Source organism: Pannonibacter phragmitetus, assembly GCF_050510895.1.
Classification (GTDB): domain Bacteria; phylum Pseudomonadota; class Alphaproteobacteria; order Rhizobiales; family Stappiaceae; genus Pannonibacter; species Pannonibacter phragmitetus_B.
The window spans coordinates 1,248,026-1,360,245 of record NZ_JBNINT010000001.1 but is presented as its reverse complement, the minus strand read 5'-3'; the positions used below and the strand labels follow the sequence as shown (position 1 = coordinate 1,360,245).

Annotated in this window: 106 protein-coding genes, 1 tRNA gene and 12 pseudogenes (2 of these 119 running past the window's edge); 52 read left to right on the top strand and 67 right to left on the bottom strand. The window is 61.6% G+C overall.

Translation table 11 applies throughout. The features are described from left to right. From ACQB61_RS06380 to ACQB61_RS06370, 3 genes and pseudogenes are all read left to right on the top strand, one after another. Positions 1 to 268: pseudogene (locus tag ACQB61_RS06380) on the top strand (cysteine peptidase family C39 domain-containing protein) (its annotated part extends 152 nt beyond the left edge of the window); the annotation flags it as partial. Positions 269 to 554: 286 nt separating this feature from the next. Continuing rightward, a complete protein-coding gene (locus tag ACQB61_RS06375; protein ID WP_430511947.1) occupies positions 555 to 1,877 on the top strand; it encodes an ATP-binding cassette domain-containing protein in 1,323 nt (440 codons plus the stop codon). Next, entirely contained in the window at positions 1,867 to 3,738 is a 1,872-nt protein-coding gene (locus ACQB61_RS06370) for an ATP-binding cassette domain-containing protein (protein WP_430511946.1), read from the top strand. Before ACQB61_RS06375 ends, ACQB61_RS06370 begins: the two co-directional genes overlap by 11 nt. On the opposite strand, the gene ACQB61_RS06365 is transcribed toward ACQB61_RS06370, so the two are convergent. From ACQB61_RS06365 to ACQB61_RS06330, 8 genes are all read right to left on the bottom strand, one after another. Then, positions 3,712 to 4,014, bottom strand: a complete 303-nt coding sequence (locus tag ACQB61_RS06365) for a hypothetical protein (protein WP_430511945.1) — start codon at positions 4,012 to 4,014, stop codon at positions 3,712 to 3,714. The genes ACQB61_RS06370 and ACQB61_RS06365 overlap by 27 nt on opposite strands. 87 nt (positions 4,015 to 4,101) lie before the next feature. Further along, a complete protein-coding gene (locus ACQB61_RS06360; protein ID WP_430511944.1) occupies positions 4,102 to 4,479 on the bottom strand; it encodes a hypothetical protein in 378 nt (125 codons plus the stop codon). A gap of 1 nt (position 4,480) precedes the next feature. Then, complete coding sequence (locus ACQB61_RS06355) at positions 4,481 to 5,437, bottom strand: hypothetical protein (RefSeq protein WP_430511943.1); 957 nt, start codon at positions 5,435 to 5,437, stop codon at positions 4,481 to 4,483. A 173-nt stretch (positions 5,438 to 5,610) separates the two neighbouring features. Next, entirely contained in the window at positions 5,611 to 6,609 is a 999-nt protein-coding gene (locus ACQB61_RS06350) for a TerC family protein (protein ID WP_430511942.1), read from the bottom strand. Between the two features lie 230 nt (positions 6,610 to 6,839). Further along, positions 6,840 to 8,198: an adenylate/guanylate cyclase domain-containing protein gene (locus tag ACQB61_RS06345; protein WP_430511941.1), complete on the bottom strand. Its 1,359-nt coding sequence runs from the start codon at positions 8,196 to 8,198 to the stop codon at positions 6,840 to 6,842. Continuing rightward, complete coding sequence (locus ACQB61_RS06340) at positions 8,156 to 8,776, bottom strand: CHASE2 domain-containing protein (RefSeq protein WP_430511940.1); 621 nt, start codon at positions 8,774 to 8,776, stop codon at positions 8,156 to 8,158. Before ACQB61_RS06340 ends, ACQB61_RS06345 begins: the two co-directional genes overlap by 43 nt. Positions 8,777 to 8,800: 24 nt before the next feature. Next, a complete protein-coding gene (locus tag ACQB61_RS06335; RefSeq protein ID WP_430511939.1) occupies positions 8,801 to 9,532 on the bottom strand; it encodes a hypothetical protein in 732 nt (243 codons plus the stop codon). Positions 9,533 to 9,740: 208 nt separating this feature from the next. Further along, the gene (locus ACQB61_RS06330) at positions 9,741 to 10,163 is read right to left on the bottom strand and encodes an SH3 domain-containing protein (protein ID WP_430514311.1); all 423 of its coding nucleotides are present in this window, start codon (positions 10,161 to 10,163) and stop codon (positions 9,741 to 9,743) included. Positions 10,164 to 10,455: 292 nt separating this feature from the next. Here ACQB61_RS06330 and rarD point away from each other — a divergent pair, with 292 nt between their 5' ends. After that, entirely contained in the window at positions 10,456 to 11,367 is a 912-nt protein-coding gene (gene rarD, locus ACQB61_RS06325; protein ID WP_430511938.1) for an EamA family transporter RarD, read from the top strand. A gap of 27 nt (positions 11,368 to 11,394) precedes the next feature. Then, complete coding sequence (locus ACQB61_RS06320) at positions 11,395 to 11,724, top strand: DHCW motif cupin fold protein (protein ID WP_430511937.1); 330 nt, start codon at positions 11,395 to 11,397, stop codon at positions 11,722 to 11,724. Here ACQB61_RS06320 and ACQB61_RS06315 read toward each other — a convergent pair. From ACQB61_RS06315 to ACQB61_RS06280, 8 genes and pseudogenes are all read right to left on the bottom strand, one after another. Next, positions 11,725 to 13,546, bottom strand: a pseudogene (locus ACQB61_RS06315) (ABC transporter ATP-binding protein). Then, complete coding sequence (locus ACQB61_RS06310) at positions 13,543 to 14,301, bottom strand: DUF1028 domain-containing protein (RefSeq protein WP_430511936.1); 759 nt, start codon at positions 14,299 to 14,301, stop codon at positions 13,543 to 13,545. The pseudogene ACQB61_RS06315 and the gene ACQB61_RS06310 overlap by 4 nt, the downstream one beginning before the upstream one ends. A 3-nt stretch (positions 14,302 to 14,304) precedes the next feature. After that, complete coding sequence (locus ACQB61_RS06305) at positions 14,305 to 16,089, bottom strand: gamma-glutamyltransferase family protein (RefSeq protein WP_430511935.1); 1,785 nt, start codon at positions 16,087 to 16,089, stop codon at positions 14,305 to 14,307. A gap of 22 nt (positions 16,090 to 16,111) precedes the next feature. Further along, complete coding sequence (locus ACQB61_RS06300; RefSeq protein ID WP_430511934.1) at positions 16,112 to 16,981, bottom strand: ABC transporter permease; 870 nt, start codon at positions 16,979 to 16,981, stop codon at positions 16,112 to 16,114. Continuing rightward, entirely contained in the window at positions 16,978 to 17,925 is a 948-nt protein-coding gene (locus tag ACQB61_RS06295; protein WP_430511933.1) for an ABC transporter permease, read from the bottom strand. Before ACQB61_RS06295 ends, ACQB61_RS06300 begins: the two co-directional genes overlap by 4 nt. Positions 17,926 to 18,100: 175 nt before the next feature. Beyond that, positions 18,101 to 19,612: an ABC transporter substrate-binding protein gene (locus ACQB61_RS06290; RefSeq protein ID WP_430511932.1), complete on the bottom strand. Its 1,512-nt coding sequence runs from the start codon at positions 19,610 to 19,612 to the stop codon at positions 18,101 to 18,103. A gap of 116 nt (positions 19,613 to 19,728) precedes the next feature. Then, positions 19,729 to 20,472, bottom strand: coding sequence for a FadR/GntR family transcriptional regulator (locus ACQB61_RS06285; RefSeq protein ID WP_430511931.1), 744 nt, complete (start codon positions 20,470 to 20,472; stop codon positions 19,729 to 19,731). A gap of 243 nt (positions 20,473 to 20,715) precedes the next feature. Continuing rightward, entirely contained in the window at positions 20,716 to 21,414 is a 699-nt protein-coding gene (locus tag ACQB61_RS06280; protein ID WP_430511930.1) for an aspartate/glutamate racemase family protein, read from the bottom strand. Positions 21,415 to 21,532: 118 nt separating this feature from the next. On the opposite strand from ACQB61_RS06280, the gene ACQB61_RS06275 reads away from it, so the two are divergent. From ACQB61_RS06275 to ACQB61_RS06250, 6 genes are all read left to right on the top strand, one after another. After that, on the top strand, positions 21,533 to 22,144 hold the full coding sequence (locus ACQB61_RS06275) for a pyridoxamine 5'-phosphate oxidase family protein (protein ID WP_430511929.1): 612 nt from the start codon (positions 21,533 to 21,535) through the stop codon (positions 22,142 to 22,144). Between the two features lie 88 nt (positions 22,145 to 22,232). Beyond that, positions 22,233 to 24,278, top strand: coding sequence for a M3 family metallopeptidase (locus ACQB61_RS06270; RefSeq protein ID WP_430511928.1), 2,046 nt, complete (start codon positions 22,233 to 22,235; stop codon positions 24,276 to 24,278). 205 nt (positions 24,279 to 24,483) lie between these two features. Next, positions 24,484 to 24,720 (top strand): hypothetical protein, encoded by a 237-nt coding sequence (locus ACQB61_RS06265; RefSeq protein ID WP_430511927.1) that lies wholly within the window; start codon positions 24,484 to 24,486, stop codon positions 24,718 to 24,720. 22 nt (positions 24,721 to 24,742) lie between these two features. Next, complete coding sequence (locus ACQB61_RS06260; protein ID WP_430511926.1) at positions 24,743 to 25,219, top strand: trypco2 family protein; 477 nt, start codon at positions 24,743 to 24,745, stop codon at positions 25,217 to 25,219. Between the two features lie 171 nt (positions 25,220 to 25,390). Further along, on the top strand, positions 25,391 to 25,642 hold the full coding sequence (locus ACQB61_RS06255) for a type II toxin-antitoxin system ParD family antitoxin (RefSeq protein ID WP_430514310.1): 252 nt from the start codon (positions 25,391 to 25,393) through the stop codon (positions 25,640 to 25,642). Between the two features lie 524 nt (positions 25,643 to 26,166). Then, the gene (locus ACQB61_RS06250; RefSeq protein ID WP_430511925.1) at positions 26,167 to 26,583 is read left to right on the top strand and encodes a DUF423 domain-containing protein; all 417 of its coding nucleotides are present in this window, start codon (positions 26,167 to 26,169) and stop codon (positions 26,581 to 26,583) included. A gap of 41 nt (positions 26,584 to 26,624) precedes the next feature. On the opposite strand, the gene ACQB61_RS06245 is transcribed toward ACQB61_RS06250, so the two are convergent. The 3 genes from ACQB61_RS06245 to ACQB61_RS06235 form a co-directional block, all read right to left on the bottom strand. Then, entirely contained in the window at positions 26,625 to 27,380 is a 756-nt protein-coding gene (locus ACQB61_RS06245) for an SDR family oxidoreductase (RefSeq protein WP_430511924.1), read from the bottom strand. 216 nt (positions 27,381 to 27,596) lie between these two features. Then, entirely contained in the window at positions 27,597 to 28,421 is an 825-nt protein-coding gene (gene fghA, locus ACQB61_RS06240) for an S-formylglutathione hydrolase (protein ID WP_430511923.1), read from the bottom strand. A gap of 10 nt (positions 28,422 to 28,431) precedes the next feature. Further along, a complete protein-coding gene (locus ACQB61_RS06235; RefSeq protein ID WP_334252569.1) occupies positions 28,432 to 29,559 on the bottom strand; it encodes an S-(hydroxymethyl)glutathione dehydrogenase/class III alcohol dehydrogenase in 1,128 nt (375 codons plus the stop codon). A 383-nt stretch (positions 29,560 to 29,942) separates the two neighbouring features. On the opposite strand from ACQB61_RS06235, the gene ACQB61_RS06230 reads away from it, so the two are divergent. Genes ACQB61_RS06230 through ACQB61_RS06215 form a run of 4 tightly spaced genes read left to right on the top strand, consistent with a single transcriptional unit; the run spans position 29,943 to position 35,091 of the window. Next, positions 29,943 to 31,196 carry a sarcosine oxidase subunit beta family protein gene (locus ACQB61_RS06230; protein ID WP_430511922.1) on the top strand — a complete coding sequence of 418 codons (1,254 nt, stop codon included), beginning with the start codon at positions 29,943 to 29,945 and terminating at the stop codon, positions 31,194 to 31,196. 10 nt (positions 31,197 to 31,206) lie between these two features. Next, positions 31,207 to 31,512 carry a sarcosine oxidase subunit delta gene (locus ACQB61_RS06225; RefSeq protein WP_430511921.1) on the top strand — a complete coding sequence of 102 codons (306 nt, stop codon included), beginning with the start codon at positions 31,207 to 31,209 and terminating at the stop codon, positions 31,510 to 31,512. After that, entirely contained in the window at positions 31,509 to 34,529 is a 3,021-nt protein-coding gene (locus ACQB61_RS06220) for a sarcosine oxidase subunit alpha family protein (protein ID WP_430511920.1), read from the top strand. Before ACQB61_RS06225 ends, ACQB61_RS06220 begins: the two co-directional genes overlap by 4 nt. Then, positions 34,522 to 35,091 carry a sarcosine oxidase subunit gamma gene (locus ACQB61_RS06215; protein WP_430511919.1) on the top strand — a complete coding sequence of 190 codons (570 nt, stop codon included), beginning with the start codon at positions 34,522 to 34,524 and terminating at the stop codon, positions 35,089 to 35,091. Before ACQB61_RS06220 ends, ACQB61_RS06215 begins: the two co-directional genes overlap by 8 nt. An 86-nt stretch (positions 35,092 to 35,177) precedes the next feature. On the opposite strand, the gene ACQB61_RS06210 is transcribed toward ACQB61_RS06215, so the two are convergent. The 10 genes and pseudogenes from ACQB61_RS06210 to ACQB61_RS06165 form a co-directional block, all read right to left on the bottom strand. Then, positions 35,178 to 36,668 carry an inorganic phosphate transporter gene (locus tag ACQB61_RS06210; protein ID WP_430511918.1) on the bottom strand — a complete coding sequence of 497 codons (1,491 nt, stop codon included), beginning with the start codon at positions 36,666 to 36,668 and terminating at the stop codon, positions 35,178 to 35,180. 101 nt (positions 36,669 to 36,769) lie between these two features. Beyond that, positions 36,770 to 37,288 carry an NUDIX hydrolase gene (locus ACQB61_RS06205; RefSeq protein WP_430511917.1) on the bottom strand — a complete coding sequence of 173 codons (519 nt, stop codon included), beginning with the start codon at positions 37,286 to 37,288 and terminating at the stop codon, positions 36,770 to 36,772. A 264-nt stretch (positions 37,289 to 37,552) separates the two neighbouring features. After that, a complete protein-coding gene (locus ACQB61_RS06200; protein WP_430511916.1) occupies positions 37,553 to 38,050 on the bottom strand; it encodes a hypothetical protein in 498 nt (165 codons plus the stop codon). A gap of 29 nt (positions 38,051 to 38,079) precedes the next feature. After that, positions 38,080 to 38,457, bottom strand: a complete 378-nt coding sequence (locus tag ACQB61_RS06195; protein WP_430511915.1) for a hypothetical protein — start codon at positions 38,455 to 38,457, stop codon at positions 38,080 to 38,082. A 95-nt stretch (positions 38,458 to 38,552) separates the two neighbouring features. Then, positions 38,553 to 38,756 (bottom strand): hypothetical protein, encoded by a 204-nt coding sequence (locus tag ACQB61_RS06190; RefSeq protein WP_430511914.1) that lies wholly within the window; start codon positions 38,754 to 38,756, stop codon positions 38,553 to 38,555. A gap of 141 nt (positions 38,757 to 38,897) precedes the next feature. Next, positions 38,898 to 40,677 (bottom strand): annotated as a pseudogene (recJ, locus tag ACQB61_RS06185) (single-stranded-DNA-specific exonuclease RecJ). A 66-nt stretch (positions 40,678 to 40,743) separates the two neighbouring features. Further along, positions 40,744 to 41,739 carry a class II fructose-bisphosphatase gene (glpX, locus tag ACQB61_RS06180; protein ID WP_019964810.1) on the bottom strand — a complete coding sequence of 332 codons (996 nt, stop codon included), beginning with the start codon at positions 41,737 to 41,739 and terminating at the stop codon, positions 40,744 to 40,746. Positions 41,740 to 41,785: 46 nt separating this feature from the next. Next, positions 41,786 to 43,117 (bottom strand): homoserine dehydrogenase, encoded by a 1,332-nt coding sequence (locus ACQB61_RS06175; RefSeq protein ID WP_430511913.1) that lies wholly within the window; start codon positions 43,115 to 43,117, stop codon positions 41,786 to 41,788. Positions 43,118 to 43,210: 93 nt separating this feature from the next. Next, entirely contained in the window at positions 43,211 to 44,428 is a 1,218-nt protein-coding gene (locus tag ACQB61_RS06170; protein ID WP_430511912.1) for an LL-diaminopimelate aminotransferase, read from the bottom strand. A gap of 307 nt (positions 44,429 to 44,735) precedes the next feature. Beyond that, positions 44,736 to 45,074, bottom strand: coding sequence for a hypothetical protein (locus ACQB61_RS06165; RefSeq protein WP_430511911.1), 339 nt, complete (start codon positions 45,072 to 45,074; stop codon positions 44,736 to 44,738). A 281-nt stretch (positions 45,075 to 45,355) separates the two neighbouring features. On the opposite strand from ACQB61_RS06165, the pseudogene ACQB61_RS06160 reads away from it, so the two are divergent. Both ACQB61_RS06160 and ACQB61_RS06155 read left to right on the top strand, forming a co-directional pair. After that, positions 45,356 to 47,178 (top strand): annotated as a pseudogene (locus tag ACQB61_RS06160) (PHA/PHB synthase family protein). A gap of 137 nt (positions 47,179 to 47,315) precedes the next feature. Then, positions 47,316 to 47,873 carry a DUF6653 family protein gene (locus ACQB61_RS06155; RefSeq protein WP_430511910.1) on the top strand — a complete coding sequence of 186 codons (558 nt, stop codon included), beginning with the start codon at positions 47,316 to 47,318 and terminating at the stop codon, positions 47,871 to 47,873. A 373-nt stretch (positions 47,874 to 48,246) separates the two neighbouring features. Here ACQB61_RS06155 and speB read toward each other — a convergent pair whose 3' ends face one another. Both speB and ACQB61_RS06145 read right to left on the bottom strand, forming a co-directional pair. Further along, a complete protein-coding gene (gene speB, locus ACQB61_RS06150; protein ID WP_430511909.1) occupies positions 48,247 to 49,206 on the bottom strand; it encodes an agmatinase in 960 nt (319 codons plus the stop codon). Positions 49,207 to 49,260: 54 nt separating this feature from the next. After that, positions 49,261 to 50,322: a type I restriction enzyme HsdR N-terminal domain-containing protein gene (locus ACQB61_RS06145; RefSeq protein WP_430511908.1), complete on the bottom strand. Its 1,062-nt coding sequence runs from the start codon at positions 50,320 to 50,322 to the stop codon at positions 49,261 to 49,263. 202 nt (positions 50,323 to 50,524) lie between these two features. Between ACQB61_RS06145 and guaD the strand changes: the two are divergent. Beyond that, a pseudogene (guaD, locus tag ACQB61_RS06140) lies at positions 50,525 to 51,838 on the top strand (guanine deaminase); the annotation flags it as partial. Positions 51,839 to 51,894: 56 nt separating this feature from the next. On the opposite strand, the gene ACQB61_RS06135 reads toward guaD, so the two are convergent. From ACQB61_RS06135 to ACQB61_RS06110, 6 genes are all read right to left on the bottom strand, one after another. After that, a complete protein-coding gene (locus tag ACQB61_RS06135; RefSeq protein WP_430511907.1) occupies positions 51,895 to 52,563 on the bottom strand; it encodes a DUF2290 domain-containing protein in 669 nt (222 codons plus the stop codon). 2 nt (positions 52,564 to 52,565) lie between these two features. After that, the gene (locus ACQB61_RS06130) at positions 52,566 to 53,759 is read right to left on the bottom strand and encodes a DEAD/DEAH box helicase (RefSeq protein WP_430511906.1); all 1,194 of its coding nucleotides are present in this window, start codon (positions 53,757 to 53,759) and stop codon (positions 52,566 to 52,568) included. Between the two features lie 59 nt (positions 53,760 to 53,818). After that, positions 53,819 to 54,790, bottom strand: coding sequence for a hypothetical protein (locus tag ACQB61_RS06125; protein ID WP_430511905.1), 972 nt, complete (start codon positions 54,788 to 54,790; stop codon positions 53,819 to 53,821). Between the two features lie 174 nt (positions 54,791 to 54,964). Beyond that, positions 54,965 to 55,438, bottom strand: coding sequence for a 30S ribosomal protein S9 (gene rpsI / locus ACQB61_RS06120; protein WP_019966502.1), 474 nt, complete (start codon positions 55,436 to 55,438; stop codon positions 54,965 to 54,967). A 2-nt stretch (positions 55,439 to 55,440) separates the two neighbouring features. Beyond that, positions 55,441 to 55,905 carry a 50S ribosomal protein L13 gene (gene rplM, locus ACQB61_RS06115; RefSeq protein ID WP_019966501.1) on the bottom strand — a complete coding sequence of 155 codons (465 nt, stop codon included), beginning with the start codon at positions 55,903 to 55,905 and terminating at the stop codon, positions 55,441 to 55,443. A gap of 214 nt (positions 55,906 to 56,119) precedes the next feature. Further along, on the bottom strand, positions 56,120 to 56,545 hold the full coding sequence (locus ACQB61_RS06110) for a PaaI family thioesterase (RefSeq protein ID WP_430511904.1): 426 nt from the start codon (positions 56,543 to 56,545) through the stop codon (positions 56,120 to 56,122). 119 nt (positions 56,546 to 56,664) lie between these two features. Between ACQB61_RS06110 and ACQB61_RS06105 the strand changes: the two genes are divergently transcribed. The 3 genes from ACQB61_RS06105 to ACQB61_RS06095 all read left to right on the top strand — a co-directional run bounded on the left by ACQB61_RS06105 (position 56,665) and on the right by ACQB61_RS06095 (position 58,346). After that, the gene (locus ACQB61_RS06105; protein ID WP_430514309.1) at positions 56,665 to 56,997 is read left to right on the top strand and encodes a DUF3088 domain-containing protein; all 333 of its coding nucleotides are present in this window, start codon (positions 56,665 to 56,667) and stop codon (positions 56,995 to 56,997) included. Positions 56,998 to 57,090: 93 nt separating this feature from the next. Next, a complete protein-coding gene (locus ACQB61_RS06100; protein WP_430511903.1) occupies positions 57,091 to 57,915 on the top strand; it encodes an enoyl-CoA hydratase in 825 nt (274 codons plus the stop codon). 2 nt (positions 57,916 to 57,917) lie between these two features. Then, positions 57,918 to 58,346 carry a CoA-binding protein gene (locus tag ACQB61_RS06095; protein ID WP_430511902.1) on the top strand — a complete coding sequence of 143 codons (429 nt, stop codon included), beginning with the start codon at positions 57,918 to 57,920 and terminating at the stop codon, positions 58,344 to 58,346. A gap of 59 nt (positions 58,347 to 58,405) precedes the next feature. Here ACQB61_RS06095 and ACQB61_RS06090 read toward each other — a convergent pair whose 3' ends face one another. Both ACQB61_RS06090 and ACQB61_RS06085 read right to left on the bottom strand, forming a co-directional pair. Next, positions 58,406 to 58,837, bottom strand: coding sequence for a CBS domain-containing protein (locus ACQB61_RS06090; protein ID WP_430511901.1), 432 nt, complete (start codon positions 58,835 to 58,837; stop codon positions 58,406 to 58,408). Positions 58,838 to 58,966: 129 nt separating this feature from the next. After that, positions 58,967 to 59,746 carry a rhomboid family intramembrane serine protease gene (locus tag ACQB61_RS06085; RefSeq protein WP_430511900.1) on the bottom strand — a complete coding sequence of 260 codons (780 nt, stop codon included), beginning with the start codon at positions 59,744 to 59,746 and terminating at the stop codon, positions 58,967 to 58,969. Between the two features lie 453 nt (positions 59,747 to 60,199). On the opposite strand from ACQB61_RS06085, the pseudogene ACQB61_RS06080 reads away from it, so the two are divergent. The 4 genes and pseudogenes from ACQB61_RS06080 to ACQB61_RS06065 form a co-directional block, all read left to right on the top strand. Then, positions 60,200 to 60,256, top strand: a pseudogene (locus ACQB61_RS06080) (hypothetical protein); the annotation flags it as partial. Between the two features lie 49 nt (positions 60,257 to 60,305). Next, complete coding sequence (locus tag ACQB61_RS06075) at positions 60,306 to 60,827, top strand: PAS domain-containing protein (protein WP_430511899.1); 522 nt, start codon at positions 60,306 to 60,308, stop codon at positions 60,825 to 60,827. Between the two features lie 113 nt (positions 60,828 to 60,940). Continuing rightward, a complete protein-coding gene (locus ACQB61_RS06070; RefSeq protein WP_430511898.1) occupies positions 60,941 to 61,597 on the top strand; it encodes a PilZ domain-containing protein in 657 nt (218 codons plus the stop codon). 524 nt (positions 61,598 to 62,121) lie between these two features. Further along, the gene (locus ACQB61_RS06065; protein WP_430511897.1) at positions 62,122 to 62,736 is read left to right on the top strand and encodes a transglutaminase-like cysteine peptidase; all 615 of its coding nucleotides are present in this window, start codon (positions 62,122 to 62,124) and stop codon (positions 62,734 to 62,736) included. A 179-nt stretch (positions 62,737 to 62,915) separates the two neighbouring features. On the opposite strand, the gene ACQB61_RS06060 is transcribed toward ACQB61_RS06065, so the two are convergent. Together ACQB61_RS06060 and ACQB61_RS06055 are read right to left on the bottom strand one after the other, a co-directional pair. Further along, the gene (locus tag ACQB61_RS06060) at positions 62,916 to 63,443 is read right to left on the bottom strand and encodes a gamma carbonic anhydrase family protein (protein WP_430511896.1); all 528 of its coding nucleotides are present in this window, start codon (positions 63,441 to 63,443) and stop codon (positions 62,916 to 62,918) included. 28 nt (positions 63,444 to 63,471) lie between these two features. Next, positions 63,472 to 63,801: a DUF6949 family protein gene (locus ACQB61_RS06055; RefSeq protein ID WP_430511895.1), complete on the bottom strand. Its 330-nt coding sequence runs from the start codon at positions 63,799 to 63,801 to the stop codon at positions 63,472 to 63,474. A gap of 222 nt (positions 63,802 to 64,023) precedes the next feature. Here ACQB61_RS06055 and ACQB61_RS06050 point away from each other — a divergent pair, with 222 nt between their 5' ends. Further along, positions 64,024 to 64,737 (top strand): hypothetical protein, encoded by a 714-nt coding sequence (locus tag ACQB61_RS06050; RefSeq protein WP_430511894.1) that lies wholly within the window; start codon positions 64,024 to 64,026, stop codon positions 64,735 to 64,737. A 137-nt stretch (positions 64,738 to 64,874) separates the two neighbouring features. On the opposite strand, the gene ACQB61_RS06045 is transcribed toward ACQB61_RS06050, so the two are convergent. Together ACQB61_RS06045 and cysE are read right to left on the bottom strand one after the other, a co-directional pair. Continuing rightward, a complete protein-coding gene (locus tag ACQB61_RS06045) occupies positions 64,875 to 65,099 on the bottom strand; it encodes a DUF3126 family protein (RefSeq protein ID WP_430511893.1) in 225 nt (74 codons plus the stop codon). Positions 65,100 to 65,216: 117 nt separating this feature from the next. Further along, the gene (gene cysE, locus ACQB61_RS06040; RefSeq protein WP_430511892.1) at positions 65,217 to 66,050 is read right to left on the bottom strand and encodes a serine O-acetyltransferase; all 834 of its coding nucleotides are present in this window, start codon (positions 66,048 to 66,050) and stop codon (positions 65,217 to 65,219) included. Positions 66,051 to 66,213: 163 nt separating this feature from the next. On the opposite strand from cysE, the gene ACQB61_RS06035 reads away from it, so the two are divergent. Further along, positions 66,214 to 67,017, top strand: coding sequence for an enoyl-CoA hydratase (locus ACQB61_RS06035; protein ID WP_430511891.1), 804 nt, complete (start codon positions 66,214 to 66,216; stop codon positions 67,015 to 67,017). 106 nt (positions 67,018 to 67,123) lie between these two features. Here ACQB61_RS06035 and ACQB61_RS06030 read toward each other — a convergent pair whose 3' ends face one another. Together ACQB61_RS06030 and ACQB61_RS06025 are read right to left on the bottom strand one after the other, a co-directional pair. Continuing rightward, positions 67,124 to 68,011, bottom strand: a complete 888-nt coding sequence (locus tag ACQB61_RS06030; RefSeq protein WP_430511890.1) for an alpha/beta fold hydrolase — start codon at positions 68,009 to 68,011, stop codon at positions 67,124 to 67,126. Continuing rightward, positions 68,008 to 68,760 carry an alpha/beta fold hydrolase gene (locus ACQB61_RS06025; protein WP_430511889.1) on the bottom strand — a complete coding sequence of 251 codons (753 nt, stop codon included), beginning with the start codon at positions 68,758 to 68,760 and terminating at the stop codon, positions 68,008 to 68,010. Before ACQB61_RS06025 ends, ACQB61_RS06030 begins: the two co-directional genes overlap by 4 nt. 228 nt (positions 68,761 to 68,988) lie before the next feature. On the opposite strand from ACQB61_RS06025, the gene ACQB61_RS06020 reads away from it, so the two are divergent. The 6 genes and pseudogenes from ACQB61_RS06020 to ACQB61_RS05995 all read left to right on the top strand — a co-directional run bounded on the left by ACQB61_RS06020 (position 68,989) and on the right by ACQB61_RS05995 (position 73,293). Next, positions 68,989 to 69,234 (top strand): zinc-finger domain-containing protein, encoded by a 246-nt coding sequence (locus ACQB61_RS06020; RefSeq protein WP_019966482.1) that lies wholly within the window; start codon positions 68,989 to 68,991, stop codon positions 69,232 to 69,234. An 81-nt stretch (positions 69,235 to 69,315) separates the two neighbouring features. Next, on the top strand, positions 69,316 to 70,506 hold the full coding sequence (locus ACQB61_RS06015; protein ID WP_430511888.1) for an FAD-dependent monooxygenase: 1,191 nt from the start codon (positions 69,316 to 69,318) through the stop codon (positions 70,504 to 70,506). An 82-nt stretch (positions 70,507 to 70,588) separates the two neighbouring features. Next, positions 70,589 to 71,337: pseudogene (locus ACQB61_RS06010) on the top strand (competence/damage-inducible protein A). A 16-nt stretch (positions 71,338 to 71,353) separates the two neighbouring features. Further along, positions 71,354 to 71,863 (top strand): xanthine phosphoribosyltransferase, encoded by a 510-nt coding sequence (gpt, locus tag ACQB61_RS06005; RefSeq protein WP_019966479.1) that lies wholly within the window; start codon positions 71,354 to 71,356, stop codon positions 71,861 to 71,863. Positions 71,864 to 72,032: 169 nt separating this feature from the next. Next, positions 72,033 to 72,455 (top strand): hypothetical protein, encoded by a 423-nt coding sequence (locus ACQB61_RS06000; RefSeq protein WP_430511887.1) that lies wholly within the window; start codon positions 72,033 to 72,035, stop codon positions 72,453 to 72,455. A 91-nt stretch (positions 72,456 to 72,546) separates the two neighbouring features. Next, on the top strand, positions 72,547 to 73,293 hold the full coding sequence (locus tag ACQB61_RS05995; protein ID WP_430511886.1) for a L,D-transpeptidase: 747 nt from the start codon (positions 72,547 to 72,549) through the stop codon (positions 73,291 to 73,293). Between the two features lie 24 nt (positions 73,294 to 73,317). Here ACQB61_RS05995 and sfsA read toward each other — a convergent pair whose 3' ends face one another. After that, positions 73,318 to 74,019 carry a DNA/RNA nuclease SfsA gene (sfsA, locus tag ACQB61_RS05990; protein ID WP_430511885.1) on the bottom strand — a complete coding sequence of 234 codons (702 nt, stop codon included), beginning with the start codon at positions 74,017 to 74,019 and terminating at the stop codon, positions 73,318 to 73,320. An 11-nt stretch (positions 74,020 to 74,030) separates the two neighbouring features. Continuing rightward, positions 74,031 to 75,479 (bottom strand): TrkH family potassium uptake protein, encoded by a 1,449-nt coding sequence (locus ACQB61_RS05985; RefSeq protein WP_430511884.1) that lies wholly within the window; start codon positions 75,477 to 75,479, stop codon positions 74,031 to 74,033. 416 nt (positions 75,480 to 75,895) lie between these two features. Here ACQB61_RS05985 and ACQB61_RS05980 point away from each other — a divergent pair. The 3 genes and pseudogenes from ACQB61_RS05980 (at position 75,896) to ACQB61_RS05970 (ending at position 78,503) form a co-directional block, all read left to right on the top strand. Next, a pseudogene (locus ACQB61_RS05980) lies at positions 75,896 to 77,001 on the top strand (methionine ABC transporter ATP-binding protein). Further along, positions 76,991 to 77,667 (top strand): annotated as a pseudogene (locus tag ACQB61_RS05975) (methionine ABC transporter permease). Before ACQB61_RS05980 ends, ACQB61_RS05975 begins: the two co-directional pseudogenes overlap by 11 nt. A gap of 38 nt (positions 77,668 to 77,705) precedes the next feature. Further along, a complete protein-coding gene (locus ACQB61_RS05970; RefSeq protein WP_430511883.1) occupies positions 77,706 to 78,503 on the top strand; it encodes a MetQ/NlpA family ABC transporter substrate-binding protein in 798 nt (265 codons plus the stop codon). Between the two features lie 105 nt (positions 78,504 to 78,608). Here the strand turns inward: ACQB61_RS05970 and ACQB61_RS05965 are convergent, their stop codons facing one another. After that, complete coding sequence (locus ACQB61_RS05965) at positions 78,609 to 79,718, bottom strand: NAD(P)/FAD-dependent oxidoreductase (RefSeq protein ID WP_430511882.1); 1,110 nt, start codon at positions 79,716 to 79,718, stop codon at positions 78,609 to 78,611. Between the two features lie 124 nt (positions 79,719 to 79,842). Then, a tRNA-Leu gene (locus ACQB61_RS05960) sits at positions 79,843 to 79,930 on the bottom strand. A 506-nt stretch (positions 79,931 to 80,436) separates the two neighbouring features. Between ACQB61_RS05960 and map the strand changes: the two genes are divergently transcribed. Together map and radC are read left to right on the top strand one after the other, a co-directional pair. After that, the gene (gene map / locus ACQB61_RS05955; protein ID WP_430511881.1) at positions 80,437 to 81,270 is read left to right on the top strand and encodes a type I methionyl aminopeptidase; all 834 of its coding nucleotides are present in this window, start codon (positions 80,437 to 80,439) and stop codon (positions 81,268 to 81,270) included. Between the two features lie 59 nt (positions 81,271 to 81,329). Continuing rightward, positions 81,330 to 82,067: a RadC family protein gene (radC, locus tag ACQB61_RS05950; RefSeq protein ID WP_430511880.1), complete on the top strand. Its 738-nt coding sequence runs from the start codon at positions 81,330 to 81,332 to the stop codon at positions 82,065 to 82,067. A 64-nt stretch (positions 82,068 to 82,131) separates the two neighbouring features. Here the strand turns inward: radC and ACQB61_RS05945 are convergent, their stop codons facing one another. Continuing rightward, complete coding sequence (locus ACQB61_RS05945) at positions 82,132 to 82,764, bottom strand: hypothetical protein (RefSeq protein ID WP_430511879.1); 633 nt, start codon at positions 82,762 to 82,764, stop codon at positions 82,132 to 82,134. Beyond that, the gene (locus ACQB61_RS05940) at positions 82,722 to 83,003 is read right to left on the bottom strand and encodes a hypothetical protein (RefSeq protein ID WP_430511878.1); all 282 of its coding nucleotides are present in this window, start codon (positions 83,001 to 83,003) and stop codon (positions 82,722 to 82,724) included. The genes ACQB61_RS05945 and ACQB61_RS05940 overlap by 43 nt, the downstream gene beginning before the upstream one ends. 456 nt (positions 83,004 to 83,459) lie before the next feature. On the opposite strand from ACQB61_RS05940, the gene ACQB61_RS05935 reads away from it, so the two are divergent. Then, the gene (locus ACQB61_RS05935; protein ID WP_430511877.1) at positions 83,460 to 85,661 is read left to right on the top strand and encodes a putative bifunctional diguanylate cyclase/phosphodiesterase; all 2,202 of its coding nucleotides are present in this window, start codon (positions 83,460 to 83,462) and stop codon (positions 85,659 to 85,661) included. A 17-nt stretch (positions 85,662 to 85,678) separates the two neighbouring features. On the opposite strand, the gene ACQB61_RS05930 is transcribed toward ACQB61_RS05935, so the two are convergent. From ACQB61_RS05930 to ACQB61_RS05915, 4 genes and pseudogenes are all read right to left on the bottom strand, one after another. Next, positions 85,679 to 86,080, bottom strand: a complete 402-nt coding sequence (locus tag ACQB61_RS05930) for a MerR family DNA-binding protein (protein ID WP_430511876.1) — start codon at positions 86,078 to 86,080, stop codon at positions 85,679 to 85,681. Positions 86,081 to 86,102: 22 nt separating this feature from the next. After that, positions 86,103 to 86,945: an ArgK/MeaB family GTPase gene (locus tag ACQB61_RS05925; protein ID WP_430511875.1), complete on the bottom strand. Its 843-nt coding sequence runs from the start codon at positions 86,943 to 86,945 to the stop codon at positions 86,103 to 86,105. A 101-nt stretch (positions 86,946 to 87,046) separates the two neighbouring features. Further along, a complete protein-coding gene (gene ppdK, locus ACQB61_RS05920; RefSeq protein ID WP_430514308.1) occupies positions 87,047 to 89,005 on the bottom strand; it encodes a pyruvate, phosphate dikinase in 1,959 nt (652 codons plus the stop codon). Then, positions 88,960 to 89,613 (bottom strand): annotated as a pseudogene (locus tag ACQB61_RS05915) (PEP/pyruvate-binding domain-containing protein); the annotation flags it as partial. The gene ppdK and the pseudogene ACQB61_RS05915, both read right to left, overlap by 46 nt. A gap of 450 nt (positions 89,614 to 90,063) precedes the next feature. On the opposite strand from ACQB61_RS05915, the gene ACQB61_RS05910 reads away from it, so the two are divergent. Continuing rightward, on the top strand, positions 90,064 to 91,854 hold the full coding sequence (locus tag ACQB61_RS05910; protein ID WP_430511874.1) for a tetratricopeptide repeat protein: 1,791 nt from the start codon (positions 90,064 to 90,066) through the stop codon (positions 91,852 to 91,854). A 24-nt stretch (positions 91,855 to 91,878) separates the two neighbouring features. Continuing rightward, positions 91,879 to 92,772, top strand: a complete 894-nt coding sequence (locus tag ACQB61_RS05905) for a 4-(cytidine 5'-diphospho)-2-C-methyl-D-erythritol kinase (RefSeq protein WP_430514307.1) — start codon at positions 91,879 to 91,881, stop codon at positions 92,770 to 92,772. Positions 92,773 to 92,775: 3 nt separating this feature from the next. On the opposite strand, the gene ACQB61_RS05900 is transcribed toward ACQB61_RS05905, so the two are convergent. Then, positions 92,776 to 93,711: a polyprenyl synthetase family protein gene (locus tag ACQB61_RS05900; protein WP_430511873.1), complete on the bottom strand. Its 936-nt coding sequence runs from the start codon at positions 93,709 to 93,711 to the stop codon at positions 92,776 to 92,778. Between the two features lie 244 nt (positions 93,712 to 93,955). On the opposite strand from ACQB61_RS05900, the gene ACQB61_RS05895 reads away from it, so the two are divergent. The 4 genes from ACQB61_RS05895 to ACQB61_RS05880 all read left to right on the top strand — a co-directional run bounded on the left by ACQB61_RS05895 (position 93,956) and on the right by ACQB61_RS05880 (position 96,319). After that, the gene (locus tag ACQB61_RS05895; RefSeq protein ID WP_430511872.1) at positions 93,956 to 94,189 is read left to right on the top strand and encodes a DUF2007 domain-containing protein; all 234 of its coding nucleotides are present in this window, start codon (positions 93,956 to 93,958) and stop codon (positions 94,187 to 94,189) included. Position 94,190: 1 nt separating this feature from the next. Next, positions 94,191 to 95,024 carry a tRNA1(Val) (adenine(37)-N6)-methyltransferase gene (locus ACQB61_RS05890; protein ID WP_430511871.1) on the top strand — a complete coding sequence of 278 codons (834 nt, stop codon included), beginning with the start codon at positions 94,191 to 94,193 and terminating at the stop codon, positions 95,022 to 95,024. A 147-nt stretch (positions 95,025 to 95,171) separates the two neighbouring features. Further along, the gene (locus ACQB61_RS05885) at positions 95,172 to 95,507 is read left to right on the top strand and encodes an NHLP leader peptide family RiPP precursor (protein WP_430511870.1); all 336 of its coding nucleotides are present in this window, start codon (positions 95,172 to 95,174) and stop codon (positions 95,505 to 95,507) included. Between the two features lie 473 nt (positions 95,508 to 95,980). Continuing rightward, positions 95,981 to 96,319 (top strand): NHLP leader peptide family natural product precursor, encoded by a 339-nt coding sequence (locus tag ACQB61_RS05880; RefSeq protein ID WP_430511869.1) that lies wholly within the window; start codon positions 95,981 to 95,983, stop codon positions 96,317 to 96,319. A gap of 80 nt (positions 96,320 to 96,399) precedes the next feature. Here ACQB61_RS05880 and ACQB61_RS05875 read toward each other — a convergent pair whose 3' ends face one another. Then, complete coding sequence (locus ACQB61_RS05875) at positions 96,400 to 96,663, bottom strand: usg protein (RefSeq protein ID WP_430511868.1); 264 nt, start codon at positions 96,661 to 96,663, stop codon at positions 96,400 to 96,402. Positions 96,664 to 96,774: 111 nt separating this feature from the next. Beyond that, a complete protein-coding gene (locus ACQB61_RS05870; protein WP_430511867.1) occupies positions 96,775 to 97,149 on the bottom strand; it encodes a c-type cytochrome in 375 nt (124 codons plus the stop codon). Between the two features lie 265 nt (positions 97,150 to 97,414). Here ACQB61_RS05870 and ACQB61_RS05865 point away from each other — a divergent pair, with 265 nt between their 5' ends. From ACQB61_RS05865 to ACQB61_RS05850, 4 genes are all read left to right on the top strand, one after another. Next, positions 97,415 to 98,362, top strand: coding sequence for an AAA family ATPase (locus ACQB61_RS05865; protein ID WP_430511866.1), 948 nt, complete (start codon positions 97,415 to 97,417; stop codon positions 98,360 to 98,362). Positions 98,363 to 98,372: 10 nt separating this feature from the next. Then, positions 98,373 to 99,626, top strand: coding sequence for a vWA domain-containing protein (locus tag ACQB61_RS05860; RefSeq protein ID WP_430511865.1), 1,254 nt, complete (start codon positions 98,373 to 98,375; stop codon positions 99,624 to 99,626). Beyond that, positions 99,626 to 100,432, top strand: coding sequence for an AraC family transcriptional regulator (locus tag ACQB61_RS05855; RefSeq protein WP_430511864.1), 807 nt, complete (start codon positions 99,626 to 99,628; stop codon positions 100,430 to 100,432). Before ACQB61_RS05860 ends, ACQB61_RS05855 begins: the two co-directional genes overlap by 1 nt. 92 nt (positions 100,433 to 100,524) lie before the next feature. Further along, complete coding sequence (locus ACQB61_RS05850; protein ID WP_430511863.1) at positions 100,525 to 100,926, top strand: DUF2000 domain-containing protein; 402 nt, start codon at positions 100,525 to 100,527, stop codon at positions 100,924 to 100,926. Positions 100,927 to 100,933: 7 nt separating this feature from the next. On the opposite strand, the gene ACQB61_RS05845 is transcribed toward ACQB61_RS05850, so the two are convergent. Both ACQB61_RS05845 and ACQB61_RS05840 read right to left on the bottom strand, forming a co-directional pair. Beyond that, complete coding sequence (locus tag ACQB61_RS05845; protein WP_430511862.1) at positions 100,934 to 101,467, bottom strand: L,D-transpeptidase; 534 nt, start codon at positions 101,465 to 101,467, stop codon at positions 100,934 to 100,936. Positions 101,468 to 101,525: 58 nt separating this feature from the next. Then, positions 101,526 to 102,689, bottom strand: a complete 1,164-nt coding sequence (locus ACQB61_RS05840; RefSeq protein ID WP_430511861.1) for a branched-chain amino acid ABC transporter substrate-binding protein — start codon at positions 102,687 to 102,689, stop codon at positions 101,526 to 101,528. Between the two features lie 210 nt (positions 102,690 to 102,899). On the opposite strand from ACQB61_RS05840, the pseudogene ACQB61_RS05835 reads away from it, so the two are divergent. The 3 genes and pseudogenes from ACQB61_RS05835 to ACQB61_RS05825 form a co-directional block, all read left to right on the top strand. After that, positions 102,900 to 103,073: pseudogene (locus tag ACQB61_RS05835) on the top strand (glutathione S-transferase N-terminal domain-containing protein); the annotation flags it as partial. 122 nt (positions 103,074 to 103,195) lie between these two features. Then, positions 103,196 to 103,531, top strand: a complete 336-nt coding sequence (locus ACQB61_RS05830; RefSeq protein WP_430511860.1) for a glutathione binding-like protein — start codon at positions 103,196 to 103,198, stop codon at positions 103,529 to 103,531. 16 nt (positions 103,532 to 103,547) lie between these two features. Continuing rightward, positions 103,548 to 104,548 (top strand): annotated as a pseudogene (locus tag ACQB61_RS05825) (P1 family peptidase). Positions 104,549 to 104,569: 21 nt separating this feature from the next. Here the strand turns inward: ACQB61_RS05825 and ACQB61_RS05820 are convergent. The 7 genes from ACQB61_RS05820 to ACQB61_RS05790 all read right to left on the bottom strand — a co-directional run. After that, positions 104,570 to 106,006 (bottom strand): putative bifunctional diguanylate cyclase/phosphodiesterase, encoded by a 1,437-nt coding sequence (locus ACQB61_RS05820; RefSeq protein ID WP_430511859.1) that lies wholly within the window; start codon positions 106,004 to 106,006, stop codon positions 104,570 to 104,572. 8 nt (positions 106,007 to 106,014) lie between these two features. Continuing rightward, positions 106,015 to 106,662, bottom strand: coding sequence for a cache domain-containing protein (locus ACQB61_RS05815; RefSeq protein ID WP_430511858.1), 648 nt, complete (start codon positions 106,660 to 106,662; stop codon positions 106,015 to 106,017). A gap of 178 nt (positions 106,663 to 106,840) precedes the next feature. After that, entirely contained in the window at positions 106,841 to 108,493 is a 1,653-nt protein-coding gene (locus ACQB61_RS05810; RefSeq protein WP_430511857.1) for a Na/Pi cotransporter family protein, read from the bottom strand. Positions 108,494 to 108,665: 172 nt separating this feature from the next. Then, entirely contained in the window at positions 108,666 to 109,466 is an 801-nt protein-coding gene (locus ACQB61_RS05805) for a Pnap_2097 family protein (protein WP_430511856.1), read from the bottom strand. Between the two features lie 103 nt (positions 109,467 to 109,569). Next, a complete protein-coding gene (locus tag ACQB61_RS05800) occupies positions 109,570 to 110,907 on the bottom strand; it encodes an MSMEG_0569 family flavin-dependent oxidoreductase (protein WP_430511855.1) in 1,338 nt (445 codons plus the stop codon). A gap of 11 nt (positions 110,908 to 110,918) precedes the next feature. Beyond that, positions 110,919 to 111,203: an MSMEG_0570 family nitrogen starvation response protein gene (locus ACQB61_RS05795; RefSeq protein WP_430511854.1), complete on the bottom strand. Its 285-nt coding sequence runs from the start codon at positions 111,201 to 111,203 to the stop codon at positions 110,919 to 110,921. Then, on the bottom strand, positions 111,196 to 112,220 hold the 3' portion of the coding sequence (locus ACQB61_RS05790; RefSeq protein ID WP_430511853.1) for an MSMEG_0565 family glycosyltransferase. Its footprint extends 145 nt past the window's final position; 1,025 of the gene's 1,170 nt are visible here — the last part of the coding sequence; the start codon falls outside the window, past its right edge; it ends in the stop codon at positions 111,196 to 111,198. Before ACQB61_RS05790 ends, ACQB61_RS05795 begins: the two co-directional genes overlap by 8 nt.

Here is a 112,220-nt window from a genome sequence, read left to right as displayed (position 1 = left end):
CAGGCAGGCAGGCTCCACGCGCCTTGGGCTTTCCGCCCGGCAGATCATTGCGCTGGCACGGCAGAACGGCTTTCATGCCGCAGCCTACCGCCGCACGCTGGACGAGCTGCAACGTCAGGCTCTGCCAGTCATCGCCCACAGCCGCTTCATCCATTTCGTGGTGGTGGAGTCAGTGACGGACAGTCACGTGATGGTCAATGATCCAGGTTGCGGACCAGTTCTGACCAGCCGTCATGACTTCGCGCAGGACTACACCGGGATCATCATCACCGTGCAGCCGCTCAGGCGGAGCGGGCCCGATCCTGCCTTGGGGTGGCAGACAGCTCTTTCCGGTCTTCTGCGGCCAATGACCGCCAGACTGGCCATTGCGATGGCGGCGGGCATGATGCTGCAGGGGCTGGTGCTGATTGCTGCAATCACGCTGGATCAAAAGGGCCAGACTCTCAGCCAGCCCCCTCCTCTTCCTCTTGCTGCTTCTGGCCCTAGCGGGCGCAGGGGCAGCTTTTCTGAGGCACCTTGCCAGACAGTCAGCCGCGAATGCGCTGGCAAGGACGGTGGAGCAACAGGCGAGTGCCTTTCTGACAACGCAGGACCTCGACTGGTTTTCGCGCCGTGTGCCGGATCAGGCGGCCGATCTGATGCTCCTGGCGCCCGGCGCAAGGGCCGCCGGTCTCAGCTTTGCCCGCACAGCAGATATGCCCGGCCTTTTGTTGCTGGCGGCTGGAGCCTCGTGCTTTGGCATGGCAGGGCTTGCCGTTGCTTTCACCGGCCTTGCCGCTGCTCTTTTGACATGGCTTGCCACAAGCCGCCGGGGCAGCCAGCTTTCACGCATGGAAGCAACGCTGGACCGGATTGCCTCTTCTGCCCCGGCTATTCCCGGCAGCAGCATGCTGGCCCTGATTGAGACATGGCTCTGCGGCGGGCGCAGTGAAGAACTGGCGCTGCGGCTGGCCGGGTCCCATGCGGTCAGCATGGGCGTGGCGCAACGGGCTGGCCTCAAGATGGCCGGGCTTCAGGCCTTGCAGGGGCTTCTGCACTTCTCCGGCATGGCGGCGGTTGCCCTGCACGGACTTGGTGGCGCGAAGGCGGACGGTGCACAGGCTGGCGGCATATTGGGTCTGGCCCTGCTCTGCGCCGCGCTCCACCGGCAAGCGGGGCAGATTGCTTGCCTTGCTCCTGCGCTTTCGGCCCTTCGCACCATTGCGGCAAGGCTGGAGGACATCCGCAATGGCGCAAAGCCATGCGAACCCGGTTCAGGGCCTCCTCCTGCAGAGTGCCGGCTTGCATTGCAGCATCAGAACCAGACCATCACGCTCAGCCCCGGCGAAACGCTGGCCGTCACCGGCCCTTCCGGCTGCGGTAAATCACGTCTTCTGCGCGCGATTGCCGGGCTTGAGCCTTTGTCCGGCGTACACATTCTGCTGAACGGCAAGCCCGCCAGCGAGGCTTTGGCGCAGTGGCCGGGACTGGTGCTGTATGAGGCACGCCCGCTGCCACCCTTCAAAGGCACGGTGGCGGAGAACCTGCGGCTGGGACAGGATGAATTGTCAGATGACGTCCTGATCAGCGCGCTGGAAAAGGTGGAGCTTTGGCAAACCCTTGCCCCGCGCGGCGGGCTTACCCTGCCTCTGACACCTGCCCGGCCCAGCCTAAGCGGCGGGCAATTGCGGCGGCTGATGCTGGCCCGCAGCCTGCTGCGGCAGCCCCGGTTTCTGGTGGTGGATGAGGCTTTCGACGCGCTGGAGAGCGAGCTGGAAATACGCCTGCGGCAGCGGCTGACCGCGGCAGGCATCGGCCTCGTCCTGTGCGGCGCAAGAGCCATGACGGCAGGCCAAGTCACCCATGAAATCAGGCTGGGGAGCGATCATGAAGGATGATGCAGGGCTTCGGCTTGCCCGCCTCGCCCGGATGGCGTCCCCGCATAAGGAGGAAGCCCTGCGCGCTGCTGCAATGGCCGAAGGGCTTCTCCTGCGCCGCATCCGCCTGCCTGCGCCCGGCAGCGGCGCACCGGACTGGCGGAACGAAGACCTGGGGCTTCTGATCGTTTTTCTCAAAGGCGAAGAAAATGCTGCCGTGCTCGATACGCGCGGCGGGCACACCGCCTTGCTTCATGCCGATGGCAGAAGAAGTGCAGCACCCGAAGCAACGGATGTACTGCCGGAGGCACTGGCCCTCGTTGCCCCCAAAGCCCGCACCATGCCCGGATGGCAGGAGGCAATCCCGGCGATCCTGACAGGTCTTGCAATCAATGCCCCGGCAGCAGCCCTGATCACACAGCCCTCACCGGGAAAGGCAACTGCCGGTCTTGCGGTGCTTGCAGGCAGCGGAGCTTTGGCCCTACTGATCCGGCAGACGGCAGCGCTTCGGCGCATCGGCCTTGCGGGCCTTGCAAGCTCATCGGCAATCTGGCTGCGGCTGGCACATGCAGCCCCAGCGCAGCTCAACCGGCCTTCGCCTGCCGGGATGGCAGAGCGGCTGGGGGCACTGGTGACGCAAGCCATTGAGGACAGCCTGCGAAAAAGCGGAAGGATCAGCGCCCTTGGGCTTGCAGTGCCCGCGCTGGGGCTTCTGGCTGCGGCAAGTCCGGCAGCCCTTTCTGCCGCAGGTCTGCTTCTCCTGCCCGCCCTTGCACTCAGAGCTTCACTGACGCGGCGGATTTTCCGGCAGCAGGAGGAATGCCAGCGCCGGAGCAACGCCCTGCAAGAGATCGCAGCCGAAACCGCCGCCGCCCTGCCCCGGCTGCGGTTGCTGGGACGGGGAGACTGGCTGATGCGCCGTGTGGCGGACGCGCAAGGCGCATGGCAGACAGTCAGCCGGTGGCAGTCGCGGCTAGAAGACCTGCGTTCAGCGCTGGACCGGCTTCTGATCTGCGCAGTGCCGCTCGCATCCTGTATTGCGGCAGAACAGTCCGCCCTCACGGACAATTCACAACCGCTTGTCCTTGCGGGCATCGCGCTGGCGGCAGCCTGCTTGACGCAAGCAGGCCTGATGGCCGGCCGTGTAGCACCTGAAAGACGCATTGAACAGCCAGAGTGGCTCACAAACGGCGAAGGCGGGCACAGTGGCAGCCTCACGCCCGGCAGCATCCGACAGATTGCTTGCGAAGGCTTGAGCTTTCACTATCCGGACGCACCCGGACCTGTGCTTCAAAACGCGAACCTCACTTTGCGGCGCGGTGAAGTTCTGGGGCTCACCGGCCCTTCGGGCTGCGGCAAGTCAACGTTGATCCAGCTGCTGCTGGGTTTCCAGAAGCCGGAAAGCGGGAGCATTCGGGTGGATGGCGAGTTGCTGGAAAGGCTCGATCCGGCGAGCTACAGGCGCCGCATTGGCTGCGTCTTTCAGGATGAAAGCATCAGCCTCGACACGATCCGCGCCGTCGTTCTGGGCATGGCACCGCTCCGGGACGAGGCCATCGCCCGCGCCCTGCGCATCACCGGACTGGACGAGGAAGTGGCAACGCTGCCGATGGGCGTGCAGACGCTTGTGGCAGAAGGAATGGTTTCGCAGAACCTTGTGCAACGTCTGCTGATTGCACGGGCCGTGGCGCGCGAACCTGATTTCCTGATCCTGGACGAGACAGTCACTGGCCTCGATCAGGACCAGATTTCACGGCTTCTGGCATCCTTGCGCAAAGACGGGACCGGGATGCTGATCGTCACCCACAATCCCGCCATTCTGGCTCAGACCGACGCCGTCGTGCAGCTCGGGATTTCAGACATGCCTGCGGTCACCGTCTGATTTGAGGCCTGGATTCAGGAAATGCTGACTTGATCCGCCAGCGACAAGATCCAGCTCGCTGTCGTCCAGGGCATCACCATGCGGAACCTCGACCGTCCAGCCGTCTACCCCTTCGGCGAGAGCCAGCGGCAGGGGCAACTGAACGCCATAGTGTGCCATCACTGCAGCATTCAGATCAGCGCGAGCTTCCGCCAGAAACGCGCTATCGGAGTTGAGACGCCGGATTACATCCTCGACAGCATCGGCGCCAAAGAGTGCCTTAAGGTCAATTGTCATGTCTCATCGCCCAATCAAAGTTGCCGGCAGCACGCAAAACCCGCTGTAGCAGAACAGATAGGTGCGGCATTTGGGGTGCTTTAATGACTAAAAGCGAATTGTAATGCTGTTTTCCGGAGTGTGTTTGGGAGTCGAAGATTTGTAACTCGGAATCAGCATACCGCCCGCGACCAGATCCAGTTCGCTATCAGCCAGAGCATCATCGGCGAGGATGCAGGCAGTCCAGCCGCCGGCGCTTTCGACAACGCCCATCGGCACAGGCAGATCAATACCGTAATGCGCCTTTACAGCGGCATTCAGATCCACCTTGGCCTCAGCAAGAAAGGCGGCGTCCTCATTGAGCCGCAGGCGCACCTTCTCAACCGTATCAACGCCAAAAAGCGCGTTCAGATCAATATTTTCCATTTCATCTTCTCCGTTTGAAGGCGACACGGCCCCACTCGCGGGCCGCTTGCCAAGCTTCATGTTAAAGAACCTGCTCCGTGCGCCAATGCTCGTCCACCTGCAGCGCAATCGGCCCGAACCGGCGCCGGACCATGGCCGCCATGCGCGGAATACTCGTGTGAAACGCGGCAATCGATTCCGGCCCGTGGGTGTTGACCTGTGCTTCAAAAGCCGCACGGTACGCACCGACCATCAGCCCCGTGTGCCAAAGCGGTTGCGTCAGATAGGCTGAGCGGTAGTACACACCCTTCCGGCCCCGGTAGGCCTCCAGCGTGATCACCGGTAGCGCCTCGGCCACAACCCACCCAATCAGCTGCCCGTCCCGGCGCACCGCAATTGAGCAGGCTGGATCAAAGGACTGCGGATCAGCCTCCGGCGCCATGCCTGGCACGAAGCCGGGCTCCCGTGAGAGTGCCTCGACCGCCTCCAGATCCGCCGCGTCCAGAGGGCGCCATGGCTCGAAACTGGCGCTATCCGGATTTCGCAGACGCCGCATCATGCTGGGCCACTGATTGACCGCCTCCAGCATCGCCCCTGCTTCGCCCGTGGTGGCCAGCGTCAGAAGTTCCGGTTCAGAAAATCCGGCGGCGGCCAGACAGCGGGCCAATGCACCGCGATGCGCGATCCGGGAGGAAAAGTCTGCTTGTACCGATGCTGCGCCACGTCCTGCCGCGCCTGCAGCAAAGGCCTGCGCCAACTGGCGCCCGTAGCCCCGCCCGCGCAAGGGAGCGGCGACCATCAAGGACAGCAGCCACGCCTTCTGGCCCTGCACCATGCCAAGGGCAAGCCCGGCAGGCAGCCCGGCGACCCGGAGCCCCACTGCAAGCCAGAGGCCCTGGACGGGCGAAAGATGCCGTGCAAGCCGCGGGAACCCATAGGCAGCAAAAACGCCTGCATCCCCTTCCAGCAATTCGATAGCAATCTGGGAAGCGGCAGAAATCTCCGTCGTGGCTGCGTCCAGATTTACGGTTGCATTCAAGCCGGTGCCTCCCTGCGAGAACCCTTCATTCACCTTCACCATCATCTAGAACCGGACAGACAAATGGAGCAACGGCACATTTGGGGTGGATCGGAAATAGCCTCGTCTGTCCGCGCAAGAGCTTGCCATAAAGAGAAATCCCCCGGCAGAATGGTCTGCCGGGGGATTTTGCTCTATCGGGAAGGGAGAACATGCACCTCAGCGGCTCTCTGCACTGCTCGTCTTCCAGAGGGAAAAACAGTCCCGGCGCCCAGGATCGCAAAGGTGATGCCAAGCGACCATTCTGGCGGAAACTTCTCCCAGCCCATCATCTCCGCAATGAAGATCTTGGAACCGATGAAGACCAGCAGCAGCGACAGCGCATATTTGAGATAGGCGAACCGGTGCAGGATCGCCGCTAAAGCGAAATAGAGCGCGCGCAGGCCCAGGATGGCGAAGATGTTGGAGGTGTAGACCACGTAAGGATCGGTGGTGATGGTGAAGACGGCCGGGACCGAATCCACCGCAAACACCACATCGGCGATCTCGATGACGATCAGCGCCAGCAGAAGCGGTGTGACAAAGCGCTTCAGACGTCCCGTTGCCGGGTCCTTCTGCTTCACGATGAAGCTGTGGCCGTGGATCTCATCCGTCACCGGCAGCCGCCGCTTCAGGAAGCGGATCAGCGCGTTCTCCTCGATCTTGTGCTCCTCATCACCGGCAAACAGCATCTTGATGCCAGTGAAGATCAGGAAGGCAGCAAAGAGATAGAGTACCCAGTGATATTGCTCGACGATCGTGGCCCCAAGGCCGATCATGATGCCGCGCAGCAGGATCACCCCAAGAATGCCCCAGAAGAGCACCCGGTGCTGATACTGGCGCGGAATGGCGAAGAAGCTGAAGATGAGCGCGATGACAAAGATGTTGTCCATCGCCAGCGTCTTTTCCACCACGAAGGCGGTCAGATACTGCGCGGTCGCCTCCCCGCCCATCTGCCAGAAAATGAAGCCGGAGAAAGAAAGACCCAGAATGATGTACATGGCCGAAAGCTTCAAGCTCTCGGCAATCCCGATCTCATGGTCGTCCTTGTGCAGGACGCCAAGGTCAAACACCAGCAGGGCAATGACCAGAGACAGGAAGACAAACCACATCCACAGCGGCTTATCGAGAAACAGCAGAAACAGGATATCCAAGATGTGCCTCACTCGCGTGACGGCGCCGTGTCATGACAGGTGATTGTCCGCGAGGCGGCAGTCCGGGCATGGCATCAAGCGCACTTGATGCGGTCCGACATCACGAGGCGCCTGCTCTTGGAGTTCAGTGCGCATCGCCAGAGGGGCCCGGCCCGCTGCGCGATAGATAACAGGGAATTGACGAAATGCAAGCTGCCTCAGCCAGATTGGAGGCCCCCTTCTTGGCCGCCTCAGATGGCTGCACTGCGAATGCCGGCATCAGGCAGTTCCGGATCTTCATCGCTCAGAAGCAGGCGCGGGCCGCTCTCCTCCATGAAGAGCGCCGCATTATCAAGGGTCAGCACTTCCGTCTCGACAGAAAGGCCGCGCAAGGTTCCCTTCCACAGCGGCAGCAGGACTGGGGATTGCAGGCCTTCCGCAACAGAACTGCTGAAGGCAAGGCGCACGGCGGCTTCCTTGGCGATGGTCTCGATGCGGCTGGCAGTGTTGACGGTTGTGCCCATCACTGTGAAGGAGCGGCGTGTCTCACCGCCGATATCGCCCACAAGCGCAGGGCCAGCATTGATCGCAATGCGCAGATCGAGCCCAGGCTGACCAGTGCGGCGGCGCAGTTCGGGCAGCATGGCAATCACGGCGAGGGCACAGCCGACAGCTTGCTGCTCGGGCGCCTCAACATCGTTCGGCGCGTTCCAGATCGCCATCACCGCGTCGCCGATATACTTGTCGATGTAGCCCTCAAAACGTGTGATTTCACCACCGATCGCCTCGAAACAGGTGTTCACCACCTTCACCACCTCACGGTCCGGAAGCTGCTCCGACATACGGGTGAAGCCAACGATGTCGATGAAGGCAACAACGACGCGGCGGGTCTCGCCGCCGAGATCCGAAAGGCGCTCCTGCTCCGCCATCGTCTTGATCACCTGCGGTGAAAGATAATGGCCAAAGAGGCGCACCAGCTCGCGCTCACGCCGCTTCAGCACCGCCACCTGCGCCACACCGGCCACCATCAGCGCAATAAACCCGGCGAAGGGCGCCGCGCCTGCGGGCAGAACGGTGCCGCCCATCAGAGCCGCAAAGGCGATGGCGAGTCCGCCGCCGATGAGCCCGGTTGCCACAAAAGGCAGGCTGGGCAAAGGCAGATTCAACCCTGCAAGCGCACCGGCAAGTGCAAAGGCAATGATAAGCCCCGCAACCGCTGCGAAGGGTGCATCCTTAGCAAAGCGGCCAGTCAGCGGGGCTCCGATCAGGTCGGCCAGGATGAAGACACCGGACGTTGCAGTTCGCACCGGCGGCCGCCCCATGGCACCCTCAATCGCGCCAGGAACGCTTTCCCGCGGCAGATAACGGTCGAGGTAGAGATGCTCGTCCTCATTCGGCAAGGTGCTGCCAAAGAGAATGGCCCGGCCGTCTGCAAACTCATGCAGCTTCGCCCTGCCCTCCTCGGTATCCATCATGTCGAGCACATCAACCAGCGACAGATAAGGAACGGTCGAGGCAAGCCGGGCACCGGGAAGCGGCATGTAAGGCTCGGCAATATTTGAGCCCATCAAGGAGAGCATGGCATCCACGAAAGCAGGCGAGTTTTCCATTGGAACGGAAGGCCTGTGGCGGCGAACGACTCCGTCGTTGCTCGTAAAAATCTCGGTGGAGCGCACCCCTCATTGCCCGCAGTCGCGGAAATGGACCGGTGCGGAACTCCGGTCGACGTGCGCGCGACAACGACACGGCCCCGGTTCTGATACAGGAACTGCAGGAATTGACGGTCATAGCCGCGCAACCGCGCCTCACCAGTCTGCGGGTCGGCAAAGGAGTCGGCGCTGAAGGCAAAAACGAAATCGAGGCCGATGGCCTTTGCCCCCGCCTCGAACAACCCGCTGCCCGCTTCGGCAAAGGCCTGGGACATGAAAACACGGGGGATAGCCTCAAGACGCCTGGAGGTCAGCGACGCCTGATCCAGGCCAACGACCGCCACCGGGAACCGGTCCTGCGGCAGGGGTTCGACGGCCGCGCGCATTTGCAGCAGCCTGTCCGTCATCCAGCCTTCCCAGATCGCATGGATCGAGGCAAATCCGGACGCAATACCAAGCGCGGCCGCGATGAGCACCATCGCGGCCTTCAGCCTGATACGTTCTGTTGCGGCGGTCTGCGCCCGCCCGGACCCGGTCATTTAACGAGGTTCATCCGGCTCAGTTCACTTCACCACGACAACAGCAGTATCGCGGCCAACGCCCGAGGGGTCGAGCGTAAACTGACGCACTTCTGCATCCCCTGCGCCTTCCTTCGGCTTGAACATCAGCTCAACCGGCACGGAGTTGCGGACCGTACCGCCAGCCATGGCAGCAGCCGCATCTTCCGCCGTTGTCAGCGGCATTTCAGACAGGGCAGTGTCATCGAGCTTGTATTCCTTCGGCTCACCACCATCGACGGAGATCATCACGCTGTCGTAACGCTCCTTGAGGTCATCGCCAAAGCGCAGCATCAGCGATGCAGCCACCTTGTTTTCCGGACGCACGCTGCGCAGGGTCGTCGCAAGGCCCTTGCTGTTCTCTGGGCCTGCGTTGGTGGTCTGCTGCTGAAGGCAGTTGCCCGGACGCAGTTCCGTCTCCTGACCTTCCACCACTTCAAGCCCCGTGCTGACAGCCGTGACAGTACCGCCCGTTACCCGCACCTCGCGGCAGGCGGTATAGTCGAGCAGATCAACATAGCCTTCACTGCCCAGCGCGACGGCATCTCCGGGGAAAAGTTCGGTGAAGGCCGAAGCCTCGACACCTTCCGAGCGGTCCAGCACCATGGCGACGGGATCTGCCGCGAAAGCAGAAACACTGCCGAGAAGAGACAGCCCCAGACCCAGCACCAGCCCTCGCGCCGCGCTGTGCGGCGCAAGCGAGCGGCTGTTTGAGGGGGCCTTTGTCTTGGTAGCCATTCAAATGCTCCTTTTTCATCCTGCTCTCAGAGCCTGCAAAAGGCACCAGCAGCAGGGATGACAGAATCTCTGTTTGCAGATACAAGGTTTAAAGAAGAATGCGTCCGGAACTGTGGCAGAAATCACAGGATCTGTGGTTTCTTTAAGATGTTTTGGAGCACCCGTTGCCACATCTGTTGCCAGCGGAGCCCTGCGGGCCCGCCTGGTTTCACAGCCTTGCCTCGCAGCAAAAGACCCGCGGCGCATATGAGCCGCGAGCCATGCACAGTTCACTTAAATTTGGAGCCGCCCAAAGATCCTTACCAGGACCGCTCCCAATGGTAACTCCGCCTGCGCTCATAATCCCTGTAGCGGTCGCGGTGATGGTAAGGGGGCGGTAGACCGGCGGAGGGCCCGGCCGGTAATAGGGTGGCGGTGCCGGGCGATAGTAGGGAGGCGGCACCACGACCACCGGCGGCGGGGGTGCGGGCTGATAGTAACCGCCAGCCGGCGCCAGATAGCGGGCGCTCACAAACCCCCGGTAACCTGCGAAAAACACCTGGCACCAGCTGCTGCAGGCGCCTGCCTCAACCACTGCACCGCGCGGAATGACCAGAAGCGGCGCATAGCCGGTACCTGGTCCTGAGCGCATGTTCAGGTCTGCCGTTGCCTGAGCCGTCCAGGCGTTGGCAGCGCCAGCACCAAGCAGCCCAACAGCAAGGGCGAGAGAAAAAGCAATCTTACGCATCCCTGTAACCTCTCGAACCCCGAATGGCCCACATCAGATCCTACTACACAAGGCTTGAGCAGAACATGCCAATCCCGGCGGCAAGATGGCAGCCACCGGCGGTATGAACAACACTGATGCCTGCAGCATAGGAATGAATTGGAACCGGAGATGGTTCCGTCCTATGGAAGAGACCCAACAAGACAAGGTCAGGCCCATGGCGATGGATACGCCCCCAGTTCCCCAGCAGACCGGCGACACCCCCAAAGGCTTCGCATACGCCCTCACCGCTTATGGCCTGTGGGGCCTGCTGCCGATCTATCTAAAAGCGCTCGGGCATATCTCGCCGTTTGAAGTGCTGGCCCATCGGGCGGCATGGTCCGTACCTTGTGCTGCCCTGATCCTGCTGGCGACGCGCCGGATCGGAGATCTGAAGGCAGCCATACGGTCTCCCCGCACCATGGGCATGGCAGCACTGACCGCCAGCCTCATTACCATCAACTGGTGCACCTATGTCTATGCGGTCGGCTCGGGACAGGCGATCGAGGGCGCCCTCGGCTATTTCATCAACCCGCTTTTCAGCATCTTACTGGGTGCCATCGTCCTCAAGGAAAAGCTGTCGCGCACGCAGATCGCGGCCATCGCACTCGTCGCCGTGGCTGTCGGTATCCTGACCTGGGATGCGGGGCGGCTGCCTTGGATTTCGCTGACGCTGACCGTCAGCTGGGGCTTCTACGCCTTCCTGCGCAAGACTCTGCCGGTGGGGCCCAATCAGGGCTTCTTCCTGGAGGTGGCACTGCTGAGCATTCCCGCCGTACCCTTCATCCTCTGGCTGGAGTTCTCCAGCACCGGCCACTTCACCCATGGCACCCAGCTGGACACCTGGCTCCTCGCCTCGGCCGGGTTGGCCACGGCCATTCCGCTGATGATCTACGCAAACGCCGCCAAGCTGCTGCGGCTTTCAACCATCGCTGTGATGCAATACATCACACCGACGATCATCTTCCTGATCGCCGTTTTCGTATTCCGCGAGCCGATGAACCCGGTGAAACTCTCAGCCTTCGTACTGATCTGGTCGGCGCTGGCACTCTACAGCTTTTCGATGCTGCGTGCTTACCGGGCGCGCTGACACGCCCATAGCAACAAGGACTGCACCATGCAGATGAGCGATATCCCCTTCGGCACCACGGACTGGGACACTGTGGAGCGGACCGAGCACAAGGGCGAAACCGGCGCCGCCTTCTGGCGCACGCGCCACTTCGGTGGCATCCGGGTGCGCATGGTGGAATACACGCCCGGTTACCTCGCTGACCACTGGTGCACGAAGGGTCATATTCTCCTGTGCCTAGAGGGCGAGCTGTTAACGGAGCTGGACGACGGCCGCACCTTCCTGCTGAAGCCGGGCATGAGCTATCAGGTGGCCGACAATGCCGAGCCGCACCGCTCCTCCACCAGCACCGGCGCAAAGCTCTTCATCGTCGACTGATTAAGCCACCTGCACCAGATGGCCTTTCGAAACCTCCCGGTACTCCCGCACCGGCGGCTGATAGCCATTGGCGCGCACCGGGCTCCGCAGCTCATCTGTGGCAATGCCGCGGCGCATACCCCGGCGGGCCGGATCGGGCACCGGCACGGCAGCCATCAGCTTCTTCGTGTAGGGATGCTGCGGGTTTTCAAAGACGGCGGCACGCGGACCGATCTCGACGATCTCGCCGAGATACATCACCGCCACCCGGTGGCTGACCCGTTCCACAACAGCCATGTCATGGCTGATGAAGAGGAAGGCCAGATCCAGGCTTTCCTGCAGGTCCATGAGCAGGTTGCAGACCTGCGCCTTGATCGACACATCGAGAGCAGACACGCTTTCGTCTGCAACGATCACTTTCGGGTCTAGCGACAACGCCCGTGCAATGGCGATGCGTTGGCGCTGGCCGCCCGAGAACTCATGCGGATAACGGTTCTTCATGGATGCCGAGAGCCCTACCCGCTCCAGCAGATAGTCCGTCTTTTCAGCAGCCTCACGGACGCCGCCAAGCTTGTGCTTCAAGAAGGGCTCCGCAACAGCCTGGCCAACCGTCATACGAGGGTTGAGGCTGGAGAACGGATCCTGAAAGATCATCTGCACGCTCTTGCGCATCCGCTGGAGTTCCACGGCCCCCAGTTTCCGGACGTCGAAGCCATCGAGATGGATATCTCCGGACGAAGGTTCGATCAAGCGCATGACCGAACGGCCTGTGGTGGACTTGCCGCAACCCGATTCACCAACGAGTGCGAGCGTTTCCCCTGCAGCAGATCAAAGGAAATATTCTCCACCGCATGTACGGCACCGGTCTGCCGGTTGAAGAGACCGGAGCGCACCGGAAAGCGGGTGACGAGATTTCTGACCTGAAGAACGGGCTGGCTGTGCCCGGGAAGAGCTGCTGGAGCGGGCGGAGCAGTTATGACGCCGGTCGCCGTGTCCACGACAGGAAAACGCAAAGGCGCCGCCTCACCCGCCATGGAACCAAGCCTTGGCACGGCAGACAGAAGCGCACGGGTATAGGGATGCTGGCCCCGATGAAAAATATCCCCGGTCAGACCGGTCTCCACCGCATCGCCCCGGAACATCACCACAGTGCGGTCGGCAATCTCGGCAACGACGCCCATATCATGGGTGATGAAAAGAACAGCCATGCCCTCTTCGTCCTGCAGTTCCTTGATCAAATCGAGGATCTGCCCCTGGATCGTCACGTCGAGCGCGGTCGTCGGCTCATCGGCAATCAGCAGCTTCGGGCGGGAAGCAAGCGCCATGGCAATCATCACCCGCTGGCGCATGCCACCGGAAAACTGGTGCGGGTATTCGTCAAATCGGGCGGCGGCATTGGGAATACGCACGCGCTCCAGCATGCGGATTGTCTCGGCACGGGCGGCGGACTTCGTCATGCCCTTGTGCCGCGTCAGCACCTCGGAAATCTGGCGCCCGATGGTGAAGATCGGATTGAGCGAGGTCATCGGCTCCTGGAAGATCATCGAGACCTCATTGCCACGAACGTGCCGCATCGCCTTTTCGGACAGGTCAAGAAGGTTGCGGCCATTCAGCACCACCTCCCCTCGATCCGGCTGGACTTCGGCGCCAGCAGGCGCATGACTGACAGCGAGGTCACGCTCTTGCCCGATCCGCTCTCCCCTACGATGGCCAGCGTCTCCCCGGCGCAGACATCAAAGGACACATTGCGCACCACCGGCCTCCAGCCACCATCTGCCTTGAAGGCGGTGGTCAGGTTGCGGACGGAGAGAACGGGCTGGCTGGTCAGGTCAGGATTGGTCATGACTGTGTCCACGGCGTCGCGAAGGAGGAAGATGCACGACCGGCAGCCTGCCGTTCGGCTTCGAGGCTGGCGATTTTCCGGTCGATTTCGGTACGGTCGGTAAGGCCATGCGGGTTTTCCCGCGTCGGCATGGTTTCAACCACATGCAGGTAACGCTCCTGCGCCACCCGGTAGAGCCGCCAAAGTTCCGGCAGCGGATCGGCGTGGTCATCAGCCCGGATGTTGAGCCATGCGTAATCCTGATCCCGGTAGATGACGAGGGCGGCAGACTGCTTGCCGCGCTTGTCGCCGCCCGCCGCTTCTCCTGCATCCATCGCACCCAGCAGCCGCTCGGCAAAGGGAGCCGCGGACAGATCCTTGTAAGCGGCAAGGGTCCGCTCCAGCACCTGCGGACCTGCGAGCATGTTTCCAGCCACGGAAACATTGTCCTCGATGAGATGCCCGGCCCATTCGACGCATTTCTTGCCGGTGAAGACAGCGTTGCGCCCCTGAGCGTCGATCAGATGCATCTGCCGCTGTTCGGCGCCGTCATCGCGCCCCGTCAGGAAGTCAATGATCTCCTGCGGGCTTTTGCCTTCGCCAAGCATCGCAAGGCCATCGGTCCCGTAAAGAGGGCTGACGAAGGCCTGGGTAGCAACGGCTCCCACACCGCCGCGCATGTAGGGCACGGCGGAGCCAACCGCAAAGAAGCGGCTGGCAACGGCAATGCCGAGGTGGCCGGTCTCTGGATCACGGGCGGCGATGGACCAGGTCATGGCTCAGCGCCCCACCGCATAGGCCTGCATCAGGCGCGGCGTTGCCGCTGCCCGCAACAGGCCATCGGCATCGCGGCGCGCAGCCGTCAGGCGCCCGACGCTCCAGCTGTCGGCAACCGTCACCTGATGCCCGCGGCGGCGCAGTTCTGCAATTGCCGCCTCGCCGAAGCTCTCCTCCACCATGATGTGCCCAGGCTCCGACGTGCGCGGATAGAAGGAGCCCGGGAAATGGGTGGAGTGGAACAGCGGCGCATCAATGGCCGCCTGCAGGTTCTTCGTGTGGTGGGCATAGCGCAAGAAGAACGGCAGCTGCCACTGATCCTGCTGGTCGCCGCCGGGCGTTCCAAAGGCCAGTGTTGGACGCCCCTGGTACATTGCCAGCGAAGGCGTCAGTGTTGTGCGCGGGCGCTTGCCGGGAGCAAGGGAGGTGGGCAGTCCCTCTTTCAGCCAGAACATCTGTGCGCGCGAGTTCAGCGCAAAGCCAAGCCCGGGCACAACCGGCGAAGACTGCAGCCACCCGCCGGAGGGCGTCGTTGCCACCATGTTGCCCCAGCGGTCGATCACATCGATGTGGACCGTATCGCCCTTCTTCTCGGTCAGATGCGCCATGGTCGGCTCATAGACCGCGCCGTGGCCGGAGAACTCGGCCAGCATGGCCATGGTCGCATCGCGCTGCTGTTCGTAGCCGGGCACGGTTCCGGGGCGCAGGTCGAACGAGGCCTCAGCCCCGATCAGCTTGCGCCGCTCACTGTTGTAGCCTTCCGACAACAGGTGCTCGGTCGGGATTTCCCCGAACTTCGGATCGCCGTAATAGACCTCACGGTCAGCATAGGCGAGCTTCATCGCCTCGACCACATGATGGACGAAGTCGGGACCGGCAGGGTCCATCGCGCCAATGTCAAAGCCCTTGAGCAGTGCCAGAGACTGCAGCAAAACCGGCCCCTGCCCCCAGGCCTGCGTCTTGGCCAGGGTCCAGTCGTGATAGTCGAAGGTCTGCGGTGCCTCGATGGTGGCGCTCCAGTTCGCCATGTCATCGGCCGTCAGCACGCCCTTGTGCTTCTGACCGCTCGCATCCATGACTTCGGCCGTCTTCAGGTAGTTGCCGATGGCCTCGGCAACAAAGCCCCGATAGAAGGCATCGCGCGCGGCCTCAATCTGCTCCTCGCGGCCGGTCTTTGCTTCCGCTTCGGCAATGATGCGCTTCCATGTTTCCGCCAGAACCGGATTGCGGAAATTGGCATGCGGCTCGGGTGCCGCGCCGCCGGGCAGCCAGGTCTCGTAAGAGGTCGGCCATTCCTTCTCGAAGAAGTCACCGAGCCCCTTGATCGTTGCCGATACCCGCGGCAGCATCGGATGACCATGCTCCGCGTAATAGATGGCAGGCTCCAGCACCTCACGCAGGGACAAAGTGCCATAGTCGCGCAGCATCAGCATCCAGCCATCAAAGGCACCGGGAATGACGGTGGACAGCAGCCCGTCGCCGGGGATCAGCTTCAGCCCTTCGCTGGTGTAGTGCTCGATGGTTGCGCCTGCCGGGGCCGGACCTTGCGCACAGATCACTTCCACCTTGTCCGTCTTCTTTGAATAAAAGACCGCCGGCATGTCGCCACCGGGTCCGCACAGATGCGGCTCGACGATCTGCAGGACGAAGCCTGCGGCAACCGCCGCATCAAAGGCATTGCCGCCCTTTTCCAGAATGCTCATGCCGACCGCAGAGGCGATCCAGTGGGTCGAAGTGACAACACCGAAGGTGCCGAGGATTTCCGGCCGTGTGGTGAACTCAGTCAATGTCTCTGCCTTTTTCTGCAAATCAGTGTTCGCGCGGGTCCAGCGCATCGCGCAGGCCGTCGCCAAGGAGGTTGAAGCCGATCACCACAAGGAAGATCGCGGCGCCCGGCCACATGGCCATCCAGGGCGCCTGTGAAAGGAAGTTCTTCGCCACGTTCAGCATGGAACCCCAGCTGGCCGCCGGAGGCTGCTGCCCGAGACCGAGGAACGAGAGGCTCGCCTCGGCAATGATGGCGGTGGCAACTGTCAGCGTCGCCTGAACGATAATCGGCGCGGTGACATTGGGCAGGATGTAGCGGAGCATGATGTCCATGTGGCCAAGGCCCACAGAGCGGGCGCCTTCCACATAGTCTTCCTGCTTCACCGCCAGCACCTGCCCCCGTGTCAGGCGGACGAAAATGGGCATGGCCGACAGACCAATCGCAATCATCGCATTGGTGAGGCTCGGGCTGAGGAAGGCCGCAAGTGCAATGGCCATGATCAGAAACGGCAGGGCCAGAAGCGCTTCGGTGACGCGCGAAATGACCAGATCCACCCAGCCGCCGAAATAGCCGGCCAGAATGCCGAGCGGGACCCCGATGCCGACGGCAATCATGACCGAGAAGACGCCAGCCATCAGCGAAGCCCTTGCCCCCCAGATCATGCGCGAGAGGATATCCCGGCCCAGATCATCCGTACCAAGCCAATGGGCTGCCGAAGGAGCCTTGCGGATCGCCGACCAGCTGGTGGCCACCGGATCTGCGATGGGCAGCAGCGGCGCGAGGATGGCCAGCGCGGAAAAGAAGGAGATGATGATGAGCCCGGCAAGCGCACTGCGGCTTGAGCGCAGCTTCTTCCAGGAGCGGCTGCCTTCGGAGCCCGCCGCCACGGACGATTGTTCGATCGCGGTCATAGGCTTGCCCTCAGCCGTGGATTGAGAAGGACATAGAGAATGTCCGCAACAAGGTTCATGAGAATGAAGCCAACTGCCGTGCACATGACGACGCCCTGCACCACCGCATAGTCACGGTTGAAAACGGCATCGACGATCAGCTTGCCGAAGCCCGGAATGGTGAAGATCTGCTCCGTCAGAACGGCTCCGGCCAGCAACTCGCCGAACAGCAGCGCGCTGAGCGTGACGACGGGCAGCAGCGCATTGCGGAAAGAATGCGACAACACGACTTCACGCGGTGAAAGCCCCTTGGCCCGCGCCGTGCGGATGTAGTCCTGAGACAGAACACCCAGCATGGCCGAGCGGGTGTGGCGCATCAGCGTCGCGGCAAGAGCGGTCCCCAGCACGAAGGAGGGCATGATCATTGTCTGCAGGGAGCGGACAGGATCATTGAAAATCGACTCGAAACCGGAAGCCGGCAACCATCCGAGCTTCACGGACACCAGCAGGATCAACATGATTCCGAGCCAAAAATTGGGCACCGACAAGCCCGAAAGAGCAATGATGCTGGCGATATAGTCGATGACCGTGTTCTTTCTCACCGCAGCCAGAATGCCCGCAGGCACACCGATCAGAAAGGCAAAGATCATCGACATGACTGCAAGCTGGATTGTTACCGGCAGCTTCTGGGCGATGAGTTCGGTTACTGGCTGGTTGGTACGCAAGGAAATGCCGAGATCGCCGGTCACTGCATTGCCGAGCCAGGTCAGGTATTGCACCGGCAACGGATCGTTCAGACGGTACTTCTCCCGCAGCATTTCCAGAACCGCAGGATCACGCTCCTCCCCGGCCATCACGAGGACGGGATCGCCCGGCAGAAGCTTCTGCAGAGAAAAGACAAAGATGGAGATGATCAGCAGGGTCGGAATGGCGACCAGCAGACGTTTCGCGATGTAGACAGGCATGGACGCCATCCTTCACGGCGGGGGCGGGATGGAGAGCGCTGCGGAAGGGACTCCGCAGCGCCGTTGCAAGATCATGAGGTCCGGTTCCGAGACCAGAGCACCGCGCCTGGACAGAGGCCCAGACGCTTTACAGTCTGACAAGCCCCCGGCGGGAAGAACCCGCCGGGAAGCAATGTCAGTCTTCCTTCTTCAGGCCGGTAAGACGGATCATGCCGTCCGGCGATGCAACAAAGCCGGTGATGTCCTTCTTCATCGCCCAGATCCACGACTGGTGACCGAGATAGATCATCGGCATGTCGTCGTTGAGGATGGCGGTTGCCGCGTCATACTTTTCCTTGCGCACGGCATCGTCAGTCGAAGCGCGGGCTTCGTTCAGAAGCTTGTCCACTTCCGGGTTGCAGTACTTGGTGTCGTTGAGACCAGCGTTGCAGGTGACAAACTGGTGAATGTTGCCATCCGGATCGACGCGGCCGGACCAGTCCGAACGGGACATCTGATAATTGCCGCGGGTCTGTTCATCGAGCAGCGTGGCAAACTCGGTGGACTTCAGCGTCACATCGATGCCCGCCTCGGCCACCATCGACTGCACCACCTGCATCATCTGCTGGGCAACCGGGTTGTTGGAAACCTGAAGCTCGACAGGAACACGGTCAAACCCGGCCTCCTTCACGAGTTGCTTCGCCTTCTCCACATCGCGGGCAGGAACCGGAATCGACTTGTTGAACCAGGGGCTGTTCGGCGGGAAAGGCTGGTTGCCGCCCACTGCTGTGCCTTCATAGACGATCTGGACAAGTGCATCACGGTCGAGCGCCATGGAGAACGCCTGACGAAGACGCTTGTCCTTGCCAAAGGGGTTGTCCGCACGCGAACCATTGCCGACGTTCACATAGACCGACATGTACCCGATGTTGACGACATCGGCGTAGGTCAGGTTGGGATCGGCCTTCACCGCAGCGGCATCCGTGGGGGCAAGGCGCTCGATCATGTCGAGATCACCCGACTGAAGGTTGGCGAGCCGCACGGTTGAATCCGGGATCGGCAGGTAGGTGACCTTGTCGATGAAGATATTGTCCTTGTTCCAGTAGTCCTGGAACTTCTCCAGAACGATCCGGTCCTGCTGGATGCGCTCCACGAACTTGAACGGCCCTGCGCAAACCGGGCTGGAACCAAAGTTGGCGCCAAGCTTTTCAGCCGCGGCAGGAGAAACAATCATGCCGGCACGGTCCGAAAGCTGAGCCAGCAGCGTAACGTCAGGCTTTTTCAGCGTGAAGCGGACCTCGAGCGGGCCTACTGCCTCGACCTTCTCGACCGAAGACAGCTCGCTCTTGCGGCGGGACTCGGGCAGCGTCATGTTCCGCTCGATGGTGGCGACGACCGCAGCCGCATCCATGTCCGTGCCGTCATGGAACTTCACACCCTCGCGCAGCTTCATCGTCAGGGTCATGCCGTCTTCCGACCAGGCCCATTCCGTGGCGAGCTGCGGCACAATCTTGAGATCGGGCGAAACATCAACGAGCTTGTCGCACATCGCCGTGTAGACGATACGGCCGACAAAAGAACGGGACTGTGCCGGATCCAGCACATCCGCATCATCCTGCAGAGCGATCTTCAGTTCCGATGCCGCTGCAGGCAGGGCGGATAATGCACCAAGTGCAAGAGCGGTCGTCAGACGCAAAATTCGGTTCATGCCATTTACCTCCGGTCTGTTGGTTCTTTTCACTTTCAAGGGACCAGCCTGCCCCTTGAACCGGGCAGCTTCGCCCCGGCAATCTCTGTTCCGGGCGGCAGCCGCCCGGCGGAATTTCAGGAGGCCTCCGCCTCGTCCACCGCGACTGGCACAGGCAGGTCATGATCCAGCGATGTTGCGCGGATGAGGCGCTCCTGCAGCATCAGGAGATGCTGGCGCATCGCCTCCCCTGCCTGCGCCGGATCACGCGCGGCAATCGCAGCAATGATGTCCTCATGTTGTGCATAGGCCATGCTGATGCCCGTGCCCGTGCGGGCCCGCTCGCGGATGTTCTGCCAGGCTTCGCCCTGCCGCACCTGATTGATGACGTCGAAAATCGTCAGAAACAGATCGTTGCGGGCGCTCTGTGCAATCTGTCTGTGCAGGGCACCGTCCCACAGTTCGCGGGCATCTGCGTCGTCGCTTTCCTTGATGCGCCGGGCAAGATCCCGCATGCGTGCCAGCTCCGCAGGCTTTGCGCGCAGCGCTGCCAGCTGCGCAAGCTGCGGCTCGATACGCAGGCGGACCTCCATGATCTCCATGAAGTCGGCTCCCGCCACAATCGCATCAACCTCTTGCCCAAGGCTGCCAGGCCGCTGTCCGGCAAAAGTGCCCGCCCCTTGCCTGCGCCAGATTTCCCCTTCTGCCTCCAGCACTTCGAGTGCACGGCGGATCGCACGGCGCCCAAGGCCAAGCTTTGCCGAAAGCGCCCGCTCGGTCGGAAGCTTGCCATCCGCACCGAAGTCACCTTCGCGGAGCATATCGCGCAGCTTTTCCAGCGCGTAACTGGCATTGTCAGGGTGTGGTGAAGTCTGGACCATTAGGCGAACCATTTACAAGATTGGTTCATCCTGTTTGACAAAGCGGCAGTCTGTCAAGCGGCAAAAGCTGAGCAAACGGCACGCCCAAAGATTGTGCAAGTGCACACTATTCTTGCGAAAAGTCTGGCGGTGATTTTGCTGAAAGGCGCGAGACAGCTCTTCTCACAGAAAGGTAGCCAAGGGCAATGGCAGCTTCCACAAGCATATGGACGCCTGAACCAATGTGATAACTGGTTCAGCGCCTCAGATCTGCATGCAAGCAGCCTGATGCAGCCAGCGGCCGAGGGTGAGAATGTCGAAGACGGGCAGGCAGAAGCGCTGGCGCAGGGCAGACGAGAACGGCGGCAGGTTGGTGCATTCCAGCAAGAGCGCGCCGGTGGAAGGATGCTCCACAATCAGCCGCTCCGCCACCGCCTCCAGTTCCGCCTGAAGCGCTGGCGCATTATAGGCCGCACCGCCCTCGATCAACCCCCGGAAAGCCCCGCCCTGCGGGAGGCCGGCCACCGGCGTCGCCGGATCTGCGCCCACACCCAAGAAGTGCGCCGGACCGAGAGAGGCTGCGTCATAGGTGATCACCCCCACCGTGCGCCCCTTGGGCAGGAGGCTTGCAATCACCGGGATCTGCAACAGGCTGGAGGTGGCCAGCGGCAGGGACAGACGGGAGGCAAGCACCGGCTGGCGGGCAGCCAGAAAGCCGCAGGAGGTGATGAGTGCCACGGCACCCTGCCCTTGCAAGACCTCTCCGGCGGCGACGAAGGCATCCATCAGATCCCCATCATCTCCGCCCACGACCTTGCGCGCCGTTGCGCCGCTGACCGTCCGGTACAGTACCGGAAACGGCCAGCTAGACGCATTGCCCACATCGCCCGGCGGGCGCTCGAAGGCTGTATCCAGCATGATGATGCCCAGCGGTGGCACCGTCCCGGCGGCGGCATGGTCCATGATCTGCAACGGCTTTCCCCGCATTGAAAAATTGCGCCCCGCCGCGTCAAAACACTGGCAGGCCGGGACGGATCCAGATTAGCTCTACCGCAGCAAAGGCATCAGGGACACCGGCACGATGAGCATCATCACCAGCATTGACGATCTGGAAAAACTCTATGGCACTGCGGGCCCCGCTTCCACAGTGAAGGAAAGCCCGCGCATCACGCCCGAATACCGCCGCCTGATCGAGGCCGCGCCCTTCTGCGCACTGGCCACCAGCGGCCCGGAGGGGCTGGACTGTTCGCCACGTGGCGACAAGGGCTGCTGCGTCATCATCGAGAATGATACCACCCTGCTGATGCCAGACCGGCGCGGCAACAACCGGATCGATTCCTTGCGCAATGTGGTGCGCGATCCCCGCGTGGCGCTGATGTTCCTCATTCCCGGCCATGGCAACGCCCTGCGCGTCAATGGCCGCGCTGTTGTCAGCATCGATGAGGAGCTGCTGTCCCGGCTGGAAATGGAGGGAAAGCGCCCGCGATCCGTTCTCGTCATTTCCATCGAAACAATCTACTTCCAGTGCGCCCGCGCCATCATGCGCGCCGGATTGTGGGACGCCTCCGCCCACGTGGATTCCCGCACCCTGCCAACGCCGGGCCAGATCCTCGCCAGCCTTTCGGACGGCACCGTAGGCGGCACGGCCTATGACAAGGAATGGCCGGAACGCGCCCGCACAAGCATGTGGTGAGGCGCCCCCGCACCACCCACGTTTGGCATCTGGAAACTCTTGCCCCATATGAAGGCAGAACGCCTGCCGCAAACCATTGGAAAATCTCATGTCCGAAAACCCGCTCCTCACCGCCTGGTCCACGCCCTTTGGCCTGCCGCCCTTTGCTGACATCACCGCAGCGCATTTCCGCGAGGCCTTTGAAACGGCCATGCAGAGCGCACGCGAGGAGATCAACGCCATCGCAGATCAGGCAGAGGCACCAAGCTTTTCCAATACGATCATTGCCCTTGAAACGGCTGGCGAGGACCTGTCCCGCGTTGCCCGCACCTTCTTCAACCTGACCGGCGCACACACCAATGCCGAACTTCAGGACATCGAGCGCGACATGGCGCCGAAGCTCGCCAAGCACGGTTCCGACACCATGCTGAACCCGAAGCTGGCCGCCCGCGTGTTTGACCTTTGGGAGCGGCGCCACAGTCTGGGCCTGACCGGCGAGCAACTGCGGGTGCTGGAGCGCTACAAGCTGGGCTTCACCCGCTCGGGCGCGGGGCTGGACGAGACCGGCAAGGCCCGCATGGCAGAAATCGGCCAGGAGCTGGCGACCCTCGGCACCCGCTTTGCCCAGAACGTGCTGAAGGATGAGTCCAGCTATCAGCTCGTGCTGGAGACGGAGGAAGACCGCGCCGGCCTGCCGGACTTCCTGCTTGCCGCTGCCGCTGCCGCCGCCCGTGACCGGGGGCTTGAGGGCAAGCACGTCATCACCCTTTCACGCTCCTCCATCGAGCCGTTCCTGCAATTCTCCACCAACCGCGAAAAGCGCGAGGAAGCCTTCAAGGCCTGGGCCGCACGCGGCGAGACTGGCGGGGAGACGGACAACCGCGAAACCGTGGCCCGCACGCTGGCCCTGCGCGCCGAAAAGGCGCAGCTGCTCGGCTATCCGCATTATGCCGCCTACAAGCTGGACGACTGCATGGCCAAGACGCCGGAGGCCGTGCGCGCCCTCCTGACCCGCGTGTGGGCGCCTGCCGTGGCGCAGGCCCGCACCGAGCGCGACAAGCTGGCGGAAGCCGCCCGTGCGGAGGGCAACAACGCCCCCATCGCCCCGTGGGACTGGCGCTATTATTCCGAGAAGGTGCGCAAGCGCGACCATGACCTCGATGAGGCGGAGCTGAAGCCCTACCTGCAGCTCGACAAGATGATCGAAGCCGCCTTCGACACCGCCACCCGCCTGTTCGGCCTCACCTTCGAGGAGAAGAAGGGCCTGCCGGTCTATCACCCGGATGTGCGCGTCTTCGAGGTGCGGGGCCGCGACGGCAAGCATGTGGGCCTCTTCCTCGGCGATTATTTCGCCCGCCCCTCCAAGCGCTCCGGCGCCTGGATGAGCGCCTTCCGCCCGCAGCACCGGGCAAAGGGCGAGGTCACACCTGTCATTGTCAATGTCATGAACTTCTCGAAGGGCGCCGATGGCGAGGCTGCCCTGCTGACCTTTGACGATGCCCGCACCCTCTTCCACGAATTCGGCCACGGGCTGCATGGCCTGCTGTCCAATGTCACCTACCCGTCCATTTCCGGCACGTCCGTGGCGCGGGACTTCGTGGAACTGCCCTCGCAGCTTTATGAGCACTGGCTGAGCCAGCCGGAGGTGCTGTCCCGCTTTGCCGTGCATTACAAGACCGGCGAGCCCATGCCCAAGGCGCTGCTCGACAAGGTGCTGGGCGCACGCAACTTCAATCAGGGCTTTGCCACGGTGGAATACACCGCCTGCGCCCTCCTCGACCTCAACCTCCACGAGATCGCGGACCCGGCGGGCATTGATGTCACGGCCTATGAAAAGACGGCGCTGGCGGAAATCGGCATGCCGGACGAAATCATCATGCGCCACCGCATCCCGCATTTCTCCCACGCCTTTTCCGGCGAAGGCTATTCCTCCGGCTACTACAGCTACATGTGGTCGGAAGTGATGGACGCGGATGCCTTCGGCGCCTTCGAGGAAACCGGCAACATCTTCGACCCCTCCACCGCCACCCGCCTCCACGACTTCATCTACTCCGCCGGCGGCCGCCAAGACCCCGAAGAAGCCTACAAATCCTTCCGCGGCCGCAGCCCGGACATTGAAGCGCTGCTGGAAAAGCGCGGACTGAAGGCGGCGTGAGGGAGTGAGAGTTTAGAGGGAAGTGATGCCCCGGCCCGGGAGACTGGGCTGGGGGATATTTTGCACTGCGCATCTCTTAAATCGACGAGCCAGAGACAAAGACTGCCCCGCCTGCCAAACTTCAAACGACTGCTTTTTTGCTTAAAACAGCAAAGGAGCAGGAGTATGATAAAAAAGCAATCAACACTCTTCAGAAAGCACCGCAATGAGTAACGAGAACAATGAAAAACTGGAAACATATATTGAAAACGGGTGGAAAATCAGCGGATATTCAACAGTTATGATGGCAGCAGGCGCAATGGTTCATTCTATTTTGCTGCAGAATGACAGCAATGTAATAGCCCTGAATATAGTAAAGACGGGTGCAAAAGAAGTCGGAAGGACAGTTGATATCCTCAGCCCAGTTCCCGAGCAAGCGACCAAAAAGACTGGATGGTTCTAAACCCGATTAAATGGAGGAAATTTTGGAGCTCAAACACTTTATAGCAGAAACCCTTTCTCAGATAATCGAGGGCATAAAACTCGCGCAAGAAAAGCCTGATGGTGAAAATGTTAACGCCCTCATGAAGGATGCACAATTCGGAGGACATTTAATCAACGTAGGCCAGTATGGTATCGCCACCCGAGTGGACTTTGATGTGTCCGTTACAACGGAAACGGAAGGCGGAGCAGGAGCAAAGGTTAAAGTCTTCGGTATCGGCGTCGAAGGCGGCGGAAAACATACCGCCGGATCAGCGAATAAAATTAGCTTCAGTGTTCCCATTCGACTTCCTGAGGGCGACAAAGACCGCATGCAAAAAGTTGATGAAAAAAGAAAGTTTCCAACATTCCTATGGGCGCCACCTCAGCCAATTTTCTTTAACCTAACCCAATTAAAAAACCATCACAAAACTACAAATGTCGAAATGAAACTAATAAACAATGCCCAATTGACCGAATAAAAGCATTTTATATTTTCAATCTAGCATTGACTGTTTATTTATTATTTTAATAATCAAATCTTTTTTTGCAGGCTCCGGAGCAAAACTTTGGCAGCATCAGAGGTTGAAGACCGCTCAGAAACTGACAAGCCTCACCACATATGGCATGATATCGGGATAGCGGTGATGCTGATGGCGGCCATGACTGTATCCTTGCCTGATCCCGGGAAGGAATGGGTGGAGGAGCAGGCCCGCACCGGCCCTTATGCGAATGCGAGCGGCTATGTGCTTGATCTGATCCGCAAGGATCAGGAGCGCAGCAACAAGATTGCGGCCATGAAGCGCCATGTGGACGAAGGTCTGCAGAGCGGCTTGGGCAGCCGCTCAAAAGAAGAGCTGTTCGAGGCAGCTCCGACACGGCCAGTAGCTCCGCACGGCGGCTAGTTGTGGCGTCTAGATGACAAATTTGTGCCTCCACCTTGAAGCGCGAGAGAGTGTTTTTCGGCACCTCTTACAAGCGGAAGCCCCCCTCTGTCCCTCAGGAGCTATTGTCTAAAACGGACTGCCAGTCAGGCTCCAACTCCTCTCCCCCTTGAGGGGGAGATGCCCCCGGCAGGGGGCAGAGGGGGTAACGGACTACCCAGTCATACGAGAGATCCTGCCGTATCGAGGCGCTGATACCCCCTCTGTCTGCTGACGCAGACATCTCCCCCTCAAGGGGGAGAGGGGCGTTGCGGCAAGACGAAGGCGCGGTCCTTCTCCGTGCGTTCAATGTAAACACCGCCCTTTGGGAGAGACTTGGAACCTTGTGGCAAGCCGCGAAACATCCCTGACCAGCTCCCCTCCCCCTGCGTCCCTTTGCCATTCCCCCGCACATCGACACTAGCTCCTCCCGCCGGTAGATTTGCCGGGACAGATACTCCCCGAGGGCGCCGTGGGGTGCCGGGTTTGGCTGATGGTGGTGCAGGATGCAGGTTTCTTCTCAAGGTTCTCCCTCTGAAAATGCGGCGTCACAGGCCGCACATCCGCTGTTCCGGGCGGGGATGGTGGCGGCTGGGCTTTGCGGGGCGGCAGGCGTCGCGCTGGCGGCGCTTGGCACGCATATGGATGCAACCGGGTTGATGAGCGTGGCATCCGGCATGCTGCTGTTCCACGCCCCGGCGTTTCTGGGCCTTGGCGCGCTGGCGCAGCTGCGGCGGGTGCCGCTGCTGCCTGTGGCCTTCGTGCTGCTGCTGGCAGGCGTTGCGCTGTTCAGCGGCGATCTGGTCAGCCGGGCGCTCACGGCTGAACGGCTGTTTGCCATGTCCGCGCCCACGGGTGGAACGCTGATGATCTGCGGCTGGCTCGCCGTGCTGCTCAGCGCGGCCTTCGTGCGGCCGCGCTGAAGACTGACCTCCCGGTGCGTTTGGCACACCGGGAGCTTGCCTCAGGTTTTTGAGATGGAATTGCCGCCATCGGCGGTCAGTGCCGTGCCGGTGACGAAGGAGGCATCGTCACTGAGGAGGAAGGCTGCTGCGGCGGCGATCTCTTCCGGCCGGGCAAGGCGCTTCAGGGCATGCAGCCCGGCCACCCAGTCCAGCGAGGCCTGATCCTGCGGCGCCATGTCCGTGCGGGTGCCGCCCGGCAGCAGGGCGTTGACCCGGAGCCCCGCTGCCCCATGTTCGGCGGCCAGAACCTGCGTCAGGCCAATGAGCCCCGCCTTTGCCGCCGCATAAGCCGCCATGCCCGGCAGGCCCGCCGCATGGCCGACGAAGGTGGAGGTGAAGACGATGGCGCCCTGCCCGCCATCCGCCAGCATGGCCGGGATCTGCGCCCGTGCCAGATGGAAGGCGCTGGTGAGATTCACCTCCAGCACCCGGTGCCAGTTGGCCGGGCTCATCTGCGGCAGCGGCACCATGTCCCCCACCATGCCGGCATTGTTGAAGGCCCCGTCGAGGCGGCCGAACTGGCCGAGCGCGGCATCCACCAGCGCCTGCGCATGTTCCGCCTCAGCCACATCCCCTGAGACAGGGACAGCTGCGCCGCCGCCCGCGCTGATCTCAGCTGCCAGCGCTTCCAGCCTGTCCTTGCGTCTGGCGCCAATGACCAGCCTTGCGCCGCGTGCTGCAAACATCCGCGCTGCCGCTTCGCCGATGCCGCTGCTGGCGCCGGTGATGATGATGACCTTGTCTTTCAGTTGCATGGAACTGCTCTCCGGTTGAAAACACCGGCAAGCTAGGCGGCAGGAGAAGCCGGGACGACCCGAAACCAGACCGGCAAGCCCTTGTCCGGACAGGAATATTTTTGCATTCCGCTCGCTTTCCGGGTTGCGGCGGATGGGGGAGCGGGGGGCACCAACGGCAAAGGGCGGAGCCGTGCCCGGCCCCGCCCCTTGCTCATCGCATAAAGTCCTGCAGCGTTACTTCAGCCGTGCTGCATGCCATTCCACGTGATCGCGGCCGAAGGTGGCGACGAAGTTGTAGGAATGGTCATAGCCCGCCTGCAGGCGCACGGTGGAGGGCGTGCGGGTGCGGCCCAGCGCTTCCGCGAGGGCTTCGGGCTTCAGCAGGTCGAGGAACTGGTCGGACAGGCCCTGATCGACCAGAAGGTCCGAAGACCAGCCCTTGTCCGCCAGCAGATGCACCGCATCATGACCGCGCCACAGGCTTTCGTCCGCGCCGAGATATGCCCCCAGCTGCTTACGGCCCCAGTCCGAGGCGGACGGGTGGGCAATCGGGGCGAAGGCCGAGAGCGAGGCATAGTGGCCGGGGTGGCGCATGGCGAGCGTCAGCGCGCCATGACCGCCCATGGAATGGCCGGTGATGCCGTGGCTGTCCGTCACGGGGAAGGACGCAGCCACGAGATCGCGCAGCTCGCGCACCACATAGTCTTCCATGCGGAAATGCGGTGCCCAAGGGTCCTGCGTGGCGTTGACATAAAAGCCAGCGCCCTGCCCCAGATCATAGGCCTCGTCATTGGCAACACCCTCGCCGCGCGGGCTGGTGTCGGGGAAGACGATGGCCAGACCGAACTCGGCCGCATGGGCCTGCAGCCCGGCCTTGGTCATGGCGTTTTCATGGGTGCAGGTCAGGCCCGACAGATACCACAGGCAGGGCACGCGCCCCGCCTTGGCCTGCGGCGGCAGGTAGACGGCGAAGGTCATCGGCACGCCGCAGACATCGCTGTCATGGGTGTAGACGCCCTGCACGCCGCCATACATGCGGCTTTCGGAAACGGTCTTCATCGCCCGCCCCTCAATAGACCACGACGGAGCGGATCGACTCGCCCGAGTGCATCATGTCGAAGCCCTTGTTGATGTCTTCCAGCGGCAGCAGATGGGTGATCATCGGGTCGATCTCGATCTTGCCGTCCATGTACCAGTCAACGATCTTCGGCACGTCCGTGCGCCCGCGCGCGCCGCCGAAGGCGGTGCCCATCCAGGTGCGGCCCGTGACGAGCTGGAACGGGCGGGTGGAGATTTCCTGCCCGGCGCCGGCGACGCCAATGACCACCGACTTGCCCCAGCCGCGGTGCGAGCATTCCAGCGCCTGCCGCATCACCTTGGTGTTGCCCGTGCAGTCGAAGGTGTAATCCGCACCGCCGATGGTGTCGGCACCGCGCTTCGTCAGGTTGACGATATAGGGAACGATGTCCTCGCCGATTTCCAGCGGGTTGACGAAATGGGTCATGCCGAAGCGCTCGCCCCATTCCTTCTTGGAGTTGTTGATGTCCACACCGATGATCATGTCCGCACCGGCAAGGCGCAGACCCTGAATGACGTTGAGGCCGATGCCGCCGAGCCCGAAGACAACCGCCGTGGCGCCGATCTCCACCTTGGCCGTGTGGATCACCGCGCCGATGCCGGTGGTGACACCGCAGCCGATGTAGCAGATCTTGTCGAAGGGCGCGTCCGGGTTGACCTTGGCGAGCGCGATCTCCGGCAGAACCGTGTAATTGGCGAAGGTGGAGCAGCCCATGTAGTGATGGATCTTGTCCTTGCCGATGGAGAAGCGCGAGGTGCCGTCCGGCATCAGGCCCTGGCCCTGCGTGGAGCGGATCGCGGTGCACAGGTTGGTCTTGCGCGACAGGCAGGACGGGCACTCGCGGCACTCAGGCGTATAGAGCGGAATCACATGGTCGCCCGGCTTCAGGCTGGTGACGCCCTTGCCCACTTCCACCACGACACCGGCGCCCTCATGGCCCAGGATCGCCGGGAAAATGCCTTCCGGGTCGGCACCCGACAGGGTGAAATCATCGGTGTGGCAGATGCCGGTGGCCTTGATTTCCACCAGAACCTCGAAGGCACGCGGGCCTTCCAGATTGACGGTCATGACTTCCAGCGGCTTGCCCGCCTGAACGGCGACTGCGGCGCGAACTTCCATGGGATCTCCCTCCTTCGATGGACAAGTCATCAATGATGATGGCCGTGTTATAAGCAGTGGCGTTCATCTGAGCCACCCCCGGTAACAGATCGAGCGGCAGAGCGTGTCACGAAACGCGACACAAATTGTTCAGGCTGTCACACAGAGCCCCCTGTTCCATCGGAATTTTCCAGTCTGAACGGCCGCCGCGGCGGGCATGTCGGATTCTGACCATTGCGGGACTGTCTGAGGTTAGGATGCAGCGCTGCCTCTGGCAAAAATGGATAACCTGTTCTGACGGGAGCCCCCTTGTGCCCGGCCGCCCGTGTCAGTCACACTGAAACATCAAGCCCTGCCCGGCGGCGGCGCAGCGGCACACCATGACAAGGAGCCTGCCGGCGGCCATGACGCGCTATTCCCTTCTCGAACTGGCGAAAAACGCCTTCAGCGCGCACAAGAACTGGGGCCACCAGTGGCGCTCCCCGGAGCCCAAGGCCGCCTATGACGTCATCATCATCGGCGCGGGCGGCCACGGGCTGGCCACCGCCTATTACCTGGCCAAGGTGCATGGCATCACCAATGTAGCGGTGCTGGACAAGGGCTGGCTGGGCGGCGGCAACACGGGCCGCAACACCACCATCGTGCGTTCCAACTATCTGTGGGAGGAAAGCGCCGCCCTCTACCAGCATGCGCTGAACCTGTGGGACGGCCTGTCGCAGGACCTCAATTACAACGTCATGTATTCCAAGCGCGGCGTGATGATGCTGGCTCATACGGTGCATGACGTGCAGGTGTTCAAGCGCCACATCCACGCCAACCGGCTGGCCGGGGTCGAGAACGAGTGGATGACGCCGGAAGAGGCGAAGGAATTCTGCCCGCCGCTCAACATCGAAAAGAACATCCGCTATCCGGTGATGGGCGCGGCGCTGCAGCGGGTGGGCGGCACGGCCCGGCACGATGCGGTGGCCTGGGGCTATGCACGCGCGGCCAGCGCCATGGGTGTCGACATCATCCAGAACTGCGCCGTCACCGGCATCCGCCGTGCGCCCACGGGCGAGATCACGGGCGTTGAGACCTCACGCGGCTTCATCGGCGCCAAAAAGATCGGCTGCGTTGCGGCTGGCAACACCTCCGTCGTCATGGCCATGGCCGGGCTGAAGCTGCCGCTGGAATCCAATCCGCTGCAGGCGCTGGTGTCCGAGCCGGTGAAACCCGCCTTCCCTTGCGTGGTCATGTCCAACACCATTCACGCCTATATCTCCCAGTCCGACAAGGGCGAGCTGGTGATCGGCGCGGGCACCGACCAGTTCGTCTCCTATTCGCAGGCAGGCGGGCTGCACATCACCACCCACACGCTCGATGCCATCTGCGAGCTGTTCCCCATGTTCCGGCGCATGCGCATGCTGCGCAACTGGGGCGGCATCGTTGACAACACGCCAGACCGCTCGCCGATCATCGGGCTGACGCCGGTGCCGGGGCTCTATGTCAACTGCGGCTGGGGTACGGGCGGCTTCAAGGCGACGCCGGGCTCGGGCCATGTGTTTGCCCACACCATTGCGACCGGCGCGCCGCACCCCATCAACGCCCCCTTCTCCCTGGACAGGTTCCGCACCGGACGCCTGATCGACGAGGCGGCCGCTGCCGCCGTGGCTCACTGAGGCTTTCTCCATGCTGCTGATTTTCTGCCCCTGTTGCGGCGTCGAACGGCCCGAGACCGAATTCCGCTACGGCGGCGAGGCGCATATCGCCCGTCCGGCCGATCCTTCCGCCCTCAATGACGAGGAATGGGCCCAGTTCCTCTACATGCGCTCCAACACGCGCGGGCTTTATGCCGAACGCTGGCGCCACGCCCATGGCTGCGGGCGCTTCTTCAATGCCGTGCGCGACACGGTGAGCGACAAGTTCGTCTGTACCTACAAGGCTGGGGAACTGAAGCCTGATCTTGAAGCCCTTGCCCGGGAGGCCGCGAAATGACCAGCCACAGCACACGCGGCGGCAACATGCGCACCGGCAATGGCGGACGGGTGGACCGGTCCCACCCTATCAATTTCACTTTCGATGGAAAGGAAATGACCGGCCTTGCCGGTGACACGCTGGCCTCAGCCCTCATTGCCAATGGGGTGCATCTGACCGGCCGCTCCTTCAAGTATCACCGCCCGCGCGGCATCGTGACGGCAGGTTCCGAGGAGCCGAATGCGCTGGTGGGCGTCTACCGCCACGGTGACCAGACGCCGAACCTGCGCGCCCCGCAGGTGGAGCTTTACGAGGGCCTCACGGCCATCAGCCAGAACCGCTTCCCTTCGCTGGAATTTGACGTGGGCGCGGTCAATAATCTGCTGTCACCGCTGTTCCCGGCAGGCTTCTACTACAAGACCTTCATGTGGCCGAAGGCATTCTGGGACCGGGTGTATGAGCCGGTGATCCGCGCTGCCGCAGGTCTCGGCAAGCCGCCGAAGCTGGCGGACCCGGACCGCTACGCCAACACCTATGCCCATTGCGACGTGCTGGTGATTGGCGCGGGCCCCGCAGGCCTTGCCGCGGCCCTTGCCGCCAGCGAAAGTGGCGCACAGGTGATCCTGTGCGACGAGCAGGCGGAAATGGGCGGCTCGCTTCTGGCAGAAGCTGGTGCGACCATTGAAGGCCATGCGGCAGCGGACTGGGCAGCGGCAACGCTGGCAACCCTCGCCGCACGCGGCAACGTCACCCTTCTGCCGCGCACCACGGCATTCGGCTACTTCGTCCAGAACTTCGTCGCCCTCGCAGAGCGGGTGACGGACCATCTTGCCGCCCCCGATCCGGCGCTGCCGCGTGAGCGGATGTGGCAGGTCCGGGCGAAAGAGGTCGTCATTGCGGCTGGCGCGCATGAGCGTCCGCTCGTCTTCCCGGAAAACGACCGGCCCGGCATCATGCTGGCAGGCGCAGGGCGGACCTATCTCAACCGCTATGGGGCCAAGGTTGGCCGCAACGTGCTGATGGCTGCTGCCTGTGACAGCGCCTGGACGGCAGCCTTCGATCTTGCCGCATCCGGCGTGGAGATTGCCGCCATCGCAGACCTGCGCCGCACACCGCCGGAGCATCTGGTGACTGAGGCAGCAAGACTTGGCATTCGGGTTGAGACGGGCTGCACCGTCACTGGCACCTCCGGGCATCTGCGCGTCAGCAAGGCGCTGCTGGGCCGGTTGCGCGAGGATGGCAGCGTGGCGGCCGCCGGTGAAATCAACTGCGACGCCATTCTCATGTCCGGCGGATGGACGCCTGCGGTCAGCCTCTATTCCCAGTCCCGCGGCAAGGTGGTCTGGAATAACGAGATGCAGGCCTTCCTGCCCGGCGCAAGCGTCCAGAACGAGCGGTCGGCCGGCAGCTGCCGGGGCGTGAACGGCCTTGCTGCCGTGCTCAACGATGGCTATGCCGCCGGTGAGCAGGCGGCAAACAAGGCCGTGGGCGCTCCGCTGAAGGTACGCAGCATCCGCGCCGATGGGGCAGAAGCTGCCACCGGAGGCTTCCTCGGCGCCCTGCCGCATGACCGGGACGCTTCCCGCGTGAAGGCCTTCGTCGATTTCCAGAACGACGTGACCGCCAAGGACGTGGAGCTGGCCGTGCGCGAGGGCATGCACTCCATCGAACACATCAAGCGCTACACCACCACCGGCATGGCGACGGATCAGGGCCGCCTGTCCAACCTCAACGCGCTGGCGATTGCCTCCGGCGCGCTCGGCACAGCCCTGCCCCAGGTGGGTCTCACCACGTTCCGCCTGCCCTACACGCCGACGAGTTTCGGCACCTTCGCCGGGTCTTCACGTGGAGATGCCTTCGACCCCGTCCGCCGCACGCCTTCGCACGATTGGGTGGTGAAGCAGGGCGGCGTCTTCGAGGACGTGGGCCAGTGGAAACGCACCTGGTACTTCCCCAAGGCGGGCGAGGACATGCACGCCGCCGTTGCCCGCGAGTGCCGCACGGCACGCACGGCAGCTGGCCAGTTCGATGCCTCGACCCTCGGCAAGATCGAGGTGGTAGGCAAGGACGCGGCGGAGTTTCTGGAGCGGTTCTACACCAACCCATGGAAGGGCCTGAAGCCGGGCCGCTGCCGCTATGCAGTGCTGCTCAACGAGGCCGGATACATCATTGATGACGGTGTTGTCGGGCGGCTGGCGGAGGACAGGTTCCACGTCACCACCACCACCGGCGGCGCGGCACGGGTCTTTGCCATGATGGAGGACTATCTCCAGACAGAGTGGCCAGATCTCGACGTGTGGATCACCTCTACCACCGAACAGTTCGCCGTTATCGCTGTGCAGGGGCCGAAGGCACGGGAGATCATTGCGCCCTTTGTCGAGGGGTTGGATCTTTCGGCTGAAGCCTTCCCGCACATGAGCGTTGCCACCTGCCGCTTCGCGGGCCTGCCCTGCCGCCTGTTCCGCGTCAGCTTCACGGGCGAGCTGGGCTTTGAAGTGAATGTCCCTGCCCGCCATGGGGCAAAGGTCTGGGAGATGATCTGGGCCGAGACGGAAAAGCACGGCGGTTGCGTCTATGGCACAGAAACCATGCACGTGCTGCGCGCCGAAAAGGGCTACATCATCGTTGGCCAGGAAACCGACGGCACCGTAACGCCTGCCGATGCGGGTCTTGAGTGGGCCATTGGCAAGAAGAAGTTCGACTTCGTCGGCAAACGCTCGCTCGCACGGCCCGATCTGGTGGCCTCCGGGCGCAAGCAGGTCGTCGGCCTGCAGCCGGTCGATCCCAAGCGCATGCTCGAAGAAGGGGCGCAGATCACCGCTGAGGCCAATCCGGCCAAGGGCACGCCTGCCCTCGGCCATGTGACATCCGCCTACTGGAGCGAGGCCCTGGGCCGCACCATCGGCCTTGCCATCGTCAAGGATGGCCGCAGCCGGATGGGTGAGGTCCTGCAAGTGCCGATGCCCTCCGGCGCGATTGCCGTGAAGATCGTTGATCCCATGATGTATGACCCGGAAGGAACCCGTCTCGATGGCTGAGATCTACACCCCTGCCGCAGGCGAAACCCCAGTTCTGCGTCACGAAGGCCTGACCGTATCACGCTGCGCACCGCTGGCCCGGCTCTCCTTCCGGGGCCGCGCCCCGGCGCAGGAGGCCATCGCCTCAGTGCTTGGCACAGCCCTGCCACAGAAGCCACTGACGGCAGCCGTATCCGGCAGCAAGGCCGCTCTGTGGCTTGGTCCCGATGAATGGCTGATGCTGGCCCCTGAAACGGATCTGGACGCCTTTCAGGCGGCCGCTGAAAGCGCGGTCTCCGGGCTCGCCGCATCTGTAACAGATATCTCGCACCGGCAAGACGCGGTGCTAGTCACCGGCAGCAAGGCAGTCTGGCTGCTCAACACCGGTGTCTTCCTCGATTTCAGCCTTGCCGCCTTCCCTGTAGGCATGGTCACCCGCACACTCTTCCATAAGGCGGAAGTGGTGCTATGGCGGATCTCGGAAGATTGTTTCGTGCTCGAATCCTGGCGCAGCTTCTTGCCCTATGTGCTGGAGCACATGGAAGATGCCGCACTGGAGCTGGGGGCAAAGGCGCCTGTGTGACGGGGTGGTTGATGCCACCTCCCGAAAGCAAAAAGCCCGGAAGCACTTGCGCTTCCGGGCTTTTGTCATGATGCAAGAAGCTGCCTTCAACCCAGCAGGAAAGACAGAACCACAAGAACGCTGGCGCCAAGCAAGGCAGCTGCGGGAACCGTGACCACCCAGGCGGCAAGGATCGTCATCACGTGAGCACGGCGGACCAGGAAGCGGCGCTTCTGTTCCTCGCGGTTCTTGATCGGACGCAGACGCTTTCCCTTGCCTGCACCGTCCGCCATGACGTTAAGACGCGATCCGACGCGCTGGGTTTCCCACTCACGGAAGAAGCCAACGCCGAAGACACCTCCAACAGCCACATGTGTGGTGCTGACGGGCAGGCCCAAAGCGGAGGCGAGGATCACGGTCACGGCAGTTGCCAGCGCCACGCAATAAGCGCGGATCGGATTGAGCTTGGTGATCTGCTGGCCGACAAGATGGATCAGACGCGGTCCGAACAGCACCAGTCCCAGGGAAATGCCGACCGCGCCGATGATCATCACCCAGAACGGAATCTGAACTTCGCTGACCGTATGCCCCGAGCTGATGACCCCGGCGATGGCCGCAACCGGCCCAACCGCATTGGCAACATCGTTGGCGCCATGTGCAAAGGACATGAGCGCGGCGGCACAGACGAGCGGCAGAGAGAAAAGACGGCGGACAGACTGATTGCGGTTCTCCATGCCCCGCGCCTGACGGCGGACATAGGGCCGGGCCAGCAGCCATGACACCACGGCAACGCCGAGGCCTGCCACCAGCCCGCCCGTCAGTTTTAGACCAGCAAAGGGAAGAGCCTTCATGACGATATAAGTGGTGAAGACACCGGCCATGACCGCGATCAGGATCGGCACCCAGAAGCGGGACGCCGCAATCTTGTCGGGCTGGTAGACCGTGACATTGCGAACGAACGCGAGAAAGACAGCGGCCAGAATACCGCCGAGGAACGGAGACGTAACCCAACTGATGGCGATACCACCCAGTGTCGTCCAGTTGATGGCAGCAATACCGGCTGCCGCCGCACCGGCGCCGGCCACAGCGCCCACGATGGCCTGTGTCGTCGAAACTGGCGCGCCAATCCAGGTGGCAAGGTTGACCCACACGCCGGCGGCAACCAGCGCAGAGAGCATGACCAGCATGAACTCGTTCGGGCTCGCCAGATCTTGCGGATGAATGATGCCACTGGAGATGGTGCTGACCACCTCGCGCCCTGCCAGAAGCGCGCCCAGCGTTTCACAGACAGCTGCAATGGCAAGGGCCGAAACCAGCGACAGGGCCCGTGCACCGACGGCGGGGCCCATGTTGTTGGCCACATCATTGGCGCCAATATTCAGCGCCATGTAGGCGCCAAGCGCGGCAGCCGCGATCAGCATCGACCCGGAAACGCCACCGCCGACAAACTGCCATGCGGCAAGCGCGCAAACCATGATGAAGACAAAAGAAAGACCGGGCGCAACGAGACGGCGCGCAGCCGTTCCGGCTGCGTCCTCGATATAGCCAATCCGGTCCAGATCCTTGTCGAGGGCAGATTGAGTCTCGGGTTTTTTCAACGTGCAGCGCCTTGCGGCGTCCCTCAGTGACAGCCCTCTGCGGACGCAAAGGAGCAACCCGCCTCAGGTTTTGTTTGATTTGGCGCCGTTATCGCAGATTTTCAGACACCTGCAACCAGATCACGCTGAAGCCGCTTGAGGATATCCACGAGCCCCGGCTCACTGGCGAGCTTTATCGCCTCCTGCACGGGCAGCCAGCGATACTCCCGCTCTCCCGCCTCAGGGTATTCCTTCGCCTGGGCTTCAGCCTCAATCAGGAAAACAAGCACATCGGTATCGACCCGCAGACCACTATCAAGACCCTTGGTCGACCGGAAGGTCCCGTAAGGATCACGTGCAACCTTGCCCGTGACACCCGCTTCCTCAAAGGCCTCGATCATGGCCGTACGGTGCGAGCGGTGGTCCAGTTCCGGCCAGCCTTTCGGCAGGATCCAGCGTTTGGTGCCACGCGAAGCAACGAGAAGCACTTCCAGCTGCCCGTTGTGGACACGGTGGCACAGGGCCGCAATCTGCAGCCGTGCCGGGCGCAGAAAGAGGCCGCGCAAAAAACCCCAGAAACGCTGTGTCGTAGACTGGGACGTCACTGCCGGGTCCAGATATGAGGTCGTACTGTCCACCATCGGACGTCCTTTCCCTCAACCGTGTGAAAGCGGAGGCCTGACAGGGACGAAACACCACCCTCAAAGGCTCAAATGAAAACTCTTGCCTTAATGAAATGTTCATTCGAACCGGCAAGTCAAGGCACACTCAGACAGAATGACGCCAATAATGCGACATTCCGTAAAGTCATCTTCAAAAATTCGAAAAATTTGCCGGCTAAGCGGCGAAATCCCCCATTGCAGCAGGCCCGAAGCTCAGATTTCTGCGCTTCCGGCGCGCTTCCGTCAGGCGTTCAGGTCCTCACGTTCCACGGTGATTCCCTCCGCGCTCCAGCTTCCCGGCCAGACCTCCGCCCCGCCTGCACGCAGCTGGCGCACCGCATCCAGCGGCGGATGAACGATGAGGAAGGGCTCTTCTCCGGCCAGTCCGCCCGTAGGCTCAAGCCGGGCTGCGACCCCCGTAAAGCCAAGCTCGGCCTCACAGGGGGTAAACAGCGTCGCGCCGGAGATATTGGTATCGTTCTGCGTCGTACCGGTGGAAGCGCCCGTCACACCGCATACGGCAACGCAGGTCATCAGTTCCACCGCCCGCGCCTTCGCACAGTCAAACACGCGATGATAGCCGGACAGCTGCGATGTCATGGAGGGCACCAGCAACAGGTCGATCTTTTCCGGCGCCAGTAGACAGGAGAGCGCAGGCATTTCCACATCCAGGCAGATGAGAATCGCCATACGCACGCCTTCAAGCTCGAACACTTTCAGCCGCATTCCGGGCTTGAGCATCCAGCTTTCAGGATCTTTCTCGAACGGCGTCAGAGCCAGCTTGTCGTGGCAATGCGCCTCCCCTCCGGGGTGTAAAGCCATGCCCGGTTGGTAAAGCCACCATCCTCCGCAGGCCAGGGCGTTGAACCGGCCAGAAGCGATAGACCATATTTTCGCGGCAGATCTGCGAGCTGCGGCGCGATTTCCTGCGCAACGCCCGCCATGAAGGCCAGCTCGGACGTCGGGACAAGTCCCTCCGGCTTGAATGACAGGCAAGCCTCAATCGCATATTCCGGCAACATCAGGAGCCGGGCGCCCCCTTCCTTCGCACGCTGCATGCGGGCTTCAACAGCAGCGACATAATCCTCCGGCGAAGCCGGTGCGAAGCCGAGATTGAAGGCGCAGAGGGCAATCGGAAAGTCAGTCATGGCCGGTCCATATGCTGTTGCGGGGCAAACTTACCCCTTCTGCATGACCGATTTAAGAGCGCTGGTAAAGAGACGGAAAAGTGATCAGCGGACGCTCAGCCCGGGATGCCAAGCTTGAACAGGCTGAGCAAGGCAGCGACAGCAAGGCATTCCTGCAGGGGCACGGGAATGAAGGTGACAGGCAGCGGAGCAGGATCGGCATCCACGCCAGCGCGGACCTTGGCAAGGCCAGCGAGCGCCCGATCGGCAGAACGGTCAAGTTCCGCAAACACCGCTCTGAGTTCGTCCTGGCTCTTCATCAGATCCCCGCGCTGTATCCTTCAGCCAGATCACTCTACCGCGTGCCTCTTACGGCATGGTTAATGCACTGCAAATGGGGCGGAAAAACGCAAGGCCTACCCGTTTGCCGCCTGCCTTGCCCGGCTTGCCCGGCTTGCCCGTCACAGCCGGTTCACCTGTGGGTCCGCTACGTCCAGAATACGCAGCTGCACCGCTGCGCGCCCTGCCAGGTATCGATGGAAAGGCTGCCCGCCACATGCAGCATCTTGCCCCGCCCGGCGAGCAGCGCTTCGCCAAACGGCTTCTCGGCAGCCTTGAAGGCAATGCCCTTCAGTGTCTGACCATCGGCACCAGCCAGCGTTGCCCGCACATGGCCGTTGCCGACCACATCCGCATAGGAAATGCGGTGGGACGGGAAGGCAAAAACCGGCTCCGGATGGCCTGCGCCGAAGGGCCCGGCCAATTCCAGCTTGTTCAGAAGCTCGATCGTGGCACCACCCGCCGTCAGCGCTGCATCCACCTTCAGCTCGCGGCTGGCGCTGGCAATTTCAACGTCCTCGCGCAGCATTTCATTGAAGAAGGCTGTCAGCTCCCTTCCCGCTCGCGCCGGACGGTGAGGCCGGCAGCCATCGCGTGTCCGCCGCCCTTTTCCAGCAGCCCTTCCTCCACCGCCTTGCGAACCGCTCTGCCAAGATCGACACCGGGGATAGAGCGGCCCGAGCCTGTACCCTTGCCGCTGGCATCATAGGCGATGGCAAAGGCCGGGCGGCGGTGGCTCTCCTTGAGGCGGGATGCGATCAGCCCGACAATACCCGGATGCCAGCCATCGGAACCCGTCAGCAGCACCGCAGGGTCTTCCGACTGGATGCGGATGACGGCCTGTGCATCGCCCTCCTCCAGCATCACCGCTTCCATCGCCTGCCGCTCCGCATTGAGCCGGTCCAGTTGCTCGGCAATGGCACGGGCCTGCGCGCTGTCACGCGTGGTCAGAAGCCGCGCCCCGAGGGCGGCATCGCCAATGCGCCCGCCCGCGTTGATGCGCGGCCCCAGCAGAAATCCCAGATGATAGGAGGACGGCTTGCCGCCCACACGCGCCACATCAGCCAGCGCCGCAAGGCCGGGGTTGGAACGGGCATGCATGGAAATGAGGCCCTTGGTGACATAGGCCCTGTTCAGCCCCTTGAGCGGCACCACATCGCAGACCGTTCCAAGTGCAACGAGATCGAGCAGCGCCAGCAGGTCCGGCTCCCGGCGTCCTGCAAAGGCACCACGCCGCCGCAGTTCACGATTGAGGCCGACGAGAAACAGGAACGTGACGCCAACGGCCGCCAGATGCCCCTGCCCCGACAGGTCATCCTGCCGGTTCGGGTTCACGAGCGCGCGCACCTGCGGCAGCTCCACGCCGCACTGGTGATGGTCGATCACCACCACGTCCAGTCCCAGCCGGGCCGCCGTTTCGAAAGCCTCGAAGGAGGTGCTGCCGCAATCAACAGTCACCAGCAGCCGTGCACCATCGTGGTGCAGCGCCTCGATGGCCGGGCCATTGGGGCCGTAGCCCTCGATGATGCGGTCAGGAATATGAATCACCGCTTCCTGCCCCACCTCGGCCAGATAGCGGGAGAGCAGCGCGGAAGACGTGGCACCATCCACGTCGTAATCGCCGAAGATCGCAATCCGGGTGCCGGCCTGGACAGCATCGGCCACCCGCGCCACCGCCTGATCCATGTGGACGAGGCTGGAAGGATCCGGCATCAGGCCCTTGAGCGTCGGGTCGAGAAAGGCTTCCGCCTCCTCCAGCGCCACATCGCGGGCCGCCATGACGCGGGCAATCACATCGGCAAGGCCGAAACGCTGCGACATGGCAAGGGCGGTGAGCGACTGCGCCTGTGTCAGTCGCTCACGCCAGATCTGTCCGTTTGCAGAACGTGTCACGCCCAGCACGGTGCGCCCGGTTTCGGAAGCGGCACCTGCAATAGGTCCGGCACCTGTCACGCCCTGCCCTCCAGATCAGTCCAGGTGAAACTTTTCAACCTGGGTGTGCTGGGCCTTGATGTAACGCACGGTGCCCGTCGAAGAGCGCATGACCACCGTGTGGGTGGTGATGCGCTCACGGCCGAAGCGCACGCCCTGCAGGAAGTTGCCATCGGTCACGCCGGTGGCTGCGAACAGCACGTCGCCGCAGGCCATTTCCTCAAGCTGATACTTGCGCTTGATGTCGGAAATGCCCATCCGGTGGGCGCGTTCCACCTGCTCGTCACGGGTGATGACGAGGCGGCCCTGCATCTGGCCACCGATGCAGCGCAGGGCAGCAGCAGCCAGCACGCCTTCCGGCGCACCGCCGATACCTGCATAGATGTCGATGCCGGTCTCTTCCGGGTCGGTGGTGTGAATCACACCGGCCACGTCGCCGTCGCCGATCAGGCGGATGGCGGCACCGGTCGCGCGGATGTCCTCGATCAGGCGGGCATGACGCGGACGGTCAAGCACACAGGCGGTGATTTCGGAGATCTTCACGCCCTTAGCCTTTGCCACATTGGCAAGGTTCTCGGCAATCGGGGCATCAAGGTCGATGATGCCGGCCGGATAGCCGGGCCCGATGGCCAGCTTTTCCATGTAGCTGTCCGGTGCGTTCAGCAGGCCGCCAGCAGGGGCCAGCGCGATCACGGCCAGCGAATTCGGCAGGTTCTTGGCGCAGATGGTGGTGCCTTCCAGCGGGTCGAGGGCGATATCCACCTTCGGGCCCTGCTTGGTGCCGACTTCCTCGCCGATGTAGAGCATCGGTGCTTCGTCGCGCTCACCCTCGCCGATCACCACCGTGCCGTCGATCGGCAGGTTGTTCAGCTCGCGGCGCATGGCGTCCACGGCGGCCTGGTCGGCAGCCATTTCGTCGCCGTGGCCACGCAGGCGGGCGGCGGCAACGGCAGCACGCTCGGTCACGCGCGCCAGCTCCAGCGTCAGAATACGGTCAAGCGAGCTTGAGGCTGCGGTTTCTTTCTTCGGCATTGCAATCCCCTGAACACATGAATGGGACCATCCGCACGGGATGGGCTTAAGACAGTTTCTCGATACGGATCATCTGCGGCCGGTCCGCGACGACACCCTTGGCCTCGATGGCCTCCAGCGCCTGACGGACAGCCGTCTCGGAGGTCTCATACGTGATCAATATGACAGGCTGAGCCTCATGCACCCCGGTTTCGGCACCGTCAAGGCCACTGCCCGGCGCACGGCGGCGGCGCTGAACGATGGACTCCAGCGAAATCTCGGCGTCGGCCATGCAACGCGCTATCGTGGCAAAGGCGCCCGGACGGTCGAAGACTGACAGCCGGATGTAGTACCCGCCTTCGTGCTTGCGCATGCCGGCACGCTGGTAGTCGGTCAGCACATCGCTCGGCGCGCCAAGCGCCGGAGCAATGTCGCCGCGGGCGATGTCGGCGATATCCGAGGCAACAGAGGATGCCGTGGCATTGCCACCAGCACCGGGACCAACCAGCACCACGCCGCCGACAAAATCGCCGTCAACCGCAACGGCATTCAGCACGCCGTCGATGCGGGCGATGGCAGAGGTCTTCGGCACCATGGTGGGGTGGACACGCTGCTCGATGCCGCTTTCGGTCACCTGAGCCACGCCCAGAAGCTTGATGCGGTAGCCCAGCTCGTCAGCTGCCTTGATGTCGGCAGTGGTGATGGAGCTGATGCCTTCCAGATAGATGTCGTCGGCGCTGATCTTGCAGCCGAAGGCAAGGCTCGTCAGCAGCGCCAGCTTGTGCGCCGTGTCGTTGCCTTCAATGTCGAAGGTGGGGTCAGCTTCCGCATAACCAAGGCGCTGCGCATCGGCCAGGCACTCGGCAAAGGACAGGCCCTCGCGCTCCATCCGGGTCAGGATGTAGTTGCAGGTGCCGTTGAGAATGCCATAGACGCGGGTGACGGAGTTGCCTGCCATTGCCTCGCGCAGCGTTTTGACGATGGGAATACCGCCAGCAACCGCCGCTTCGTAGTTGAGCGAAACCCCAGCCTTCTCGGCGATCTCGGCCAGTTCCACGCCATGGGCTGCCAGCAGCGCCTTGTTGGCGGTGATCACATGCTTGCCGGAGGTGAGTGCTGCACGGACGCAGGCTTCGGCAGCACCGGACGCGCCGCCGATCAGTTCTACCACCACATCCACATCAGCAGAGCGCGCCATCTCGGCAGCATCATCAAACCAGGTGACGCCAGTGAGATCGAGGCCGCGGTCACGAGTCTTGTCCCTTGCGGTCACCGCAGTCAGGACAACGGGACGCCCGCACTTGCGGGCCAATGCATCCCCATTCTTGGACAGGAGACGGATGAGCGAAGCTCCGACCGTTCCCAATCCCGCGACACCAAGTCTCAAAGCTGAAGCCATTGACGATATGTTCCGGTTGATGATGGCCAGCGCCCGCCTCGGGGCGCCAGCCGGTTTAGTCCGGGTGCCGGGAGCTCCCGGCCAGTGAGAAGGTCAGCGCGCAGCGCTGACCGGCACGACGTTGTGCAACGTTTCATCTGCCGTTTCAAGGAAGCGGCGGAGGTTGCGCGCAGCCTGACGCAGGCGCTTCTCGTTTTCGACAAGGCCGATGCGCACATACTCGTCACCGTACTCACCAAAGCCGATGCCCGGCGCGACGGCGATCTCCGCCTTTTCCAGCAGCAGTTTGGAGAACTCCAGGCTGCCCAGCGACCGGAACTTCTCCGGGATCGGAGCCCAGGCAAACATGCTGGCCTCGGGAGCCGGAATATTCCAGCCGGCGCGGCCAAAGCTTTCCACCAGCACGTCGCGGCGGCGCTTGTAGGTGTTGCGCATTTCGACAATGCAGTCTTCCGGCCCGTTGAGCGCAGCGGTTGCCGCCACCTGAATCGGCGTGAAGGCGCCATAGTCGAGGTAGGACTTGACGCGGGCAAGCGCCGCCAGAAGCCGTTCGTTGCCGACAGCGAAGCCGACGCGCCAGCCCGGCATCGAGAAGGTCTTGGACAGAGAGGTAAACTCCGCCGTCACCTCAATGGCGCCTGGCACCTGAAGCATGGAAGGCGGCGGTGTGTCACCAAAATAGATCTCGGAATAAGCCAGATCCGACAGGATGAAGATGTCGTGCTTGCGCGCGAAGGCCACCACATCCTTGTAGAACTCCAGATCCGCCACATAGGCGGTCGGGTTCGCCGGATAGCACATGATCACCGCAATCGGCTTGGGCACCGAGTGAATGACCGCACGCTCCAGCGCGTGGAAGACTTCCGGTCCCGGTTCGGCGGGAATCGCGCGGATCGCGGCACCGGCCATCAGGAAGCCGAAAGTGTGGATAGGGTAGCTGGGATTGGGGCTCAGCACCACATCGCCGGGCGCGGTGATCGCCTGCGCCATGTTGGCAAAGCCTTCCTTGGAGCCGAGCGTCGCCACCACCTGGGTGTTGGGGTTCAGCTTCACGCCGAATCGGCGCTCGTAATAAGCCGCCTGAGCCTTGCGCAGGCCGGTGATACCCTTGGAGGCGGAATAACGGTGGGTGCGCGGGTCCTGCACCACTTCGGTCAGCTTCTCGACGATATGCGGGGGCGTCGGCAGATCCGGGTTGCCCATGCCAAGGTCGATGATGTCCGCGCCCTGCGCTCGTGCCGCCGCCTTGAGCTTGTTGACCTGCTCGAAGACATAAGGGGGCAGTCTGCGGGTCTTGTGAAACTCTTCCATGGCGCGGGCCTCGCGTTCCTTTTGCTGCTAGCCGAACACATCCGGCGGCCATTTTCCGCCGGATTCGCTGACCACCTGGTCAGGCGCAGAAGGGGGACAGATGTCACCGTTTTCTGTGTGGCGCTCTTCTTATCAGCACCATTTCAGTTGCGCACGCACCTTCAAGGGCCTGCACCGTGTTTTTTGATGGCTCATAACACTTCGTCAGCCACCAATCTTCAGCCGGAGTCATCGCCAGCCGGTCAGCCCTGCCGGGCGCCTCAACCTTTAAAAGGCGTGATGCACCAGCACACCTGAACTTTCCTGTTTACTGCCCTTCGATTTCCTGAAGCGCCGCCTTGCCATGCGCGTCGCGCAGCCGCGCGAGTTCTTCTGCAGAAGCAGAAGCGCCGCCAGCGCCCTGCGCCGCCGCCCTAGCCTCGGTCAATGTCTTCAGACGTTCCAGATCTCGCCTCGCGTGCCTGATCATCCAGCACGCCGGAAACCTCTTCGCCATCCTGCGCAATGGTGGGGGCAGCGGCGGCAGGGAGGTCTGCGGGCGCTTTCCCGTGATGGGGGCACTTACCATGCTGAAGACAGACGTATCCGGCTCGCTCGCGCAGCCGCCCAACAGCATCACCACACCCAAAGCCGCAATCGCTCTCACCGTCTCAAACCTCCGCAAAGCGCGGGACACCAGGACCAGCGCGCAAAACATCTGGCCGCTTATAACCTTGTGAACGGCCTCCGGTCACTCGCCAATCCGGTGTTTTTCGGATTTCCCGCCAGCATCAGTTGATTATGCTTGAAATCGGCATTCGCCCTTGGTCCATTCCATGTCATAAATCGGAACGGCAAGATTGATAATCAACGCGCTTGGCAGTGCAGAAAGCCAAGGCGCGCAAAGTGCGCCAGAAAAAGCAGTCCGAGAGGGAGGGGAACCCTGACATGGCAGATGACCGCCGGAACGCAGACGAACAGAACAATCCGGTCATGCAGTACATCGTCAATAATCCGGAAGCCTTTGCGCATAATCTGGCGAAGATGATGGAAAACGGCGGCAAGGCACTCGCCGCCTATCTGGAACCCCGCGAAAAGGGGAAGCCTCCTCCCAGGCACCGGATGAGCTGACGTCTGTCGTCAAGACGCTGGCGCAGGTCGGCGAGTATTGGATGTCCGACCCCCAGCGCGCCATCGACGCCCAGTCCCGCCTGTGGGGCGGATACATCAATCTCTGGAACTCCTCCCTAAAGCGCATGATGGGTGAGCCCTCCCAGCCTGCCGCAACGCCCCCTCCACGCGACAAGCGCTTTGAGGACCCGGACTGGAACGAGAACCAATTCTTCGATTTCCTCAAGCAACTCTATCTGATCACCAGCAACTGGGCTCAGTCCATGGTGAATGAGGCCGAGGGGCTGGATGAACACACGAAGCACAAGGCAGACTTCTACGTTCAGCAGCTGTCCAACGCGCTGTCGCCGTCCAATTTTGTGCTGACAAACCCGGCACTGCTGAAGGAAACACTGGCCTCCAACGGCGAGAACCTTGCACGCGGGATGGAGTTTCTGGCCGAAGACATCAAGGCGGGGCACGGCGACATCAAGATCCGCCAGACGGATGCCAGCAAGTTCGCCCTCGGCAAGAACCTGGCCCTCACGCCGGGCAAGGTCATCGCCCGCAATGATGTGTGCGAGGTGATCCAGTACGATCCGGCCACGGAAACCGTGCTGAAGCGCCCGCTGCTGATCGTGCCGCCCTGGATCAACAAGTTCTACATTCTCGACCTGACGCCGGAGAAATCCTACATCAAGTGGGCTGTGGACCAGGGGCACACGGTCTTTGTCATCTCGTGGATCAACCCGGATGAGCATCAGGCGCAGAAGAGCTTCGAGCATTACATGCGCGAAGGCATTTTGAGCACGCTCGATGTGATCGCAAAAACCACGAAGGAAACCAAGGTCAATGCCATTGGCTATTGCGTCGGCGGAACACTTCTGGCTGTGACGCTGGCCTATATGGCCGCCACCGGTGATGACCGGATCGCCTCGGCCACCTTCTTCACCACGCAGGTGGACTTCACCTATGCCGGTGATCTGAAGGTTTTCGTGGACGAGGAACAGATCGCCATTCTGGAAAAGCGGATGGCTGAACGCGGCTATCTGGACGGCTCCAAAATGGCCTCCGCCTTCAACATGCTGCGCTCCAATGATCTGATCTGGCCCTATGTGGTCAACAACTACCTGCGCGGCAAGGAGCCCTTCCCCTTCGACCTTTTGTTCTGGAACTCCGATTCCACCCGCATGCCAGCGGCGAACCACTCCTTCTACCTGCGCAACTGCTATCTGGAGAACAACCTCTCCAAGGGCAAGATGGAGATCGGCGGCCAGAAGCTGGACCTTAAGAAGGTCAAGATCCCGATCTACAACCTTGCCACCAAGGAAGATCACATCGCCCCGCCGCATTCGGTGTTCAAGGGCTCGTCCTGCTTCGGTGGGCCGGTGGACTATATCCTCTCCGGCTCGGGCCATATCGCAGGCGTCGTCAACCCGCCCGCCCGCGGCAAGTACCAGTACTGGACAGGCGGCAAGCCGGAAGGGTCTTACGAGGACTGGCTGAAGACGGCGGTGGAACATCCCGGCTCCTGGTGGCCGCATTGGGATGCCTGGCTGCGCCAGCAGGACGCCAGCACGGTGAAGGCCCGCAAGCCGGGCGCCAACCGCGTGAAAATCCTGGGTGACGCACCCGGAACTTACGTTAAGATAAAAGCCTGATCCGGAGAACCGGATTGCTGCCGTGCAATGGGTGCGGCAGCGGCAAGGGAGCGGTTTCGGGGCACGCCGTCAAGACGATGGAAAACGCAAGGCAATTGAGGCCCCAAACCGGGCACGCACGCATCCGTCCCGCCGTCATGCCGGCCGGGCAGATCCGCTGGCTTGGCATGAATGCGAAGGTCTGGCAGCGCCACGCCAGCGGCTGGAGTGTGTGGACCCGCTTTGCCACCCTGCCACTGCTGCTGCTCGCCGTATGGAGCCACAGCATCATTGGCCTGCCCGGCGCCCTGGCTGCCACAGGGCTCGTGCTCATCTGGCTTTGGCTCAACCCGCGCCTGTTTCCCCCGCCCCGCCGGAAGGACCGCTGGCACGTGCGTGCCACGTTTGGCGAGCGGATCTGGCTGAACCGCATGTTTGTGCCGATCCCGCCGGAAATCTCCCGCACCGCCCTTGCCCTGTCCCTTGCTGCGGGAGTGGGCTTCGTCATGGCCATTTGGGGAGCTGCCGAGAACATGCTGGCGCCAACACTTGGCGGCGGCGCCCTCACCTATGCCGGGAAAATGGCCTTCCTGCATCAGATGACGAAGCTTTACGAGCGGATGAAAGACCACCACCCGCTGTACAAGGCCTGGTCCATGACCCCGCAGAACGACAACAGCAGCCCCTCCGGCCTGTTCAACCGCAAGCACGGCTGAGAGCTGCGCGATCAGGGGCTTTCGCCACGGTGCTCCCCCGCACCGCAGCGTCGCCCCGGCCTTTTCAGCCGGGGCCCACTCGCTCGCAGAGAAATGCTGACGCATCACGGCATGAAATTGCTCACGCGCCGCACAGGCTTGACCAACTCTCGATAAGTCAAACTCATCGAGAGTTGGTACTAGTAGACCTCAAGTGCCCGTGGTGCCTTCTGCGGTTCACGTCACTACTCTGCAAACGAGGGTCCCCGGGTCTGCGCTTCGCTACGCCCGGGGTGACGCCGGATATGCGGCACCCTGGCGCCTCCATCTGCGCAAGTACATTCTCCGCCCCGCCCCAGCCTTAAACGCACAAGCGCAGGGCAACAGCATCACCTCACCCCTGCCGCTTCTTTTCGGCAAGCAGCCCGAGATAATGCTGGGCCACGCTGGCGCCTGCGATGGATGTGATGTCGGCGTGGTCATAGGCAGGCGCCACTTCCACCACGTCACCGCCGACGAAATTCAGCGGCCCGAGGCGGCGCAGGATCATCAGCGCCTCGCGGGAGGTGAGCCCGCCCGCCACCGGCGTGCCCGTGCCGGGCGCAAAGGCGGGGTCCAGACAGTCGATATCAAAGGTCATGTAGGCCTTTGCATCGCCCACGCGGTCCCGGATCATCTCCACCACACCATTGACGCCGAGAAGCTCGACCTCCTCTCCATACAGGATCTCAAGGCCGCAAGTTTCCGGCGCATGAGTGCGGATGCCGATCTGGATCGACTTTTCGGGGTCAATCAGCCCCTCGCGCACGGCGCGGCCCGTAATGGTGCCGTGATCTATGCGCCCGCCATCATCCGGCCAGGTGTCCTGATGGGCGTCGAACTGCACCAGCGCCAGAGGCCCATGCTTGGCCACATGGGCCCGAAGCAGCGGCAGCGTGACGAAGTGGTCGCCGCCAATGGAGAAGAGATGCACGTCCTGATCCAGAATCTCGCGCGCCTGTGCCTCGATACAGGCCGGGATTTCGGCGTTGCGGCCATAATCGAACGACACGTCGCCGTAGTCCACCACGGCCAGCCCCTCGAACGGGTCGGCGTGGAACGGATACTGCGGATCGCCATCAAATATCGCCGAAGCACGGCGCACGCCCTGCGGGCCAAAGCGGGCGCCGGGACGATTGGACACCGAAGCATCAAAGGGAATGCCTAGAACCGCGGCATCCACGCCCGCAAGATCGCGGCTATAACGCCGGCGCATGAAGGACAGCACACCGCCATAAGTGGGCTCATGCGAGCCGCCGGTCACGCTCTTGCCGAACACCGCATTATCGGTAGGACGGGGACGCTTGAAAGACATGGGAACTCCGGGAAAGTCAGAAACACCAAGCCTCTTTACCTGAATACCCGCCAGTTACAAATAGGATGAAACTGTTTCCCTGATTTGTGAAGATAGGGAGTATATCTGAGACAAACTCGAGATCTCGTGCTTTGTCTCATTCTTATCTTTATCAAACAACCCTATGTAACGAACGCTCTTTGCATTGAACCAGAAACGGCAGACAGGCTTCCTGTTGTTATCATCGAATATAACGCTACAATAGCTTTTTGCATCACGCATAAATACACGATCAACATCAGCAATTTGCGCACAGATCGCCCTAACAATCATGAAGGCTTGAATTTCCTCTTCAGTTGTGACGATGTCCGCTTCAGTCGTATTATCAGGCGACTGAACTGACACTGGCGCTTCAACTCTTGGGGCGGATTGAAATGCAACGCCAAGCTTTTCAGAGATTTCGCTTCTGACAATACTCTCAAGTGCAGCACGGATCGAAGGTTTAAGCTGCTCGACAACACTTTTTGTCAAACTACCCTCGTAAATTTCCTTACCGATAAATCTCACAAAGTTTTCATCAGGCTCATGAAGCTGGTTCCGAAGATATCTCACTGCAAGATCAGAATATCTCAGCACGGAAGCCGTCGACAAAACGGCATCAAGATCAAAAGAACTTCTATGAAATTTCTGCAAGCTCTCCAATTGAAACTTATCATAGTTACCAAAATTGAACTTAAAAAATGGATTCTTATCCATTTTGTTCTTCTCGTCGATATCTGAGAAGAACCAAGCTTCACGTCCATTGGTCAGGATCGCCAACCTTGCATCCGTGACTGCAAAGTAACGATACAACTGACTGTACTGAGCATTTCCTAGATTCACGGAAAGTGGCTTAGCTTCAACAAGGACCGTCACCTTTCCATCAATCTTCAAGGCAAAATCGACTTTTTCACCCTTCTTGATGCCAACATCAGCTGAAAACTCCGGAACAACTTGAGAAAGATCAAAAACATCATAGCCGAGCGCCCGAATAAAAGGAACGATAACGGCCATTTTTGTTGCCTCTTCCGTTTCGGCAACTTCAACGCTTTGAAGCGACCTGCGGGCAACGTCCTTGATAGCGTCTTCAAAAGTCATGTATCCCCCCATTATTTGTCAAATAAAAATGTACAAACGCATCAATTGCCATGTCAACAACAACCATCAGAGATTGCGAGGCTTTTGCTTGTTCATCTTAGCTCTCTGACAATCTGCCCCGCCCTTGTGCCGCCCCCTGCCCCTCATTAGAAAGGAAGGGTTTGGCGGCTGGTTGCCTAATCCGTTCTTGCTGCCCGCTCACATGGAGATCAGACCCTTGCCTCAGTCCCTCACAAAGCTGCTGCGCGGCCGTACCGTATCGTTTCTGCGCCGGCCCATGGGTGCGGGCGATGAGGGGGCGCTGGCGGTGCATGAGGATGGCGGGCTGCTAATTGAGAACGGGCTGATCACCGCTGCGGGCGACTACGCCGATATTGCGGCAAAAGCGCCGGAGGGAACGCCCGTCACCGACCACCGCCCGCACCTGATCCTGCCGGGCTTCATCGACACGCATCTGCATTTCCCGCAGGCGCAGGTGATCGCCTCCTGGGCGGACCAACTGCTGGACTGGCTGAACGACTACACGTTCCCCGCCGAACAGCGCTTTGCCGACAAGGCCCATGGCGCGCGCATCGCCAGCACCTTCTACGACACGCTCATCGCCCACGGCACCACCACGGCGGTCGCCTATTGCTCCAGCCACCCCAATTCGGTCGAGGCCTATTTCGAGGAGGCGGAGCGGCGCGGCATGCGCATGCTGGGCGGCAAGACGATGATGGACCGCAACGCCCCTGCCGCCCTGTGCGACACGGCCCAGAGCGCCTATGACGACAGCCGCGCCCTTTTAGAAAAATGGCACGGGCGGGGCCGCGCGCTTTACGTCATCACCCCGCGCTTTGCCATCACCTCCACGCCGGAGCAGCTGGAGGCGGCCGGCACGCTCCTGCGCGAATTTCCGGACTGCCACCTGCAGACCCACATCAACGAAAACCTCAACGAAATCAGCTACACGCTGGAGCTCTACCCGCAGGATGCGGATTATCTCGCCATCTACGAGCGCTACGGCCTTCTGAGCCAGAAAACCCTGCTCGGCCACTGCATCCACATGAATGACCGGGAGCTGGCCGTGATGCGGGAGACGGGCTCGGTCGCCGTGTTCTGCCCCACGTCAAACCTCTTCCTCGGCAGCGGGCTGTTCGACAAGGCCCGCATGGACAGCGCAGGCGTGCGCACCGCCATCGCCACGGATATCGGCGGCGGCACGTCCTATTCCATGCTGCGCACACTGGACGAGGGCTACAAGGTGCTGCAACTCCAGCGCCAGCGCCTCCACCCTTTCGAGACCTTCTACTGGGCCACCCGCGGCAACGCCGAAAGCCTGTCCCTCGCAGACAGGATTGGCACGCTGGAACCCGGCACGGAAGCCGACATCATCATCCTCAACCCCGCCGCCACCCCCGAAATGGCCCTGCGCGCCGAAACCGCTCGCTCCCTGGCGGATGAACTCTTCATCCTGCAGACCCTGGGCGATGACCGGGCCGTGGTGGAGACCTATGTGGCGGGGGTGGGGATGAAGGGGGCGCCACTACCACTTAACCCGCAAAGCTTCAAAACGCCACTGAGCCGACTCGGTCAGCTAAAGGATAAGTGTAAGTCGGCTCTTTCAAGATCTGTGGCGGAAGGCGGAAAGTCCGCAGCACTACCTTTCCATCCTGAGCAAAACTCTCTGTATGGGCTGTTATAAAACGCTCGCAGAATAAAATTAATAAAACGGAATGGCGTCATCGCAGTCAAAACAGGGATCCGACAGTTTTTATATTGCCCAATTGTAAAATGAGATTTCGGATGAATAACCTCTTGAAACGCACTCTCGTCAAAGTCGAATCTGATTGGAGTAGTTACAACATCCTTGTGAATAACGTCAGCATATAATATTTCTGCTTCATAGAGCTCCGGATCATTTTGATACTCAAGAAGATCGGGTGATGGATAAAATGCTAGAACATGCTTGATAAGATTAAAGTCATCAAATCGGTACCTCATTTGAATTAAAGCACCATCAATTAACCTCATATTGTAGGCGCGACTCTCCTTAAGAACTGCGTAGGTCTCAGCGTAAGGGCGTCTTTTTAACGCTACAGATATCTCATCTGCCCTTGGAACCGTAAGCTCCTTTATCCCGCCGTTCTCCCCGGCAAATATTTTCTCTGAAGGGAAATTTTGATCGATACTTAATCCGACCTCAATCATCGCACCGGTCAGGTAGATTATCTCTCTTCTAATCTCATCAAGTGTCGCCATGTTCAGTTGCCACCTAGCAACTTACGAAGGTTCTCAATGACATCCTCCGGCAGATCTTCAATTTGAACCGCCCCCTCGGTTAACTCACGAACAAGCGTAGTGACAGTTTTTTGCGCATTCTGGACACGTTTTTGCTCCTCAGCCGACATATCTCGATTCACAACACGCAAACGCTTCCTAAGAGCCTCGTCAGGATATATAAATTTTAACTTAAAATCATTATTCTTCACCCTATTAAACTCCTCCTCAAGCGCAACCATATCAGGGCCGTGCCCCACCACTCGAACCCACGCCTTGCTTCGAGTGATAGCGGTAAAGAGTCTATTTCGCACCCTACCAATTTCACCCAAAGATTGGTAACAATCCTGAGCATTCATTACGTAGACCATCCCAGCCTCGTTGCCTTTCGCTCGAAATATACCCGTGAAGGCAACTGACCCCTCTTCTGCTTTGAAAAACACGTCTGATGAAGTATCTACTCCGGCCAAATGCGATAGTATTCCACGATCGAACAATATCTTCCGAATAATCCCAACCTGTTTCTGAGTAGATTTCGGATCAGGATTGATAACTATGATATCCTCCGGCCGAAGCTCATCATCCTTGAGATTTGTCTCGATACTTGATGCAATCCAATTCGCCTGCTCAAGCGAGTCGCTAAATGTTTTAAACTGGATCAACTCAGCAACCTTACCAGGATCCTCCAAGAAGGAGGGACTAGAAGTCTGCGTACGGGACAGTGTCACAAGCTGATTATCAGCAAGAGCTCCTTCAACCACCTTGTATCCTACTTCACCCCATAGATCAGATCTATCAAACATTTGCGTAAGGCCAGTCCCCAACTTGGGATCTGGATTTCGATATATACCAAACCCTAAGGCATGCGCAGTAGCCAACAACGGTCGAGAATTTCTATAGCACTTCTCGAGAATAATGTCTTGACTTGGATCCTCGCCACTAAAGCTAACATAGTGATTGCCGTTCGCATCTGTACCGAAGAGTTCTTCCGGAGGTGGAAGACTAGAATCGGTCAGAGATTGCAGCTCATCATAAGCGTAAACAAGGCGCTTATCCTCATTTAACGAGTGATAACACAAGCGTAAGAACGCTGGATCAAAGTCTTGAGCCTCATCAATAAGGATGGCATCAAATAAAACTTTAGGTTGACTAACTGCCGCTAGCGCTAATTCGGTCACCCCTTTAAATGCGTTGTCGTACCCAAACTTGGATCGAGCATCCTGAAAGTCCCAATACTCTACACCGTTAGCCAAACAAAACTGATGATATACACCGGTTCTATTTTCACCACCTGGAGCCCCCAAGCATTTAACACTTTTATATTTTCATTCGGCCGTTCGCCAGTTTGCTCAACAACAAACGTCTCGATCAATCGATTAAACTGATCCTTCAGAGAGCGCGTGTTAAATGTAACAGCAATCTTCCATTCAGGGTTCTGAGAGTGAAGATAGGCAGCCTTTAATGCAAGAATGATGGTCTTACCAGAACCTGCAAGCCCCCTAATACGCTGCACACCTCTCACAGTCTCAATGACCGCTTTACTTTGACGCTGATCAAGATTTGCGATAGATTCTTCTAAGGACTGCAAAGCAGCACCATGAGACTCACTACGAGATAGCGATCTACGGCGACGATTTCTTCGGATGCTGGAAATTGACTGTATCACAGATAGAACCGCGGCGTACAGTTCTGGATTATTCCATTTGATCTGTCTTACATCATCAGCAAAAGTCGCCTCATTTGAAATGAGATATCCCTCATTGTTCTTATGAGCACTCAGCAACGGCGCAAAAGATAGAGTTGAAATCTGCACAAGTAGATTTCTTGCTTTTCTTAGGTTTTTATTCAGTAGGAACTTCGACTCTAACAGGTTCGCAATCTCATCCTGCACTTCTACGTAGTTACCTGCATCACGACCTTCAATAAGCTGAATGGCAACAACACCATGCTCTGGAGAAATCATCAGTGCATCCACTGATACTGCTTCATCAATCGTTGAGAGGATCGGGTAGCCGATATATAATGTACCTTCGGCGTTCTGGAACTTTTCCTCCACCAAATGAATAAGGCGTTCCGCAGAAACAGGTTTTTTCGCTGATCCTCGAATAATTTCCATGCTATGGTTTTCCGATTTCATTTTATCAAAAATCTGTACCAGATGCTGCCCGCTCGGAGAAGAGCTAGAGTCAAGCCTTTGAAGGCCGTCCACGATCCCTGCGCTTAGACAACCTTGGCGCAATTAGATCAGCGTGGGCCGTTCGTTGCTCTTCATATATATTCTGATCCGTTTGCAACATATATTCCAGCAGCCCCCCCAAAAAAACAAAAAACCCGCCGGTTCGCACCAGCGGGTTCTTTGTTGCTCTTGCAAGCGGCTGAAGGATCAGCGCTTGGAGAACTGGAAGGAACGGCGGGCCTTGGCGCGGCCGTACTTCTTGCGCTCGACCACGCGGCTGTCGCGGGTGATGAAGCCTTCCTTCTTGAGGATGCCGCGCAGTTCCGGCTCGTAATGGGTCAGGGCCTTGGAGATGCCATGACGCAGAGCGCCGGCCTGGCCGGACAGGCCGCCACCGGTGACGGTGGCAACGATGTCATACTGGCCATCGCGGTTGGTCAGCAGGATCGGCTGACGCAGGATCATCTGCAGGACCGGACGGGCGAAGTATGCCGTGTAGTCCTTGCCGTTGACGGTGATCTTGCCGGTGCCCGGCTTGACCCAGACGCGGGCAATCGCGTCCTTGCGCTTGCCGGTGGCATAGGCGCGGCCATGGGCGTCCAGCTTCTGGACATGAACCGGAGCTTCGACGGCTGCCGAGACGGCGCCCTTCAGCTGGTCCAGGGATTGCAGCTCAGCCATGCTCAAGCCCTCTTCGCGTTCTTTTCGTTGAGGCTCTTGACGTCGACGGTGACCGGCGTCTGAGCTTCATGCGGGTGGGTCGGGCCAGCGTAAACCTTGAGGTTCTTGAGCTGGCGGCGGGAGAGCGGGCCGCCCGGCATCATGCGCTCGACAGCCTTCTCGAGCACGCGCTCGGGGAAACGGCCTTCGATGATGGCGCGTGCAGTACGCTCCTTGATGCCGCCCGGGTGGCCGGTGTGCCAGTAGTACTTCTTGTTCTCGTACTTACGGCCCGTCAGCACCACCTTGTCAGCGTTGACGACAATGATGTTGTCGCCACAGTCAACGTGCGGAGTAAAGGTCGGCAGATGCTTGCCACGCAGATGGCTGGCGATGTAGGCAGCCAGACGGCCTACGACCATGCCTTCAGCGTCGATCAAGATCCACTTTTTCTCGACCTCAGCCGGCTTGGCAGAGAAGGTCTTCATGTGTCTGATCCGTGAATCGTCGGTGAAACCAGAACAGCGGCATGGCAGGCAAGAAGCCAAGCACAGCACCGCCGTGTGTCCGGCAGGGTGATACGCGTTCGCCAGCAAAGCGTCAAGGCGAAACATTCGAACCGCACCATCAAATGACCATTGAAATCAAAGACTTATAAAAACGGTAACTGATTACCGTATAATTTTCGCTGTTTCCGGGCCGTCAGCGCGGCGGAATCGAGTAGGTGGCGGTGGCGTGAGCGGCCATTTCGCCCTCCCCTTCGCCGCAAATGGCGCAATCGAGCACCGCCAGCCGCTTGCCGAGCTTGAGAATCCGGCAGGTGGCGATGAGATCGCCCGGCGCGGGCTTCCTCAGGAAGTTGATGTTGAGATTCGTTGTCACCGCCAGCGCCACCGGGCCGATATGGGCGAGGATCACCACATAGGCGGCAAGATCGGCCAGCGCCATCATCGAAGGGCCTGACACTGTGCCGCCGGGCCGCAGGTGCCGCTCGCTGGCAGTGAAGCGCAGGGCAGCAAGCCCCGGCTCGATCTCCTCCACCCGGTAGAGCGGCCCGTCCAGATAGATCTGCGGAAATTCGGCCCGCAGAAACGCCTCCACCTCGGCCACAGTCATCACCGGCTGCATGGCTTCCCCTTCTCCTTGCAAGGCCACTCTTGCCGGAAACTCAGCCCTTGCCAACCAGGAGGCGCATCAGCCAAATGACTGAGGCCCGCGCCTGCCGCTGCGGGCAAGGCACGGGAGCTATCATGAAAGACATTCTCTTCCTGCTGAAGCCGGGCTTTACGGACCCGGCCTATCCGGGTGACGTGTTCTATTGCTGGCACTGCGCCCTGATGGAAGGCATCCTCGCCTCCTTCCCGGATCTGGCCCAGAAGCTGGATGTGCGCCGCATCGCCTGGCCGCGCCCGCGGGCAGAAGTGGTGGCGTTGATCGGCCCTGAAAACCAGAGCCTGCCGGTGCTGGTGCTGACATCCGAGCCGGTGGCCCCAAGCGGCGCGCCGCAATTCATCAATGACAAGGACGAAATCCTGAAAGCCCTCAGCGCCCGCTACGGCTTCCCCCTGCCCCATCCCTGATAGATCGCCAACTGGCTGCCCCTTTTGCCTGCTTCCCTGCTGGCCCGGCTGCTGTATGCTCCGGCCAAACCGTGACCATGCCGGGAAAGCAGAATGCAAAAGACTGATAGTGCCGCCGCCGCCGAACCCCGCCCGCTGATCGGAAAGCTGCTGCACAATGGCGTGCTGCGCCTTGTGCTGCAGCAGCCCGAAAAGATGAATGCCCTGTCGCGGGCGATGATGGGCGCGCTTTCCGCCGAGCTGGAGCTGGCGGCAAATGATCCTGCGGTACGGGTCATCCTGCTGGGTGCTGAAGGCAAGGTGTTCTGCGCCGGCCATGACCTGAAAGAGCTGACGGCAGCCCGCGCCGAGGCAGACCGCGGCCGGGCCACATATGAAGCCATCATGCGCCAGTGTTCGGACCTGATGCAGCAGATCGTCCGCCTGCCAAAGCCGGTGATTGCGGTGGTGACGGGCGTTGCAACGGCGGCCGGCTGCCAGCTTGTCGCCTCTTGCGATCTGGCAATGGCCACGGACACGGCCACTTTCTGCACGCCGGGCGTTAACATCGGCCTGTTCTGCTCCACGCCCATGGTGGCAGTAAGCCGCAACGCGAGCCCCAAGCAGGCCATGGAGATGCTCCTGACGGGGGAAAGCATCGACGCCTCCACCGCCAAGTCCTTCGGCCTCATTAATCGCATAGTTCCCGGCGACTATCTGGAACAGGTCGTGCAGAAATATGCCGAGGTCATCGCCTCCAAATCGCCGCTGACGCTGAAGATCGGCAAGGAGGCCTTCTACCGCCAGCTCGAAATGCCGCTGGGCGAGGCCTATGACTATGCGGCATCGGTCATGGTGGAGAACATGATGGCCCGCGACGCGGAGGAAGGCATCAATGCCTTCCTGCAAAAGCGCAAACCCGAATGGACCGGAGAGTAACCATGACACCAGCTTATCCCGACAGCCTGATCCGGCAGATCCTGGACGAGACGAAGACCATCGCCATCATCGGCGCCAGCGCCAATGCGGACCGGCCCGTGCACCACGTGATGGAATTCCTGATTGATCAGGGTTACGAGGTCTATCCGGTCAATCCGGGGCTCGCGGGCAAGGAACTGCTGGGCCGTACGGTTTATGCCAGCCTGACGGACATTCCCGTGCCGGTGGACATGGTGGACATTTTCCGTGCTTCTGATGCTGTGCCCGCCATCGTGGACGAGGCGCTCGCGCTGGCTGTCCGCCCGAAAGTGATCTGGATGCAGCTTGGCATCGAGCATGCGCAAGCGGCGGCCGAGGCCGAAGCTGCCGGGCTGACGGTGATCATGAACCGTTGCCCCAAGATCGAACATCCGCGCCTCTTCCCTGCCTGAGGCAAGAGAGCGGACCGTTACAGCAGCCCCGGCAGTCCTGCCGGGGCCACGCAAAGCTGTTACGCCATGGCGATATAGTTGCGCATCTGTTCGGCTTCTTCTTCCACCTGCGCGATCCGGTGTTTGACCACATCGCCGATGGAGATGAGACCTGTCAGCTTGCCGCCGGACACGACAGGCATGTGGCGGAAACGGCCCGCACTCATTCGCGCCATGACGCTGTTGACGGTATCGCCTTCCGAAGCGCTGATGACGGTGCGGGTCATGATGGCCGTCACCGGTTTGCTCAGCGCGTCCGGCCCTTCCAGACCGAGAACACGTACGATATCACGCTCTGAAACGATGCCTTCGATGTGCCGCTTCGCATCAGTGATCACCACCGCGCCAATCCGCTTTTCCGCAAGAAGCTTGCAGATATCTCCGGCCGTGGCCGACGAACTCGCCGTGATCACGTCACGGCCTTTGGTCTTGAGAATCGAAGCTACTGTCATGCCGCTCTCCCGATAGCTGACGTGGCACCGGTTACCTCCCAGTTCCTCCCGGCGGTAACCTGATGTTCATCATGCCCTCAAAAGCTCAGCGGATGCAAACCCTGCATTGGGCGGAGTGCTTCACCTACGTCACATTATTGTATCCGCCGCACGGGATCGAAAAAGGGGAACAGCAGGAACCCGGCAAGAAAGCCGCCCGCATGCGCTTCCCAGGCAATATCCCCGGAGGCACCGAGAAGCTCCCCCTGCCACGCCGAACAGCAGGTTGATGCCAAACCACAGGATCAACAGATTGCGGACGCGGCCATTCAGGAGGACATCTCGCAAAGGCGCAACGGGCAGCTCATAGGAGCGCGGATCATTGCGGTTGCCGCCGGCCATCGGCCCGCCCGGCTGAAAGGCGAAACGGAACACCGCCGCCATCTGCCCGGACACGGCGGCAGAGGCACCGATCACCGGCACCGCCTCGCCGAAATGCAGCGCCAGATGCACCAGCACGCCGGCGATCGCCGCGACTGCGCTCAAGGCAAGGAAACGGACTGTGCCAAGGCGGACCGCCAAAGGCGGCGCAAAGGCGATCATCCAGGCCATGTTCATGCCCACATGCGCCCAGCTGCCATGGAGGAACGCATAGGTCAGGAACGACCAGACGTCCGCCGCATATCCACCCGGCACGAGCCCCGCGCCGAGAAGCTCCGGGCTGTAACGGGCAGGCCAGAAACCAAACAGCACCAGAATCTCGTAGTTGGCATCCGCACTCAGAAACTCCGTGCGGATCAGGTGGACCGCCAGCATGAACCCGGCCAGAACGGCCACCACGGCAGGAATGTTAAAGGCCTTCTGCCTCGGCGGAAGCGGGCCTTGCGGCGGCAGGCCACTGGAGGGGCCAATCGGCTGGGGCTGGTTCATTTTGACCGGTTCTATCCTGACATCTGTTTCACTTGCGGACATTGAGGATGCCCGGATCATTTTCAGACACTTAAGGATCTGCCCAGGAAAGACAAGGCAAAGACAAGGCGCCCGCCGCCTTGCCGGCAACGGGCGCCTCATAACCTGTTCCGGACCCCGCACCTGCCGCAAGGCCCGGATAAATGCGCCGCACAGTCTCCGGTCTGGAACGCCGGTCTTGTCTCACATGCGGATTTCAGCCTGTTCCAAAGCAAATTCCCGGGCAAGCGCAAGCTTGGAGTAACCTTAAAAATCCGTTCAAACTTTAGGAAAGGCAGCGATTTTTTCGCCCGCAGACGCGTTTGGCATAGTAAATGCTCTGTAACCGGCAGAACCAGCGCAGGCGCGGAGAACTGTCCCAGATAAGGACACGCATGCCGCAGCAGCGCAAAAGTGGCAGAAGGACCGGTCAAAATGAAGCATGGCGTCAACCGTACCCTTTATCAGTATTGGGACGAACTGCGCGGCACCCGCACCGCCCCGAACCGGTCGGAGATCGACCCGGGCCGGATCTCGCGGTTTGCTTGGCGACACCTTCATCCTGGAAGCCGTCGATCAGGATACCTACCGCTACCGCCTCGCAGGAACTCGTCTTTGCTCCACCCATTGCCGCGAGCTGAAAGGCCGCAATTTCCTGCGCGGCTGGGGAAATGAGGACCGCGAAGCCCTCGCCTCCGTCATGGCTGCCATCACAGAGGACGCAGCGGCAGCGGTCATCGGCGTGGATGGACACACAGAGCGCAATCAGGTTCTGAAGATGGAGATGCTTCTTCTTCCCCTGCACATGCCGGGCGAGGGCCGCAGCCGCATTCTTGGCGCCAGCGCCAGCTTCGAGCGCCCCTACTGGCTGGGATTGCATCCCATTTTGAACCAGTCCATTTCCAGCCTGCGGCTGATCTGGCCTGATGAGCGCCCATCCTTCCTGTCAGCCCCCTGCCCCGCGCCGCACGGCAGTTCCGCAGATCATCAATGGCGGACAGGCCCATCTCGCAGCCCCTTCCATGGAAGGGACAAGACGTGTAGGGCATTTGACAGTCTATGACGGCGGCAAGATCTGAAAGGTCTAAGGCCAATCTTACGCAATGTTAATAGTCCACGCCTATCGTGCAGGTGGAGAACAAGATTCATCCCGCACAAGATAGGGAAACAATATCCATGACAGCAGCAGAGGCTGCCAGGCCCGTCCACGGTCTGCCCGCCAAGGGCACGGACAGGCGCCGTCACCAGCGCGTGAAGGTGAATGTCCTTGGCCGCTTCATGCTGGAGAACCGGCAGGAATATCCCTGTCAGGTCGTCAACATGTCGCCTGGCGGCATGGCACTCATTACGCCCGTGGCAGGACGTATTGGCGAAAAGGTGGTTGCCTATCTGGACCATGTTGGCCGGGTGGAGGGAACCATTGCTCGCGAGATCGACGGCGGCTTTGCCGTGGCGCTTGCCAACACACCGCGCAAGCGCGACAAGATTGCAAATGTGCTGACCTGGCTGGCCAACCGTAACGAGTTGAACCTGCCGGAAGACCGTCGCCACGAGCGTTTCGTGCCGAAGAACCCGATCACCCGGATCATTCTGCCTGATGGCAGCGCCTATACCTGCCGCATCATTGACGTGTCTCTCTCCGGCGTGGCTCTTTCCTGCCCGGCACGCCCGCCCATCGGCACAGAAATCACCCTCGGGAAAATGCGGGCGCGCGTTGTCCGCCATCTGGAAGGCGGCATCGCCCTGGAATTCGCCGTGATTCAGAATCAGGCCTTGCTCGAGCAGCATATGGTGCCGGACGATCCGGAGGATGGCAGCACGCCTCCGGCATAATGTCAGTACGCGGCACATCCGGTCCACTCACCGGAGACCGGCGGCGCCTTCAGAATGACACCGCAACCAGATCCCGGCCCAAGGCCGGGATTTTTTGGCAGGACCATTCTCCTCCAAGCCACGCTCAAGGCTCACGCTCCCGGCCTGCCGCAGAGTTAAGCTGCACCTGGGGCAAGGCGGAGAGAAGAGCGAATACGCCCGGCTGGGCAGAAAATCCACGTATGGTTTCAGCTTTCTTTCCTTGCCCGCGCGAGGTGGAAACGGCCTGCGAGCTGCCTCCCGGAGAGACATTTACCCTCCTTCCAACGCTCAGAATTTTCAAAATCCAATTTTAAATCAACAACTTGAGAATGTTCTATAAAATTTTATTCAAATCAATGTAATATTCAAATCAAATCCAAATAAAATTAAGAAAAAACTCTCGTAAAACTCACCTAAACATCATGGAAAAAGCAACGACCTGACTTAGACGCAAATAAAAATGCAGATGCAATGGTGTCGTCAGCCTTGGGGAGGGCGACGACATGAAGACAAAGATCTGGAAACCATTCATCGCATGTGCTGCATTGGCAGCAGCCATGTTTGCCACAGAAGCAAGCGCCAATCCGGGCCGCTATATGGCCATGGCTGCTGCTGCGGCAGCTCCGCAGGGACATCTGGTCTTCTGCAAGGAAAACCCGGCAGCCTGCTCTGCCCGGACCAGCAAGCCAGTTGTCGTGAAGCTCTCGGAAGAGCGTTTCGAGGATCTGCTGGCGGTCAATGCGGCCGTGAACCGTGAAATCCGTCCCGTGACGGACATGGAGCAGTTCGGCGTACCCGAGTACTGGACCTTTCCGGACAAGGGCGTTGGCGACTGCGAGGAATATGTGATCGAGAAGCAGCGCCGGCTGCTCAAGGCCGGCTGGCCCGCAAGCGCGCTGCTGATCACGGTGGTGAAGGACATCAACAACGAAGGTCATGCGGTCCTCACGGTCCGCACGGATCAGGGCGACCTGATCCTCGACAACCAGATCGAGGCCGTTCTGCCCTGGTATTCGACGCCATACCGCTACGTGAAGCGGCAGGCAACGACTTCGGCAGCCGCCTGGACCAGCATTTCCGATACCCGTGTCACCACCGTGGCCAGCATCGGAAACTGAGACACGCATACGGATGTGTTCCGGGATAACCCGGAGCCCGACAGAACCCCCGGCCGCGTCCCCACCCTCCCCATCCCAACCACGGCCGGGTTCAGGGAGCCGGTCCGCCCCCGCGAGACCGGCTCCCGCCTTTTAAGGGGAACGCAGCAAGCAGCAGCAATCACCGGACCGGGCAGATTTCAGAGAGGCGCCAGTCCGGCCTTGAACCTCTGCCAGTTGCGCACGTAGCCCGCTGCTGATTTGCGCAGACCGTCTTCGGCAGCCGCATCCAAAGTCCGCGCCACCCGGCCCGGCATGCCCACCACCAGCGAATTGTCCGGAATTTCCTTGCCTTCGGGAATCAGCGCATTGGCTCCCACGATGCAATTGCGGCCGATCTTCGCGCCGTTCAGCACCGTTGCGCCCATGCCGATGAGAGAATTGCTGCCGATGGTGCAGCCATGCAGAATGGCCTTGTGGCCGATGGTGCAGCCCTCGCCGATGGTCAGGGGATAGCCCATGTCCGTGTGCAGCACACAGCCGTCCTGAACATTGCTGTTCTTGCCCACGAGGATCAGTTCATTATCACCGCGCAGCACTGCACCGAACCAGACGCTTGCCCCCTCCTCCAGCCGCACCGACCCGATCAGGACCGCCGTTGGCGCCACCCAGCAGGCTCCGTCAGCAGCAAGTTCAGGCGTACGGTCTTCAAGGCGGTAGAGCGTCATGTTTTCCTCCCGGTCTGTCACGCCGGGATCACCACCACGAGTTGGCAAGCCCCAGCGCAAAATGCATTACGAGGACACCAGAGCACAGGCTCCACATGCCTGCAATGGTGGAAGACGCCACCAGCCAGCCCACCGGACGCCCTTCCAGCCGCCGTCCACGGATCGCATTGCGCATGATGATGAAAGGCCCGGCAAAGACGCAAACCAGAACAACCCCCAGAATTCCTGCAACACTTTGTGCCGGGATCTGGAAACTGGGTGGCGAGTCGGTAACAAGTTGATAAGCGCTTCCAACCAGGCCCGCTGCAACGAAGCCGGCGCAGCCCATGTAAACGGCGAGCAGCAGTTCAAGAAGCACGGCATTAACCTCTTGTTAACCATCGGGACGTGAGTCTGTTCTCACGGAGACAGGAAGGGAAATGCAAACCGCATGCCGGTTTCCGGCGGTCACGAACGGAACAGAAACCAAGCGAATGCAGCAACCATCGAGGGTCTGCCTATACCGTTCTGGAACATCTGTCCTGCTTTGGCACGGAAAGGCTGACGGCTGCTTTGGGCATAGACCCTGCTGGTGGTGGCCATGATGCCGGTCACCCTTCCCAAGGCAACAGGTTACCGGCCGTTCCATTCCGCCCTGTTTCTGACGCTGCTGGTGCTGCTGACCCTTGCCTATTTCGCGAAGATGTTTGGCGGCTGGATTGAACACGCCTCCAGGCAGGCGGAGCTGCGTACGGCCGAGGCACGCCTTGTCACGCTCTGGCTTGGCGACCGCAGGGTGACAGTTCCCATGAACATGCTGCCCAAACCGGAGCAGCGCAAGGAAGGATCGTTCCACGAGCGGCTGACCCTGGAAGTCAACTGGCCGTCCATGACTGGCTATGCAGGCAGCGGCGGCAACAAGAGCAACCGGCCTGCCACAGAAATGCCAATCAGTGTGGAACTGATGGCCTCCCGGAAGGTCGAGACCGTCATGGAGCGGATGGACACCACTCTGCGCCGCCTTGCCGCGGGAAAGCCGCAGACCGGACAGGCGGGCCTCTACATGCTCGACATGTCCGGAAAGGCGGGCGCCAGTGAAGATGTGCTGTTCTATGAGGATGACGGCACGGGGCTTGAAACCGGTTTTGCCGCCCGCTGCAGAATGCCGAAAGATGCTCCTGCAACCTGCCTGCGCGACATGCGTCTCGCTCCGGATCTCGTGGCCAGCTACCGCTTCGACATGAAGCTGCTCAGCAGCTGGGGCCGGCTGGACCGGCAGATGGGCGCACTGTTCGAGACTTTTCTTCCGCACTGATTCCCGGGCTGCCCCAAAGGTAGGGCTCAGGCTGAAAACAGAAGGGACGCGCCTTGCAGCCTTGCGCAGGGCACGTCCCTTTCAGATCAGCTTCAGCAACCGCCGCTTGCCTGCGGCTCCAGCAGCGGTCTGCCGGATCAATCCTCGTCGTCTTCCTCGAGGTCCATCTCAAGGATGGCCATCTGGAAGCTCCAGCTCAGGTCCTCGTCCTCGTCATCACGGAAGACAACGCCGATGAACTCGTCGCCGATGTAAACCTCAGCGGAATCGTCCTTCTTCGGACGGGCCTTCACCTTGATGGACGCCAGGTTGAACTTGCGCTGCAGATAGGCTTCCAGCTTCTTGATTTCGTCGGCTTTCACGTCTTTCGCTCCTTTCGGGTCCCCGTAACTCACGGGTGCGGAACCTACACGAACAGAGCCGTGAGCCAACCGCTGGCACCGTCTTTCCCCGGAATCCTGGGCTTTCCCACAGGGGTATTATGCGTTGGGCTGTTTATCCGCCAGCAGCTGGTCCATCGACCGGGCGGGTTCTGCGCATCCCGCCTGCCCGACGACCCGTGCCGGAACCCCCGCGACGGTGGTGTTGCAAGGCACGTCCTGAAGGACAACCGAGCCAGCGGCAATACGCGAGCAGCGGCCAATCTCAAGATTGCCGAGGATCTTGGCACCAGCACCGATGAGCACACCCTTGCGGATCTTCGGATGCCGGTCGCCCTGCTCCTTGCCCGTGCCGCCCAGCGTCACGCCCTGCAGGATCGAGACATCATCCTCAATCACGGCGGTGGAGCCGACAACAAGCCCCGTGGCGTGATCCATGAAGATACCCCGGCCGACCGGAACTGCCGGATGGATATCAACCTGGAAAATCTCGGAGGACCGGCTCTGCAGATAGAGCGCAAAATCAGTGCGCCCGCGCCGCCACAGCCAGTTGGCAAGGCGATGGGTCTGCAAGGCATGGAAGCCCTTGAAATAGAGCAGCGGTTCCAGCAGCCGTTCGCAGGCCGGATCGCGGTCGAACACGGCCATCATGTCGACGCGGAAAATTTCGGCCAGTTCCGGCTCATCGCTGAGGGCCTCGGAGTAGGTCTGGCGGATCAGGGAGGCGGACACCACGTCCCGGCCCAGCCTGTCACCAAGCCGGTGAATCACTGCATCCTCAAGACGCCCGTGATTGAGAATTGTCTCATAGACGAAGGACGACAGGGCCGGCTCGCCGATGACCATCTTTTCGGCCTCTTCCCGAAGCTGATGCCATACGGGATCATGCAAGCTCACGGTTGGCTTGGCCGTCTTGAGAGTGGTGTTCACCATGGCGCATCTCCTGTCGCAGGCCTTGCGCGCAACCGCTGCCGCGCCGGACCTGTCATGCCGTCCTCATATAGGCCAGAGCGAGCCATAACAAAGCCCGGCCAAAAGGAAAAGAACTCATCACCGGACGCCCTTCCTTCACGGCGCCAGACAGGAAAGATATCACGTGACAGAACAATCGCACACTCCCCTGCCGGAACTTAAGATCCAGATTGAGGGGAACACCGGCTGGCTGGTGATCGCCAATGAAAAGCGCCGCAACGCCATGACGCTGGAAATGTGGCGTGCCCTGCCTGCTGCCGTGTCGGCGCTTGAAGCAGAGCGCGGCGTGCGCGCTATCGTCCTGCGCGGTGCGGGCAGCGAAACCTTCTGCGCCGGGGCGGACATTTCCGAGTTCGAGGAAACCCGCAAAGACGCCCAGGCCGCCCGAGCCTACGAGGATGTCAACCTCGCCGCCTTCGAGGCGCTGAAAGCTTGCCGCAAGCCGGTGATTGCGATGATCCGGGGTCATTGCCTCGGCGGCGGCTTTGGCCTTGCCGCCAGTTGCGACCTGCGCCTTGCCAGCCATGGCAGCAGCTTCGGCATCCCGGCTGCCCGGCTCGGCATCGCCTATCCTCCCGCAGCGCTGATGGATGTGGCTGCGCTCATTGGCCCGGCTCGGACAAGAGAACTGATCTTCACAGCCCGGCGCATCGAAGCCGATGAAGCCATGCACTGGGGCTTTCTCAACCAGCTTCTGGAGGACAGTACACTGGAGGCCGAGGCACGGAGACTGGCAGCCACGATTGCGCAAAACGCACCGCTGACCCATGCGGCCACCAAGACCGCGCTGACCATTCCTGCCGGACATTCCACGCCCGATCATGAAAAGGCGGAAGCGGCGGCCATTGCCTGTTTTGACAGCGCCGATTTCGTAGAAGGAAGAACCGCCTTCCTCGAAAAGCGGAATCCAGTCTTCAGGGGTGCATAAGGAACATATCAACCGCCCGCGCCAGAGACTTGAAGTGACTCTGCTTTTTGCCCGCATTGAATCAGAATCAGAACTTGAGCCAAGCGACTCAAACACCTGATCCGACTCAAGCTTTTGCACTCTCCGTCAGGTCCTGCAGAAATTCCAGCAGCGCACCGGTAAAGACGTCATTGCGGTCTCCTGCGACCATATGGCCGGCTCCCGCAACATCGGCCAGCCGGGCATGGGGCACGAGCTGACGAAACTCGTCGAGGTGCTCCTTGCTGACCAGTTCTGACTGACCGCCGCGCACAAGCAGCACTGGCAGCGTCAGCCGGGCGGCAGCGGCAACGAGCTCAGCCTCCACCTTTGCCCGCAACTCATCCTCCCCTGCATGGCGTGCGGCGATAAAGGCCGGGTCCCAGTGCCAGCGGTAGCGGCCATCGGCATGCAGGCGCAGGTTCTTGGCCAGCCCGTCCAGCGAACGCGGACGCGGGCGGTGCGGCAGATAGGCGGCGATTGCGTCCGCCGCGTCCTCCACAGTGGCAAATCCCTCGTCAACCTTCTCAGCCATGAAGTCGAGAATGCGGGAAACACCGCCTGCATCAACGCGCGGTGTAATGTCGACCAGAACCATGGCCTCCAGCCGGCCTGGCGTCAGAGCGCCCTCGGACAGCAGCCCGGCAAGCCCGCCGAGCGATGCACCAACCAGCACAGGACGGCGGCCATGGCTGTCCGCCAGCTGCGCCGCCACAACGGACAGGTCCCGCCCGAAGTCAGCGAAATCATAGGCGCCGGAGGCCACCCACTCGCTGTCACCATGGCCACGCTGGTCCATGGCGTAGGCCGTAAAGCCAGCCTTGGCGAGGCGGCTGCCCGCCCCTGCCCAGGCGTGACGCGTCTGCCCACCCCCATGCAGCAAGAGCACAGGCTGGCCGGATCCGTTGCCGAAACGGTCAGCTGCAAGCCGGTTTCCTTCAGCACCGGTAAAGCTGGTGGCGGCAGGGGCGCTCATGCTGTCTGCGCCAGAAAATCGAGAACACCCTGCTTGTAGACCTTGTCGCCCACGGCGATCATGTGGTCGCGGTTGGGGATCTCCAGCACCCTTGCGCCCGGAATGAGATCCGCCAGCGCCTGCGGCGATCCGGCAATGTCATCCTTGGTGCCGACGGCCACCAGAACGGGGCGGGTGATGCGGGCGACATCCTCTTCGGAGATCTTCTGCCGCGAGGAGCGGATGCAGGCCGCCAGCGCCCGCTTGTCGGCGCCGGTCTGTTCGGCAAAGGCGCGGAACGCCCGGCCCGTACGATCGGGAATCTCCTGCAGGCTTTCGGCTTCCAGCGCCCGTGCAATCGGCTCGCCATCACCGATGCCCGTGATCATGCCGTAACCCATCCCGCCGAAGATCGCCCGGCGCACCCTGTCTGGATGATTGAGCGCGAGAAAGGCAGTGATGCGGGCGCCCATGGAATAGCCCATTACATCAACGCTGGAGAGACCGAGATGATCCAGCAGCCGCCGGGCATCCTCGGCCATAATCGGGGCACTGTAATCCGCCGGATCATAGAACTTGCCGCTTTCGCCGTGCCCCCTGTTGTCGAGAGCGATCACACGGCGGCCATCCTTGACCAGAAGATCTACCCAGCCAGGATTGACCCAGTTGACGGCCTTGTTTGAGGCAAAGCCGTGGATCAGCAGGATCGGCTCACCCTGCCCTTCATCAATGTAGGCAATGTCGGCGATATCGGATTTGAAAACGGGCATGCAGGACCTGACGTTTACGTTAAAGGCAGAGACATTTTGCCCGATACCTTAGGCGCAAGATCCGCAGCTTGGAAGTCCCCCGGAATGGCTGATATGCCTTATGAAGGGACCGGGAACTTGCGCACTTGCGCTGCTCACTGGAAATCCGCCAAGCCCCCTACACTTTCCGGCGCGGTGGCGGTATGTTCGCGCATCTTTTGACCCGGACAGCAATCTTGGACAGGTGCCATGGCGGATCACGTAGTCCCGCATTTCCAGAACAGCAGCGGCCACGAAAGCGTGGAAGTTGGTGCCCATGAATTCATGTGCATCGGCGCAAATCCTCCGTTCGATCACCCGCATGTGTTCCTCGACATGGGCGATGAAGACCAGATCGTCTGCCCCTATTGCTCGACGCTCTACAAGTTCAACCCGGCCCTGAAACCGGCTGAAGCAAACCCTGCGGATTGCGTCTGGGTTCCGGCGGCTGCCTGATTCCCGGCCAGCTGACGTATCTTTCTGCGGCGCCCGCCGGGCGCCGCAGATCCGGCATTCCCTTTCGGGTCAGGAGCGGCCATGACGCATCCCGTCATCATAGCCGGAGCGGGCATCGGGGGGCTGACCGCTGCTGTTGCTCTGGCGCAAAAAGGTTTTCCCGTCATCCTGGCCGAAAAGGCCGCCTGGCTTGAGGAAGTGGGGGCAGGCATCCAGCTCTCCCCCAATGCCACGCATGTTCTGGCTGCCCTTGGCGTGCTGGATACGGTACGCAGCCATGCCTTTGAACCGCAGGAATTGACGATCCGCAGCGCAAGGCACGGCGGCAAGCTGGCCCATGTGCCGCTTGGCGCTGCTGCCGCAGACCGGTATGGCGCCCCTTATCTGCTGGTGCACAGGGCCGACATTCAGCGCGCCCTGCTGGACGCTGTCCATGCATTACCGGCGGTTTCCCTGCGTCTCGGCACCCGCGTTTCATCCGTCGCCGATGAGGGCGGCAAGCTTCTGGTCACACTGGCACAAGGAGCCACTGCGCCCGAGACCCTTGAGGCTCACGCGCTGATCGGTGCCGATGGCGTGCGTTCCGCAATACGCCAGACGATCCTCAACGGCCCTTCTCCCGTCTTCTCCGGCCGCACGGCCTACAGAGCAACCGTACCGGCCAGCCTGATCCCGCCGCAGTTTCTCGCCGGATCCGGCATCTGGTTCGGCAAGCAGGCCCATCTTGTTCACTATCCGCTGCGGCAAGGACGTGAGTTCAATCTTGTCGCGCTGCTGGAAGAGGATTGGGATGCGCCGGGCTGGTCGGAACCCGCTAGCAAGGAAAACCTGCTCCAGCGCTTTGCCGGTTGGCCCGAACAGGCCCGGAACCTGCTGCGCCTGCCGGACGGATGGCTCCGCTGGGCCTTGCGGGCTGTTGATGCGGGCGGCGTCTGGCAGAAGGGCCGCATCGCCCTGCTGGGAGACGCCTGCCACGCCATGCTCCCCTTCGCGGCACAGGGCGCGGCCATGGCTATCGAGGATGGTATCGTTCTCGCCCAGCGTCTGGCGGCCCAGCCGGACAATCCAGCTGCAGCACTTCAGGCCTATGTGCGTGAGCGCCAGCCCCGCTCGGCCAAGGTGCAGCAGACCGCGGCCACCAACTCCACCATCTATCACTTTGGCCTGCCTGCCGCGCTGGCCCGCGATACGGTGCTGCGCCTGTCCTCGCCGCAATCGCTGCTGGAGCGAATGGATTGGATCTATGGCTGGCGCCCGCCTGCACATGCTTGAGCGCGCCGTAAACCTGAGATAAAGCGTTTTTCCCGGCATGGATGCTGCCAGCAGCCGGGTAATCCCGGAAAGGCAACAGGCCATGCAGAGCGACAGCCCCAACGACATCGTGACCGCCGCTTTTCTCGTCATTGGCGACGAAATCCTCTCCGGACGGACCAAGGACAAGAACATCGGCCATGTGGCAGATGTGTTGACCATGACCGGCATCGATCTGCGCGAAGTGCGCGTCGTCCCGGACGAGGAAGAGCGTATCGTCGAAGCGGTGAATGCCCTGCGCAGCCGCTATGATTACGTCTTCACCTCCGGCGGCATCGGCCCCACGCACGATGACATCACGGCCGATTCCATTGCCAAGGCCTTCGGCGTCAGTATTGACTATGATCCGCGCGCCATGGCCATTCTCGAAGCCCATTATGCTCCGGGCCAGTTCACAGATGCCCGCAAGCGTATGGCTCGTATTCCGGCCGGCGCTGACCTTATCGAAAACCCGGTTTCCAAGGCACCCGGCTTCTGCATTGGCAATGTGTATGTGATGGCTGGCGTGCCGAATATCATGCAGGCCATGCTGGACGCAGTGGTGCCCACCCTGCGCACTGGCCGCAAGATCCTGTCGCGCAGTGTCGATGCAGCCCTGCCCGAGAGCCGCATCGCCGACGCCCTGCGCCAGATCCAGAAGGACCATCCCGAGACGGTGATCGGTTCCTACCCCCGCAATCAGGACGGCCGCTACTCGACGCAACTCGTGATCCGCGCCCGTGATGAAGCCCCTTGAACCTTGCAACCGAAGCGGTGGAAGCAGCCGTCGCTGCGGCTCTCAGCAACGCCTGAACAGGAAAAGACCTCCATGGAAAACCCGGACCAGCCGAAAGCCTTCCCCGTCTCATGGGACCAGTTCCACCGTGACGCACGCGCCCTTGCCTGGCGCCTGTCCGGTCAGGGGGAATGGAAGGCCATTGTCTGCATCACCCGTGGCGGGCTCGTGCCGGCCGCCATCGTTGCCCGCGAACTCGGCATCCGCACCATCGAGACGGTATGCGTCGCCAGCTATCATGACTATGAGAATCAGGGCTCGCTGCAGGTGATCAAGCCGATTGATCCGCGCGTCATCGGACTTGATGAAGGCGAAGGCAGTGGCGTTCTGGTGATCGACGATCTGGTCGACACCGGCAAGACCGCCCGGGTTGTGCGTGAAATGCTCCCGAAAGCGCATTTTGCAACCGTCTATGCCAAGCCGATGGGACGCCCGCTGGTCGACACCTTTGTGACCGAAGTCTCGCAGGACACCTGGATCTATTTCCCCTGGGACATGGGCTGGCAGTTCCAGCCGCCGCTCGCCAAGACGACCGCAGGCTGATTGACTGCACGCAGTAAAGACCGGAGGGCGCAGGCACATGTCTGCGCCCAAAGTCTATCTGCGCCCTTTTTGCCACAGTGATGCTGCTGTGCTGCGCCTCCACCGCCGGTCACAGTGATTTGGCTACACCCGCCCCCTCGCTGCCACATTCCCCCGTAATGAGGGGACCATGATGACGGCCTTGAGAGGAAATCTGGCGATTCTGGCGCTTGCTCCGGCTCTTTTGATGCTGGTGCTTGCACTTGCCGTGATGCGCCCTGCCCAAGCCCATTCCGCCTTTCTGAGAGCGGGATTGATCAGTCTCGAGGTTCTTCAGCCTGCCTCCGGCAAGGTCATCGCCAGTATAGCGCCCCAAACGACTATACCGGACGAAGAAGCGCCAGTGCTGCCAGGTCAGGGCGCTCCCTGCAAGATCATGCTGTGCACCGGCATCATCGGCTTTCCTGTGCAAGAGCAGCCGCAGCGGGTGAGCGTACCAGCCGGGCCCCTGCTCTTCGGCCCGCCAGAACATTATGGCGATGTTCCCGCACGCCAGGACGACCCTCCCCGAAATTCCGCCAATCAAATCTTTCGTGACAATGGAACGGATTAAGCCCCCGGCAAGTTAAATCGGGGAGTTTGTCGCCAGGAGCCGCGCCGTGCAGCATATTGCCGCCGGCTTCAGATCAGAGTTGAGGTTCTAGATGCTTTTATCCCGCCGCCGGTTTCTTGTTGCCGCCTCGGCAACTCTTCTTGCCGGCTGTAACAGCCGCTATGTCCAGCCGGTCCCTTCTCCGGGCATGGCCCGTGACGGCTACGAGGGCGCAGCTCCCTCCTACAGCCAGATCCCGGCCGAATATCTGCAGATGTACGGACCGATGCCGAACGAGCAGTTCCCGATTCCTGCTGCGGATCTGCGCCGCGTCAAGCCGCAGTTCTTCCGTCAGATCGTGCCCTATCAGAGCCCGGAACCGACTGGAACCATCATTGTCGACACGCCCAACCGCTACCTCTATCTCACCATGGAAGGCGGACAGGCCATGCGGTACGGCGTCGGCATCGGCCGCGCCGGTTTCACCTGGGGTGGCGCTGCCCGCATCGCCTACAAGCGCGAGTGGCCGAAATGGACGCCGCCGTCCGAGATGATTGCCCGTCAGCCCGAGTTGGAGCAGTACCGGAACGGTATGGAGCCCGGTCTCGCCAATCCGCTTGGCGCCCGTGCGCTCTACATCTTTGAAGGCGGCCGCGACACGCTCTACCGCATTCACGGCACGGCAGAATACTGGACGATCGGCACTGCGGTATCTTCGGGCTGCGTGCGCATGATCAACCAGGACGTGATCGACCTGTATAACCGCGTGCCCAACGGCACGAAGATCGTGGTGATTCAGGCTCCGGAGAGCGCCCCGGTTGCCGGTGGTGCGCAACAGGGCTTCGCCCTGCCGAGCTGAGGCAAAATGCCGGGGCCTGCGTCCTCAGGCGCGGATCGTAACCTTGCGGGTGGCGCGGATGAACTCCGGCGTCACCTCGCAGCCGATGGCATGGGCTTCCACGCCAGCTGCCATGGCCTGCCTTAGGGCCGCCGCATAGGCCGGATCAATGTCGGCGGCAAAATCCAGTTCGCTGCAATCGGGACGCTGCACCAGATAGACCATCACGGCCCGGTGCCCCGCGCGCACCATATCCTCCAGTTCCACCAGATGCTTGGCCCCGCGTGCCGTCACTGAATCAGGAAATTCCGCAAGTCCGGCCTGACGCATCAGATGGACGTTCTTCACCTCCACATAGGTGAGCCCGCCGCCTGCGTCTTCCAGCAGAATGTCAATCCGCGAGTTCTTGCCGTATTTGACTTCCCGCCGCAGGTGGGCAAAGCCAGAAAGCTCCGGGATGAGCCCGGCCAGCAACGCCTCTTCCACAAGCTTGTTGGGATGGGCTGTACTGATGCCGACCAGCGCTCCGTCTGCCTCGATGATCTCCCAGGAATAGGCCAGCTTCCGGGCGGGATTGTCCGAGCGGGACAGGTACACCAGCGAACCCGGTGCATTGAGGCCCAGCATGGAGCCGGGATTGGCGCAATGGGCAGTGACTTCCTCGCCGCTGTCCAGCACCACATCCGCCAGAAACCGCTTGTAGCGCTTGACCAGCCGCCCACGGATGAGAGGTTTGCCGAAATCCATCGTCGAGCCTTTCAGTTTGCCCAGAAATCGCGGTCGAGCAGCACCAGCACGGTGAGAAGCTCCAGACGCCCTAGCAGCATGGCAACGCTCAGCACCCATTTGGCTCCGTCCGGTACGGCCGCATAGCTGCCGCCGGGCCCGACGACCGGGCCAAGCCCCGGACCAATATTGGCAATCGCACTGGCCGCCGCGGAGAATGAGGTCATGGCCCCCAGATCAAACACGGACAGCGCCAGGGTGACCGCGCCGACCGCGCCAATATAGACGATGAGATAGGACAGAACCGAGAAGGAGAGCTCCGGTGTCAGCCGGGTGCGGCCGAAGTATTCCGGCGTCACCCGGTTGGGCCGCACCATCTTGCGCAAATGCGAGCGCACGGTGCCGAAGAACACCTGATAGCGGAAGATCTTGATACTGCCGCATGTCGAGCCCGTACAGCCGCCGACAAAGAACAGCATCAGCACGAGACCGGCCACCGCACTGCCCCAGGCCTGATAATCGGTCAGCACAAAGCCTGTGGTGGAGGTGATGGAGACGACCGTGAAGGCCGCTTCTCTGAAGGCTTCGTGGAAAACAAGCCCCTGCGTGCCACCCAGATGCACGGTCAGGCCCAGCGTCACCACGGCCATGAACAACAGGAAGGCACGCACCTGCGGATCGGTCCAGAGCTGCAACGGCCGCCCGCGCAGCGCCTGGACAACCAGTACGAAAGGCAATGCGCCAAGAATCATGAAGAAGATCGAGATCCAGACCACTGCCGGCATGTCCGCAAAGGCCGCAAAGGAGGCATCATGCGTCGAGAAGCCGCCCGTCGCCACCGTGGTCATGGCATGGTTCACCGCATCGAAGGTGTCCATGCCGGCCACGATATAGGCAAGCACACAACCAAATGTGAGCAGCAGATAGCAGCCGGCGATCAGCCGGATATGCTGCACGGAACGTGCGACGATCTTTTCCGTGCGGTCGGCCGCTTCGGTCTGGAACAGCTGCATGCCCCCAACCCTGAGAAACGGCAGCAGCACCACCGCCATGATGGCAATCCCGGCGCCGCCCATCCATTGCAGCATGGAGCGCCAGACGAGAAGCCCCGGCGGCAGGGAATCAAGCCCCTCCAGCACTGTTGCCCCTGTGGTGGTAAAGCCGGAGACAGCCTCGAACATGGCATCCGCATAGCCGATGCCGAGCCACAGGAACGGCAGCGACCCGAAGGCAGGCAGCGTCACCCAGGCCACAACCGTCAGCACAAAGGTCTGGCGCATGTTCAGCCCGCGGCGCAGTGTGCCGCGCATGGCAAGGGCCAGCAGGGTGCCCGCAAGGCTGGTGAGAAAAGCAGAGAAGACGAAGGCCTGCCAGTCGGCATTCTTGCTCGCAACATCCACCATGGCCGGCACCAGCATGGCCGTCGCAAGAGCGGCGTAGAGAAAGCCGAGAACACTCAGGATAGGGCGCAGAGCAATCAAGTCAGGACTTTCCGCCGGAAAACGTCACCACCGCCGCATCAGGCATCACCCCGCCGGCACATGCGCCAGACATTGCCGCGCCACACCCGCCCTGTCGAGCCCGGAATACGCCCCATCCCCTGTTGAGGGCGCAGTTTGGCGGGGGGAATAGGTTGAAGGAAAGCCGTAAGACATGTCTTCCACTCTTGCGGCAGGATTCCTGAGTGGCGAACGGCAACTTCATATCGTTCTGAAAATTTTTTCCCCGTATTTTCCGTTTCAGGCCAAGCCGATCCGGGATTGAGGCGATATAGATGACCCGATCCCTCGCACCGGCGATCCGGCTCTGGGATATTACATCCTCTGTCCTGCCGGGGCGGCTTTCCCGAGAGCCGTGTTTCCGGCCCTTCCCCCAACAGGTTCCTTGCCCCGTGAACATGCAATCCACTCCGCCCGATCAGCAAAGCCTTGCGTCCGCCGAGCCGGATAGCAATCCGGCGCCATTGGTGCAGATCAAGGGTGTGGCAAAGATTTATCCGGCCCGCAGCGGCCATGCTGCCGTCGAAGCACTGAAGGACATTGACCTGTCCGTCGCGCGCGGGCGCATTCTGGGCGTCATCGGGCGTTCGGGCGCCGGCAAATCCACGCTGATCCGCCTCGTCAACGGGCTGGAGCGGCCCAGCCGGGGCGCGGTGATTGTGGACGGCACCGATCTGACGCAGCTGAGCGAAGCCGCCCTGCGCGCCGAGCGCCGCTCCATCGGCATGATCTTCCAGCATTTCAACCTGCTGGCCCGGCGCACTGTGTTCGACAACGTCGCCCTGCCGCTGGAAATCATCGGTGCCAGCCGGTCCGAAATCGAACGGCGGGTGCGCCCGCTGCTGGATCTGGTCGGCCTTGATGGCAAGGCAGACCGCTATCCGGGGAGCTTTCCGGCGGGCAGAAGCAGCGCGTCGGCATCGCCCGGGCTCTGGCCACTGACCCGAAGGTGCTGCTGTCCGACGAGGCAACATCGGCACTGGACCCGGAGACAACGGAGCAGATCCTCGATCTGCTGCGTCAAGTAAACCGGGAACTCGGCCTCACCATCCTGCTCATCACCCACGAGATGAGTGTCATCAACGCCATCACCGACGAGGTGGCGGTGATCGACGGCGGCAAGATCGTAGAGCATGGCCGCACCTTTGATGTCTTCACCGAGCCGCAGCACGCCACCACCCGCAGCTTCGTCTCTGCCGTGACCGGCGCGATTCTGCCGGAGCACCTGCGCGCCAGGCTGCAAACTGCGCCTCAGCCCGGCGGGCAGGCGCTGGTACGCCTCGTATTCAAGGGCGAAGGCAGCCAGAGCCCCTTCATCAGCCACTTCTCCCGCACGCTGGGGCTGGACCTTTCCATCGTGCAGGGCAAGATCGACCAGATAGCAGGCCAGACCTATGGCCAGCTTGTGGTCAGCGTCGATGCTGCGCCTGAAACCCTTGCCGCCGTTGAGGCGGGTGCCCGCTCCCACGGCCTGACCAGCGAGGTGCTTGGCTATGTTGCCTGATTTCCTGCCGCCGCACATTCTCAAGCTGATCTTCGACAGCCTGCTGCAAACCCTTCACATGGTTGCCGTTTCCGGCCTTCTGGCAACGGCCATCGGCCTGCCGCTGGGCGTGTTTCTGGCCACCAGCCGCAAGGGCGAACTGTTTGCCGCCCCTGCCCTCAACTCTGTGCTGGGCCTCATCGTCAATGCGGCACGCTCTACCCCTTCATCATTCTGGTGGTGGCCATCGTGCCGCTGACCCGGCTGATTGCCGGAACTTCAATCGGCACCACGGCAGCCATCGTGCCACTGACGATTGGTGCAACGCCCTTCGTTGCCCGCGTCATCGAAGGCGCCATCCGGGGCGTGGATCAGGGTCTGATCGAGGCTGCCCGTGCCATGGGGGCAACGCCGCTGCAGATCGTGCGCAAGGTGCTGCTGCCGGAAGCTCTGCCTGCCATCACCCATGCCCTCACCTTCACCGCCGTCAGCCTCATCGGCTATTCGGCCATGGTCGGCGCCGTTGGCGGCGGCGGCCTGGGTGATCTCGGCATCCGCTTCGGCTACCAGCGCTTCATGCCCGACGTGATGCTGGCCGTCGTGCTGGTGCTCATTCTTCTCGTGCAAGGCGTGCAAAGCCTTGGCGACAGCCTTGCCCGGCGCTTCGACAAGCGCGCCCGGCATTGAACGTTCCGCTTGTCATTTCCCAGAACCGGAGTGCTCACATGCTCTTCAAGTCCATTGCCGCGTCCCTGACCGGCGCCGTTGCTGCCCTCACTCTCTTTGCTGCCGCGCCGGCCTCCGCCGAGACGATCAAGGTCGGCGTCACCCCAGGCCCCCATGCCCAGATCATGGAAGAAGTGAAGCGCCTTGCCGCGCCGAAGGGCCTCGATATCGAAATCCTCGAATTCTCCGACTATGTGGTGCCGAACGAGGCGCTGAACGCCGGTGATCTGCAGGCTAACTCCTTCCAGCACAAGCCTTATCTCGACAACCAGATCGCCGACCGTGGCTACGGGCTGACGGATGTGGCCTTCACGGTCAACTTCCCCATCGGCGTCTATTCGCAGAAGTACAAGGCCATCACCGACCTGCCGGAAGGCGCGACGGTTGCCATCCCGAACGATCCGACCAACGGCGGCCGCGTGCTGCTGCTGCTGGACGACGCGGGCGTGCTGAAGCTGCGTGAGGACGCAGGCGTCAAGGCCTCGATCGCCGACATCGTCGAGAACCCGAAGAACCTGAAGATCGTTGAGATCGACGCCGCCCAGCTGCCGCGCTCGCTGCCGGATGTGGATGCCGCAGGCATCAACACCAACTACGCCAAGGAAGCCGGCCTTGATCCCGTCAAGGATCCGATCCTGCGCGAAAGCCCGAAGGGCCCGTATGTGAATATCATCGCCGTGCGCACGCAGGACAAGGACGCCGCCTGGGTGAAGACCCTTGTGGAAACCTACAATTCCGATGAAGTGCGCAAGTTCGTGGATGACACGTTCAAGGGCGCGGTTCTCGCCAGCTGGTAATCAGCCCGGCACATTGACTGACGTAACCGGCAGCGCCCCTTTCCAGCAATTGATTGGGGCGCTGTTGTTTTTGGGAGAGGCGGCGGATGGGGATATCTAGCCCCCTCAGCCCCTGCCCAATCCCGCAGCCCAGCGGGAGACATCCGCCGCAGCCCGTTTGCCGGTGATGGCGTCGGCCACCCCTAGGCCCATGAGCGGGCCCAGCTTGAAGCCGTGGCCGGAGCAGGCACTGAGCAGCCAGCCGGATTTGCCCAGAGGCTCGCTGACGAAACGCTCATCCGCCGCGACGGTGTAGTAGCAGATCTTCTCCTCGATGATCCGGTAGTGGTCCGAGCCGCGCAGCGTGCCGGTCAAGGCTTCGCGCACGGGGGCGATGTCGGCAGCCGTTGGCGTGCGGTCATCACTGCCGTGGCCGATGCGGGTGAAGCGGTGGTCGCCGATCTTCAGCCGCGTGCCGTTGCATGGCGGCAGGACGTAGGCGCCATAGCTGCCGCTGCCCATGTCGATGATGATGGGCGCCTGCGCCCATGCGGAAGCCATATCCTGCGGCGGCTCCAGATAGAGCACCAGCTGGCGCGACGGCACGAGGCGTTGAGCGGTCTGAGGCACCAGATCACTCACCCAGGCACCGGCGGCCACGATGACAGCATCGAAGCTCTCGCGGCGGCCGTCCACCGTCACCGTGGCGCTGTCCGGGTTCACATCCGTCACGTGGGAGTGAGATCTGAGATCGGCGCCGTTTTCTGCCAGCCACGCGGCGAGCGCCGTAATCGTGCGGGCGGCGAAGAGCACACCGGTTCCGCCCACTTCGAAAGCCTCGCGGATGCCGGATGTTTCCAGCACCGGGATCATGGCCTCAAGCCCGTCCAGCGGCAGGGGGCGGATGGGGATGCCCAGCGCCTTCATTTCCGCTTCGGCGGAAGGGAAATAGCTCACCTCCCCGCGCGAGACATGCACCATCGGGCGCGGCTCGAAATGGCACTGGCCCAGATCCAGCCAGAGCGCGTCATAGGCACGGAAGGCTTCCGGCATCAGCTGGCCGTAGCCATCGAGCCCCGGATAGATGTGGCGGGTGATGCGATGCTCGTCGTGAGAGGTCGCCAAAGGATTGGGGATCGGCCCTTGATCGAAAACAGTCACGTCCAAACCGGCCTTGCGCAGAGCCCATGCAGCCGACAACCCGCCAATACCAGCGCCAACAATCGCAACTTTCACCGGTCATTCTCCCGCTTTCATGCGGCCCTACCTTAGCTCCCTCAGCCAGCCGGCAACAGCGGCACACGGCCTTGCCCACAGGCAGAAGGCAAAACTCAGCAAAGAGGCGTCCAATTTTCCAGTCTGGTGCGGACGACGGGACTCGAACCCGTAAGCCGTTTGAGGGCGGCGGATTTTAAGTCCGCTGTGGCTACCAGTTTCACCACGTCCGCAGGTCTGGGCCGGAGCCGAGGCGCGCCCTTAGGGCGGGTCTTGTCCGGGGGCTGCAAGCCCCTCTGAGGAGCATGAGCAGGATGCCGGGGGAGGCTTCTTCCGGCGCGGGGTATGAGGTAGCGGCAGCGGCGCCGGTCTGCAAGTGCAAATTGGGGCAGGCCGACAGGCGGCAGCAGGGCTGGTGGCCGGCGGGGTCATGCCTGGTTCCGGGCTCATCCCGAACTGGTCCAACGGCCTTTCGCCCCTTTTTCCCCTGCCTCCCCAAGCCAGCGGCAGGAAAATTCTTCTGCGGGGGCTGACACATCTTTCCTTGCAAGCCGGGGCCGCTCATATTAGGCGACAGAACAGACAGGCGAGCCCCATGACAACAGGCAGCATGCAGCCCCGGTCAGGTGCCGCGCGCCAGAGCACCACCGCCTTGCGCGCCAGGGCACCAAAGTCCCATGCGCAGCGGGTTCTGGACCTTCGGCACAGGGCGGAGACGAATCGGATCAGAACGGAACCCATGGTCACTTACATCGACGCAGCCACCGCCCCGCTCAAGAACACCGGCCAGGTACGGCTCTATTCGCCGGAGGATTTCAAGGCCATGCACAAGGCCGGTCAGGTGACGGCCGAGTGCCTTGATGGCCTTGCGGACATTGTGAAGCCCGGCGTAACCACGCAGGAGCTGGATGATTTCGTCTACCGCTTCGGCCGCGACAAAGGCGTGCTGCCGGCAACGCTCTATTACCGGGGTTATACCAAGGCGAGCTGCACCTCGATCAACCATGTGGTCTGCCACGGCATCCCCAATGACAAGCCGCTGCGTGAAGGCGATATCGTCAACATCGACGTGACCTTCGTGGTCGATGGCTGGTATGGCGACAGCAGCCGCATGTATCCTGTCGGCGAACTGAAGCGCTCGGCTGAACGGCTGATCGAGGTGACCTACGAGTCGCTTCTGCTGGGCATCGAGGCCGCCCGTCCCGGCAACACCACGGGCGACATCGGCTATGCCATCCAGACCTTCGTGGAAAAGGAGCGCTGCTCCGTGGTGCGCGATTTCTGCGGGCATGGTGTCGGCCGTCTCTTCCACGACACGCCCAACATCCTGCACTACGGCCGCAAGGGCGAAGGCATCGAGCTGAAACCGGGCATGATCTTCACCATCGAGCCGATGGTGAACCTCGGCAAGCCGCAGGTGAAGGTGCTGAGCGACGGCTGGACAGCCGTTACCCGTGACCGCTCGCTCTCGGCTCAGTTCGAACATGCTGTCGGCATCACTGACACGGGCTGCGAGATCTTCACGCTTTCGCCGAAGGGCCTGCACCGGCCCGGCTTCGATAAGGTCGCCTGAGCAGGACAGACTGATCTCCCGCATACCCCTCTTCAGCTCTTCAGACCACGGAACGCGGCATGCCGAAGGACGACACGGGCGACAGGACGGATGAGGCACGGGGCGGCTTTTCGGAGCGCGCGCCCGAGCCGCATTACACCGAGCATCGCAAACGGGTCCGTGAAAAGTTCCGCAAGCTGGGTGGTGACGGCTTTGCCGATTACGAGCTGCTGGAGCTCGTGCTGTTTCACGCGCTGTCCAGAAGGGATACCAAGCCTCTGGCCAAGGCGCTTCTGCAGCGCTTCGGCACCTTCACCAACGTGCTTGCCGCATCTCCCGAGCGGATCATGGAAGTGCCAGAAGCCGGTGAAGCTGTTGCAGGTCTGCTGAAACTGCTGCAGGCCTGCGCCACCCGCTATGCGAGAGGCGAAATCGTGGACCGGGAACCGTTGTCCTCCTGGTCCAAGGTCGTCACCTATGTGCGCGCCGCCAGCGGCCATGCCGACCGGGAAGAGTTCCGCATCCTGTTCCTCGACAAGAAGAATGGCCTCATCGCCGATGAAGTGCAGCAGCGCGGCACGGTGGACCATACGCCGGTCTATCCGCGTGAGGTGATCCGCCGGGCGCTGGAGCTTTCGGCCACCGCCATCATTCTGGTCCACAATCACCCAAGCGGCGACCCGACGCCGTCACGTGCCGACATCCAGATGACGAAGCAGATCATCGACATTGCCAAGCCTCTTGGTATCGAGGTGCATGACCACATTATCGTGGCGCGCGGCTCGGAAATCAGCTTCCGCGGTCTGCAATTGATCTGAGGCCGGTCACAGGCGCGGCCCCGCCGCGAAGCAGAGCATCAAAAGCATACGGCTAGCCCGCGCATCACGCCCGGTCAGCGGTTACCTCACGCGCATGCGCCCGTTGCGCGGCTTCGCAAAGCCAGCCCCAGAACATCAGATACCAGTCCCGCACGCCAGTCAGGAAGGCGGGGGTCAGCTGCAGTTCACCTTGATCGCGGCGCTGCACCAGCCATCCGGACGCCTCCGCCTTGTTGATGACATTGCGCACGTGGGAATGAGAGATGCCAAGCTGAGCAGCGGCTTGCCTTGCGGAGAAGGGCAGCCAGGGCGTTTGCCCCTGCGCACCGTAATGGGCCTTCAGCAGAAGCAGCGCCAGCCGGTCACCACAGTCGAACCGGTCGAACCACGGCCAGGCCCCCTCGCCCGCCAGTGCTTCCCGGGTCTGGCGCACCATGTCGTGAGTCTCGGCGACAAAGCGCAGGCCGTAGGCGGGATCATCACGCAGACGCAGATGGAGGTCCGGCTCCGGCAATGGCAACCCGGCCACTCCGGCGCAGGCCAGATGATGCGACAGCCAGGTCTTGAGACCGTTCAACATCAGCTCCGTTGGTTCCAGCCGCTTTTCGCGCCGGTTGCCGGAGGCCTCAACTGCCCTAACGTAACCAGCAAGCTTCAGCAGGCCAATAAAGCTTGCCAGCGTGCGGCTGCGGCCCATCTGCTGCTGAAGGACGGACAGCGTGGCCTGCTCCCCTCACCAAGCTGCGCCCGGCAATGAAGAATGGCGAGCAAGCCAGCCGCGTGAGATTGCAGGCTCTTGCCGAAGATCTTGTTGATCAGCCGCTCGCCCATGTGCATGGGCAGGATGTTGTCTGCGCAGCGCAAGATTGCCGCCGCATAGGCACTCTCATCCATCTGCTGCGGCCAGCTTCTCTTCATTTGTGCAAGCTGATCCATGCGGCCTCCCGTTTCAGCAGCACGATAATATCAAATCCATGCCGCTCCCGAGCATTCCCAGGGTATGCTGCTTCAGCATCAAGTGCTTTGGTATAACAGCTCGGGCTCTCGGGAAAAGATCCCTGGCGCTGCGGTCCTGCACCTATCTGCGGCAATGCAGGTTTGTCTGTGAACGTCTGGATCTGCAGATGCTTGAGGAAAGCAAATACGCGGCGTCAAAACTGCTTGCCAGCGATACAGAAAAACAACCGGCAGGATGTCAGGCGGCTCCATTCTTCCATGCAGCGTTACAAATTCGCTCTTTGTGAACTGGCCTTAACCAAATCCATCCGCCATTCCTTAAGTCTTTTCCCGGAGAGTAATTGTCAGAAGCCGGGGGCGGGTTGCATGAATCAAGGCATAGGGACACAGGGAGGAAAAATAGCAAACACGATCATCATTCCGGTGATTGGTGTGATGCTGCTTGCTGTCCTGTTTGTCTTCGCAATTCTCATCTGGTCGTCGTCCTTGACAGATTCTGCCGCAGAAGACAGCGAGCGCAGTCTGATTGAGGGATCTCTGGCGATGCAACTGGACCAGCTGAGCAGTCAGCAGGAGGCTGCAGCCGTATGGGATGATGCCTATTTCCGGGCAAAACGTGGTTCGGAAGAGGCCGCGTGGCTGCTGCACCAGGTCGCCATTTCCCTTTCAACAGTGCACGGCCATACCAAGACGGTTATCTTGAACCGTAATCTGGAAGCCATCGTCACCTACGACGATGATGGCGCCGTCAACTGGTTTGACGACAAACTGCTCAATGCACTGCGCAGACCGGTGGCCGACGTCCGGGCCAGCTACATCTCAAGCTTCCGGAAAACGGCCGCAGGCACCTTCCGGTTTCAACCGGACTACCGTGCCAATCACAGGACCATTTTCGAAAATGGCGTTGTCATGGCGGGTGGGCGTCCGCATTACTTCAGCGTGACGGCAATCTCGCCACAGACACACAACGCGAGCGCAGAGCGTGAAGATCCCGCCGTTCTGGTGAGCCTTGTCGCCATGACGCCTTCAGTTCTGGGGCGTCTGTCCGGAATGGCAGGGATTTCCGGGATCGAAGCCGGCCCGGTTCAACAGAGCCGGAGAGACTTGGCCTCTGTCCTCGTATTTGACCCTTCAGGCCAGCCAGTAACGCGCCTCAACTGGCGCTCATCCCGTCCGGGATCGCTGATGCTCATGCGCATTTTGCCGGTGCTTGTTCTGCTCGTGCTAGCCATCGCCGCCATGACGGCTCTCCTGCTGAACTACGCAAGGCAATCGACACGCAAGCTCGCCAACAGCGAGGCCCGCGCCATCTATGCAGCCCAACATGACAGCCTGTCCGGCTTGCCGAACCGCGACTACTTCAGCCGTATGCTGGTGGAAGCACTGGCGAATGCACACGATGAACGCAATGGCAAAGATCTGACGGCCGTCATCTACATCGACCTCGATCATTTCAAGGACATCAACGACACGCTAGGCCATGCAGCCGGCGATGAAGTCATCAAGGCAGTGACAGCGCGCCTTCGGACCATCGTGCCGCCGACGGGCATGCTGGCGCGCATTTCAGGCGATGAATTTGCCATGATCCTGTCGGGCTGCCGCTCGCGCTCTCTCATCGAATATCAACTCAGCCATATTCAGGATGAGCTGAGCCGTCCACTGCGGGTTGCCGGAAATGAGCTCTATGTCAGTCTGTCCATGGGGGCAGCCATTGCCCCGCAGGATGGCACGACCGCAGGTGAGCTGCTCCGCAAGGCGGATATCGCGCTCTACGATGCCAAGGCCAATGGCCGCCGCCGCTGGTCCTTCTTCGATCCGTCCATGGAAGAGCATGTTCACACCCGCGACAAGATCGCCCGCGATCTGCGCCGCGCCATCGACAATGACCTGCTTTCGGTCGCTTACCAGCCACAGCTGGACAGCCGAACCGGCAGGGTCGCCGCAGTGGAAACACTCGTGCGCTGGACTCATCCGGAACATGGACATGTCAGCCCGGCCATTTTCGTGCCCATTGCCGAAGAAACGGGCCTGATCAACGACCTGGGCCTCTGGGTGCTGCGCCGGGCATGTCAGGACGCGCATCATTGGCCGGACATCACTGTTTCGGTCAACATCTCGCCAACTCAGTTCCGCCATCCGCGCTTCATCGACCAGGTCATCGAGACCCTCTCCGCCTATGACATGGCCCCCTCACGCCTGGAAATCGAGGTCACCGAGTCGGTCTTCGCTGGCAAGGACGATACCGTTCTGACGGCCATGAAGCGGCTCAAGGAACTGGGTCTCAAGATTGCGCTGGATGACTTCGGCTCAGGCTATTCCAGCCTCAGCTACCTGCGCCGTTTCCCGTTCGACATTCTGAAGATTGACCGGGACTTCATCTTGCCGGTCGACGAAAGCCCGCAGGCCCAGGCAATTGTGCGCACCATCATTGATCTGGGCGCAGCCCTTGGCATGACCGTGGTGGCCGAAGGCATTGAAACGGCGCCGCAGGTGCAGTTCCTCACCAGCGCAGGCTGCGAGCGCATGCAGGGCTACTACATCGGCCGCCCTGCCCCCGTTGAAACGGTCTCCGCTCTCATCCAGACCATCAGCCTTGATCCGATGATCCTGCGTCCCGCGAGCCGTCTCGCCGGATGACGGCACACGCGCCTCAATCAGTGTCCTGACAGCCCTTCGATGATGGCGCAGTCGGGGCAGCTGTCTCCACGGCAGGCCTCGACCATCGCGGTGAGATCGTCGCGCAGATCCATGAGCTGCCGGATTTTGGTTTCAAGCTCCGCCAGATGCGCCTCCGCGACAGCCTTCACGCGGGCGCTGCTCCTGTGCGGGTTCTGGCGCAGCTCCAGCAGGCTCCGGCAATCCTCGATGGAAAAGCCAAGGCTGCGGGCACGCTTGAGAAACTGCAGCCGCTCCACGTCGGCAGGCGAATAGGCACGGTAGCCGTTGTCCTGCCGCAGCGGACGCACCAGCCCGATATCCTCGTAATAGCGCAGCGTCTTGGGCGGAAATCCGGTCAGTTCCGAGACTTCGCCAATGCTGCTGCCGGTCTCTGTCATGTCAGGTCTCCGTTACAGGCTCTTACGGCACCACCTTGACCACCAGACGGCGGTCCGCCAGCCTCATCGCCGCGAAGGGGCCGCCAGCATCGCGGATCAGTACGGCAGGGCTGAGTAGATGGCTTCCAGCCTGACCATAGCGGGTCTTCAGATAGTCTGCCACCCAGGCCTCCTGACGCAGGGTAAAGCGCTGAGCCGCCAGCCTGCCCGCCTCGAGAAACGCCCGGTGCCCAACAATTGCCTCGTGCAATGCCTCAAGGCCGCTGCCATCCTGCGCACTCACCGGCAGCACCGGCACCTGCCAGCCATCGCGCTCCCGGTCGCTCAAGGACAGGGCCCCTTTCACATCCGCAACGGCTCTGGCTGCATAGGCGCCCATGTCGGCCTTGGTCACGACAATGATGTCAGGCAGTTCCATCACGCCTGCCTTCATGAACTGCAGGCTATCGCCGGAGCCCGGCTGGATACACAGAACCAGCGTATCGACCGCAATCGCCACATCTGCTTCCGACTGGCCGATGCCGACGGATTCCACGATCACCGCATCGCGCGCCGCCCGCATTACCGCGATGGCCGCCAGCGCATGATCCGAAAGCCCGCCCAGCCGGTCGCGCGCCGCCATGGAACGGATGAAGATGCCCGCATCCTCCGGGTCCGCCGTCAACCGGGTACGGTCTCCCAGCAAAGCCCCGCCCGAGCGGCGGGAAGAGGGATCGACGGCGAGAACCCCGGTGGTTTTCCCTTCGCGCCGCAGTGCCTTGAGCAGGCTGTTGGTCAGTGTTGATTTGCCCGCGCCAGGCGGTCCGGTAAGACCCAGAACATGGCCCGAGCCCTCCCGGCAGGCCGCGTCCAGGAAGGCATCCACCTCTTCTTGCCCGTGACCGGTCTCGATGCGCGTCAGCGCCCGGGCAAGAGCGAGTTTCCCCCTGCCCTGAGCGCTGCGATGGCCTCACTGCCTGCCATGCCTCATGTCCGGCGCAGATAGGATTGCGCCGCCGCGAGCCGGGCAATGGGCACACGGAAGGGAGAGCAGGACACATAGTCGAGACCGACGCTTTCACAGAAGGCGATCGACGCCGGATCACCGCCATGCTCGCCGCAAATGCCGAGCTTGATGTCAGGGCGCACCGCCCTGCCCCGCTCAGCGGCAATGGAAATCAGTTCACCGACACCATCCCTGTCAATGGAAACGAATGGATCCTGTTCAATGATGCCTTTGAGCTGATACGTGCCGAGGAACGACGCCGCGTCATCACGGGAAATGCCAAAGGTGGTCTGCGTCAGGTCATTGGTGCCGAAGGAAAAGAATTCCGCTGTTGCAGCAATGTCGCCAGCACGCAGGGCGGCTCGCGGCAGCTCCACCATGGTGCCAACCTGATAAGACACGGCAATGCCGGTTTCCTTCGCCACGGCCTCCGCCATGGCATCGATGCGCCCGCGCACCAGATCCAGCTCCGCCTTCAGGCCGACCAGCGGCACCATGATCTCTGGCACAACAGGCGCACCGGTGCGCTTGCCGGCCTCGACAGCGGCCTCGAAGATGGCGCGGGCCTGCATCTCTGCAATCTCAGGATAGGAGACCAGCAGGCGGCAGCCGCGATGGCCGAGCATCGGGTTGAACTCTTCGAGATCCAGCGCCCTCTCGCGCAGCTTCTCAGCGTCAATGCCCATGGCCGCGGCGACTTCCGCAATCTCCTCATCCGACTTCGGCAGGAACTCGTGCAGCGGCGGATCCAGCAGACGGATCGTAACCGGCAATCCGTGCATGATCTCGAACAGCTGTACGAAGTCATCCCGCTGCATCGGCAGCAGCTTGCCCAGCGCCGCCCTGCGGCCGTCTTCCGTCGAGGCAAGGATCATCTCGCGCACGGCAATGATCCGGTCCCCATCGAAGAACATATGCTCGGTACGGCAAAGGCCGATGCCTTCCGCTCCAAACTGCCGTGCCGCCCGCGCGTCTGCCGGCGTTTCGGCATTGGTGCGCACCTTCATGCGCCGCACTTCGTCGGCCCAGCCCATCAGGGTAGCGAAATCACCGGAAAGCGCCGGCTGCTGCATCGCCACTTCGCCCACCAGAACCTGCCCGGAAGCACCGTCGATGGTGATCACATCGCCCTTGGCCAGCGACCGGCCACCTGCCGACAAGGTGCCATTGCGGTAATCAATGCGCAGAGCTCCGGCGCCAGAGACACAGGGCTTGCCCATGCCACGCGCCACCACGGCGGCGTGGCTCGTCATGCCGCCACGGCTGGTCAGAATGCCTTCCGCTGCGTGCATGCCGTGGATGTCCTCCGGGCTTGTTTCGACACGCACCAGAATGACCTTGCGCCCTGCAGCCTTGGCTTCTTCTGCCTCTTCGGAGGTGAAGACAATGGCCCCGCAAGCAGCTCCTGGTGAAGCCGGGAGGCCAGTCACCAGAATATCGCGCTTTGCTGCCGGATCGATGGCCGGATGCAGAAGCTGATCCAGCGCCTGCGGCTCGACGCGCAACACCGCTTCCTCGCGGCTCAGAAGGCCTTCGTCCGCCATGTCTACGGCAATCTTCAGCGCCGCCTTCGCGGTGCGCTTGCCCGAGCGGGTTTGCAGCATCCACAGCTTGCCGCGCTCGATGGTGAATTCCAGATCCTGCATGTCGCGGTAATGGGCTTCCAGCCGGTCGCAGATGGTCTGGAACTCGGCAAAGGCCTCCGGCATCAGCACCTCGAGAGAAGGCCGTTCGGAACCGGCCTCAAGCCTCGCCTTCTCGGTGATGTCCTGCGGCGTGCGGATGCCCGCCACCACGTCCTCCCCTGCGCATTGACAAGGAACTCTCCGTAAAGCGCCTTCTCGCCCGTGGACGGGTTGCGGGTGAAGGCAACGCCCGTTGCGGAGGTCTCGCCCATATTGCCAAAGACCATGGCCTGCACATTCACCGCCGTGCCCCAGTCGGCCGGAATGTCATGCAGGCGCCGGTAGGTCTGGGCCCGGGCCGTCATCCAGGAGTCAAACACCGCTCCGATTGCGCCCCACAACTGGTCCATCGGATCCTGCGGGAAGGGGCGCCCCAGTTCCTCTTCCACCAGGGCCTTGTAACGCTCGACGATGCCAATCAGCTCTTCGGTGGACAGGTCCGTATCCAGCGAGTACCCGGCCTCATCCTTCACCTCATCAAGGATTTCCTCGAAGGCTTGGTGATCAAGGCCCATCACCACATCGCCATACATCTGGATGAAGCGGCGGTAGCTGTCATAGGCAAAACGGCGGTCACCTGCGGCCCGTCCGATGGCTTCAACTGTCATGTCGTTGAGGCCGAGGTTCAACACCGTATCCATCATGCCTGGCATGGACACCCTTGCACCGGAGCGGACGGACACCAGAAGCGGGTTCTGTGCATCGCCAAAACGGCGGCCGGTCAGTCCTCCGGCTGCGGCAAGAGCCTGCTCAACCTGCTGCGCAAGATCGTCCGGATAGGCTTTGCCCTTGTCGTAATACCAGGTGCAAACCTCAGTGGTGATGGTGAAGCCAGGCGGCACCGGCAAACCCAGATTGCTCATTTCGGCAAGGTTTGCCCCCTTGCCGCCGAGCAGGGTCTTCAGGCCAGCGTTTCCCTCCGCAGTTCCGTTGCCAAACCCATACACCCACTTGGCCATTCTCTATCTCCCAAATTGCGTCCCGCCACCGGGCTGCCTCCTCCTGCGGAAAGCTGAACGCTGACCTTGCGCCCTTTATTCCTGCAATGCCGGACTGGGGCACACAAGGTTTTTTGCACCGCAACGCAAAGCACCCGTTCAATGCCTTCTGGCAATTGGCCGAAGGTCGAATGCGGCAAGACGCGCGCCGATCAACACGGCTGCATCCCGGATGCTATGTGATAAATGTGATCAGGTGACTCAACCAAAGGCGGGGCTCCGGCTTGCCCCGGCGCCACAAAGCCGCCATCGTATCATGAAGATGTGGGTTCACATGGAATCACGATGGCCCGCCCATCGTTCCTGAGAGGTAAGATGACGACGTTGACCGACGTTCCGGCGCAGAAGCGCAAGGTTTCCGCCAGCCGTATGAGCCGGCTGCTGCTTGGCGCAGCGCTTCTGATGGTTCCGGTGCAGGCAATTGCCTCATCAGGCGAACCTGCGGCAGATCAGCAATATGGCACCCCTCAGGATCTTCCCGTCACGCAGGCAGGCAGCTATCTGGCCGCCCGTCTTGCCGCCCGATTGAATGATTTTCCCTCGGCTGCCGCTTTCTATGAAGAGACGCTGGGCACCGACCCCGAGAACGGTGTCCTGCTGGAACGTTCTTTCATGCTGCGCATGGCCAGCGGCGAATTCGAGGACGCACGTATTCTTGCTCAGGACATGCAGGCCCTGAAGCTCCGCAACTTCCTCGCCAGCCTTCTGCAGAGCCTTGACCTCGCCCGTGACGGCAGCTTCCGCGAAGCATCCCGGACGCTCGAAAACGATGGTGGCGGTCCGCTGGCGGATCTGACTGTTGCCATCTCCCGCGCCTGGTTCGACCTTGGTGCAGGTGACCTCAAGAAGGCGCTGGCAGATATCGATGCCCTCAAGGGCCCTGAATGGTTTGACGTGTTCAAGGCCAACCACGCTGCGCTGATGGCACAGCAGGCCGGACGCATGGACATCGCCCTGACGCGGGCCAAGCAAGCCTATGACGCGGACCGCGGAGCGCTGAAGGTCGTCGATACCTATGCAATTCTGCTCGCGTCAGCCGGCAAGAAGAAAGAAGCGCTTGCCGTTCTGGACCAGTACGATCAACTGATCCCCAGTCATCCCATCCTCTCGCGCACACGTGCCAGGATCGAGAAGGGGGAAAAGTTTGGCCCGGTTGTCGCAGATCCGCTGACGGGAATTGCTGAGCTTCTGAGCGGTCTCGGCTCAGCCATTGGCAATGACGGCGCAGAAGAGCTGGGAGCCGCCCTGCTCAATCTGTCCCTGGATCTCAACGGAGATGCCGATTTTGCAGCTCTCGCTCTTGGCGGACTGTACAACAGGTTGAATGCGCCCGAGCAGGCCATTGCTGCTCTGGAGCAGGTACCGGAGAGTTCGCCGCTGAAGCGGGATGCGGAGATTCAGATCGGCCTCAACTTCAACGCCCTCGACAAGGTGGATGAGGCGCGCCAGCATCTGCAGGCTCTCATTGACAAGGATCCGTCTGACCTTGAGGCGATCATTGCACTCGGCAATGTTCTGCGCTCCCGCGAGATGTTTGCAGAGGCAGAGGTGGTTTACACCAAGGGCATCGACACGGTGGACAAGCCGCAGCCGGAGCATTGGGGCCTTTACTACAACCGTGGCATTTGCCGCGAACGGTTGAAGAAGTGGAACGAGGCTGAAGTAGACCTTCGCACCGCGCTGGAGCTTTATCCCGATCAGCCGCAGGTGCTGAATTATCTGGGCTATTCGCTCGTTGATCAGGGCATGAAGCTCGATGAGGCGCTGCAGATGATCCAGTCGGCTGTCCGTCTGCGCCCGAGCGACGGTTATATCGTCGACAGTCTGGGCTGGGCCTATTACAGGCTCGGCCGCTATGAGGAAGCAACGCGCGAGTTGGAGCGTGCAGTCCAGCTGCGCCCGGCTGACCCGGTAATCAACGACCATCTGGGCGATGCCTACTGGAAAGTGGGACGCCGTCTTGAGGCCCGGTTCCAGTGGAACCATGCCCGCGACCTCAACCCGACGCCGGAAGATCTTGCGAAAATTCTCGACAAGATCGAGAACGGCATGCCCGATACGCCCGCAGCCGTCGAAGCCAGCGCGCCGTCGAAGAACGGCGGCTGATCCGGCCATGAGGGAGAACGGAACATCATCCGGCGCGGACACCGCGCCGGTTTTTCCTGCCTTGCCAGAGCCAAGATCAATCTTGCCCTGCACATCACCGGGCGGCGGGAAGACGGCTATCACCTGCTGGACAGCTTCACCATCTTCGCCGAGACGGGCGACAGATTGCGCCTGCAGGCTGCGGAAAGCTCTTCCTTCACGGTTTCCGGCCCCTTTGGGCCCGCACTTGCAGGCGGCGGCCCGGCGGACAGCAATCTCGTATTGCGTGCCATCGCAGCACTGCACAAGGCGTCCGGCAAGTCCTTGCGCCCCTTTGCCGTTCACCTTGAAAAGAACCTGCCGGTCGCCTCTGGGATCGGTGGGGGATCGGCGGATGCAGCAGCGGCGCTGAGATTGGCTCTGGAGGCCAGCGGCATCGACCTGTCTCCCTCGATGCTGCATTCCATCGCAATGGAACTGGGGGCGGACGTGCCTGTCTGTCTTGCTGGACGGCCGGCCCGCATGTCCGGTATTGGCGAAATCCTTGCCCCGCTGCCGCCCCTGCCCCGCATTGGGCTGGTGCTGGTCAATCCGGGTGTGGCAGTGAGCACCCCGGCCGTGTTCCGCGCACTTGAAGTCCGAGACAACCCGCCTCTGCCCGCCCTGCCCGAAGCGTTCTCCAGACGCGAAGACCTCATCTGCTGGCTGGAAGGCACGCGCAATGACATGCAGCCCGCCGCCATTGCCCTGTCACCAGTTGTTGCTGATGTGCTGGCAGCACTTGAAGCTCACCCGGCGGCGGAGTTCTCCCGCATGTCCGGCTCCGGCGCCACGTGCTTTGCCCTCTGTGCGCCAAAGGCTGCACAGGAACTGGCACAAGACCTGCGTGCGCGGCATCCCGGCTGGTGGGTTGAGGCTAGTGAAGTGAGCGGCGGGTGAGCCTCAGCTCACCCGGGCAATGCAGAATTCAACGGCTTCGCGCAGGGCATCGGTAAGCGGGCCCTGCGGCAGCTCGTCAAGCGCAGCCATGGCGCTGGCACCATATTGACGGGCGCGGACAATGGTCTCTTCGATGGCACCATGACGGCGCATCAGGGCAATGGCCTCCTCAAGGTCGCCGTCGCGGATATCGCCCTCTTCAAGGCAGCGCTTCCAGAAAGCGCGTTCGCTGTCCGTGCCGCGCTCCAGGGATACGACGACCGGAAGGGTGATCTTGCCCTCGCGGAAATCATCGCCCACCTGCTTGCCCAGATCCGCGCTCGATCCGCCGTAATCGAGCGCATCGTCCACGAGCTGGAAAGCAAGGCCGAGATCCATGCCATAGCGGCGGGCAGCTTCACGCTGCGCGCCTTCGATGCCGGCGATCACCGGACCAACTTCGGCAGCGGCAGCAAACAGCGCTGCGGTCTTCGCCTCGATCACCTTGAGATACTGCGCCTCATTGGTGGAGATGTCCTTGGCTGCGCCCAGCTGCATCACCTCGCCCTCGGCGATGACGGCGGAGGCTTCCGCGAGAATGCGCAGGGCTTCGAGCGAGCCGACATCCACCATCATCTTGAAGGACTGGCCGAGCAGATAGTCGCCCACGAGCACGCTGGCCTGGTTGCCCCACAGCTTGCGTGCTGCCAGCTTGCCCCGGCGCATGTCGCTTTCGTCAACCACATCGTCATGGAGCAGCGTTGCGGTATGCATGAACTCAACGCTGGCAGCGAGAATGACATGGCCCGTGCCGCGATAGCCGAACATGTCCGCCATGGCGAGGGTCAGCATCGGCCGCAGGCGCTTGCCGCCCGAGTCGATCAGATGCTTGGCAATCTCGGGGATAAGCTCGACATTCGATCCCGCCTTGGACAGGATCAGATCGTTGACCTGCCCCATGCCGCCTGCTGTCAGATCGACGAGCGGCTGGATTGCGGGCTTGGCTTTTTCAATTCGGGTGCGGAAGCGGCGACGGCTGCCAAAACACTCTCCCAAGGCTGGTTTTGGCGGACAATAGGTCGCCAAGCGCCCCCGCAAGGGATCAATCGTTTGACAAGGCAGTGAACAGTGTTGTTCACCACCAGAAAAGACGCATAAACCATGCCTCTGCGTTTGGCTCTATTCGGAAACGGAAAGCGGGATCATGGAAGAACTGCTCAAGACCAATGATCTGGTGCTCATCTCCGTTGTTGCATCCATGTTTGACGAGGCCGGAATCGCGCATTTTGTCGCGGATGCCAACATGAGCATTCTGGAAGGCTCGCTCGCCATGATTCCCCGCCGGATCCTTGTACCATCTGACCAGATCGCCGCAGCCCGCCGCCTGATGCGCGAGGCTGGGCTTGGCCATGAACTGACACCGGAAGAAGGACGCTGATGTGAGCAGCCCGATCGCACCTGCCCTTGGCCAGCCTGCTCTTGACCTGCCAGAAGGCGTTACCACCACACGCGATGCCTTTCTGGGCAGGCTTGTCACCGTTGAGCAACCTGCAAAGGGCTTCCACCGCGCCGGTCTTGATGCGGTCTATCTGGCTGCCGCCCTGCCCGATGTCACGAAGGGGCATGTGGTGGATTTGGGTGCAGGCGTTGGCACGGCGGGCTTCTGCGCGGCAGCACGCCTGCCGGATATTTGCGTCACGCTGGTTGAGATCGATCCGCTGGCGGCCCTGCTCGCACGGCGCGGTCTGGCAGATCCGCTCAACGCGGCATTTGCGTCCCGTGTGAGCGTGCTGGAAGCAGACATCACCGCCAAGGGCTCACTGCGCCATGCAGCGGGACTAACCCCTTGCATGGCTGATCACGTGATCATGAACCCGCCCTACTACCAGCCCGGCCAGTTCCGCGCCTCCCCGTCCGGCGAACGGGCCAGCGCCCATGTGCTGGACGAGCGGGGGCTGGAGCCCTGGGCGAAGACGGCAACGGACATCCTGCGCGAGGGCGGTACGCTCACCGTCATCTTCCGTGCCGATGGCCTGCAGGAACTGCTGGACGTGTTTCAGGGCCGGTTCGGCGCCATCGACATCATCCCCCTGCGCCCGCGCGCCGATGCCGCCGCCACCCGCATCCTGCTGCGCGCCATCCGCGCCAGCAAGGCGCCCTTGCGGCTGATGCCTGGCTTTGTATTGCATGAGGGCGAAGGCTCGGATTTCCGGCCGGAAGCCCGGGCCGTCATGCGCGACGGCAAGGGGCTCGGGATACAGCCAAGGCCCTGAAACGTCCTGAATGGCAGATTTGGGGTCAAGTTCTCTCCAGATCAGAATCTCCAGTTAGAACCAGAAGCAAGGAGACAGCCTCTCACCTCTTTCCCAGAAGAGGTGAAGTCAGGCCGTTTAACTGAAGAGGTTTTGAGGAGAATAGTAATGTCCGCCAATGACCCTATCGCCGAGGCCCGTCAGCACATTGAAAAGGCTCTCATCGAAAAGGCCATGTCTGATAGTGCCTTCCGTGAGGAACTGAAGGCTGATCCTCATGCCGCACTCAAGTCCATGCTGGGCACCAACCCAATCCCCTCACTGAAGATCACCGTGGTCGAAGAGAACGCTGGCGAAGTGGTCCTCGTCCTGCCGCGCTCGATCGCTCAGGACGAGCTTCCGGACGAGCTCCTCGACATGGCCTCGGGCGGCGTCAGCTTCTCGTCCTTTGTCATCCCGAAAGGCAGCATGACATTTGCAAGGCTGTGTCCTGCCAACAAATAACATCTGCCTTTTCCTGTCTGCGGCCGGTAGCACCTTCCTCTGAACCTCAGGAGTTTTTCTGTGATGTCTGAAGTTGACCCGCTTACTCAGGCCCGCCAGCACATCGAGAAGCACCTGCTTCTGAGGGCCTCGTCAGATGCCGCCTTCCGCGAGCTGCTGAAAAGCAATCCGCATGCGGCCATCAAGGAGCTGATCGGCAATGACCCGATCCCCTCTCTCAAGATCACCGTGATTGAAGAAAACGCCGGTGAGGTTGTCCTCGTCCTGCCACGCTCAATCACTCAGGATGAGCTTCCCGATGAGCTCCTCGACATAGCCTCAGGTGGCGGCAGTTACACAACCTTCCCGTACCTGGAAGGCAGCATGGGCCTAAGGTCATGGGGCCTGAGGTCATGCCTCCCCAAAAGTAAACCCGCCTTCTTCCCATCTGCGGCAGGCAGTACCTGTCTCTGGACCCTAGGAGTCCTTCCATCATGTCTGAACTTGATCCGCTTACCCAGGCACGACAGCACATCGAGAAGCACCTGCTTCTGAGGGCTTCGTCTGATGCTGAATTCCGCGAGCTGCTGAAGAGCAACCCGCATGCAGCCATCAAGGAGCTGATCGGCAATGACCCGATCCCGTCCTACAAGATCACCGTGGTTGAAGAGGCCCCGGGCGAAGTGGTTCTCGTGCTGCCACGCTCCATCGGGCAGGACGAACTGCCTGACGATCTGCTGGACTTTGCTTCTGGCGGCGTCAGCTTCTCGGCCTTCATCCTCTATGGGCCCCCGTATCCGGATGGCGGCGGCTGCGGCAAGAAGAAGAAGTGACGGCTGACCCCGGCTGGCCAGCTTTTCCACGGCAGGCGTGTCCTGCCGTGGACTTCCAGCATGAATGATACCCTAGTGAATCACAAACTCCCCTTGGCGTAACGCACGTCACGCGGGCCGATCAGATCCTGATGCGCCAGACGCACCGAGTGGATGAAGGCGTGAATTTCCCGCTCCCAGAACGCCAGAAACCGGCGCAGTTCCGGAAAATTCGGAGCCTTGTCTTCTGTTTGCCAGAGGAAACTTTGCAGAAGGGCGGGATGATCAGGCATCCTGTAGAGGATTTCAGCCGTCAGCAGCCCGTAGCCTGCCATCTGCTTGCGGAAGTCTTCGCTTGTGCCCATTGAACACCTCATGCCTTGACGAAACCACGGCAAAAGTGTCGCGCCAGCGAAGTTAATGCGCAATTAAAAAATGCATCTTCTCCATATTTTTCAATATGTTAGCAGCAAGCATCAGCGAGTGCTGCCAGTATTCTGAATGCTTTTCAGATACGCGATGAAGGACGAAACATCCTGCGCTTCAAGCGCCACTTCCGGCATGTCCGGATGACCGGTGACGATGCCTTCTGCGAGGCTTTCTGCCAGATCTTCAACCGGATACCGCTGTCCGAGATCCCGGAAGGCGGGCGCGTCCGCATTGGGTGAGGCGTCATCGCGGCCAATGGCATGGCAGATTGCGCAGGCCTCTTTGGCGATCATCTTGCCACGCTCCACCTGCGCCGCCTCTGCGAGTGTTCCCTGCGCCTGCACCGCACAAACGCCCGGCGCAGCAAACAGAATCGCTGCCCCGGCCGCAGCACGCAGCCCTCGCGTAAAAAGCGTTGTCATGTCCCTCTCCCTCAAGGTCTCCGCGGGTCCGCAGCCGCATCCCCGCATCTCGTCCACCCTCAGCCTTCCTTTTGCGTGCCAGCCTCCCATCGGCTTCGCAAGTCCGTCAAAACCCTCAGCCTCCGGTGCCGATGGCCCGCCATGACACGTCAGCACGGAAATACGGCAAAAGGGGCTGTCGCTTGGCTTCGGCGCCTATATGTTAGGGACAAAGACAAGATCTCCGGCCTGTAAGCCGGGCCGCACGTTCCGGGAGCCCTTCTGCATGACCACCGCCCGCACTCCCCTTCCTGAAAGTATCGACGGCACGCTGGCGCTGCTGGATCAGGGCGGCTATGTCGCCGGCCGTGATCTGGCAACCGTGCTGCATCTGGCGCTGCGCATGAAGCGGCCGCTGTTTCTGGAAGGCGAGGCAGGCGTCGGCAAGACGGAAATCGCCAAGGTTCTGGCCTCCACGCTGGGCCGCAACCTCATCCGCCTGCAATGCTACGAAGGCCTGGACATCGCCTCAGCCGTCTATGAATGGAACTACGCGGCACAGATGGTGGAGATCCGCATTGCGGAAGCCGCTGGAGACACGGATCATGCAGACCTCTCCCGCTCCATCTTCAGCGAACGCTTCCTGATCAAGCGCCCGGTGCTGCAGGCGCTGGAGCCCTCGCTCTCCGGCCCGCCGGTGTTTCTGATCGATGAGCTGGACCGTGCCGACGAGGCCTTCGAGGCCTTCCTGCTGGAGGTGCTGGCCGACAATCAGGTGACCGTGCCGGAACTGGGCACCATCCGGGCGGAGGAGCCGCCCGTAGTGATCATCACCACCAACCGCACCCGCGAGATCCACGACGCCCTCAAGCGCCGCTGCCTCTACCACTGGGTCGATTACCCGGATGCAGAGCGGGAGCTGGCGATCGTGCGGCGCAAGGTGCCGGGCGCGCCGGAGCGGTTGACGGCTGAAATCGTCGCTTTCGTCCAGCGCCTGCGCGCCACGGAAGATCTGTTCAAGCAGCCCGGCGTTGCCGAAACGCTCGACTGGGCAACGGCCCTGACCGAACTGAACGAACTGGCATTGGACCCGGACATGGCCAGTGACACGCTGGGCGTCCTGCTGAAGTATCAGGATGACATCGAGCGGGTGCGCGGCTCGAAGCTGCGTCAGATGGTGGAGGAAATCCGCAGCACTCTGCCATCCACCACAGCCGCCATGCCGAACGTCTGAGCCCCGTGCGATGACCACACCCGCCGCCCCGCAAGCAGAACAGGCGTCCAGCCTTGATGGCCGCATGGTGGCGAATATCGTGCATTTCGCCCGTACCTTGCGCAAGGCGGGCCTTCCGGCTGGCCCGGCTTCGATTATTGACGCAGTGCGGGCGGTGGAGGTGAGCGGCATTGCCAGCCGCGAGGACTTCTACTGGACGCTTCACGCCGTCTTCGTTCACAAGCGTGAGCAGCGGGTGCTGTTTGACGAGGCTTTCCGCATCTACTGGCAGAGCCGCGGGCTCATTGAGAAGATGCTGGCCATCCTCTCCCCCGTAGCCCCGCCGCGCGGCACACCGGAAAAGCCCAAGGCTGGACAGACCCGCGTCTCCCAGGCCTTCAAGGCCGCCCGCGAGCGTGAACCGCGTGAGGAACAGCCCGAGGTGGAGGTGGATGCCCGCTTCACCGTCTCCGGCCGTGAGCTGCTGCAATCGCGGGACTTTGCTCAGATGACCGCTGACGAGATCGAAACGGCCAAGGCAGCACTCCGCGCCATGGCCATGCCGAAGGACACGATCCGCCGCCGCCGTCTCGCCCCTGCCCCGCGAGGCCGCATCGACCCGCGCCGCACGCTGGGCGCCACATTGCGCACAGGCGGCGCCATCATCGATCTGAAGCACCGCAAGCCGCAGGAAAAGCGCCCGCCGCTCATCGCCCTGTGCGATATCTCCGGCTCCATGAGCCAGTACTCCCGCCTGCTCCTGCATTTCATGCATGCGCTGACGGAAACGCGGCCCGCCGTGCACACGTTCCTGTTCGGCACACGGCTCACCAACGTCACCCGGCAGCTGCGGATGAAAGATCCGGACGAGGCGCTGGCGGCCTGTTCCTCCGGAGTGGCCGACTGGTCCGGCGGCACGCGCATTGCCACCGCCCTGCACGAGTTCAACCGCCTCTGGTCCCGCCGCGTGCTTTCGGGCGGGCCCACGGTTCTGCTGATCACCGACGGGCTGGAACGAGATACGGACGAGGATTTGGCACGGGAGATATCCCGCCTGCACCGCTCCTGCCGGCGGCTGATCTGGCTCAATCCGTTGCTGCGCTTCGACGGCTTTGAAGCCAAGGCCAAGGGCATCCGGGCCATGCTGCCGCATGTGGACGAGTTCCGCGCCGCGCATTCGCTGGATGCGGTCGCCGATCTGGTGCGTACGCTGTCAGGCGAAAGTGCCGGACCATCTGCCCCCTCCACCGATCCGCGCCACTGGCTGCGCAAGACGAGCGGCTGATGCGCGCCAACCGTTATCATCATCTCGGCTGGCTACAGGGCATTGAACTTTACGAAGCCGATTTCAGTACCCAGACCTTCAGCCGTCACGCCCATGAAGGCTTTGCCATCGGCGCCATTGCCGAGGGAGTGGGCGGTTATCTCTGCCGGGGCGAGCAGATGCTTCTGCCTGCCGGTTCCCTTTCGTTGATGAACCCGGAAGAGCCCCACACCGGCCACGCGGCAGCCGGCAGCGTCCGCTACAACATGGTCTATGCCAGCGAAGCTGCTGTGCGTGCCCTGCTGGACCTCAAGGACCTGCGCGGCTTCGCCACCGTCGCCCCAAGGGACGAAGGCCTGCAGCTAACGCAGGCGCTGAGCAGCCTCGCCCAGCGCCTCAATGCACCGGCGGCCCCCGGCTGGCGGCTTGCCGTGGAAGAGGCCATGCAAGCCGTGCTCGGCCTTGCCTTCACCCGCCACGGCCGCGCGGCCCTCAAGCCTGCCGGTGAGGAGCCGGCGGCAGTCAGACTTGTGCGGGAACGGATTGCGGAAGGCGTTGCCTCAGGGGATGATCTTTCCCTTGAGGGTCTTGCTGCCTTGGCTGGGCTCACCCCTTCCTATCTAATCCGCAGCTTCTCCCGCGCCACTGGCCTGACACCCCATGCTCTTGTCCTGCGCATGCGGACCCGACAGGCTCAAGCGCTGATCCTCGGCGGAATGGCACCGGCAGATGCTGCGCTTGCAGCAGGCTTCTGCGACCAGAGCCACATGATCCGCCAGTTCCGACGGCAGCTTGGAATCACACCGGGCAGTCTCATCCGTCACTGATCCTTGCTCTTCACAGGCAGGCGGAAAGGTCAATTTCGTCCAAGACCACGGCTCTGCGCGCATGGCATGGCAGCCCCGAAAGGAGCCCTGTCATGACATTGAAGCCCGTCGTCATCCTGTCCACCGGCCTGCCCAAAGGGTTGCAGGCCAACTTTGCCGCCATTCTGGGCATGAGCCTCGGACGGCTCCACCCCGAGCTGATTGGCCCTGCCACACCAGACAACGATGGTCACATGCTGGAAGGCATCACTCAGGTGGCCGTGCCCGTTCTCGGGGCTCCCGCAGAGGAACTTCGCAGCCTCTTTGCTGCCGCAGAGAACATGCCCGTCCGGCTTGCCTATATGCGTGCCGCCTTCGAGGCGCGGAACTACGCGGATTATACGGCGCGCATCGCCGCCGCCCCTCTGAAGGATCACGAGCCGCAGGCAATCCTCGTTGCCGGACCGCGCAAGGCCGTGGACCGCCTGTGCGGCGCACTTCCCCTGCTGAAATGAGCCAGCCTCACGGCAGGGCGATCACCGGTGTTCTTTCGCTGACCCGCTGAATCAGATCGGCGATATCCTCGTTGTGCATGCGGATGCAGCCATAGGACACCGGACGGCCGATGCTGCCGGGGCGGTTGGTGCCGTGGATGGCGAACTCACCGCCTGCCAGCGTCATGGCGGCAACGCCCATGGGATTGTTGGGCGCGCCGCCCTCAATCCTGTCCGGCAACTCCGGGAAATCACGTTTGACCACAGCAGGAGCAATCCAGGCCGGGCGGAGATAGCGGCCGGTGACATAGGTACGGCCCGTCCAGGCCTTGCCCTTCTTGCCGACTGCTACCGGATAGGCCAGCGCCTGCCCCTGCCCCAGCACCAGATAAAGCCGCCGCTCGCTGTTGCGGATGACGATGGTGCCCGGTGAAAGGCCCTGCGTTGCAAAGGCAACCCTTGCCCCACCAGCATGAGCCGGAGAGGCGAGGTTGAAAGCCGCCAGAGCAAGAACGGCTGACAGTGCGGCCAGAGACCGCATCAACAGAACACGACGGCGCATGAAGTCCCCGTACACACAGACAAAACGGGAGCCGGAACGGTCCGGCTACCGGCCAAATCTAGCGCAAGACGCGCCTCTTCGGCATCGCCGGGGACATCATTCTTAAAAGAGCGTTAACGCACCATATCCGAAGGCTGGAACCGGCCGTCCTGCAAGCGGTACCAGGACAGGCCAGATCCCTGCCTGTCCCCTCCGGTGTGAAAGCGACGGTACCGCTCACCGTCTCGAAGTTGCCGGACTGGAGTGCTGCGGCCACTGGCGCAAAGTCGAAGCTGCCGGATGCATCCGCCGCAGCAGCAAAAAGCTGGACGGCTGCATAGGCGTCAATGGCGTAGGGTGACGGCACGGCTCCGGCTTCCCGTAACCGCTGCGCGGCTTTGCCCGCTGGACTTTCAGAAATGGCGGCAGGGTCAGTCATGAAGGCCACCTCGACACGGCTTGCCGCGTCACCAGCGGCGGCTCCCAATTCCATCCCCATGGCCGCGTCACCCGCAAACACGGGCACTTGCATTTCCAAAGCACTGAAGGCGGCAGAAAGATGCCCCGCCTCTGCAGCATAGGCACCCAGAACCACCACATCCAGCCGCTCCCCTTTGAGCGTCGAGGCGAGCGGCTTTAGGTCCCTCGTGCCAGCATCAAACTCCTGCTCCAACGCGAGAGAAAGACCCTTCGCCTGCATCGCGGCCTTAACCCGGGTGGCAAAGTCCTTGCCATAGGCACTGCGGTCGGTGACGAGGCCGATGCGTTTGTCCGCAAACTCCTGGGCGAGACGCTCCGCAATGAAAGGCGCCGTGGCGTCCTCACGCGGGCCAAGCCGGAAAAAACCTGGCCCCGGACGAGCCTCTGTCAATTGGGGCAGCGCAGAAGCTACCGTGATCTGGACGCGTCCCGCCTCGGCGTAGACGGGCGCAGCCGCCAGCGTGGCGCTGGAGCAAAGATGCCCGATGACCAGTTGAACTCCCTTGCCGGTGAGCTGATTGGCCTGCGCCACAGCGCGCTCCGGATCGCAGCGGTCATCGGCTTCCTCCAGCACCAGCTTTTCCCCGCGCAGACCACCGCTGGCATTGATGTCTTCAACGGCCAGCCGTGCTCCTGCCAGCATCTGATCCCCCAATGGCGCAAACTGGCCGGAAAAGGCTGACGCAACAGCAATCCGGATCTCGGCATGTACCGGCGCGGCAGCAGCCCCTGCTATCAGCAGCCCTGCAAAAAATGCCGCCAAGGTATTGAACTGCCGCATAAATCCGTGCCTCGCCTAAATATCCAGCCTGATTACCGGCCTGCATCCTAGCCAAGGCTGCCGCCGGACGCCACCGGGAACCGCAGACCCGCCATGCCCCCTTTTCAACCGGGTGAAAAGCCCTCTAGGATACCCGAGGTGGGGGAAACGGGCCTGTTCCAGACAGCAGCCCAATCTTGAAAGCGGAACAACATGAAAATCTGGGGCCGGATCAATTCCACCAATGTCCGCAAAGTCTTGTGGTGTGCGGAAGAACTCGGGATCACCTATGACAGGGTCGATGCCGGCGGGGCCTTTGGGCTCAACACGGAACCGGCTTATCTGGCGATGAACCCCAACGGACTGGTTCCATGTCTGGAGGATGACGGGCTGGTGCTGTGGGAGTCGAATGCCATCGTGCGCTATCTGGCCCGCACTCATGGCAGGACGCCTTTTGTCCCCGCGATCGGAACGCGTGAAGGCGAGATGGCCTTTGCAGCAGCCGACAAGTGGCTGGACTGGACATCAACCACACTGGCCGCCCCTTCCGGGGCGGCTTCATCAATCTCGTGCGCCGCAAGCCAGAGGAACGGGTTCAGGCGGAAATTGACCAGAGCCTTGCCACTTGCGCTGAATTGCTGAAAGTCCCGGACGCAGCCCTTGCGAAAGCGCCGTATCTGTCTGGTGACAATCTCGGATTTGGCGACATGGCGCTCGGCTGCATCGCCTACGCCTGGTTCACCATGCCGTTTGACCGCCCGGATCTGCCTCATCTCGACGCTTGGTACCAGCGCCTCACCGCACGCCCAGCATACCAAAAGGCGGTCATGACCCCGCTGACATAACAGGAAAGGCCTCAGCTTGCGCAATCTCATCACGGATGTTCCGGGCCTCAGCGTTGGATCGGCAGAGGACTGGACGCTCAAGTCGGGCGTGACGGTGCTGCTGCCGGACGAACCGGCGGTGGCCTCTGTTGCCATTCATGGCGGCGCACCGGGCACCCGTGATACCGCGCTGCTGGAGCCTGAGCAGACAGTAGAGAAGGTCGATGCGCTGGTGCTCTCCGGTGGATCGGCCTTCGGGCTTGATGCGGGCGCCGGTGTGCAGGCAGGACTTGCCGCCATGGGCCGGGGCTTTCAGGTCGGCCCGGTGCGCGTTCCCATCGTCCCCGGCGCCATTCTGTTTGACCTGATGAATGGCGGAGACAAGAACTGGGGAGACTACGCCCCGTACCGGGAGCTCGGCCGTGCCGCACTTGAGGCAGCGAGCCTGGACTTTGCGCTCGGCAGCCATGGCGCTGGATGCGGCGCCACAACGGCCAACCTCAAGGGCGGCCTTGGTTCCGCCTCCCTGCGCCTGTCTTGCGGCGCCACCGTCGGGGCGCTGGTTGCTGTCAACGCGCTTGGCCGTGCCACCATGGGCGATGGTCCGCATTTCTGGGCTGCGCCCTTCGAGCAAGGCGATGAATTCGGCGGCCTCGGCCTGCCCCTCCCCTCCCAGCGGACACAGCCGTGCCGCGCACCAAGCATGATGCCCTGCGCGCTGGCACCAATACCACGATTGCCATCGTCGCCACTGACGCCATCCTGACCAAGGCAGAGGCAAAGCGCCTTGCGGTGATGGCGCATGATGGCCTCGCCCGCGCGCTCTGGCCGGCGCATACGCCGATGGATGGCGATCTTGTCTTTGCACTCTCGACCGGCCGTCACAGGCTGCAAGACCCAATGGCAGGCATGATCGATCTGGGAGCTGCAGCCGCCTCCACCCTCGCCCGCGCCATCGCCCGCGGAATCTACCATGCCACCCCGGCAAAGGGTGACACGTTGCCCACTTGGCAGGAGCGTTACGGCAAGGGAAAATGACACCCGCGAGACTGGCCGGGATCAGGCAACCTCCAGCCCGCATATGGCGCCGGAGGTTTCATCAGCTGGTGCCGGGCGGTGCCAGAGATACCCCTGACCAAAGCGGCAGTTCATGGATGCGAGCTTGCGGGCTACGTCCTCGGTCTCGATGCCTTCCGCCGTCGTTTCCAGACCAAGACCATGGGCCATAGCCAGAATGGTCCGAACCAGAATTTCCTGCTGCGGATCACTGCAGATGCCGCTCATGAAGGAGCGGTCGATCTTGAGGGCCGTAATCGGGAAGCGGTGCAAATAGCTGAGTGCTGAATAGCCCGTGCCGAAATCATCGATGGCAATGCCGATGCCCATGGCCGCTATCTGCTCCAGCGTCTCCTGCACACCGCCGCCCTCGCCCAGCAGCAGGCTCTCGGTGATCTCAAGTTCCAGCCATTCCGGTTGGCAGCCAGTGCCCGCAAGGCAGTCACGCAAGCGGATCAGAAAGTCGCCATTCATCAGCTGACGCGGCGATACGTTGACCGCGATGACCAGCACCCGCTCAGACGCATGATTGACCTTGACCGCAAACTTGCAAGCTTCATGCAGCATCATATTGCCGATGGCGATGATCTGGCCAGTCTCCTCGGCCACCGGTATGAACTCGGCAGGGCTGATACTGCCAAGGCGCGGATGAACCCACCGGCACAGCGCCTCTGCTCCGGCAGGATGGCCAGTGGCCATATCCATCTTCAGCTGGAAGGCGGCCTTGAACTCACCCCGCTTGAGCCCGCCATTCATCATCGTCTCAAGCTTGAACCGCTTCTCTATGGTTTCGCCCATCTGCGTCCTGTAAGCGCGCACGCAATTGCCGCCGGCCTGTTTCGCATCGTAAAGGGCAAGATCGGCAAAGCGGAACAGCGCCGATGCACTGGCACTGTCGCCAGGGCCTGCTGCCACACCTGCGCTGACAGACACCTGAAGCACCGCATCCTCGACCATGAAGGGATGGCGCATGGCCTCAACCAGCTGATTTGCCTGAGCCATTGCAGCATCAACATCCGGCAGGTCGGGCAGAACCACGAAGAACTCGTCGCCCGCGAGCCGCCCGACAAAGGCGCATGCCCCAAATGCCTCCTCAATGCGCCGCGCGGTCTGGATGAGAACCGCATCTCCCGCCGCATGCCCCATGGTGTCGTTGATCGCCTTGAACCGGTCAAGATCAACCACGATCAGCGCACAATGGGTGCCATCCGCCGCTGCCCGGTCCAGCTCGCACTGCAACCGGTCCTGAAAGGAGGCACGGTTGGCAAGGCCGGTCAAACTGTCGGAGAAGGCCAGCTCCTGCAGCTTTCCGTGCAGCGCGTGGCGCTCCCGCTCGTAGGATACGAAGGTGCGCATCGCCGCCGCCATCTGGCCGATCTCATCGGCGCGTCCGGTATCCTCGACGGTCACATGCGGGTCACCATCCGCCAGCTGCTTCATGTTGGCCGTCAATCGCAGAACCGGTCCGGTGATACTGCCGACGATGGCATTGACCCAGAGCAGCAGGAGCCCCCGGCCGCCCCGAAGATCAAGGCGAAGCGCGTCAGGTGGTTCCAGAAGGAGGTGTTCACGTCATCCAGGTAGACCGCAGAGGAAATTACCCATCCCCACGGGGCAAAATGCTCCGACCAGGCGACCTTGGGCCTGCCGCGGGTCGTAACCCCATCAAGTGTCCTTGCGCCCTTGTAATAGGTAACGCCGCCCCCGTTCAGGCCGTTACGGATCATTTCCTGGGTTTGGCGGGAGCCCCAGGCATTGGTGCCTTCCTCGGCCACTGTATTGCTGACCACCCGGTTTCCAGCCAAATCAAAGACGAAGACGCGCGCACCGTCATTGAAGATCATCGCCCGGATGGCATCGCGTGCCTTTTCCTTGGCAGCAGCTTCGCTCAACGTCCCATTCTGCGCCAGGCGGTAGCTTTCCTCCGCAATGGAGCGGGCCGATTCGACGAGCGCGCGCACCTTTTCCACGTGGCCGCGCTCCAATTCGCCCCGCAGGATGGCCAGATTGGTGGTCACAACGAGAACGATGAAGGCAGCCATGATCCAGACAGGCAAAAGAACCTTGTTCCTGACACTCCACTGTCCGAGGTTCATTTATCAACCCTACGAAATTCTTTGGAGGCACACTGAATCAAAGGAATTAAACTCGAATTAATACAGAAAAAACTAAGTATGGATCCTACAAAGCAATATCAACTCCGAAGATCCATAAGAACCAAACGCAAGGTCACCCAAAAGACATAAATCAGAAGCTGCGAGTGCAAATACGCCGCTAATCTACAGAATCCCTTACAGCCTTCTGAACGCCATCCTGTTTCAAACTCAGAAGCCAGCGGTCCAGGCGCCGGTGCGCCTTCCAGGAAGCCCGGACGCAGCGTCGCATTTGTTGAATCCGCAAGAGACTGCGTTCGATCGTATCGACATGTTCACCAGCCAGGCTTGCGCGGGACAGGAGAGAAGCTTTCGTCAACTGGTAAAGTGTCTCGGTTTCAGTCATCGCATCTTCAAGCACTTCAGGCGGGACCACGCTCTCCCGGGAAGGTTGCCCTGCGGTCAGCGCTTTCAGGGCAGACTGGCGCATGCGTTCCACGTCCTGACGGTTCTCCCCTTCCGGCTCATATGCGGCAGCGGAGAGGGCCGCAGCCGAGAATTGCGCAACTTCTTCCAGATGCTGCACCCCGCGGATGACATCGGGAATAGCCTCGGACACAGCCTGCGGCAGCGCGTCCTTGTTCATGTGTTCGATGAAGCTGCGGATGGCCCGGCCGAGCGAAAGACTGCCGCTCAGGCGCGCTTCAAGCTCGCCAGTGGCCACACGCGGTTCAGCCAGACAGTCGCATGCAAAGACATGCGTGATGCCCGACAGCCGCTCTGTCTCCAGCAGCAGGCCGCGCAAGGCCAGCTGGGGCACCAGGAGCAACGTCGGGTCCAGAAACTCCGGACGGCCAATTTTCTCCTGTGCGTTGACGAACCGCAGCTCCAGCCAGTTCACCAGTTTGCCGGTCAGGGGCCAGATCAGGACTAGGCCCATGCAATTGAACAGGGTGTGAAAGACAGCCAGCATCAAGGCCACATCGGCAGGGCCTGAATCATTTCCTGATACTTCTGCTGCAAGCCATTGAGAAAATTGCAATAGCGGAGACAGAAGCGCAAGCGCAGCGCAAGCTGTCAGGCCATTGAAAGCAATGTGAGCGGCAGCCACCCGGCGCGCAGGCGGCGTTGCCGACAGAGCGGCAAATCCGGCAGTGGATGTGGTGCCGATGTTGGTGCCGATGACCGCAGCTGCACCAAGAAACAACGGCAATCCAGACCCCGCACTTGATGTGAGCACAAGCGCCATGGCCGCGCTGGAGGACTGGGTGACAAGCGTGAGGCCAATGCCCACGGCCACGAAAACCGGAATTCCGAGCAGCGGCGACTGGGCAAGACTGGAGAGAGCAGCAGGCACGGTTACGTCACCAAAAGCCTGCTGCAGGAAACCGATGCCGAGGAAAAAAGCACCGAACCCGGCCACCGCCTGCCCCAGCCCCGACAGCCTGCCACGAGAGCCCGCCGCAACACGGATGATCATCCCTGCCCCCAGCAGTGGCAGGGCAAGGCTGACGATATCCAGCTTGAAGCCGAGCGTTGCGACCAGCCAGCCGGTCATCGTGGTGCCGATGTTGGTGCCGAAGATGACCCAGACCGACTGGGCCAGCGACAGAAGACCGGCGTTGACGAAGCCGATGGTGGCCACAGTAACCGCACTTGAGGACTGCACAACCGCCGTGACGGCGATGCCAGCAAGAACGCCGCGCCAGGGCGCCCCGGTGGCGCTGCGCAATAGCCCTTCAAGCGCCTTTCCGGCCGCCAGCTTCAGACCGTCGGTCATCATCCACATACCGGCGAGAAACAAGCCGGTTCCGCCAAGCAGCAGCGCGATCATGACCGGCGTCCGGCCGCAGGGAAAGACGTTTGACTACGAATGATGGCAACCCTCATGGTTCTACAATGGCACGACATTGCCATATCCGGAAAGGAAGCGCACGTGCAGCCGCAAAGACACCTATTTCGCTGCATGACAGGTGTAAGGACCACGCTGCCAGGACCGGTGGAACTCAGGATGGTTTTTGAGGATCACTGACCGGCTTGCGGCTTTGTCCAGCATCGGCAGCGTCATCACCGAACAGAATGGATGCGATGATGGAACCATCCATACGCCCGACAGTGCAAAGGCTCACCGGCTCCGTGTCCTGCCCCGAACACAGACGGATGCTCAAGGTTTCTCCTTGCTCGATGTTGCCCGTGAACAGCACCGTATGCGGCCGCTCAAGGCGCAAAGCCGCAGCCTCTGCCCCCTCCCACTGCCAGAAGGCCCGGCCGGTCACTGCCAGAAACTCGGCGAAATAGAAGAGCCCTGCACCGTTGAACTCCTCCAGGGGGCATGGCTGAAACAGGGTCTCATTCCGGCAGTGCAGTGCGGCAGCGTCGAGTGTCCGCAACAAACCGACTGCACCGGCAAGGCGGCTGGACCTGACAGGGCCGCTGACATGCGCGTTGCGGATCAGAGACCGCCGCACCGAGCGGTTTGTCCCGGAGGAGCGCGCAACGAATGCCGACTGCAGAACCACGGCTCCTGCAGCCACACCGTCCACATACAGAGTGAAGAGGCTTTCACATCTGGCATGAGAGACCGGATAGAGGCTTGCTTCGATCGACAGGACCGAGTTGGCCCTTGCCTGCGAAAACCGGACATTGCAGCTCAGGGCCGAAATAGCCGCATAGGCCTCCTGCCCGTCCGGCGTCCGGAAATCAGCATTGTCCATACCAAGATGACGCCCAAGCATCAGCCAGTGGCGATGCGCCAGCTCCTTCAAAAGCCATGTGCGCGAAAGACCGAAGGGCGTGAGATGCGGCATGCCCAGGAGGATCTCCGGACACAGCCCCCTGTCCAGCAATGAAGGTTGGGACAGGCCGGAAGCAATGCTGCTCCCGGCCATTCCGCCAGCCATGCTATCAGCCTCACCTGGCAGCGCAGCCCGGACCGTCTGCAAGGAAAAGACTGTCAAAGACCCCGGCCTCCAGCCTGTGCAGCACGTGGCGCAGCTTCGTGAAGCCCCTCGTCATCAGGAACCTCGTGAGCTGGCCTGCCACGTAATCGGCATCCTGCGCGATGCTGAGGAAACGGCCTGATCCCCAAGTCCAAAGCCAGGGCAATCCAAGCACGTAAACCCCGGGCACTCCGGTGACACCGCGCCGCTGGACCGGATAGCCGGTCCCGTCAAAGATGGGGACTGCGGCATAGGACCAGTCCGGCGTAAAGCCCGTGGCCCAGATGATGCTGGTAATGCCTGCAGCATCCAGATCAAGCTCCGTCACCTCCTGATCCGGTTCCCACAACGGAACATAGACACTGGCTGGCGGGGCGGTGATGTTGTTGCGGGCAATGTGCTGATCGATCAGAGCGTTGATGCCATTATAGACCCTGTCTGCCTCGTCGAGGTTCTGGCGCAGGTTCTGCCGGAACTGCATCTTTGCCCCTTTCGCCGTTTCGAAGCGGCCATAGAGCTTCATGCCTTCCAGGGCAAATTTCCGCAGATCGATATCGCGCCCGCCGTCCCGGCCGGTCAGATAGTGGTTCGTGTCATGCTTCTTCTTCGTCATCCCATCATGTTCGACGCTAATCTCGTATTGTCCGATGTCTGTCAGCCAATCGACCACATCGCGTCCCCGGTAGAACCGGGCACAACGGGGCGCATTGCCCGTCACCAAATGCACCTGACGGCCGGCCAGATGCAGGTCTTCTGCGATCTGGCAACCCGACTGGCCTGAGCCAACCACCATCACACCGCCTTCAGGCAGACTCTCCGGATTGCGGTAATCAGCCGTATGAATCTGAAGGATGTGATCCGGCAGGCGTTCCGCCGCGCGCGGGATGAAGCGGTCAGCATAGAGGCTGGTCGCGAGGATCACCGCGTCGGCGGTGACCACACCCTTGCTCGTCTCGATGCGGAAGCCGGAAGGTGTCTGCTCGACGAGAGATACGCCGGTATGCTCGAAGATCGGGGCATTCACCTTGGCCTTGAAGCGTTCCAGATAGTCGAGGATCTCTTCCTTGACCATGAAGCCTCCCGGATTTGGCCCGTCGTAGGGATGGTCCGGCAGCAGGCACTGATAGTTGGGGGTCACCAGACAGAAGGCATCCCAGCGCTCGTCCTGCCACTTGTGGGCAGCCGTTTTACGCTCAAAGACGGCATGATCGACACCGGCGCGGGACAGGTAATAACTGGCGGACAGGCCAGCCTGCCCGCCTCCGACGATCACGGCATTGTAGTGGCTTTGCAGGGATGGGTTGCTCATGACTGGACCTCTCAAAAAATGAAATGCTTGACCGCAACATGTGCGGCCGGGACGTTGAAGAGAGCGGCTCGTTGTTCGATACGGGCGATCTGCCCCAGCGCCAGCGAGCAGGGAAACCCGTAGCGGAGCCTGACCCTGTCGCTGGCAAGGGTCAGCGCCTCACGGCTGCGGGACAGAAACTCACTGAGCGGATAGGTCTGCCCCTCCTCGAAGAAATCGCGGATGACGAGAGAGGGCGAATAACACTCCTCCTTAGAACCATCCGGCCAAACGACGACGAAGCGCATTTCAGGCATTTGCGGGCTCCCTGTCTTTGAGTGATGCCAGATAGACCGGCACATGGGCGGCAGCAGCCCTGTGCCAGTCATGTGCAGCGGCAACGGTGAAGCCAGCAGCGGTACAATGCGCGGCCACTTCCGGGCGAAGGGCGGTGAGCATGGCCCCGGCAATGGAGGACGGGTTGGACGGATCGCACCAGAGTGCGGCCACTTCCGGCACGTATTCTGTGAAAGGCGAAATGGAAGACAGGACCACGGGGAGCCCGCTGGCCATTGCTTCCAGGACGGTAAGGCCGAAGCCCTCTTTGACCGAGGCAAAAACCAGAGCATCTGCAATCCGGTAAAGCTGCGGCATGTCCTCGTCTGCAACGGCGCCGATCATGTGGACTGAACCTGAAAGCTCCGGTCGGGCTGCCAGTGCCGCTTTGAAGGCAGATTGATAATCATGATGGTCGAGCAGGGAAACGCCGCCGGCAATTACCAGCCGGGCCGATGGCAGAACGGCCCGCGCTTCGGCAAAGGCCAGAAGGATGTTGAGCGTGTTCTTGCGCGCTTCCACGCCACCGATAGCAAGAAAGACCGGTCCGCCCCCGGACAGCCCGAGCCTGGCAGCAAGCTCGACACCCTCATCAGCCGCCTTCCCCGGTCTGAACCGCTGGCAATCGACACCATTGCCGGTGCAGGTGGCACGGAGCCCCCGGCGGTCCAGATCGTCCGTCCAATGCTGGCTGACGGTAAAAAGCGCATCTGCCGCCTCGATGGACCGGGACTGCAGCGACATCAGCCTTGGATCGGCGAAGTCGTCAAGATGATGCACAGTGCGCAGAAACCCGGCTATCTGGCCGCAGGCGGTCATATCTGCCAGAGCATTGCCGGAAATTCCGTCATGGGCATGAAACAGGTCAAAGCCGCCCGTGCCGCGCTGCCGGAAGAAGGCGGTATAGTCGCGGATGCGCTGTTGCACCATATCCGTCATCCCCGCAGGTGCCTGCGGCACCGCAAAGGCCTCTGCGCGAACTTTCGACTGGCGGAAGA

What these genes read in the sequence shown, in the direction of transcription:
- ACQB61_RS06370 (WP_430511946.1), top strand. Translation starts at nt 1,867, where the DNA reads ATGAAGGATGATGCAGGGCTTCGGCTTGCCCGCCTCGCCCGGATGGCG.
- ACQB61_RS06365 (WP_430511945.1), bottom strand. Translation starts at nt 4,014, where the DNA reads ATGACAATTGACCTTAAGGCACTCTTTGGCGCCGATGCTGTCGAGGAT.
- ACQB61_RS06360 (WP_430511944.1), bottom strand. Translation starts at nt 4,479, where the DNA reads ATGAAGCTTGGCAAGCGGCCCGCGAGTGGGGCCGTGTCGCCTTCAAAC.
- ACQB61_RS06345 (WP_430511941.1), bottom strand. Translation starts at nt 8,198, where the DNA reads ATGGAAAACTCGCCTGCTTTCGTGGATGCCATGCTCTCCTTGATGGGC.
- ACQB61_RS06340 (WP_430511940.1), bottom strand. Translation starts at nt 8,776, where the DNA reads ATGACCGGGTCCGGGCGGGCGCAGACCGCCGCAACAGAACGTATCAGG.
- ACQB61_RS06335 (WP_430511939.1), bottom strand. Translation starts at nt 9,532, where the DNA reads ATGGCTACCAAGACAAAGGCCCCCTCAAACAGCCGCTCGCTTGCGCCG.
- ACQB61_RS06330 (WP_430514311.1), bottom strand. Translation starts at nt 10,163, where the DNA reads ATGCGCTCAGGACCAGGTACCGGCTATGCGCCGCTTCTGGTCATTCCG.
- rarD (WP_430511938.1), top strand. Translation starts at nt 10,456, where the DNA reads ATGGCGATGGATACGCCCCCAGTTCCCCAGCAGACCGGCGACACCCCC.
- ACQB61_RS06320 (WP_430511937.1), top strand. Translation starts at nt 11,395, where the DNA reads ATGCAGATGAGCGATATCCCCTTCGGCACCACGGACTGGGACACTGTG.
- ACQB61_RS06310 (WP_430511936.1), bottom strand. Translation starts at nt 14,301, where the DNA reads ATGACCTGGTCCATCGCCGCCCGTGATCCAGAGACCGGCCACCTCGGC.
- ACQB61_RS06300 (WP_430511934.1), bottom strand. Translation starts at nt 16,981, where the DNA reads ATGACCGCGATCGAACAATCGTCCGTGGCGGCGGGCTCCGAAGGCAGC.
- ACQB61_RS06295 (WP_430511933.1), bottom strand. Translation starts at nt 17,925, where the DNA reads ATGCCTGTCTACATCGCGAAACGTCTGCTGGTCGCCATTCCGACCCTG.
- ACQB61_RS06290 (WP_430511932.1), bottom strand. Translation starts at nt 19,612, where the DNA reads ATGAACCGAATTTTGCGTCTGACGACCGCTCTTGCACTTGGTGCATTA.
- ACQB61_RS06285 (WP_430511931.1), bottom strand. Translation starts at nt 20,472, where the DNA reads ATGGTCCAGACTTCACCACACCCTGACAATGCCAGTTACGCGCTGGAA.
- ACQB61_RS06280 (WP_430511930.1), bottom strand. Translation starts at nt 21,414, where the DNA reads ATGGACCATGCCGCCGCCGGGACGGTGCCACCGCTGGGCATCATCATG.
- ACQB61_RS06275 (WP_430511929.1), top strand. Translation starts at nt 21,533, where the DNA reads ATGAGCATCATCACCAGCATTGACGATCTGGAAAAACTCTATGGCACT.
- ACQB61_RS06270 (WP_430511928.1), top strand. Translation starts at nt 22,233, where the DNA reads ATGTCCGAAAACCCGCTCCTCACCGCCTGGTCCACGCCCTTTGGCCTG.
- ACQB61_RS06265 (WP_430511927.1), top strand. Translation starts at nt 24,484, where the DNA reads ATGAGTAACGAGAACAATGAAAAACTGGAAACATATATTGAAAACGGG.
- ACQB61_RS06255 (WP_430514310.1), top strand. Translation starts at nt 25,391, where the DNA reads ATGGCGGCCATGACTGTATCCTTGCCTGATCCCGGGAAGGAATGGGTG.
- ACQB61_RS06250 (WP_430511925.1), top strand. Translation starts at nt 26,167, where the DNA reads ATGCAGGTTTCTTCTCAAGGTTCTCCCTCTGAAAATGCGGCGTCACAG.
- ACQB61_RS06245 (WP_430511924.1), bottom strand. Translation starts at nt 27,380, where the DNA reads ATGCAACTGAAAGACAAGGTCATCATCATCACCGGCGCCAGCAGCGGC.
- fghA (WP_430511923.1), bottom strand. Translation starts at nt 28,421, where the DNA reads ATGAAGACCGTTTCCGAAAGCCGCATGTATGGCGGCGTGCAGGGCGTC.
- ACQB61_RS06235 (WP_334252569.1), bottom strand. Translation starts at nt 29,559, where the DNA reads ATGGAAGTTCGCGCCGCAGTCGCCGTTCAGGCGGGCAAGCCGCTGGAA.
- ACQB61_RS06230 (WP_430511922.1), top strand. Translation starts at nt 29,943, where the DNA reads ATGACGCGCTATTCCCTTCTCGAACTGGCGAAAAACGCCTTCAGCGCG.
- ACQB61_RS06225 (WP_430511921.1), top strand. Translation starts at nt 31,207, where the DNA reads ATGCTGCTGATTTTCTGCCCCTGTTGCGGCGTCGAACGGCCCGAGACC.
- ACQB61_RS06220 (WP_430511920.1), top strand. Translation starts at nt 31,509, where the DNA reads ATGACCAGCCACAGCACACGCGGCGGCAACATGCGCACCGGCAATGGC.
- ACQB61_RS06215 (WP_430511919.1), top strand. Translation starts at nt 34,522, where the DNA reads ATGGCTGAGATCTACACCCCTGCCGCAGGCGAAACCCCAGTTCTGCGT.
- ACQB61_RS06205 (WP_430511917.1), bottom strand. Translation starts at nt 37,288, where the DNA reads ATGGTGGACAGTACGACCTCATATCTGGACCCGGCAGTGACGTCCCAG.
- ACQB61_RS06200 (WP_430511916.1), bottom strand. Translation starts at nt 38,050, where the DNA reads ATGCTCAAGCCCGGAATGCGGCTGAAAGTGTTCGAGCTTGAAGGCGTG.
- ACQB61_RS06195 (WP_430511915.1), bottom strand. Translation starts at nt 38,457, where the DNA reads ATGACTGACTTTCCGATTGCCCTCTGCGCCTTCAATCTCGGCTTCGCA.
- ACQB61_RS06190 (WP_430511914.1), bottom strand. Translation starts at nt 38,756, where the DNA reads ATGAAGAGCCAGGACGAACTCAGAGCGGTGTTTGCGGAACTTGACCGT.
- glpX (WP_019964810.1), bottom strand. Translation starts at nt 41,739, where the DNA reads ATGCCGAAGAAAGAAACCGCAGCCTCAAGCTCGCTTGACCGTATTCTG.
- ACQB61_RS06175 (WP_430511913.1), bottom strand. Translation starts at nt 43,117, where the DNA reads ATGGCTTCAGCTTTGAGACTTGGTGTCGCGGGATTGGGAACGGTCGGA.
- ACQB61_RS06170 (WP_430511912.1), bottom strand. Translation starts at nt 44,428, where the DNA reads ATGGAAGAGTTTCACAAGACCCGCAGACTGCCCCCTTATGTCTTCGAG.
- ACQB61_RS06155 (WP_430511910.1), top strand. Translation starts at nt 47,316, where the DNA reads ATGCCGGCCGGGCAGATCCGCTGGCTTGGCATGAATGCGAAGGTCTGG.
- speB (WP_430511909.1), bottom strand. Translation starts at nt 49,206, where the DNA reads ATGTCTTTCAAGCGTCCCCGTCCTACCGATAATGCGGTGTTCGGCAAG.
- ACQB61_RS06145 (WP_430511908.1), bottom strand. Translation starts at nt 50,322, where the DNA reads ATGACTTTTGAAGACGCTATCAAGGACGTTGCCCGCAGGTCGCTTCAA.
- ACQB61_RS06135 (WP_430511907.1), bottom strand. Translation starts at nt 52,563, where the DNA reads ATGGCGACACTTGATGAGATTAGAAGAGAGATAATCTACCTGACCGGT.
- rpsI (WP_019966502.1), bottom strand. Translation starts at nt 55,438, where the DNA reads ATGGCTGAGCTGCAATCCCTGGACCAGCTGAAGGGCGCCGTCTCGGCA.
- rplM (WP_019966501.1), bottom strand. Translation starts at nt 55,905, where the DNA reads ATGAAGACCTTCTCTGCCAAGCCGGCTGAGGTCGAGAAAAAGTGGATC.
- ACQB61_RS06110 (WP_430511904.1), bottom strand. Translation starts at nt 56,545, where the DNA reads ATGCAGCCGGTGATGACTGTGGCCGAGGTGGAGGCGTTTCTGCGGGCC.
- ACQB61_RS06100 (WP_430511903.1), top strand. Translation starts at nt 57,091, where the DNA reads ATGCAAAAGACTGATAGTGCCGCCGCCGCCGAACCCCGCCCGCTGATC.
- ACQB61_RS06095 (WP_430511902.1), top strand. Translation starts at nt 57,918, where the DNA reads ATGACACCAGCTTATCCCGACAGCCTGATCCGGCAGATCCTGGACGAG.
- ACQB61_RS06090 (WP_430511901.1), bottom strand. Translation starts at nt 58,837, where the DNA reads ATGACAGTAGCTTCGATTCTCAAGACCAAAGGCCGTGACGTGATCACG.
- ACQB61_RS06085 (WP_430511900.1), bottom strand. Translation starts at nt 59,746, where the DNA reads ATGAACCAGCCCCAGCCGATTGGCCCCTCCAGTGGCCTGCCGCCGCAA.
- ACQB61_RS06070 (WP_430511898.1), top strand. Translation starts at nt 60,941, where the DNA reads ATGACAGCAGCAGAGGCTGCCAGGCCCGTCCACGGTCTGCCCGCCAAG.
- ACQB61_RS06065 (WP_430511897.1), top strand. Translation starts at nt 62,122, where the DNA reads ATGAAGACAAAGATCTGGAAACCATTCATCGCATGTGCTGCATTGGCA.
- ACQB61_RS06060 (WP_430511896.1), bottom strand. Translation starts at nt 63,443, where the DNA reads ATGACGCTCTACCGCCTTGAAGACCGTACGCCTGAACTTGCTGCTGAC.
- ACQB61_RS06050 (WP_430511894.1), top strand. Translation starts at nt 64,024, where the DNA reads ATGATGCCGGTCACCCTTCCCAAGGCAACAGGTTACCGGCCGTTCCAT.
- cysE (WP_430511892.1), bottom strand. Translation starts at nt 66,050, where the DNA reads ATGGTGAACACCACTCTCAAGACGGCCAAGCCAACCGTGAGCTTGCAT.
- ACQB61_RS06030 (WP_430511890.1), bottom strand. Translation starts at nt 68,011, where the DNA reads ATGAGCGCCCCTGCCGCCACCAGCTTTACCGGTGCTGAAGGAAACCGG.
- ACQB61_RS06025 (WP_430511889.1), bottom strand. Translation starts at nt 68,760, where the DNA reads ATGCCCGTTTTCAAATCCGATATCGCCGACATTGCCTACATTGATGAA.
- ACQB61_RS06020 (WP_019966482.1), top strand. Translation starts at nt 68,989, where the DNA reads ATGGCGGATCACGTAGTCCCGCATTTCCAGAACAGCAGCGGCCACGAA.
- ACQB61_RS06015 (WP_430511888.1), top strand. Translation starts at nt 69,316, where the DNA reads ATGACGCATCCCGTCATCATAGCCGGAGCGGGCATCGGGGGGCTGACC.
- gpt (WP_019966479.1), top strand. Translation starts at nt 71,354, where the DNA reads ATGGAAAACCCGGACCAGCCGAAAGCCTTCCCCGTCTCATGGGACCAG.
- ACQB61_RS06000 (WP_430511887.1), top strand. Translation starts at nt 72,033, where the DNA reads ATGATGACGGCCTTGAGAGGAAATCTGGCGATTCTGGCGCTTGCTCCG.
- ACQB61_RS05995 (WP_430511886.1), top strand. Translation starts at nt 72,547, where the DNA reads ATGCTTTTATCCCGCCGCCGGTTTCTTGTTGCCGCCTCGGCAACTCTT.
- sfsA (WP_430511885.1), bottom strand. Translation starts at nt 74,019, where the DNA reads ATGGATTTCGGCAAACCTCTCATCCGTGGGCGGCTGGTCAAGCGCTAC.
- ACQB61_RS05970 (WP_430511883.1), top strand. Translation starts at nt 77,706, where the DNA reads ATGCTCTTCAAGTCCATTGCCGCGTCCCTGACCGGCGCCGTTGCTGCC.
- map (WP_430511881.1), top strand. Translation starts at nt 80,437, where the DNA reads ATGGTCACTTACATCGACGCAGCCACCGCCCCGCTCAAGAACACCGGC.
- radC (WP_430511880.1), top strand. Translation starts at nt 81,330, where the DNA reads ATGCCGAAGGACGACACGGGCGACAGGACGGATGAGGCACGGGGCGGC.
- ACQB61_RS05945 (WP_430511879.1), bottom strand. Translation starts at nt 82,764, where the DNA reads ATGGGCCGCAGCCGCACGCTGGCAAGCTTTATTGGCCTGCTGAAGCTT.
- ACQB61_RS05940 (WP_430511878.1), bottom strand. Translation starts at nt 83,003, where the DNA reads ATGGATCAGCTTGCACAAATGAAGAGAAGCTGGCCGCAGCAGATGGAT.
- ACQB61_RS05935 (WP_430511877.1), top strand. Translation starts at nt 83,460, where the DNA reads ATGCTGCTTGCTGTCCTGTTTGTCTTCGCAATTCTCATCTGGTCGTCG.
- ACQB61_RS05930 (WP_430511876.1), bottom strand. Translation starts at nt 86,080, where the DNA reads ATGACAGAGACCGGCAGCAGCATTGGCGAAGTCTCGGAACTGACCGGA.
- ACQB61_RS05910 (WP_430511874.1), top strand. Translation starts at nt 90,064, where the DNA reads ATGACGACGTTGACCGACGTTCCGGCGCAGAAGCGCAAGGTTTCCGCC.
- ACQB61_RS05900 (WP_430511873.1), bottom strand. Translation starts at nt 93,711, where the DNA reads ATGGGGCAGGTCAACGATCTGATCCTGTCCAAGGCGGGATCGAATGTC.
- ACQB61_RS05895 (WP_430511872.1), top strand. Translation starts at nt 93,956, where the DNA reads ATGGAAGAACTGCTCAAGACCAATGATCTGGTGCTCATCTCCGTTGTT.
- ACQB61_RS05885 (WP_430511870.1), top strand. Translation starts at nt 95,172, where the DNA reads ATGTCCGCCAATGACCCTATCGCCGAGGCCCGTCAGCACATTGAAAAG.
- ACQB61_RS05880 (WP_430511869.1), top strand. Translation starts at nt 95,981, where the DNA reads ATGTCTGAACTTGATCCGCTTACCCAGGCACGACAGCACATCGAGAAG.
- ACQB61_RS05875 (WP_430511868.1), bottom strand. Translation starts at nt 96,663, where the DNA reads ATGGGCACAAGCGAAGACTTCCGCAAGCAGATGGCAGGCTACGGGCTG.
- ACQB61_RS05870 (WP_430511867.1), bottom strand. Translation starts at nt 97,149, where the DNA reads ATGACAACGCTTTTTACGCGAGGGCTGCGTGCTGCGGCCGGGGCAGCG.
- ACQB61_RS05865 (WP_430511866.1), top strand. Translation starts at nt 97,415, where the DNA reads ATGACCACCGCCCGCACTCCCCTTCCTGAAAGTATCGACGGCACGCTG.
- ACQB61_RS05860 (WP_430511865.1), top strand. Translation starts at nt 98,373, where the DNA reads ATGACCACACCCGCCGCCCCGCAAGCAGAACAGGCGTCCAGCCTTGAT.
- ACQB61_RS05855 (WP_430511864.1), top strand. Translation starts at nt 99,626, where the DNA reads ATGCGCGCCAACCGTTATCATCATCTCGGCTGGCTACAGGGCATTGAA.
- ACQB61_RS05850 (WP_430511863.1), top strand. Translation starts at nt 100,525, where the DNA reads ATGACATTGAAGCCCGTCGTCATCCTGTCCACCGGCCTGCCCAAAGGG.
- ACQB61_RS05845 (WP_430511862.1), bottom strand. Translation starts at nt 101,467, where the DNA reads ATGCGCCGTCGTGTTCTGTTGATGCGGTCTCTGGCCGCACTGTCAGCC.
- ACQB61_RS05820 (WP_430511859.1), bottom strand. Translation starts at nt 106,006, where the DNA reads ATGAAGCAGCTGGCGGATGGTGACCCGCATGTGACCGTCGAGGATACC.
- ACQB61_RS05815 (WP_430511858.1), bottom strand. Translation starts at nt 106,662, where the DNA reads ATGAACCTCGGACAGTGGAGTGTCAGGAACAAGGTTCTTTTGCCTGTC.
- ACQB61_RS05810 (WP_430511857.1), bottom strand. Translation starts at nt 108,493, where the DNA reads ATGATCGCGCTGCTGCTTGGCGGAACCGGCTTGTTTCTCGCCGGTATG.
- ACQB61_RS05805 (WP_430511856.1), bottom strand. Translation starts at nt 109,466, where the DNA reads ATGCCGCATCTCACGCCCTTCGGTCTTTCGCGCACATGGCTTTTGAAG.
- ACQB61_RS05800 (WP_430511855.1), bottom strand. Translation starts at nt 110,907, where the DNA reads ATGAGCAACCCATCCCTGCAAAGCCACTACAATGCCGTGATCGTCGGA.
- ACQB61_RS05795 (WP_430511854.1), bottom strand. Translation starts at nt 111,203, where the DNA reads ATGCCTGAAATGCGCTTCGTCGTCGTTTGGCCGGATGGTTCTAAGGAG.